The sequence below is a fragment of the Wolbachia endosymbiont of Armadillidium arcangelii genome (genome assembly GCF_040207875.1).
Lineage (GTDB): Bacteria > Pseudomonadota > Alphaproteobacteria > Rickettsiales > Anaplasmataceae > Wolbachia.
In genome coordinates this window covers 1-115,343 of the sequence record NZ_CP157942.1, presented here as the reverse complement: position 1 = coordinate 115,343, position 115,343 = coordinate 1, and the positions used below count along the sequence as shown (strand labels likewise).

The 115,343-nt window shown below is 34.5% G+C and carries 83 protein-coding genes, 2 tRNA genes and 28 pseudogenes (1 of these 113 running past the window's edge); 59 read left to right on the top strand and 54 right to left on the bottom strand.

Going from position 1 to position 115,343, the window contains the following annotated elements; translation table 11 throughout:
* The 4 genes in view from ABLO99_RS00585 to ABLO99_RS00570 are tightly spaced (at most 25 nt apart) and all read left to right on the top strand, a layout consistent with a single transcriptional unit that may run on beyond the window.
* Positions 1–449 carry the 3' portion of an ankyrin repeat domain-containing protein gene (locus ABLO99_RS00585; RefSeq protein WP_349966974.1) on the top strand. 247 nt of this gene lie to the left of the window's left edge, so 449 of the gene's 696 nt are visible here — the last part of the coding sequence; its start codon lies off the left edge, out of view; its stop codon occupies positions 447–449.
* A gap of 25 nt (positions 450–474) precedes the next feature.
* Positions 475–918 (top strand): ankyrin repeat domain-containing protein, encoded by a 444-nt coding sequence (locus ABLO99_RS00580; protein ID WP_349966972.1) that lies wholly within the window; start codon positions 475–477, stop codon positions 916–918.
* 4 nt (positions 919–922) lie between these two features.
* Positions 923–1,354: a DUF2924 domain-containing protein gene (locus ABLO99_RS00575; protein WP_349966970.1), complete on the top strand. Its 432-nt coding sequence runs from the start codon at positions 923–925 to the stop codon at positions 1,352–1,354.
* A gap of 10 nt (positions 1,355–1,364) precedes the next feature.
* Positions 1,365–2,849 (top strand): recombinase family protein, encoded by a 1,485-nt coding sequence (locus ABLO99_RS00570; RefSeq protein ID WP_349968540.1) that lies wholly within the window; start codon positions 1,365–1,367, stop codon positions 2,847–2,849.
* A 373-nt stretch (positions 2,850–3,222) separates the two neighbouring features.
* On the opposite strand, the gene ABLO99_RS00565 is transcribed toward ABLO99_RS00570, so the two are convergent.
* Both ABLO99_RS00565 and ABLO99_RS00560 read right to left on the bottom strand, forming a co-directional pair.
* On the bottom strand, positions 3,223–5,214 hold the full coding sequence (locus ABLO99_RS00565; protein ID WP_349967771.1) for an ankyrin repeat domain-containing protein: 1,992 nt from the start codon (positions 5,212–5,214) through the stop codon (positions 3,223–3,225).
* A 484-nt stretch (positions 5,215–5,698) separates the two neighbouring features.
* Positions 5,699–6,520 carry a hypothetical protein gene (locus ABLO99_RS00560; RefSeq protein WP_349967769.1) on the bottom strand — a complete coding sequence of 274 codons (822 nt, stop codon included), beginning with the start codon at positions 6,518–6,520 and terminating at the stop codon, positions 5,699–5,701.
* Between the two features lie 295 nt (positions 6,521–6,815).
* On the opposite strand from ABLO99_RS00560, the gene ABLO99_RS00555 reads away from it, so the two are divergent.
* The gene (locus ABLO99_RS00555; protein ID WP_349967768.1) at positions 6,816–7,019 is read left to right on the top strand and encodes a hypothetical protein; all 204 of its coding nucleotides are present in this window, start codon (positions 6,816–6,818) and stop codon (positions 7,017–7,019) included.
* Positions 7,020–7,134: 115 nt separating this feature from the next.
* Positions 7,135–7,722: a hypothetical protein gene (locus ABLO99_RS00550; RefSeq protein WP_349967767.1), complete on the top strand. Its 588-nt coding sequence runs from the start codon at positions 7,135–7,137 to the stop codon at positions 7,720–7,722.
* Positions 7,723–7,906: 184 nt separating this feature from the next.
* Here the strand turns inward: ABLO99_RS00550 and ABLO99_RS00545 are convergent.
* A pseudogene (locus ABLO99_RS00545) lies at positions 7,907–8,731 on the bottom strand (IS4-like element ISWpi18 family transposase); the annotation flags it as partial.
* 51 nt (positions 8,732–8,782) lie between these two features.
* Here ABLO99_RS00545 and ABLO99_RS00540 point away from each other — a divergent pair.
* The 12 genes and pseudogenes from ABLO99_RS00540 (at position 8,783) to typA (ending at position 22,818) form a co-directional block, all read left to right on the top strand.
* Positions 8,783–9,888: pseudogene (locus ABLO99_RS00540) on the top strand (integrase core domain-containing protein).
* Between the two features lie 49 nt (positions 9,889–9,937).
* Positions 9,938–11,215, top strand: a pseudogene (locus tag ABLO99_RS00535) (IS4-like element ISWpi18 family transposase).
* Positions 11,216–11,499: 284 nt separating this feature from the next.
* Positions 11,500–12,216 (top strand): hypothetical protein, encoded by a 717-nt coding sequence (locus ABLO99_RS00530; RefSeq protein ID WP_349967765.1) that lies wholly within the window; start codon positions 11,500–11,502, stop codon positions 12,214–12,216.
* 112 nt (positions 12,217–12,328) lie between these two features.
* The gene (gene surE / locus ABLO99_RS00525) at positions 12,329–13,096 is read left to right on the top strand and encodes a 5'/3'-nucleotidase SurE (protein WP_349967763.1); all 768 of its coding nucleotides are present in this window, start codon (positions 12,329–12,331) and stop codon (positions 13,094–13,096) included.
* 43 nt (positions 13,097–13,139) lie between these two features.
* Positions 13,140–13,301: pseudogene (locus ABLO99_RS00520) on the top strand (transposase); the annotation flags it as partial.
* A gap of 130 nt (positions 13,302–13,431) precedes the next feature.
* Positions 13,432–14,041, top strand: a pseudogene (locus ABLO99_RS00515) (transposase).
* Between the two features lie 162 nt (positions 14,042–14,203).
* Entirely contained in the window at positions 14,204–14,815 is a 612-nt protein-coding gene (locus ABLO99_RS00510; RefSeq protein WP_349967762.1) for a hypothetical protein, read from the top strand.
* A 124-nt stretch (positions 14,816–14,939) separates the two neighbouring features.
* Positions 14,940–16,646 (top strand): arginine--tRNA ligase, encoded by a 1,707-nt coding sequence (argS, locus tag ABLO99_RS00505; RefSeq protein ID WP_349967760.1) that lies wholly within the window; start codon positions 14,940–14,942, stop codon positions 16,644–16,646.
* An 848-nt stretch (positions 16,647–17,494) separates the two neighbouring features.
* Positions 17,495–17,671: pseudogene (locus tag ABLO99_RS00500) on the top strand (IS110 family transposase); the annotation flags it as partial.
* Positions 17,672–17,752: 81 nt separating this feature from the next.
* Positions 17,753–18,821 (top strand): annotated as a pseudogene (locus ABLO99_RS08645) (IS4 family transposase); the annotation flags it as partial.
* A pseudogene (locus ABLO99_RS00475) lies at positions 18,815–19,913 on the top strand (IS110 family transposase); the annotation flags it as partial. The pseudogenes ABLO99_RS08645 and ABLO99_RS00475, both read left to right, overlap by 7 nt.
* 1,075 nt (positions 19,914–20,988) lie before the next feature.
* Positions 20,989–22,818, top strand: coding sequence for a translational GTPase TypA (gene typA, locus ABLO99_RS00470; protein WP_349967757.1), 1,830 nt, complete (start codon positions 20,989–20,991; stop codon positions 22,816–22,818).
* A gap of 297 nt (positions 22,819–23,115) precedes the next feature.
* On the opposite strand, the gene ABLO99_RS00465 is transcribed toward typA, so the two are convergent.
* The 3 genes from ABLO99_RS00465 to ABLO99_RS00455 are packed head-to-tail and all read right to left on the bottom strand — an operon-like array spanning position 23,116 to position 25,264.
* Complete coding sequence (locus ABLO99_RS00465; RefSeq protein ID WP_349967755.1) at positions 23,116–23,388, bottom strand: hypothetical protein; 273 nt, start codon at positions 23,386–23,388, stop codon at positions 23,116–23,118.
* A 33-nt stretch (positions 23,389–23,421) separates the two neighbouring features.
* The gene (locus ABLO99_RS00460; protein WP_349967754.1) at positions 23,422–24,255 is read right to left on the bottom strand and encodes a transposase family protein; all 834 of its coding nucleotides are present in this window, start codon (positions 24,253–24,255) and stop codon (positions 23,422–23,424) included.
* Positions 24,256–24,313: 58 nt separating this feature from the next.
* Positions 24,314–25,264 (bottom strand): hypothetical protein, encoded by a 951-nt coding sequence (locus ABLO99_RS00455; RefSeq protein ID WP_349967751.1) that lies wholly within the window; start codon positions 25,262–25,264, stop codon positions 24,314–24,316.
* A 91-nt stretch (positions 25,265–25,355) separates the two neighbouring features.
* Between ABLO99_RS00455 and ABLO99_RS00450 the strand changes: the two genes are divergently transcribed.
* Both ABLO99_RS00450 and ABLO99_RS00445 read left to right on the top strand, forming a co-directional pair.
* A complete protein-coding gene (locus ABLO99_RS00450) occupies positions 25,356–26,372 on the top strand; it encodes an Mrp/NBP35 family ATP-binding protein (protein WP_047759817.1) in 1,017 nt (338 codons plus the stop codon).
* A gap of 616 nt (positions 26,373–26,988) precedes the next feature.
* Positions 26,989–28,099 (top strand): annotated as a pseudogene (locus ABLO99_RS00445) (IS256 family transposase).
* A 364-nt stretch (positions 28,100–28,463) separates the two neighbouring features.
* On the opposite strand, the gene ABLO99_RS00440 reads toward ABLO99_RS00445, so the two are convergent.
* The 3 genes from ABLO99_RS00440 to ABLO99_RS00430 form a co-directional block, all read right to left on the bottom strand.
* The gene (locus ABLO99_RS00440; protein WP_349967749.1) at positions 28,464–29,402 is read right to left on the bottom strand and encodes a hypothetical protein; all 939 of its coding nucleotides are present in this window, start codon (positions 29,400–29,402) and stop codon (positions 28,464–28,466) included.
* Positions 29,403–29,531: 129 nt separating this feature from the next.
* The gene (locus tag ABLO99_RS00435) at positions 29,532–30,206 is read right to left on the bottom strand and encodes a RadC family protein (RefSeq protein WP_114517702.1); all 675 of its coding nucleotides are present in this window, start codon (positions 30,204–30,206) and stop codon (positions 29,532–29,534) included.
* Positions 30,207–30,422: 216 nt separating this feature from the next.
* Entirely contained in the window at positions 30,423–32,057 is a 1,635-nt protein-coding gene (locus ABLO99_RS00430; protein WP_047758964.1) for a 2,3-bisphosphoglycerate-independent phosphoglycerate mutase, read from the bottom strand.
* 196 nt (positions 32,058–32,253) lie between these two features.
* On the opposite strand from ABLO99_RS00430, the gene ABLO99_RS00425 reads away from it, so the two are divergent.
* Positions 32,254–32,994, top strand: coding sequence for a leucine rich repeat protein (locus ABLO99_RS00425; RefSeq protein ID WP_047758963.1), 741 nt, complete (start codon positions 32,254–32,256; stop codon positions 32,992–32,994).
* Between the two features lie 35 nt (positions 32,995–33,029).
* On the opposite strand, the gene ABLO99_RS00420 is transcribed toward ABLO99_RS00425, so the two are convergent.
* Positions 33,030–33,101: transfer RNA gene (locus ABLO99_RS00420), tRNA-Asn, on the bottom strand.
* A gap of 629 nt (positions 33,102–33,730) precedes the next feature.
* Positions 33,731–35,008, bottom strand: coding sequence for an IS4-like element ISWpi18 family transposase (locus ABLO99_RS00415; RefSeq protein ID WP_349966866.1), 1,278 nt, complete (start codon positions 35,006–35,008; stop codon positions 33,731–33,733).
* A 124-nt stretch (positions 35,009–35,132) separates the two neighbouring features.
* Here ABLO99_RS00415 and ABLO99_RS00410 point away from each other — a divergent pair, with 124 nt between their 5' ends.
* The gene (locus ABLO99_RS00410; protein ID WP_349967748.1) at positions 35,133–37,178 is read left to right on the top strand and encodes an ankyrin repeat domain-containing protein; all 2,046 of its coding nucleotides are present in this window, start codon (positions 35,133–35,135) and stop codon (positions 37,176–37,178) included.
* Here the strand turns inward: ABLO99_RS00410 and ABLO99_RS00405 are convergent.
* A complete protein-coding gene (locus tag ABLO99_RS00405) occupies positions 37,150–38,082 on the bottom strand; it encodes an Rpn family recombination-promoting nuclease/putative transposase (RefSeq protein WP_349967746.1) in 933 nt (310 codons plus the stop codon). The two genes, ABLO99_RS00410 and ABLO99_RS00405, sit on opposite strands and share 29 nt — an antisense overlap.
* Positions 38,083–38,437: 355 nt before the next feature.
* Between ABLO99_RS00405 and ABLO99_RS00400 the strand changes: the two are divergent.
* The 5 genes and pseudogenes from ABLO99_RS00400 (at position 38,438) to ABLO99_RS00380 (ending at position 43,339) form a co-directional block, all read left to right on the top strand.
* Positions 38,438–39,347, top strand: a pseudogene (locus tag ABLO99_RS00400) (helix-turn-helix domain-containing protein).
* A gap of 171 nt (positions 39,348–39,518) precedes the next feature.
* Positions 39,519–40,175: a RadC family protein gene (locus tag ABLO99_RS00395; protein WP_349966961.1), complete on the top strand. Its 657-nt coding sequence runs from the start codon at positions 39,519–39,521 to the stop codon at positions 40,173–40,175.
* A gap of 102 nt (positions 40,176–40,277) precedes the next feature.
* A pseudogene (locus ABLO99_RS00390) lies at positions 40,278–41,410 on the top strand (hypothetical protein).
* Positions 41,411–41,477: 67 nt separating this feature from the next.
* Positions 41,478–42,392: a helix-turn-helix transcriptional regulator gene (locus tag ABLO99_RS00385; RefSeq protein WP_349967744.1), complete on the top strand. Its 915-nt coding sequence runs from the start codon at positions 41,478–41,480 to the stop codon at positions 42,390–42,392.
* 32 nt (positions 42,393–42,424) lie between these two features.
* Positions 42,425–43,339, top strand: coding sequence for a helix-turn-helix domain-containing protein (locus ABLO99_RS00380; RefSeq protein ID WP_410543674.1), 915 nt, complete (start codon positions 42,425–42,427; stop codon positions 43,337–43,339).
* 124 nt (positions 43,340–43,463) lie between these two features.
* On the opposite strand, the gene ABLO99_RS00375 is transcribed toward ABLO99_RS00380, so the two are convergent.
* The 7 genes from ABLO99_RS00375 to ABLO99_RS00345 all read right to left on the bottom strand — a co-directional run bounded on the left by ABLO99_RS00375 (position 43,464) and on the right by ABLO99_RS00345 (position 47,720).
* A complete protein-coding gene (locus tag ABLO99_RS00375; RefSeq protein WP_349967742.1) occupies positions 43,464–44,393 on the bottom strand; it encodes a patatin-like phospholipase family protein in 930 nt (309 codons plus the stop codon).
* 20 nt (positions 44,394–44,413) lie between these two features.
* Positions 44,414–44,638, bottom strand: a complete 225-nt coding sequence (locus ABLO99_RS00370) for a hypothetical protein (RefSeq protein ID WP_349967740.1) — start codon at positions 44,636–44,638, stop codon at positions 44,414–44,416.
* A gap of 141 nt (positions 44,639–44,779) precedes the next feature.
* Entirely contained in the window at positions 44,780–45,262 is a 483-nt protein-coding gene (locus ABLO99_RS00365; protein WP_349966998.1) for an ankyrin repeat domain-containing protein, read from the bottom strand.
* Between the two features lie 97 nt (positions 45,263–45,359).
* Positions 45,360–46,325 carry a phage late control D family protein gene (locus ABLO99_RS00360; RefSeq protein WP_349966999.1) on the bottom strand — a complete coding sequence of 322 codons (966 nt, stop codon included), beginning with the start codon at positions 46,323–46,325 and terminating at the stop codon, positions 45,360–45,362.
* Positions 46,322–46,501: a tail protein X gene (locus ABLO99_RS00355; protein WP_349967001.1), complete on the bottom strand. Its 180-nt coding sequence runs from the start codon at positions 46,499–46,501 to the stop codon at positions 46,322–46,324. Before ABLO99_RS00355 ends, ABLO99_RS00360 begins: the two co-directional genes overlap by 4 nt.
* A gap of 26 nt (positions 46,502–46,527) precedes the next feature.
* Entirely contained in the window at positions 46,528–46,863 is a 336-nt protein-coding gene (locus ABLO99_RS00350) for a phage tail protein (RefSeq protein ID WP_349967003.1), read from the bottom strand.
* A complete protein-coding gene (locus ABLO99_RS00345) occupies positions 46,863–47,720 on the bottom strand; it encodes a hypothetical protein (protein WP_349967738.1) in 858 nt (285 codons plus the stop codon). Before ABLO99_RS00345 ends, ABLO99_RS00350 begins: the two co-directional genes overlap by 1 nt.
* 188 nt (positions 47,721–47,908) lie before the next feature.
* Between ABLO99_RS00345 and ABLO99_RS00340 the strand changes: the two genes are divergently transcribed.
* Positions 47,909–48,741, top strand: a protein-coding gene (locus ABLO99_RS00340) for an IS5 family transposase (RefSeq protein ID WP_349967383.1) whose coding sequence is annotated in 2 segments (ribosomal slippage) — positions 47,909–48,275 and positions 48,275–48,741 — 834 coding nt in all. Because the reading frame shifts where the segments join, the coding sequence is not laid out codon by codon here.
* 55 nt (positions 48,742–48,796) lie between these two features.
* On the opposite strand, the pseudogene ABLO99_RS00335 reads toward ABLO99_RS00340, so the two are convergent.
* Together ABLO99_RS00335 and ABLO99_RS00330 are read right to left on the bottom strand one after the other, a co-directional pair.
* Positions 48,797–49,634: pseudogene (locus ABLO99_RS00335) on the bottom strand (IS630 family transposase).
* Positions 49,635–49,772: 138 nt separating this feature from the next.
* Positions 49,773–50,597: pseudogene (locus ABLO99_RS00330) on the bottom strand (IS4-like element ISWpi18 family transposase); the annotation flags it as partial.
* Between the two features lie 51 nt (positions 50,598–50,648).
* Between ABLO99_RS00330 and ABLO99_RS00325 the strand changes: the two are divergent.
* The 6 genes and pseudogenes from ABLO99_RS00325 to ABLO99_RS00300 all read left to right on the top strand — a co-directional run bounded on the left by ABLO99_RS00325 (position 50,649) and on the right by ABLO99_RS00300 (position 55,060).
* A pseudogene (locus ABLO99_RS00325) lies at positions 50,649–51,754 on the top strand (integrase core domain-containing protein).
* Between the two features lie 49 nt (positions 51,755–51,803).
* Positions 51,804–53,081: pseudogene (locus ABLO99_RS00320) on the top strand (IS4-like element ISWpi18 family transposase).
* Positions 53,082–53,278: 197 nt separating this feature from the next.
* Positions 53,279–53,932 (top strand): annotated as a pseudogene (bioB, locus tag ABLO99_RS00315) (biotin synthase BioB); the annotation flags it as partial.
* Between the two features lie 197 nt (positions 53,933–54,129).
* On the top strand, positions 54,130–54,276 hold the full coding sequence (locus ABLO99_RS00310) for a hypothetical protein (RefSeq protein WP_349967735.1): 147 nt from the start codon (positions 54,130–54,132) through the stop codon (positions 54,274–54,276).
* A gap of 46 nt (positions 54,277–54,322) precedes the next feature.
* Positions 54,323–54,472, top strand: a complete 150-nt coding sequence (locus ABLO99_RS00305; protein ID WP_153295653.1) for a hypothetical protein — start codon at positions 54,323–54,325, stop codon at positions 54,470–54,472.
* A 9-nt stretch (positions 54,473–54,481) separates the two neighbouring features.
* Complete coding sequence (locus ABLO99_RS00300; protein ID WP_047759637.1) at positions 54,482–55,060, top strand: hypothetical protein; 579 nt, start codon at positions 54,482–54,484, stop codon at positions 55,058–55,060.
* A gap of 14 nt (positions 55,061–55,074) precedes the next feature.
* On the opposite strand, the pseudogene ABLO99_RS00295 reads toward ABLO99_RS00300, so the two are convergent.
* A pseudogene (locus ABLO99_RS00295) lies at positions 55,075–55,210 on the bottom strand (IS481 family transposase); the annotation flags it as partial.
* Positions 55,211–55,288: 78 nt separating this feature from the next.
* Here ABLO99_RS00295 and ABLO99_RS00290 point away from each other — a divergent pair.
* Positions 55,289–56,090, top strand: a pseudogene (locus ABLO99_RS00290) (transposase family protein).
* A gap of 214 nt (positions 56,091–56,304) precedes the next feature.
* Positions 56,305–56,442, top strand: coding sequence for a hypothetical protein (locus ABLO99_RS00285; protein ID WP_153295409.1), 138 nt, complete (start codon positions 56,305–56,307; stop codon positions 56,440–56,442).
* 44 nt (positions 56,443–56,486) lie between these two features.
* Here ABLO99_RS00285 and ABLO99_RS00280 read toward each other — a convergent pair.
* Together ABLO99_RS00280 and ABLO99_RS00275 are read right to left on the bottom strand one after the other, a co-directional pair.
* Positions 56,487–57,597 (bottom strand): annotated as a pseudogene (locus ABLO99_RS00280) (IS256 family transposase).
* Positions 57,598–57,712: 115 nt separating this feature from the next.
* Positions 57,713–58,103: pseudogene (locus ABLO99_RS00275) on the bottom strand (helix-turn-helix domain-containing protein); the annotation flags it as partial.
* A gap of 53 nt (positions 58,104–58,156) precedes the next feature.
* Here ABLO99_RS00275 and ABLO99_RS00270 point away from each other — a divergent pair.
* The gene (locus ABLO99_RS00270; protein WP_349967733.1) at positions 58,157–58,408 is read left to right on the top strand and encodes an IS3 family transposase; all 252 of its coding nucleotides are present in this window, start codon (positions 58,157–58,159) and stop codon (positions 58,406–58,408) included.
* A gap of 16 nt (positions 58,409–58,424) precedes the next feature.
* Here the strand turns inward: ABLO99_RS00270 and ABLO99_RS00265 are convergent.
* A pseudogene (locus tag ABLO99_RS00265) lies at positions 58,425–59,226 on the bottom strand (transposase family protein).
* 181 nt (positions 59,227–59,407) lie between these two features.
* Positions 59,408–59,587: a hypothetical protein gene (locus ABLO99_RS00260; protein WP_238580408.1), complete on the bottom strand. Its 180-nt coding sequence runs from the start codon at positions 59,585–59,587 to the stop codon at positions 59,408–59,410.
* 22 nt (positions 59,588–59,609) lie between these two features.
* On the opposite strand from ABLO99_RS00260, the gene ABLO99_RS00255 reads away from it, so the two are divergent.
* The 4 genes and pseudogenes from ABLO99_RS00255 to ABLO99_RS00235 all read left to right on the top strand — a co-directional run bounded on the left by ABLO99_RS00255 (position 59,610) and on the right by ABLO99_RS00235 (position 67,040).
* The gene (locus ABLO99_RS00255) at positions 59,610–61,454 is read left to right on the top strand and encodes a heme lyase CcmF/NrfE family subunit (RefSeq protein ID WP_349967731.1); all 1,845 of its coding nucleotides are present in this window, start codon (positions 59,610–59,612) and stop codon (positions 61,452–61,454) included.
* A gap of 132 nt (positions 61,455–61,586) precedes the next feature.
* A pseudogene (locus ABLO99_RS00250) lies at positions 61,587–61,860 on the top strand (IS4 family transposase); the annotation flags it as partial.
* A 1,498-nt stretch (positions 61,861–63,358) separates the two neighbouring features.
* Entirely contained in the window at positions 63,359–64,597 is a 1,239-nt protein-coding gene (locus ABLO99_RS00240; protein WP_047759398.1) for a hypothetical protein, read from the top strand.
* 641 nt (positions 64,598–65,238) lie between these two features.
* Positions 65,239–67,040, top strand: a pseudogene (locus tag ABLO99_RS00235) (reverse transcriptase domain-containing protein).
* A 132-nt stretch (positions 67,041–67,172) separates the two neighbouring features.
* On the opposite strand, the pseudogene ABLO99_RS00230 reads toward ABLO99_RS00235, so the two are convergent.
* The 4 genes and pseudogenes from ABLO99_RS00230 to ABLO99_RS00215 form a co-directional block, all read right to left on the bottom strand.
* Positions 67,173–67,565 (bottom strand): annotated as a pseudogene (locus ABLO99_RS00230) (IS4 family transposase); the annotation flags it as partial.
* Positions 67,566–67,724: 159 nt separating this feature from the next.
* On the bottom strand, positions 67,725–68,360 hold the full coding sequence (locus ABLO99_RS00225) for a DnaA ATPase domain-containing protein (RefSeq protein WP_349967729.1): 636 nt from the start codon (positions 68,358–68,360) through the stop codon (positions 67,725–67,727).
* 113 nt (positions 68,361–68,473) lie between these two features.
* On the bottom strand, positions 68,474–69,547 hold the full coding sequence (locus tag ABLO99_RS00220) for an AI-2E family transporter (protein ID WP_349967728.1): 1,074 nt from the start codon (positions 69,545–69,547) through the stop codon (positions 68,474–68,476).
* Between the two features lie 85 nt (positions 69,548–69,632).
* Positions 69,633–70,250, bottom strand: a pseudogene (locus ABLO99_RS00215) (helix-turn-helix domain-containing protein).
* A gap of 318 nt (positions 70,251–70,568) precedes the next feature.
* On the opposite strand from ABLO99_RS00215, the gene ABLO99_RS00210 reads away from it, so the two are divergent.
* The 4 genes from ABLO99_RS00210 to ABLO99_RS00195 all read left to right on the top strand — a co-directional run bounded on the left by ABLO99_RS00210 (position 70,569) and on the right by ABLO99_RS00195 (position 73,667).
* The gene (locus ABLO99_RS00210) at positions 70,569–70,820 is read left to right on the top strand and encodes a hypothetical protein (protein ID WP_047759815.1); all 252 of its coding nucleotides are present in this window, start codon (positions 70,569–70,571) and stop codon (positions 70,818–70,820) included.
* Complete coding sequence (locus ABLO99_RS00205; RefSeq protein WP_349968538.1) at positions 70,792–70,923, top strand: transposase; 132 nt, start codon at positions 70,792–70,794, stop codon at positions 70,921–70,923. The genes ABLO99_RS00210 and ABLO99_RS00205 overlap by 29 nt, the downstream gene beginning before the upstream one ends.
* An 877-nt stretch (positions 70,924–71,800) precedes the next feature.
* Positions 71,801–72,340: a reverse transcriptase domain-containing protein gene (locus tag ABLO99_RS00200; protein WP_349967726.1), complete on the top strand. Its 540-nt coding sequence runs from the start codon at positions 71,801–71,803 to the stop codon at positions 72,338–72,340.
* A gap of 49 nt (positions 72,341–72,389) precedes the next feature.
* Positions 72,390–73,667: an IS4-like element ISWpi18 family transposase gene (locus tag ABLO99_RS00195; RefSeq protein WP_349967391.1), complete on the top strand. Its 1,278-nt coding sequence runs from the start codon at positions 72,390–72,392 to the stop codon at positions 73,665–73,667.
* 184 nt (positions 73,668–73,851) lie between these two features.
* On the opposite strand, the gene ABLO99_RS00190 is transcribed toward ABLO99_RS00195, so the two are convergent.
* Entirely contained in the window at positions 73,852–74,352 is a 501-nt protein-coding gene (locus tag ABLO99_RS00190; protein ID WP_349967724.1) for a reverse transcriptase domain-containing protein, read from the bottom strand.
* Between the two features lie 830 nt (positions 74,353–75,182).
* Between ABLO99_RS00190 and ABLO99_RS00185 the strand changes: the two genes are divergently transcribed.
* Positions 75,183–75,542 (top strand): IS3 family transposase, encoded by a 360-nt coding sequence (locus tag ABLO99_RS00185; RefSeq protein WP_349967723.1) that lies wholly within the window; start codon positions 75,183–75,185, stop codon positions 75,540–75,542.
* Positions 75,543–75,890: 348 nt separating this feature from the next.
* Positions 75,891–76,067, top strand: a complete 177-nt coding sequence (locus tag ABLO99_RS00180; RefSeq protein WP_153295391.1) for a hypothetical protein — start codon at positions 75,891–75,893, stop codon at positions 76,065–76,067.
* A gap of 22 nt (positions 76,068–76,089) precedes the next feature.
* Here ABLO99_RS00180 and ABLO99_RS00175 read toward each other — a convergent pair whose 3' ends face one another.
* The 6 genes from ABLO99_RS00175 to ABLO99_RS00150 all read right to left on the bottom strand — a co-directional run bounded on the left by ABLO99_RS00175 (position 76,090) and on the right by ABLO99_RS00150 (position 83,779).
* The gene (locus ABLO99_RS00175; RefSeq protein WP_349968536.1) at positions 76,090–77,289 is read right to left on the bottom strand and encodes a phosphoglycerate kinase; all 1,200 of its coding nucleotides are present in this window, start codon (positions 77,287–77,289) and stop codon (positions 76,090–76,092) included.
* Positions 77,290–77,368: 79 nt separating this feature from the next.
* Positions 77,369–78,646, bottom strand: coding sequence for a serine hydroxymethyltransferase (gene glyA / locus ABLO99_RS00170; protein ID WP_349967721.1), 1,278 nt, complete (start codon positions 78,644–78,646; stop codon positions 77,369–77,371).
* Positions 78,618–79,856 (bottom strand): MFS transporter, encoded by a 1,239-nt coding sequence (locus ABLO99_RS00165; protein WP_349967720.1) that lies wholly within the window; start codon positions 79,854–79,856, stop codon positions 78,618–78,620. The genes glyA and ABLO99_RS00165 overlap by 29 nt, the downstream gene beginning before the upstream one ends.
* Before the next feature lie 75 nt (positions 79,857–79,931).
* Entirely contained in the window at positions 79,932–81,149 is a 1,218-nt protein-coding gene (locus ABLO99_RS00160) for an MFS transporter (RefSeq protein WP_349967719.1), read from the bottom strand.
* An 82-nt stretch (positions 81,150–81,231) separates the two neighbouring features.
* Complete coding sequence (locus tag ABLO99_RS00155; protein ID WP_349967717.1) at positions 81,232–82,467, bottom strand: MFS transporter; 1,236 nt, start codon at positions 82,465–82,467, stop codon at positions 81,232–81,234.
* An 82-nt stretch (positions 82,468–82,549) separates the two neighbouring features.
* Positions 82,550–83,779 carry an MFS transporter gene (locus ABLO99_RS00150; RefSeq protein WP_047759616.1) on the bottom strand — a complete coding sequence of 410 codons (1,230 nt, stop codon included), beginning with the start codon at positions 83,777–83,779 and terminating at the stop codon, positions 82,550–82,552.
* A 316-nt stretch (positions 83,780–84,095) separates the two neighbouring features.
* On the opposite strand from ABLO99_RS00150, the gene ABLO99_RS00145 reads away from it, so the two are divergent.
* The gene (locus ABLO99_RS00145; RefSeq protein ID WP_349967716.1) at positions 84,096–84,929 is read left to right on the top strand and encodes a transposase family protein; all 834 of its coding nucleotides are present in this window, start codon (positions 84,096–84,098) and stop codon (positions 84,927–84,929) included.
* A 221-nt stretch (positions 84,930–85,150) separates the two neighbouring features.
* Positions 85,151–85,663, top strand: coding sequence for a hypothetical protein (locus tag ABLO99_RS00140; protein ID WP_349967715.1), 513 nt, complete (start codon positions 85,151–85,153; stop codon positions 85,661–85,663).
* Between the two features lie 36 nt (positions 85,664–85,699).
* On the opposite strand, the gene ABLO99_RS00135 is transcribed toward ABLO99_RS00140, so the two are convergent.
* The 4 genes from ABLO99_RS00135 to ABLO99_RS00120 form a co-directional block, all read right to left on the bottom strand.
* On the bottom strand, positions 85,700–86,017 hold the full coding sequence (locus ABLO99_RS00135) for a multidrug efflux SMR transporter (protein WP_349967714.1): 318 nt from the start codon (positions 86,015–86,017) through the stop codon (positions 85,700–85,702).
* A 48-nt stretch (positions 86,018–86,065) separates the two neighbouring features.
* Entirely contained in the window at positions 86,066–87,259 is a 1,194-nt protein-coding gene (locus ABLO99_RS00130; RefSeq protein WP_349967713.1) for a pyridoxal phosphate-dependent aminotransferase, read from the bottom strand.
* A 430-nt stretch (positions 87,260–87,689) separates the two neighbouring features.
* Entirely contained in the window at positions 87,690–87,833 is a 144-nt protein-coding gene (locus ABLO99_RS00125) for a hypothetical protein (RefSeq protein WP_153295631.1), read from the bottom strand.
* Between the two features lie 137 nt (positions 87,834–87,970).
* On the bottom strand, positions 87,971–88,135 hold the full coding sequence (locus ABLO99_RS00120; RefSeq protein ID WP_153295628.1) for a hypothetical protein: 165 nt from the start codon (positions 88,133–88,135) through the stop codon (positions 87,971–87,973).
* A gap of 280 nt (positions 88,136–88,415) precedes the next feature.
* Between ABLO99_RS00120 and ABLO99_RS00115 the strand changes: the two genes are divergently transcribed.
* From ABLO99_RS00115 to ABLO99_RS00100, 4 genes and pseudogenes are all read left to right on the top strand, one after another.
* Positions 88,416–88,500: transfer RNA gene (locus ABLO99_RS00115), tRNA-Leu, on the top strand.
* A 57-nt stretch (positions 88,501–88,557) separates the two neighbouring features.
* Positions 88,558–89,061, top strand: coding sequence for a hypothetical protein (locus ABLO99_RS00110; RefSeq protein ID WP_047759619.1), 504 nt, complete (start codon positions 88,558–88,560; stop codon positions 89,059–89,061).
* Positions 89,062–89,149: 88 nt separating this feature from the next.
* Positions 89,150–89,629, top strand: a complete 480-nt coding sequence (locus ABLO99_RS00105) for a hypothetical protein (RefSeq protein WP_047759620.1) — start codon at positions 89,150–89,152, stop codon at positions 89,627–89,629.
* 102 nt (positions 89,630–89,731) lie between these two features.
* Positions 89,732–90,170 (top strand): annotated as a pseudogene (locus ABLO99_RS00100) (helix-turn-helix domain-containing protein); the annotation flags it as partial.
* A gap of 55 nt (positions 90,171–90,225) precedes the next feature.
* On the opposite strand, the pseudogene ABLO99_RS00095 reads toward ABLO99_RS00100, so the two are convergent.
* Positions 90,226–91,063, bottom strand: a pseudogene (locus ABLO99_RS00095) (IS630 family transposase).
* Between the two features lie 82 nt (positions 91,064–91,145).
* Between ABLO99_RS00095 and ABLO99_RS00090 the strand changes: the two are divergent.
* Positions 91,146–91,623, top strand: a pseudogene (locus tag ABLO99_RS00090) (transposase); the annotation flags it as partial.
* Positions 91,624–91,888: 265 nt separating this feature from the next.
* Here the strand turns inward: ABLO99_RS00090 and gltX are convergent.
* On the bottom strand, positions 91,889–93,343 hold the full coding sequence (gene gltX, locus ABLO99_RS00085) for a glutamate--tRNA ligase (RefSeq protein ID WP_349967711.1): 1,455 nt from the start codon (positions 93,341–93,343) through the stop codon (positions 91,889–91,891).
* Between the two features lie 151 nt (positions 93,344–93,494).
* Here gltX and ABLO99_RS00080 point away from each other — a divergent pair, with 151 nt between their 5' ends.
* Both ABLO99_RS00080 and ABLO99_RS00075 read left to right on the top strand, forming a co-directional pair.
* Positions 93,495–94,166, top strand: coding sequence for an ankyrin repeat domain-containing protein (locus ABLO99_RS00080; protein ID WP_349967710.1), 672 nt, complete (start codon positions 93,495–93,497; stop codon positions 94,164–94,166).
* Positions 94,167–94,227: 61 nt separating this feature from the next.
* Positions 94,228–96,207, top strand: a complete 1,980-nt coding sequence (locus tag ABLO99_RS00075) for an acetyl-CoA carboxylase biotin carboxylase subunit (RefSeq protein ID WP_349967709.1) — start codon at positions 94,228–94,230, stop codon at positions 96,205–96,207.
* On the opposite strand, the gene ABLO99_RS00070 is transcribed toward ABLO99_RS00075, so the two are convergent.
* The 6 genes from ABLO99_RS00070 to ABLO99_RS00045 are packed head-to-tail and all read right to left on the bottom strand — an operon-like array spanning position 96,190 to position 100,733.
* Positions 96,190–97,179 carry a COX15/CtaA family protein gene (locus ABLO99_RS00070; protein WP_349967707.1) on the bottom strand — a complete coding sequence of 330 codons (990 nt, stop codon included), beginning with the start codon at positions 97,177–97,179 and terminating at the stop codon, positions 96,190–96,192. The two genes, ABLO99_RS00075 and ABLO99_RS00070, sit on opposite strands and share 18 nt — an antisense overlap.
* The gene (locus ABLO99_RS00065; RefSeq protein ID WP_047759626.1) at positions 97,161–98,744 is read right to left on the bottom strand and encodes a glycosyltransferase family 2 protein; all 1,584 of its coding nucleotides are present in this window, start codon (positions 98,742–98,744) and stop codon (positions 97,161–97,163) included. Before ABLO99_RS00065 ends, ABLO99_RS00070 begins: the two co-directional genes overlap by 19 nt.
* A 5-nt stretch (positions 98,745–98,749) precedes the next feature.
* On the bottom strand, positions 98,750–99,226 hold the full coding sequence (locus tag ABLO99_RS00060) for a hypothetical protein (RefSeq protein ID WP_349967706.1): 477 nt from the start codon (positions 99,224–99,226) through the stop codon (positions 98,750–98,752).
* Between the two features lie 10 nt (positions 99,227–99,236).
* Positions 99,237–99,716 carry a hypothetical protein gene (locus ABLO99_RS00055; RefSeq protein ID WP_349967704.1) on the bottom strand — a complete coding sequence of 160 codons (480 nt, stop codon included), beginning with the start codon at positions 99,714–99,716 and terminating at the stop codon, positions 99,237–99,239.
* Positions 99,717–99,719: 3 nt separating this feature from the next.
* A complete protein-coding gene (locus ABLO99_RS00050; RefSeq protein WP_349967702.1) occupies positions 99,720–99,947 on the bottom strand; it encodes a F0F1 ATP synthase subunit C in 228 nt (75 codons plus the stop codon).
* Positions 99,948–100,007: 60 nt separating this feature from the next.
* The gene (locus ABLO99_RS00045) at positions 100,008–100,733 is read right to left on the bottom strand and encodes a F0F1 ATP synthase subunit A (protein ID WP_047759630.1); all 726 of its coding nucleotides are present in this window, start codon (positions 100,731–100,733) and stop codon (positions 100,008–100,010) included.
* 642 nt (positions 100,734–101,375) lie between these two features.
* On the opposite strand from ABLO99_RS00045, the gene pheT reads away from it, so the two are divergent.
* Positions 101,376–103,715: a phenylalanine--tRNA ligase subunit beta gene (pheT, locus tag ABLO99_RS00040; protein WP_349967700.1), complete on the top strand. Its 2,340-nt coding sequence runs from the start codon at positions 101,376–101,378 to the stop codon at positions 103,713–103,715.
* Here pheT and ABLO99_RS00035 read toward each other — a convergent pair.
* The 3 genes from ABLO99_RS00035 to ileS all read right to left on the bottom strand — a co-directional run bounded on the left by ABLO99_RS00035 (position 103,712) and on the right by ileS (position 111,208).
* Positions 103,712–104,956, bottom strand: coding sequence for a hypothetical protein (locus ABLO99_RS00035; protein ID WP_349967699.1), 1,245 nt, complete (start codon positions 104,954–104,956; stop codon positions 103,712–103,714). The two genes, pheT and ABLO99_RS00035, sit on opposite strands and share 4 nt — an antisense overlap.
* Positions 104,957–105,161: 205 nt before the next feature.
* Positions 105,162–107,903, bottom strand: a complete 2,742-nt coding sequence (locus ABLO99_RS00030) for a hypothetical protein (RefSeq protein WP_349967698.1) — start codon at positions 107,901–107,903, stop codon at positions 105,162–105,164.
* 41 nt (positions 107,904–107,944) lie between these two features.
* Entirely contained in the window at positions 107,945–111,208 is a 3,264-nt protein-coding gene (ileS, locus tag ABLO99_RS00025) for an isoleucine--tRNA ligase (RefSeq protein ID WP_349967696.1), read from the bottom strand.
* Positions 111,209–111,346: 138 nt separating this feature from the next.
* Between ileS and ABLO99_RS00020 the strand changes: the two genes are divergently transcribed.
* A complete protein-coding gene (locus ABLO99_RS00020; protein WP_349967695.1) occupies positions 111,347–111,580 on the top strand; it encodes a hypothetical protein in 234 nt (77 codons plus the stop codon).
* A gap of 66 nt (positions 111,581–111,646) precedes the next feature.
* On the opposite strand, the gene miaB is transcribed toward ABLO99_RS00020, so the two are convergent.
* Complete coding sequence (miaB, locus tag ABLO99_RS00015) at positions 111,647–112,963, bottom strand: tRNA (N6-isopentenyl adenosine(37)-C2)-methylthiotransferase MiaB (protein ID WP_349967693.1); 1,317 nt, start codon at positions 112,961–112,963, stop codon at positions 111,647–111,649.
* A 347-nt stretch (positions 112,964–113,310) separates the two neighbouring features.
* Between miaB and ABLO99_RS00010 the strand changes: the two genes are divergently transcribed.
* Positions 113,311–113,589 carry a hypothetical protein gene (locus tag ABLO99_RS00010; RefSeq protein ID WP_349967691.1) on the top strand — a complete coding sequence of 93 codons (279 nt, stop codon included), beginning with the start codon at positions 113,311–113,313 and terminating at the stop codon, positions 113,587–113,589.
* 737 nt (positions 113,590–114,326) lie between these two features.
* On the opposite strand, the gene hemE is transcribed toward ABLO99_RS00010, so the two are convergent.
* Entirely contained in the window at positions 114,327–115,283 is a 957-nt protein-coding gene (gene hemE / locus ABLO99_RS00005; protein ID WP_410543685.1) for a uroporphyrinogen decarboxylase, read from the bottom strand.
* Positions 115,284–115,343 lie beyond the last annotated feature (60 nt).

Here is a 115,343-nt window from a genome sequence, read left to right as displayed (position 1 = left end):
TAAACGCCACTCAATATGTCAGTGGATGTACGCCACTCCACTCTGCGTGCAAAATAGGAGGAGTTGAAATAATAAAAGAGCTAGTGAAGGCCGGAGCTGAAGTTAATCAACTGAATAAATATGGTGCAACACCAATGTATTACATCTGGGAAAGTGAAAAGTATCGTCTATGTGATAGCAAAGAAAGTGAAAAGGCAAGTAAATTTTTAAGAGAAAAAGGTGGAGTAACAAAAAGTAGAGAACTGACGTGCTATGGAATAGAGAGGCTAGTGGGAGAAATAGCAGACATGTTGAATGGGAGTTATTTACCAGAGTTAAAAATAATAGAGATAGAAGAAATAAGGAAGAGAGACAAATCGCTAATAAAGAAAGAATGTCAAAATTTAGCAAGCAAGATAATCAGCCAAGTGAATGAAATGATAGATGAGGTGGTGAGAAGGAAGGCTTAGGTTTAAAGAAAAGGTGAGGTAGATTATGAGTAAAAAAGAAAAAGAGGAGTCACTATTAGAGAACTCGTTTAAAAATATTTATGAAAGAGACAGAACAGCTCTGCATTATGCAGTAGACGCAAAAACAGTGAGGGTATTAGTTGAAAAAGGAGCGAATGTGAATGCAGCAGATGTAGAAGGACACACAGCACTGCACCTAGCGGTAACGGAGAAACGTCTAGAAATCGTGAGGGAATTGATAAAATCAGGAGGGAATGTAAATGCTGAGGAATATGGAAATAAATGCACACCGCTGCACCTTGCATGTATGGTAGGTGAAAAAGAAATAGTGGAGGAGCTAGTGAAAGCTGGAGGAGAAATAGAGCAAGCGGATAAATTTGGAATGACAGCGATGGATTATAGTAAAGAAGTAACCGAGGTATTAAAGAAAGAAACAGACAGAATTGAAAAGTTATTTATGAAGGGCTAAAAATATGGAGAAAGAAACAGAAAAGAAAGTAATGAATTTAGAGAGAAAACCTTTGGATGAACTGAGAAAAATATGGAAGAAGGTATTTGGGGAAGAAGCGCCTAGATACTCAAAGAAATATCTGATACCGAGATTAGCTTATAGAATGCAGGAAAAAGCGTATGGAGAAATGTCAAGAAAAGGAGCAAAAAGACTAGAGTATCTGGCAGATCGGCTAGAGAAGGGAAAAAGAATAAGTAGCGATAAATTACCAATAGAAGGGACAGAATTAATATTAGAGAGAGGTGAAGAGACGCATGCAGTAATGGTAACAGATAAGGGTTTAATCTATAAAGAAGAGTTTTATACGTCATTGTCAGCAGTAGCAGGGAGAATAATGGGAATGAGCTACAACGGACCTTTATTATTTGGGATGCGTGATAAAAGTGAAAATTGAAGAGAATAAAATGCTAAAAGAAGTAAGGTGTGCGATATATACGAGAAAATCAAATGAGGATGGGCTAGAACAAAAGTTTAACAGTCTTGATGCACAGCGAGTAGCATGTGAGAAATATATAAAGAGCAAAGAAGGCTGGGTGATATTGGCAAAAAGGCACGATGATGGAGGATATTCAGGAAAAAATTTAGAAAGACCAGCGATAAAGGAGTTGTTTGAAGATGTAAAAAAAGGAGAAGTAGATTGTGTAGTAGTATATACACTAGATAGGTTATCAAGAGAAACAAAAGACAGCATAGAAGTAACGTCATTTTTTAGAAGGCATAGAGTAAATTTTGTAGCAGTAACGCAGATATTTGACAATAATACGCCAATGGGAAAGTTCGTACAAACGGTATTATCAGGAGCAGCACAACTAGAAAGAGAGATGATAGTAGAGAGAGTAAAAAATAAAATAGCAACATCAAAAGAGCAAGGATTGTGGATGGGAGGAACTTTACCGCTGGGATATGATGTGAAAGATAAAGAGTTAATAATAAATGAAAAAGAAGCGAAAATAGTAGGGCACATATTTGAAAGATATGTGGAGCTAAAATCAATGGCAGAATTGGCAAGGGAGCTAAATAGTCAAGGTTACAGAACGAAAGCAGATATCTTTAAAAAAGCGACGGTGAGAAGAATAATAACAAATCCAATATATATGGGAAAAATCAGACATTATGAGAAGCAATATGAAGGGAAGCATGAGGCAATAATAGAACAAGAAAAATGGCAAAAAGCGCAAGAATTAATAAAGAATCAGCCATATAGAAAAGCAAAATATGAGGAAGCGCTACTAAAGGGGATAATAAAGTGCAAGAGCTGTGATGTAAATATGACGCTGACATACTCAAAAAAAGAGAATAAAAGGTACCGATATTATATATGTAATAACCATTTAAGAGGAAAAAATTGTGAATCAATAAATCGAACAATAGTAGCAGGAGAAGTAGAAAAAGAAGTAATGAAGAAAGCAGAGCAGCTATATGAAAAATGGGGAGAAAAAGCAGAAGAATGGAAAAATTTAAGTTTTGGAAAGCAAAAAGAAGTAGTGAAAAAGTTAATAAAGGGAGTAATGATAAGAGAAGATGGAATAGAAGTCAGTTCAGAGAATAAGGTGGAATTTATAGCAATAAAAAAGAAAGGAAACAAATGTGTAGTAATAGAACCAGAAGGCAAAACAAACAATGCGCTACTGAAAGCAGTGGTAAGAGCCCATCTGTGGAAACGGCAACTAGAAGAGGGAAAATATGGAAGTGTGAAGGAGCTGAGTGCCAAAATTAATATAGGTACAAGACGAATACAGCAAATTTTAAGGTTAAATTATTTAGCTCCGAAGATTAAAGAAGACATAGTGAGTGGAAAACAACCAAGAGGTTTGAAGTTAGTTGATTTGAGAGAAATACCGATGCTGTGGAGCGAGCAATTAGAGAAGTTTTACGGTTTTAATTTATAAAAGCAATAGGAGATCAAAAGAGTATGTGCCAGAAGGAGATGCTACAAAGGGCCATGCCAAAAGATGTTGAGATTGATGTAGAAGAGCAAATAAATGTTACAAAATCAATTATGCGAAAATATTAATATAAATAATTAAGATTTTAGTAGATTAGATTCAACAATGGTAGAAAATGATCCAATTTTAGCTGCATATTTTAATAGTAGACCTGGAGTGTAAAAGGCAGCTCAGCCAATTGTATGTTCCATATCTTCATTTTGTAGCCAGCTTAAAAACAATATAAAAGAGTGTTCTTAAAAGACATTGGTACGAACTTCTTAATCTATAAACTATAGCAGTTTATATTTAAATAATAATCTTTAACTTTTTTAATCTATCTAGAAACTTCTCTCCTAGGATCAGAAGTCCTTCTTAACTCTTCACGTTCTGTCCATTTGTTGTTAGACTCGCTTATGACTTCAGGATGCATTAATCCACCGGATCTAGCAAAAACACCTCGGTCTATAGCTTCAATAACCGATAAACCTCCCAATAAGCAATTTTGTCCTATCTTTTCATAATTTTCTATTCCTTCATTGCAATCTTCTATTGCTTCATTATAACTGTCTATTTTATCGAGTAGAAGTAGGCCTTCTTCACTCACCTCTACTTTTATCCAATTTTTATTTTCTTCATGAGGGCATAATCTAACTTCTAATTCTCCCAAACTAGTATAGAAAGTTAATACTATACTGCTGCCTTCTGTAAGATCTGTATAATTCCTTATGCCATTTTCAGTTTTAATTTCTACTTCACTTCTACCGATCTTTACTATATTTCTTCCACACTTTATCTCTCCATCGGTTAGACCTAAACCCCTTACCCCATCTGTTATCTTTATAATGTCTATTTTACTATCTTTAGAATATTCTAAGTAAAAAACGGAGTTGTCCACTCTTGCATCTTTTAGCTCGCTATTGGTTGCACTTTTTGCGATTTCAATAAACTTATGAGAATTGCTAACATAATCTCTATAAGCTTTTTTTAGGTTAGTTTTATGCTCTTTAAATTCTGATGTCAGTGTGTTAGCATCAACTGTATTACCAAACACTGCCCCTTTTGATACTAATTGACATATTATACTACTAGAAACTTTAGGATTTTTTTCCAACTCATCACTGATTTTTTTCATCACATAATCGGTAAAAGTGTACTCATTGCCTGAAAAGAAATCTTGTGAAAGAGAATAGTTTAATCGTACGCCAGACTTTATAGCATCATTTACAATCTCTTCAAGTTCAGCCATATTTTGAGCTCGCAATACCTTATCAGAAAACTTATTTAATTTCTCCTTTTGATTTGAAGTTAAATTAACGAGTAATTTACTGGCCTGTCCTTCCTTTTGCTGACGATAAATATTTATACCATAATCTAATGCTCCTGCTTCTAAAAATATCTTTCTTAACTCTTGAATAAGACCTTCATTGTCCCAAGAAAAACGATCAACATACGAAAACACTTTTGATTCACCCATTCCTTGCCGAATATTTAGCACCACTTTTAGGTCTGAATCTCTTTTATGCTTACTTAAAAACTCCTTTAAATTTTTAGTGCAGTCTGAATCGAGTACAAGTAAGTCATACAACTCCTTATTCATCTTTTTCTGTTTATCAGTTAAAAATAATTCTTCAATATCATAGCAGAGGTTATTAGTTGCTATTTGTTGTGGAGTTCTTCCCTTTCTACTTGTTATATTAGGGTTAGCTCCTTTCAAGAGAAGAGAGTTTGCATTATCGTGGTGACCTTTGGCAGCAGCAAGGTATAATGGTGTTTTTCCTTTATTATCTTGTATGTTAGGATCTGCGCCCGCTTCTAAGAGTAAATCTATAGCCTGATTTCCTGTGCGACGAAATCCACCAATATTTGCTCCTGCAATCGCATGCAATACTGTTGATTGAGATTCTCCTCTTTTGATGTTAAGAACTACTTTTAAATCTTTATTGTTTTTATTATCATATAAAAATTCTTCAAGGGGCTCAGTATTATCAAATGAACCACAGTTAGAAGCTAAACATTTTAGAGCACTAAGTAACTTTTTGTTTAAATTTTTTTGACTTGGCGTAAGATCGTGATCTAGAGCAAACCAAACACAAATCTGTTCACTTAATCCAAGTTTGCTATCTATCAAAGATGATGGTTCATTATGATTTCTAACTGATGGTAAATCTCCTGAGTACCACATATCATTCATCAGCTCATTTAATAAATGCTCTTTAGATGATAGATGTTCTATAATTGATTCATATTCAAAATCAGATGGTTCTGGTTTGGATTTTGGTTTTAGTAGATTGATGATAGATTTTACTATCCCAGTAGACTCACCCATACTTACCTCTCTAATGCTAAGATACATAATACATTATATGCAATATGTAACATTAAATCAATAACCATAATCTTTTTACTACTTATGTAGTTAAGCTTTTGTTAAGTTTTTATGGTGAGTAACAATGGAGTATATAGAGAGGTTAAAAGTTGCTTATGACTCCAAATTTGAGCTAATTTTACTATAAATCAACATGGTTAAGACCTATACTTGATATCACTACTATAAGAGCATGATGCTTTAAAGGAGTACGGAAACTGCTGAAGTTTTTACAGCAAACCTGCATGGAGCAACTTCAGCAGAATAAACAAACACATGCCAGTATTAGTAGAGAATTATTTACAAGTCAACTAACTTTTTCAAAAAATATTTTAGTGCAGATGCCATGCTAGCTAAAGTTCATATAGATAACATGATAGCATAACACATACTATTAATTCCATTACACTTCTAATAAATAACTACGCAACAAGGCTACCTTGAATTAAGCCCCCAATTGTGACTTAGTAAATACACTACATAGTACATTTTTAACAGCAGTCAACGTACTCGTATCAAGATCTTTTTGCTTCTCTTCACTAACCTTTTTATAAAACTTACCAATACTGTAACCTACTAATGTGCCAACTACTGCAGCTGCAAGAAACACTGAAATGGCAGTAGCAACAGGGGTTAAAGCAGCAGCTCCTGCAAAGTACGATATGCTTAAACTTAACAATAAGCCAGCAGAAGCGATTACAAAGGGTAACTTATTTCCCATCTGCACGGTTCCTTTTTGAGGTCTGTTTTTTATCACACAATCTAATCTTTCAATAAGTTCACAAGAGATGTGGTTACCGTTTATGTTACACTCCTTAAGCTTTGGAAATATACCACTATCTAATGCTTTAACTAAATCTTCTGCATCTTTATTGTCAATATTGTTATTATGCAAATCAAGATTAGTAAGCTTTGGAAATACTTTACTTGATGCCGTAATTAATGCCTGTACGCCTGTAGCGTCAATATTGTTATCATGCAAATTAAGATTAGTAAGCTTTGGAAAATTACCATTAATTAAAGCTTTCAGACCTTCAGAAGTAATATTGTTACCTTCCAAATGAAGTTCGGTCAAGTTTGGAAAATTACCCTTAGCTAAAGCTTCTGCACCTTTATCACCAATTTCGCAAGCTAGTATACTAAGTTTTGTAATGTGTGTGTGATCTCGTAAAAAGCGCACTAGTTCCTGTACATTTACTGAAGGATCTCGAATAATTAGAGAATGACCGTCAACATGTTTACTAAAATCCATTTTACTAAAATCCATTTTATTTCACCATATTAATTATATCAATATTATAGTATTGGATATTTTCAGCAACTTTCAAGTATATTAATAAGTTATTTAAAACTTGTGGAGAATGCTGGACTCTTCAGCGCAACAAAAAATCAAATTATTTACTTTTTCAAAACCACAAAAAAGTACCTACCTTTGTGAGAACAATTTAAACAAAAGCGGCGTTGTGTAAATAAGAATGTGAAATTGTTGTAACAAAGTTATACAAAACAGTTCGTATGTAAACATGGCTAAAGTAGGCTAATATAGTTGGTTTTAGCGTACAATGAAATTACCATATAAAAAAGTTCGCACGGATCTAGCGGTAGGCCAACCCATTCCAAAGAAAAATGTTCTCACGCTTCTGGTTTTTGTTGCTGAAAGTGGATGTGTTATTAAGTTTTTAGTGATATGTGAAGTTGAATTAGTATTTAGAAATAGAAAGGAGCAGTTAGTACATTGCAGTAAAAAAACAGAAGTGTATTTGTGAGCACTGGCTATAGTTTTAAAAACATAAACTATGTATCTCAAATAAAATATTAAAAAGTTCTTCTTGTGTTATTTTTTTTATCCATAATGTAGTGACAATTAATGCTGGAGGTATTATGTTAGATGCATCATGCTCTGTAAATCATGCAGAGAAAAGCCTAGGGCTTTTTAAGCAAACACCTGATCAATCTAGTTTGATAAGTAGTGGCTTACAGCTGCCAGAAGGTTTTACAATAGGGAAAGCAATTGGAAGGGGGGATTGTTTCTTTGATGCAGTTGCACAAGGACTTAAGCAATTAAAGCCTGGAACAAACTTTACTGCGAAATCTTTGAGAGAAGTGTGTAGGAAGCAAGCTTTAAGTAATCAAGAAGTGAAAGAAAAGGTTATAGCAGATGCTAGAAACCATGAAGATTCTACAGTAGTACTTCCAGAGCCTGGTATTGATGATGATGAATTATGGAATAGTTACTTGATTGGTATAGAACACAGTATTGAAGATATAGAAAAAATGCAGAAAGACAATAAAGACGTATTTTCATCGTTAACTGATTTAAAGTATGGAAATACGTTGCAGATTCCTATATGTGGCAGGCCTGAAATTGAGGGAAGTATGATTTGTAATGAATATAATGTTAAGCTGCATGTTATTGAAAATCTTCCCATGTGTGGATGGTCAGGCTATCTTATTGATCACTGCCATTAAGTTAAGGGAAAGAGAAGTTAAGATTGGACAAAAAATTTGAAGTGATTGATAATTATGGTAAATACTAGGGTGAATTTTTAAGAAAAGAGAGTCTGAAAAGTGCAAGTTATTTAAAAAAGTAATAATTGCAGGTTATTTTGCAAAGAATGTACTAATGCAATGATACTGAAAAGATATCTTGAATTTAAAACACATGTTTTCTAGCTCTTTTCTGGTAGTTGAGTGAACGAATATCAGATATCTTATGACGATCAACTCTTCTCCCTTTTCTTACCACTAAAGTGTTCATCAAAAATAACTGTGATAGTCGATCCATAATGCAGTCTATGTCTGACTCTGTAGAAAAAATATCAAAGGCTAAGTTTTTAATCGCATTAAATGAGACAGATTTATTGATGCTTTTTTTTAGTTTACTATTCTGTGCGCTCAACGTCTCTTCATCATCTTCTATCATGATACTTTCTAGATTACTGATGAAGATAGTTGACCAAAAATCCTGCTTGATAGTTTCAATACTTTTTCCTGTGAAATTCTCTAAATTTAATCTTCCCTTCAGCCTAGAAAAAAATGTTTCTACTCCCCAGCGCAAGTAATATAATCTCTCAAACTCTTCGACTGTAAAACTTTGCTCATCTAACAGAGATGTTACTAACACTTCAACTTCTCCAGAAGAAAGTATTATTTTGACTAACCTGAATTTCATCTCATCAGGTAATCCTAGCTTTCGTAGCTGTCTTGCTACTTTAATAGGTGCGGTAGACACTACCACCATACTAGATGGGCTTTCCGGCTTAAACATAGCGTTTATTTCATTGAAAGACGAACTTGGACAGCGAATTATATAATTGATTTTCCTTCCTGTAAGCTCAGCAAGAAATCGATAAGATACGTATCCTCTATCACAGATTAACAAATCGTCTGATTTTATGGATTCAAGCATACCGATCGCTAAATCAACCTCATAGCTGTCACCTCTACTTAGCTGTAATAGTTTAGATTTGATCTGACAGGTTAATAAAGTAAGATAAAAATACAAACAAATTTTAAAGGAGTGTCAGATATGAGTACAACACAAGAAAAAATACTAAAACCAAAGTTAGGATTGCTAGAACTTGCAAAGCAATTAGGAAATGTATCACAGGCGTATGGGATATTCAAGGGATACATTTTACCGCTTCAAAGAACTGTATGAAACAGGAGGAGAAGAGGCTTTACACGAGATAAGCAAAAGCAAGCCATTGTATGCAAATAGAGTGTCGGAGGATATAGAAAAAGCAGTAGTTGAAATAGCAATAGAGTTTCCAGTATACGGACAAGAAAGAGCAGCAAACGAACTGAAAAAGAGAGATCTCTGCAAGTGGAATAAGATCAGTGTGGCAAAGAAACGATCTTGAAAACTTTAAAAAGAGGTTAAAGGCATTAGAAGCAAAAGTAGCTCAGGATGGTATCATTTTAACAGAAGAACAGATAACAGCTCTAGAAAAGGCTAAGGAAGAAAAAGAGGCCCATGGAGAAATTGAAACAGAGCATCCAGGATACTTAGGTAGCCAAGACAGTTATTATGTTGGTAATATCAAAGGTATTGGACGAATTTACCAGCAAACCTTTGTTGATACCTATTCCAGAGTTGCTTTTGCTAAGCTTTACACAGAAAGGACTGCTATCACAGCTGCAGATCTTCTTAATGATAGGGTAGTACCGTTCTTTGATGAACAGATTGCTACGTGTTTTGACGGATCGTGGTACAGAGTATTGTGGCAAACCTGAAAATCACAGCTATATTTAGGGGTAGAAAATATTGATCATTCTCGAACCAACTCCACAGACTAATGGCATATGTGAAAGGTTCCACAGAAGATGAATGTTACAATATTATCTTTAGAAAGAAAATTTACACCTCTTTGGCAGAACTTCAGTTAGACGTAGACCATTGGGTGCATTCTTACAATAGATCTAGACCACATTCAGGTAAATATTGCTATGGCTATGCAAACCTTTTTTGATAGTATGCATATTGCTTATCAGAAAAATATTGATAGCATTAAACAGGATGCTGATATCGGTTTTCAATTCTTCTGTCAGATAATTCATGCCTGTCAGATCAAGTCTAAACTATTACACATTAAGTTAAGGGAAAGTGATGGACTGTATTGTAAAATCAGGTAAGATCCACAAATTAAAAGAAGTAATGACATGAGTAAAAAAAAGAATAATCATGTTTATAAAAAATAAATTGATGAGTTTAAACTTTATAAACGCACACAGAGCATCCTCAAAAGACTTCTCACGAAAAAGAAAGCTGCCCTTCATTAATGTATTTCTCCTGATTTTTAGAAAGAGTGTAAAGTCATTACAAGTAATGCTTAATGAGTTTGTTCTGCATACAAGAAAAGATTACACAATTACGGCAAGTGCATTTACTCAAGCAAGAAAGAAGCTAAAGCATACTGCGTTTTCAGAGTTAAATGATGATATAGTTTCCCTATACTACCAAGATCAGGAATTTAAAACCCACCATGGCTTCAGAGTACTTGCATTTGATGCTTCAATACTGATTCTGCCAAAGAGCGACAAAATAATAGGCGAGTTTGGCTCAAGAGCAGTATGGAATGGAATCCAGAGATTTGAAGACTATACAAGTGCAACCTTTGAAGTTTGCTACGATGTGCTAAATAATATTGCAATAAAATCTGTGCTAAGTAGAGGTGACAGCTATGAGGTTGATTTAGCGATCGGTATGCTTGAATCCATAAAATCAGACGATTTGTTAATCTGTGATAGAGGATACGTATCTTATCGATTTCTTGCTGAGCTTACAGGAAGGAAAATCAATTATATAATTCGCTGTCCAAGTTCGTCTTTCAATGAAATAAACGCTATGTTTAAGCCGGAAAGCCCATCTAGTATGGTGGTAGTGTCTACCGCACCTATTAAAGTAGCAAGACAGCTACGAAAGCTAGGATTACCTGATGAGATGAAATTCAGGTTAGTCAAAATAATACTTTCTTCTGGAGAAGTTGAAGTGTTAGTAACATCTCTGTTAGATGAGCAAAGTTTTACAGTCGAAGAGTTTGAGAGATTATATTACTTGCGCTGGGGAGTAGAAACATTTTTTTCTAGGCTGAAGGGAAGATTAAATTTAGAGAATTTCACAGGAAAAAGTATTGAAACTATCAAGTAGGATTTTTGGTCAACTATCTTCATCAGTAATCTAGAAAGTATCATGATAGAAGATGATGAAGAGACATTGAGCGCACAGAATAGTAAACTAAAAAAAAGCATCAATAAATCTGTCTCATTTAATGCGATTAAAAACTTAGCCTTTGATATTTTTTCTACAGAGTCAGACATAGACTGCATTATGGATCGACTATCACAGTTATTTTTGATGAACACTTTAGTGGTAAGAAAAGGGAGAAGAGTTGATCGTCATAAGATATCTGATATTCGTTCACTCAACTACCAGAAAAGAGCTAGAAAACATGTGTTTTAAATTCAAGATATCTTTTCAGTATCATTGCATTAGTACATTCTTTGCAAAATAACCTGCAATTATTACTTTTTTAAATAACTTGCACTTTTCAGACTCTCTTTTCTTAAAAATTCACCCTAGTATTTACCATAATTATCAATCACTTCAAATTTTTTGTCCAATCTTAACTTCTCTTTCCCTTAACTTAATGGCAGTGCAGCCAGAGTGTCCATACGAGTAGTTTTGAGTATAGCATTCTCCGATGCGCTCAAGACTTAAAGCAGAAATTCGGGAATCAACCAAATGTGCTCAACAAAGAATTTGAAGACTACATAAATAATTCAGATGAGCTGACAACTGAGCAAAAAGAGCAATTAAAACTTTATCTTAATTTTAATGATTCCAATAGAGCAACTTATAGAGAATCAAGAACTGGATTAACACTAACACAAGCTGCAAACTTAGTTTTAGCTGCAGCGAAAAATCAAAAATTAGATGTAGATTTACTAAAGTGTATGTTACTAATGCGCTTACAAGAAGGAAACGGTGCATGTCATCTTGGAATGTTTAATCGTATTATTTATTCACTTAGTTGTCTTGAAGCAAAAAATAACTTTACAGTTGAGATAAATGCTCAAGTATACGAAAGAATGCCGAGCATTACGGAAGAGTTTCTCAACCGTTGTGAAAGTAAAAAGATGAAGATTTTAAAGGATAATTTTGACAATTTCTACTCTGAGAATGATATGGATCTTGAAGTAAAAGATAGTATGGGTAAGTTAATGGAAGAGGCAAAGCAATTTGTCTTTAATAAATTGTATATTGATTACTATAATAGATATGGTCAAGAAGTTGGAAGGGGCCCTATAAAGCAGAAATTGAAAGAATTAATTACAGACGAGGATATCAAGGAATCGGTAAATGCTGTAATAGATAATATAGAAATCCCTGCAGAACCATCTACTTATCTTGAAAAAGTGAAAGCATTTTTGGGAAACGTGGCAAGATTTTCTGCTGCTTAGTAGCTCTTAATTTTTCCTTATTGATTTGTCGCAGGTTATTTTGTTATAGTTGTGCAAAGAAATTTAAAGTCTCATCAATGATCAGGTGTATTTTGATAGCTAAGTATTGCATATGATAATATTGATAACAAACGATGATGGTTTTGAAAGTGAGGGAATAAAATTACTCAAAGAGATTGCGCAAAATTTTGCATCAGAAATATGGATAGTGGCACCAGATGCTGATAGGAGTGGAGCTGCAAGATCTCTTGATTATCCAGTCAAACAATCTATTAAAATAAACCAACATAGCGAAAGGGAGTTTAGTGTATCTAGTACCCCTGCAGACTGTGTCATCATTGCACTAAATAAGATTATGAATAAAAAACCAGACCTAATATTGTCTGGAATAAATATTGGATCAAATGTCGGAGATGATATTTGTTATTCAGGAACAGTTGGTGCTGCAATGGAAGGTGCTGCAAGGTTTATACCTTCTATCGCGCTAAGCCAAGCTTATTGTAATGAAATAAACTGGCACAATACAAAGATTTTTGCACCAAAGACTATCAGCAAGCTAGTTAAAGTTAATTGGCCTAAAAATACAGTGATGAGTGTAAATTTTCCTGCTACAGAAAAAGTGAAAGGAGTAGAATTTGCTGAACAAGGTGAATATAACATTGATGGAGATCTCACTTTTACTGAAAATTTAAATGGCTCTTTTAGCTTAAATTGGTCTCGAGAACACTCAGGCAGCGGTAGTGTAGATAAAATAAAAGAAGGATTTATTACTATTACACCGGTAAAATTAGATTTTACAGATTATGATACATTGAATGCTATGAAAAATTCTTACGCAGACGAATTTTCTTCTATAGCTAACACTTATATTGCTCCTTAGAACCTGTTAAGAATCTCTAGATGATGAGGTAAAATAGGCATAGATTAAGAATGAGGTATATCTATGCAAAACAAGTGATATAAATCGAGAGCAATTTGAAAAAATCAGGCCAATACTGGAGAGCAGCAGGAAGAAAATAAGACCAAGAAAAGTTGATTTGTATGGCATATTTTGCGGAGTGCTATACATTCTAAAAAGTGGTTGTTAGTGGACCAAAAGATGGGTTATTTTTTGCTTGGTTGGAAAATGTAGAAGACTGTGGCGAGCGGAAACTTAGAGATTATCTTGAAAGTAGGATAAGGTATAGTATAAGAAATGTAAAAGTGAGGTAAGAAATGAGAAAAAAGTATCCAACAGATCTAAGTGAAAGGCCGAATAGAAAAATATTTCAGAGTATGATACAAGAAAGGAGGAAGACCGCCAAAGTATAGTAAAAGAGAAATATTAGAGGCAATTTTCTATGTATTGCGTACAGGATGCCAATGGCGGGAATGCTATGGAAGACTGTGTATGAGCAGTTTAGGCAATGGAAAAAGCAGGAAATTTTTGAGAAAATGAATTGCCAAATATAGCAGGAGAAAAATAGGAAGAAATGAGAAGCCAAGCGCTTGACAGTCAATCTGTGAAAACTACAGAAAAAGGGGGGTCAAAGGTTATGATGGAAATAAAAAAGTAAAAGGTAGAAAAAGGCATATAAAGAAAGAATATGACATAGATATTAAAATTGTTAAAAGACCTCCATGTAGATTTTGGGTACATAACGCTTGAGCTGCTGCCAGCGAGAGAACAGGGATTTTAAGTACAGCCAAGAAGGTGGGTTGTAGAAAGGACTTTTGCTTGAGGAATAGAAGGCTATCAAAGGAATATGATTTGCTTACAACATCTACTGAAAATTTCATATGCCTTGCTATGAATAGGGTTATGTTAACGAGGAAATATGCCTAAGTTTTCTAGTTTCAGGACAACCTCTATGTGGTGTGATAAAGGCGGTAGCAGCATAACCAGAGATGCAAGATTCATATTCCCTTCACAAACTTAGTTCACTTCAATAAAGATCACATAAAAGACTTGGATGACCTTTCAAAAAAAGTAGGTTCAGTATATTTAATGGCAAGACCAAAACTATACAAATATTTTAATGGCGCGGAAGACAATTTATTGACTAATGCAGTTGAAATACGTAAGTATAGCTTAAAAAATAATATTGCAGTTCCTGGAAAGTTAATAGGAACTATAAATCACGAATACGGAATATTTCGCAATTCTGCCGATGGTGAAAAGGGGGAATTTATATTTAGTGATTGCACAACTAAAGGCAAAGATGTAATAGTAACAGATAAAGATTATGTTACTTACTCTAGAGATGAAGGTAAGAGTCAAAACCCGCAGAGAGTCTTTCTGTTTTTAGCGAAATATAAAGATGATGGGCCTTGTCAAAATCACTGCTATAGTAATAACATCGAGTTAAAGATAAAAGATTATGTACTTGATTTTGTTAAGATTATTTCAAATATTTATCTTTATGAAGGTATTAACTTAGAAAAACTGTTCACTGATAATAAAGATCTAGTAATTGAGGTCCCTTCTCGTGAACCTGACATGTACGATCTTTTGGAAAGTATGCAATGTGTAGCTAACCCAATATATGCTGATTCGGTATTCTTAATTATAAGTTCTGCTCTACTAACCTCTATAGGAGTTGGTAGAGCTTATATTTAGAGATGGTATGCAATTAATTTCTGGTCCAGAAATTACAAAAATTGCAACGTAAATCAGGTAAGATAACCCTTCACCTTTCCCCATTTATCCACTATACTGCTATAGATTTTTAGCTTTTTAGTTAATGAGCATTTTCAAGTGGATTTTTTCTCTAATTTCCAGCAAATTAAATGAATTAAAACAAAGGGGTGTTATAAGCACAAGTGTAACAAATTTTGTCGTAGAACCTCCAAGCAATAGAGCGCATGGAGATATTTACACAAACGTTGCTATGGTGCTTTCAAAGCATAAAAAAAAGAATCCTGTTGAGATTGCAGAGGTTTTAGCTAAAGAATTTGAACTTTTTGATGAAATTGCAAGAGTGGAAATAGCGGGCCCTGGTTTCATCAACATGCACTTAAAAATAGAAGTGTGGCATGGAATTTTGAAACAAATAAATGAGCTAAAAACAGAATTTGGTACCCTAGATATAGGAGGCAATCAAGCCATCAATGTTGAATTTGTATCTGCAAATCCAACTGGTCCACTGCATATTGGTCATGCAAGGGGAGCAGTGTTTTGTGATGTTTTAGCAAATTTACTAAAGAAAGTTGGTTATAAAGTTACTAGAGAATACTACATTAATGATGCTGGAGCGCAGATAGATACGCTAATTCGGTCAGTATATCTTCGATATAAAGAAGCTCTGGGAAAAAAAATTAGCATCGAAAAAGGTTTATACCCAGGTGAATATTTAAAATCAATAGGAGGGGGGCTGGCTAAAAAATATGGTAAGGAGCTTAGAGAAGAGGAAGATAATCAGATAATTAGAGAATATACTTTAAGCTCTATCTTAGAACTCATAAAGGAAGACATGAACTTGCTTGGAGTAAATCATGATGTCTTTACTTCAGAGTATGAGCTGCAAAAAAGTGGCAAAATCGAAGAGAGTATAAAGATATTATCCGACAAGGGCTTAGTGTATGAAGGGTACCTGGAGAAACCAAAAGGCAAAGAAAGTGAAAATTGGACTTCCAGAAAAGAAATGTTATTTCGCTCTACAAAATTTGGTGATGACGTTGACCGAGCATTGAAAAAAGAGGACAGCAGCTGGACTTATTTTGCCTCGGATATCGCTTACCATTTCGATAAGATATCACGTGGTTTTAACAATATGATCGTAGAGCTTGGTAGTGACCATGGCGGTTATGTCAAAAGGCTCAAAGCAGTTGTCTCTGCGCTCAGTGATGATCAAGCAAAAATAGAGGTAAAACTGCATAATATTGTGAATTTTTTTGAGAACGGCAAACCTGTTAAGATGTCCAAAAGATCAGGAAACTTCCTCACAGCAAGAGATGTAGTGGAAGAGGTTGGCAGGGATATCACTCGTTTTATAATGTTAACACGCAAGAATGATATGGTTCTTGACTTTGATTTTACTAAAGTTAAAGAGCAATCAAAAGATAATCCTATTTTTTACGTGCAATATGCGCATGCTCGTGCTCATTCACTGATGCGCAATGCTCCAAAAGAATTGCCAAAAGCAAATCCTTTACTTTTAAAGACAGATGGAGAGATATTTCTCATAAAAACCTTAGCAAAATGGCCAGATGTGGTAGAAATTGCAGCAAGGCTTTGTGAGCCACACAGAATTACTTTCTATTTACTTGAAGTTGCAGAAGCATTTCACGTTTTATGGGGGTATGGCAAAAGCGATTTAAACATGCGGTTCATATTGGAAAACAACTTAAACCTTACTGCCGCAAGAATGTTTCTTGTACAAGCTTTAGCGCATGTCATTGCTTCTGGACTTTCTATTTTTAATATAGAGCCTTTGGAAGAAATGAGTTAATTTACTTTAAATAATGCGTAATATTAAGTGTGATAATAAATTATTTATGTAAGTAGAGGTAAGTACAATAATAAAAGTAATAGATGTCATTGTGAGATATGAAAAGAGGAGAGAGTGGAATGCTACAACACTTAAATGAAGATGCTGTTGTAGTAGAGCATGTCTTAGTAGAACAAGAATTATTATTTCTTGCTTCCTAATCCGTAAGGCCAAAAATTATACAAGAAGTCTATTGAGTGCGCCAAGAAAAGCGTTTAGAATACAGTTGGTCAACCTAGGCAAAGTCTAGCCAACAGCCTAGAATAGATCATTATGGTGCGTAAGGTAACGAGCGTAGTAAAGCTAATGGAATGGACAACACAGGGTACAACGCAAGTGAAGGTATTGAGTCCCGAAATTTCTGGCATCATAGAGGTCGACATTTTTCATAGGATGGAAGACAGCATGGAGGATAACGATAAGGCAAGTTATCATTCACTTTATCGGGATGGCTTTGTTGCATAGCTAGTGTTATATTGTAAGGAGAAAAGCTTTTCAATATATGGTTAGTAACGCATTTTGTTGTAAAATAAGCATTTTTCAAACAAGTATAACTTATGCCACAAAAAATGAGAGTAAGTAACCAAAGAGAATATTGTAAGTTAAAAATATGTTATAAAACGAACAAGAGGGAAAGATAGCTCTATTCACTATAGGAATAGAGCTATCACGGGCATGTGCGACCGAGGGAAAATTGGTATTACAACCGTCGTTATCAAGGTACACTAGCCCATCTCTCGATACGTTTGAATAGTTGTGTGGGACATACCCGTTTACAATCTTAAATTAATAAAACTATCGAGGTTATCATGATTGCATCTTATCAAAATTTTATTGGCATTGACATCGGAAAATTCAAAAATGTTGTTGCAGTTCACAAGCAGAAGAATGCTGTCGAATTTGACAATAATACTTCTGGTTGGCAACAATTGTGTCAAAAGTTCTCAGATATCTTACCTAATTCTTTAGTGACTTTAGAACTTACTATTACCCACAAATATAAATGGACTTATAAATAAAGTATTAGAATATTAAAGTTTGCAAATATTGAGGGTATAAAAATGGCAAGTGGGTTGGGAATTATCTCAAGAAAACGTAGTAAAGGTGTTATGCTGCATACAGCTTTTGCTGTTAGTACAGAAGGCTTGGCATTAGGAATAAAAAATTTACTCGAGACCACCTGTTTCTGAAGAAGCCAAAGAGCTAAAAGAGAGGAATCGTAAAAGAGCACATATTGAAGATAAAGAAAGTATAAAGTGGCTAGAAAGCCTAAGGAAAACAGATAGCATATATAGACTCAACTAAAACTGAAGCTATAACTGTATGTGATAGAGAGGCAGATATTTATGAATTTTTTGAACTTGCACGTAATCTTAACTCAGCAGTTTTAGTAAGAGCTTCCAAAGATCGAGATATAAATAGAAAATCCAGATTTTCCAACGATAAACAAAAATTATGGAATTTTTTGAAGACTTCTCTAGCATTGGTACAATAGAAATTGAAATCCCTGCTAGAGATAATAAGCCAAAAAGAACAGCATGTTTAGAGGTTAAGTTTGGGAAGTTTATGATGGATCCGCCTAAAAGGCACATAAGGTATAAAGAGTTATATAACCTACCACTTTATGCAGTTTATGGTGTTCTGTCCTCCTGAAGCAAGTCCGCTAGAGTGGATGCTTTTAACGAATCTTCCTGTTAATACTTTTGATGAGGCAGTTGAAAAGGTTAGTTGGTATTGTCTTAGATGGAAGATAGAGATACTTCATAAAATTTTAAAATCTGGCCTTAAAGTTGAAGAATGTAGACTTGAAACAGCAGAAAGATTAATGAGGTATTTAACGGTTATGAGTGTTATTGCTTGGAGAATTTTTTTTATTACAACAATTGCAAGAACCAATCCAACACTACTTTATTAGCTGAAGAAGAGTGGAAAGTTTTATACGCGAAAATACACAAATGCCCAAATGTAACTCCTACTATAAAAGAGGTTGTTTCATGGATTGCTCAGCTTGGAGGCCACTTAGCCAGAAAAAATGACCCAGAACCTGGACCTATTACCCTTTGGAAAGGATGGAGACGTCTCTTTGATTTATCAGAAGGATGGAGGCTTGCTACTGAACTTTATACTTATGGGTAATAGTAAGATTTCAAATACTTGAGTCATACAAATTCGAGGTAAGATTGGTAAATGCACGGCATGTAAACTGGTAGGAAGTCTGACGTTCAAGATTGCCAATGGCTCCAACAACTGCATAGCTAAGGACTGCTTCATGGATCATTTAGGCCAGATGTGTGTATTGCGCAGTTACGTGCGGCAGCGCAGAAATCTCACTGAAAGTGCATCTACACATATTCTACGTATGCAGAAGGCATTAATTCAAATGAATATACAATTACACAAGGTTATTAGTCATATTACTGGGATAACTGGTATGAAAATCATTGAAGCTATAATTGAAGGCGAAAGAGATTCTGAAAAATCAGCAGAATTCAGGGACGTGCGAATGAAAAATGATCAGTCTACTATTGCAAAAGCGTTAGCTGGTGACTATAGAGAAGAACACTTATTCACGCTAAAGCAAGAATTTGAACTATATAATATTTATCAAGAAAAAATAGCAGAATGTGATAGAAATATTGAAGCCTATTATAAAACGTTTGAAACAAAGTCTTGTGAAAGCAAACAGCTAAGTAAGCAAAAGAATAAAAATAGCAAAAGTAAGCCAAGCTTTGCTTTGTATGAGGAACTGCAACGAATCACTGGTATGGATTTCACTAAAATTCCTGGATTTGATGTATTAAGTATACAAACCATAATTTCAGAAGTTGGTATAAACCACAGTAAATGGCCAACAGAAAAGCACTTTTCGTCGTGGTTGGGACTCAGTCCTGCTAATAAAAAGTGTTTAATACAAGAACACGTAAAGTCATTAACCGTGCTGCAAATGCTTTGCGAATAGCTGCTCATTCTGTAGGAAATAGTAAAAGTACGTTGGGTGCATACTACAGAAGATTGAAAAAACGACTAGGAGCACCAAAAGCAATAACAGCTACTGCAAGAAAAATGGCATGCATATTTTATAGTATGCTCAAATACGGACAGGAATATGTAGAAAAAGGAATGGAATACTATGAAACACGCTATAAAGATAGAACTGTAAAAAATTTGATCAAAAAAGCGAGCGAATTTGGCTACATATTAGTTCAACAAGAAGAGTTAGTTGAGTGAGTTTCTTAGGAGGAAGATGTCATGCCAGTGACCAGACACTGGAATGAAACCAAAGAGGCTAATTATATTTCTTGCATAACTGAAATTCAAAGGAAAATCAGTTAATGTCATTCCAGTACTGGAATCTAGCTTTTTCGTAATCATTGGAAACGCTGTATTCTAACATAAAGCAGCTACTTTTGTGCTTACCAACGTAATAAAATTCCTGGATGCCAGTGTCTGGGCACTGGCATCCTGCAGATAATGTTCGTGCAGCTGTGCCTCATGCGCTGGCTCTCTTAAATTACTCTAACTATAAATATTAATAAATTTACTAATTGCAAAAAAGGCAAAAGAACCCCCACGTAGTGAGTTTGACCCTATAATAATTTAAACTGGCGCTGTAATAATGTGCTAACGCTTAAAATAAGCGCGTTTTGGCTGAATGTAGAAAAAATAAAAAAGACATGCAGCCGCTATAATTTTATGTAATCCGCCAATAAGTACCCTAAGTTTTTTACTGAATTTTTGTCATTGAGCCTGCAGGTCAAAAACAAGTTTTGAGTCATAAATACCCTTATTGTCATGATAAGTGAACTAACGAAATTTGTAAAGGAGTTTTTGTTCCTACGGATTAGAAAGTTAGCATTCTGCTAGTCATATTCTTTACCTTGCTTTACAACAATGCAATTCCAGTGTCACGCACTGGAATGACAAGAAAGGGAGCACAGGTTTCAATATTTGCACATTAGCCATTCCCCTGAACAGATACCGTGTAATTTCTGCTAAACATGAAACTCCTATTTAGGAGACTTCTTAAAGTCTTTTCCTGCATAATACTGCAGCTCCCATTACTTTTCTGTACTAAATAACTGCAAAAAAGCGTTCGCTTGTTCAGGAGAATAGTCAAGGAGATCATGTATTAATTCAGTGATCATATTTTAGCCACACTCTATAGTGATATTTCTATATTAGAAACCTTAATCATATAAATTAATTATTTACTATATATTACCTGACGCTTAACTAATCAGTTATTTACTCTAAATATATTGTATGTATACTTGTTACTAAATTAATTTTAAAATAATAGAAAATGAATGAATTTAAATCTATACGTAATATTGCAATAATTGCACACGTTGACCACGGTAAAACTACTTTACTTGATAACATGTTAAAACAAAGTGGTACGTTTCGTGAGAATCAAGAAGTTCAAGAACGAGTGATGGATAGTGGCGATCAAGAGCGTGAACGTGGGATTACAATACTTGCAAAATGCACATCAATAATGTGGGGTGATGAAAAAATAAATATTATTGATACACCAGGACATGCGGACTTCGGTGGAGAAGTGGAAAGGGTGCTCTGCATGGCAGATGGCGTGTTACTACTGGTTGATGCTGCAGAAGGTCCAATGCCACAGACTAAGTTTGTGTTGTCAAAAGCACTAAAAGCAAATTTAAAACCGATTGTAATAATCAATAAGGTTGATCGACCAGACAGCAGAATTGATGAAGTACTAAATGAAATATATGAGTTATTTTTTAACCTTGATGCAACCAACGAGCAGCTTGATTTTCCAGTATTGTATGCTTCAGGTAGAAATGGTTGGTGTGCTAAGGAGCTATCTGATGAGAGAAAAGATTTAAGCCCATTATTTTCAACGGTGATAGATTACATAAAACCTTCCGTTTACGACCAAAATGCACCTTTTGCTATGCTAGTTACTTTACTTGAGTCCGATAAGTTTCTTGGCAGAATATTAACAGGAAAAGTTTATCAAGGAATTGCGCAAGTTAACTCAGATCTTAAGGTACTTGATCTGGATGGTAAAGTAATTGAGCGTGGAAGATTAACTAAGTTACTCTCATTTTCTGGCTTAAAACGCATTCCGGTAGAGCGGGCTGTAGCAGGTGACATAATTGCCATTGCAGGACTTGAGAAAGCTTCGGTTTCAGACACTATAGCAGCACCAGAAGTTATAACTGCAGTCAGCTCAACTCCAGTTGATCCGCCAACGATGGCGATTACTATAAGCGTTAATGACTCACCTTTTGCTGGGCAAGAGGGAACAAAACTTACCTCAACTGTTATAAAGGATCGTTTATATGCAGAAGCAGAAACAAATGTTGCAATTACTGTAACTTTGGCGCCAAGTGGCGAGGCATTTGAAGTAGGTGGACGCGGTGAATTGCAGCTTGGAGTGCTGATTGAAAATATGAGAAGAGAAGGTTTTGAGCTTTCTGTTTCACGCCCTCGAGTGCTATTCAAAGAGGAGGATGGCAAAAAACTTGAGCCTATAGAGGAAGTAGTAATTGACGTAGATGATGAGTACAGTGGAATCATCATGGAAAAACTCAGCTTTCGAAAAGGTGAAGTAACTGACATGAGACCTTCTGGCAACGGTAGAACGAGGTTAACGTTTTTAGTACCATCAAGGGGACTGATTGGTTATCAAGGAGAATTTTTAACTGATTCTCGCGGCACTGGTATAATCAACCGTTTATTTCACAGTTATGCTCCACATAAAGGTTCTGTCTCTGGAAGGCGCAATGGGGTTTTAATTTCAACGGATAAAGGGGAAGCAGTAGCATATGCAATTTTCAATCTGCAAGATAGGGGAATTATGTTTATTAAGCCACAGGATAAGGTATATTGTGGCATGATTGTCGGTCAGCATAGCCGTGACAATGATTTAGAGATAAACGTGCTAAAAGGTAAACAATTAACCAACGTGAGAGCTTCAGGTAGTGATGAAGCTATAAAACTCACTCCGCCAAAGATAATGACACTGGAGGATATGATAGCGTATATAGACGATGATGAGTTGGTGGAAGTGACTCCAAAATCTATACGTCTGCGCAAGAAGTTCCTCGACCCTAATGAACGTAAGCGTGCAGGAAGGGCGAAGAATAAAGAGTAATCAACGTTTCTGATAAAAAGCTGGATGCCAGTGTCTGGGCACTGGCATGACGTTATGGACACTGTTCTTTTTTGCCATCCTGATAAACGGATACTAATTAAGTTCTGATATTTTCTTGCAGTCTGACACGTTTGGGGAAAATAGATACATCATCTAATGCACTCCTAACATTTCTTTTATTAATCGCTGCAGTTGGTTGAAAAGTAGCATAGATGTATTGCGGTATGTCATTAATTCGTACTAGAATAGAATTAATACATTTAATATTACCTTTACATATAGCAAGGCCAAGTGGTGTTAAGCTGTACCTCTGACCAGTTGGAGATATTGCAGCATTGTGATTATCAAGAACATCACATCTTGCAATAAACCACTATTTTGAGCCTGAATTAAAATCGAATTAATATGTGCATGATTACCTTCATGTATAGCAAAGCCAAGTGATGTTAAGCTATACGTCCAACCATCTGGAGAATGTACAGTATTTTTAGCAGCAAGAACATTTTGCAATATACCACTATTTTGAGCTTGTATTAAAATAAGACCCCCTGCGAAACGGGTAAGTAACAAAATAGGGTAAGAAAGTGTAGGAACAGAAACTAATTAAAAAGCATGCTTTAGATTAATAATAGCAGAGATAATATTAAATCTCATATTAAGTTTCTTCTGAAAATTGCGGTAAACGTGCGACATAATCTTGAAAATCTTGATCTCCCGTATCTTATTTTCTACTCTCATCCTAAACGATGCAAGCTTCTGATTATGCTCCTTTTGCTCTGCTGTTAGTAGCTTTTTGCGATATTTTTTATACGGTATCAAAACGTTACTCTGCAACTTTTGCCAACCTTGATAACCAGAATCAGCATATTTTATGCTATTAGTTGAAAGAAACTTTTCCTGTTTTCTTATGAGAAAATCGTGCACTCTACCTCTATGTGATTTTGACACAGACAAAATTTTCCCAGTTTCTTCTATAATAATTTCAGTCTTTATTGTGTTAGACCTTTTCTTCCCTGAATAGGATTTCTTTCGTTTCTTAACATCTTTAGGTCTTTGTATCGACTGCTCTGTAACATCTGCTAAAACCTTTAGTATCTTCTCTGGTGTCATTGCTCTATCCTTCTTGATCGTAATTTTTCTAGCTAGTAACGGTTCCATTCTTTTCAATAGCCGGCAAATATTGGAGTTGTGCAAATTAAACAAATAACCTAAAAATGGATGAGTTATATAAGTTCTATAATAAATCAATACACATAAAATTTTATCTTCTAATGTTCCAATGCGTGATTTCCTTCCATGGCATTTCTTCTCTTTTTCTATCCTTTCCCACTCTTGCCTAACTTTTTTCACTATTTTTTGAAATTCTTCTACTTTTAACCCTGTTAGTTGGTAAAAGATATAAGGTGTTTTTGCTATTTTTTCGTAACTTATTGTCATTTTACCTCTGCTAAATTTATTATTTTACATCCTTTTTTATCTCTCTCTTCCTTTTTCTCTACTTTCGCAGGGGGTCTATAGAATTAACATGTTCATGATTACCTTCATGTATAGCAAATCCAAGTGATGTTAAGTTGTACATCCAACCACTTGGAGAATGTACAATATTTTTAGCAACCAGAATTTCTTGCAGTGTACCATTATTTTGAGCTTGCATTAAAATAGAATTAACATGTTCATTTTCATTGATGTTTCTATATATAGCAAGACCAAGCAATGTTAAAATGTACGTCCGATTGTTAAGAATATCTTGCGATATACCATTATTCTTGGCGATTGTTAAAATTGCATTAAAACATTCTTTATTACTTTCATATATAGCAAAGCTAAGCGGTGTAAAAATGTATGTAAGACGATCTAAAAACCGTGTTACAATATTTTCAGTAGCAAAAACGCCTTGCAGCATACCATTATTTTGAGCTTGTTCTAAAATAGAATTGATACATTCGTTATTACCTTGATAAATAGCAAAACTAAGTGGTGCTAAAGCATATGCTATAATATTTAGCTTTATAATATTTCTAGCAGCAAGAATGTCTTGTAGTATACCACTTTCCTGAGCTTTTATTAAAATAGTATTAATATATCTTTCCTTGTTTTGATGTATAGCAAAGCCAAGCGATGTTAGGGTATAAATCAGACTACCTTGATATTCTATCATATTTTCAATATTAATAATCTCTTGCAGTATACTGTTATTTTGAGAATATGTTAAAATAGAATTAATACATTCATCATTACATTTGAATATGGCTAAGCTAAGTAGTGTTAAAGTGCGTCCACCACCTCTTGGAAATCGTGTGATGTATCCGATTGTAAGAACTTTTAGTAAATCATTCTTTGAAGCTGATTCCAGGATATTACTGATGCTCCTTTTATTCCGTATGGCCTTTCTTAATTGAAAATACAAAATTCGTTGTTTTTGTGTTAAGTTTTTGTGATTCAACATATTTCTTATAGCCCCATTTTAAAGTAAGTGCAGTTTATGTTAGTATACACTGATAGAAGAAATTCTATCATATGTTATGGAAAAATCTACAATGATTAATGAGAAGATCGTAAGAGAGAGCTTAAAAAAAGTCATAGAGCAAAAAAGTGGTAAAAATGTAATCGCTCTTGGTATAATACCCTCAATCATCATAAAAGGTAGAGATGTTGGTTTTGCGCTTGAGATTTCTGGTAACACACAGGCAAATGAAGAATTAAGAAGAAATTGTGAGAAAGCTGTTAAAGCTATACCAGGAGTAGGGAAAGTAACCGTGGTTGCTGCTGGTCAAAAGCAAGCTGGGCAGCAAAAAGCTAAACTTCATATTGAAGGAGTGGAAAATATAATTGTTGTTGCCTCTGGTAAAGGAGGTGTGGGTAAATCTACGGTTGCACTAAACCTGGCTCTCTCGTTGGCAGAATTAAAACATAAAGTTGCACTGGTTGATGCAGATATATATGGTCCTTCGATTCCTAAAATGCTGGACACTGAAAAATTAAAACCAGAAATACAGAGTGGCAAAGCAATGCCTATAGAGAAGTATGGACTCTATACTATTTCAATTGGCTATTTTATCGATAAAGACTGCGCAGCAATATGGCGTGGACCTATGATCACAAAAGCACTTTACAACTTGCTAATGGGAACAAAGTGGTCTGATACAGAATATTTAATCATTGATACACCACCTGGAACCGGCGATGTGCATTTAAGTCTGATGGAGAATTTTAGTTTAACTGGGGCAATAATAGTTTCAACTCCACAGGAGCTTGCTTTAGTTGATGCACGAAAAATTTATGATATGTTCACAAAGCTCAGCGTGCCAATTATTGGCATTGTGGAAAATATGAGCTATTTTGTTCAAGACAATTCAAAAATACACATATTTGGAAAAGACGGTGCAAAAAAAATGTCTGAAGAGCTAAGAATAAAACTCTTGGGCAGAATTCCTCTAGATCCACAAATATGTAGTGCTTCTGATTGTGGAGATCCTTCAATGCTAAGTGAGGATTTAGTAGCGATTTATGAAGGCATTGCTAAAGATGTTAGGTCTTTTGTATGCAGTCTATAAAGTTCGTTTAAACTATTTTCAAAATGGGAATGTTTAAAAAAGCATAGGAGTCAAATTAAGGAAAAAGATATGAGGAGATAGAATAACAAGTTCTCACAGATATGTTTTTAGTGAGAGAAGTAACGATGAATAAAATAACTTGCCTATCAAAAGACCTCAACAAATTTTTCAATGAAATGGCAAAAGAGGTATCAATAAAAACAGAAAAGGAAGAGGCGGTTCATCATTCATAAATTTTGGGCAATTGAAAACTGCAGCAAAAGACCTGCTGCAAAAGAGGAGAAATGGTTATATAAAGAGCAAGAAAAAGTGAGGTAAAATGAGCTTAATAATCTAAAAGAACATCCGAGGAATTTTCGAGATCTAACAGGTCTGACAATAGAAGAATTCCAAAAGGTTGTCGAAACCAGAGTGGGAAAGTAACCGTTCACGGATTGTGAGAATGAATAAAGAACTAAGCAGTGACAGCTACTAGATTCTGTAGCTTTTGAAAGGGGTTCTGGCCATTTAGACGTGATGTCAAAAATATCGACAACATTCTTTCCGGGAGTGTTAAATAAACTGTGTCAAACCAAGAAATAAAAATATAATTGATATAAAAAAACGGAGGTTTGACATGAGTCAAGTAAATAAAACTACCGGTTTGGTAGATTATAAAGAATTAGAAACCTGTCGTCTATACGAGAAGGAAGACCGTTGACAGGAAAGGAGGGAGCATTAACACCATTTATAAAAAAGCTGCTGGAGGCGAGTCTAGAAGGTGAAATAGAACACCACTTGTCTGGTGAAAGCGAAGAAAATAATCGAAGAAATGGGAAAAACTTTACGTACAACTCATTTGAGTTGTTAACACCTAGAGACAGGGAAGGAAGCTTTGAACCCCAAATAGTTAGAAAAAGACAAACAACAGAACTTGAAGCAAAGGTCTTAAGCACATTTGCCAGTGGCATGGAGATATAGCGTCACATATTGAGGAAATTTACGATCACAAAATATCGGCGGCAGAGATATCAAGTATTACTGACAAACAGTAATCAACGAATGGCGTAGTCGTCCGCTGCAGTCTGTATATCCGATAGTTTTCATGGTTTTTTAAGGAGTTGTGTAAGTAAATGTATGTATAATATATTAGCAAAATGGCAGAAAAGAAGTTTTATTTAGCTGAAAGTGAAGTTCTGGTTGGGAGTACTAAATGATCTCAAAGAGAGAGGAGTGGAAGATATTCTAATTGCATGTGTAGATGGGCTAAAAAGCTTTCCTGCAGCAATAAACGGTGTGTTCCCTAATGCAGAATGTGTATAGTGCATCAGATACGTAACTCACTGAAGTATGTAGCTAGTAAAGAGTTTTTTGAGTGATTTAAAGAAAAGCTTCAAGTAAGGAAATTGCCGAGAATTATCTGTTGGAATTAGATGAAAAATGGGGCACAAAGTACCCTATAATCTTGGCAGAATAATTGGGAAAACCTATCTGGTTATTTTAAGTATTCCGACCCAGTTAGGAGGATAATCTATACTACTAATCCCATAGAGGGGCTACATAGGCAAATTAGGAAATTCACCAAAACCAAGGGCTCATTTACTAGCATAAATGCCTTGTATAAACAGGTATATTGTGCTATAAAGAAAGTGGAGGAGAAATGGACTATGCCTGTACATGATTGGGCATTGACTATATCTCAGCTCGATATTTTCTTTCCCAACAGATTGAAAATTGAGTTGAATTAAAAATGCAGTTTGACACAGTTTATTTAACACTCCCTATTATTGACTTTCATGCAATTAGAGAACCTACCTCTACTTGATAGAATACGAATTTCTAATTTTTTTCTTCTCTTATCCTCACTATTATTCATAAAACCTGCTACGCCAAGCCTGGCTATATAATAGTCATGTGGACAAGTGGTGCAAGATATATTTATACATGCTTTGGCAATTGTTTGATCTACATTTGGTCCAAGGCCCTTTTTCAGTATTTTGGTAGGCTTTCATATCGCACTTGTTGTGCTAGCATACGCGACTATTCTAGCCTTTCCTTTGCCTCAAGGTGAGATAACCTTCGGTAGGGAAAACAATAAGATAAAACTTAAAGTTAATGTATGTACCTTTTAAAAGCTAATGTCTGCTTTAATAAATCATTCCTTTCATTTATTAAATTACGCGGCCGTATATATTTTTCCTCAATTTCCCTCATCTCCCTTTCTCGTTCTTTGATGCTTGCTCCCATAATTTCTGCTAAGTACTTACTTTTTCCTCCCTCAAGCTCTGATTTTAGTCTCCTCACTTTGTATTCTAATTCATCAAATCTTTCATGCTTTTCTAAAAGTTCCATCATTTCGTTTATTTTACTTAATAGCTCTTTCTCTTTGGTATTTTCCGCAATCAAAGAAAGTAAAAATTTATCTATTTGATAATCAACATCTGCTTGGGATGCAAATGACTCTATTGGATTTTCTTGATATTTAAAATCGCATAAAAAGCTGACAAACCTTATCTTCTTCTCAAGGTAATTTTTCATATCTTTTGAAAGATTTTTTTCCAGTTCTTTGTAGCCTTTTGATAGAAATGTTTCTAGCTCTTTTAAGTAATTTGAGTTTAGCTTGCGTACCTTTTTAGCGTTATCAGGTAACACAATTATTAGCAAATGCTTTATTATCTCAATATCACTTGATTTTATTGCCTGGTACAACGCTTTTTCTCTATCTTCCTTCACATCATACAATTCTGATGAATCGCTCAAGCTGAATAAGTAATTTACTTCACTATCATCTTTTTTAGGATAGACTATAACATTCACTTCTCGCAGTGGATGGTCATCATTAAATTCCTTCAGTAATTCTTGCTCAGTAGTTTCTTCTATAGCAACGGCTGCATTACTTAGCTTTTTAAGCTGATTTATATCACTACTTTCTTTTTCAAGTAAAATTTTTGCTTCTTTCAGCAACCTTCTATAGTTAGTAATTTTTTCTTCATTGCTTAGTGCTAAAAAATATTGCTTGAGCTGCTCAGAACTATATGATAAAAACTCCATTGCTTTACCTTAACTTTACCGTTACAGTAACCCATTCTCATGAAAACTGAAACAATTTTCTTTTCCACAGAGAGTTAAACAAAGGTTTGAAAAAGGGTGAAGTGAAACCACCCCATTTCAATTCTAGTATCACATTAAGCCATTATCATAAAAACTAAAGTGACTTTTTTCTGTTATTATTACATGATCCATTAATTTGATTCCTACATTATCACATGCCAACTCTAATTTCCGTGTATTCTTTTCATCTTCCTCAGATGGTTCTTGGTCTCCGCTCGGATGATTATGTGCTACTATAGCAGACATTGCTTCGACCAATAATCCCCTTTTGACTATTTCTCTTATGTAAAAAGGTGTTTTGTTTACAGTTCCGGTGTCTTGAACATACTCGTGCACCAAACGGTTACCTGGATCCAAGTATATCACTCGTAAGCCTTCTTTTCTGAACTGCCCTATTGTTGCCTTCAAGTACTCTATTAGCTTTTCTCTATTATCCATAATTGATAACTCTTCTAATTTGCCTTTCAGTATCCTTTTTATAATTTCTCTCACACATTGAATACTTGCTACAGATGCATCATTCATTCCTACAACGCTTTTTAGCTCATAAAGATCAGCACTAATTACTTTTCCCACACTATTGAACAGCGCTATTAGTTTCTCTGCAACATTTCTGCTTTCTCCTTTTTCGCATACAGAATACAGTATAAGTTCCAATAGCTCATGATCAAGCAGAGACCTGTCTTTGCTTGATAAAATTCTAGTTTCTAATTTTTCTTTTCTTTTATTCTCACTATTATTCATAAAAACCTCCAAGATCAACATTATATACAAATTCAGCGCCAGCTTTCTGACTCAATAGTTCTCGAGGAATAACTCTTTTGAACTCTAAATTTGCAATGTTGTCCTTGTTGCTTGGGCACTGGGATGACAACACATAAGAAGCTACTTGAATGACACCCTTACGATATTTCAAATTACAACAGCTGTGCAGATCCAGTTAGAGAATAATGCGAAAAATTATACAATCAACGAACTACCCGCCATTTCATTTGGCTTTTTGAGTCCAAGTAGCTGTAAAATAGTAGGGGCAATATCAGATAGTCTTCCATCTCTTAATTTTAGATTTTCGCAAGATACAACGAATGGAACTTTATTTAGAGTGTGTGCTGTATGAAGTGTGTTGTTTTCTTCATCGAACATACATTCTACATTACCATGGTCTGCCGTAATAATGAGTGCGGTGTTACCAACTTCTTCAGCAGCACTCAGCACTCTTGCAAGGCAATCGTCTACAGCTAGCACAGCTTGCTCGGCTGCTTTTATGTTACCTGTGTGTCCCACCATATCAGGATTAGCGTAGTTTACAACTATCAGTGAAAATTCTTGAGAATGAATTTTTTTCACAAGCTCTTCTGTGAGCTCGAAGGCTGACATTTTAGGCTGCAGATCATAAGTTTTAACTTTTGGTGAAGGAATTAGTATTCTTTCTTCACCGGAAAAAGGTTCTTCTCTTCCGCAATTGAAAAAGAAAGTCACATGAGCATATTTCTCAGTTTCAGCAATGCGCAGTTGCCATAATTTATTGTCTGCTATTACCTGCCCCAAAGTGTTAGCGAAAGATTCAGGAGGAAAAAGATAAGGAATTTTTAAGTCTGCTTTGTATTGCATCATGCTTAAAATTGATGAGAATTTTGCAACTTCAGTGAATTTCTCGCATGACCATTGTTTTAATGAAAGATTAGCAGCGCTGGTTGGTGTCATTCCAGCGCGTGACGCTGGAATCCATATATTTTCTTCTTTCTGGATCCCAGTGTCAAGCACTGGGATGACAGAGGATTTTATATAGTCTGTTTTGTTAAGCAAAATACTTGCCAATTGTATCATTCGATCAGCACGAAAGTTAGCCAATAGCAATCCATCTTCTGGTTGTATACCTTGATAATCACCTATTACTGCAGGCCTGATAAACTCATCAGTTATATTATTTTGATAATTTTCATCAATAAGCAATACTACATCATCGTGGCGAGGTGCCTTTGCAAATGTGATAGCCTCATAAGCCTCAATTGTTCTTTCCCACCTATTATCACGGTCCATAGCATAATAACGCCCAGAGACAGTGGCAATTCTTATGTCATTGTCCTTTATACTCTCTGCAAATTCTTGAATGCATTTTTTTCCTGAATTTGGTAATGTGTCTCTGCCATCTAAAAATGCATGTATTACTACTTTAATTCCGCGCTGTGATATTTTATTTGCTAAAGCTGAAATGTGCTTTTGATGCGAATGGACACCGCCATCTGAAACTAATCCCATTATATGGCATATACCGTTCTTACTTTTTAGATCATCAATAAAATTCTTTAGATTTACATTATTTTCTATCGTTTCGATTTCTTGATTAATGCGTTGCAGACTTTGCATTACCACTCTACCACTGCCAATATTCATATGGCCAACTTCTGAATTGCCTATTTGGCCTTCTGGTAATCCAACATCAGTTCCACAAGTGGATAGACTGCATTTTGGGTAATTAGAGCTAATATATTGCCAACAGGGTGGATTTGCATTGCTGATAGCGTTGTATTTACTGCTTTCTATTCCATTCCCCCAGCCATCTAGTATGCATAAAACAACCGATTTAAAGTTCATATAATACTAGAATTTTATAGATTTAATATGATACCAAAAACAAACTCTCCTCACAACTTTTGCGTTAAAGTAGGAGATAGAAAAAGCTGCTTATAGGCAATGGTATATGAGGTTTTTCATAAAATATTTCATTAAAGTGATTGACAGTTGCTGAAGTTTTTACTAAAACACTTCCTACTTTTAATAAGAAAGTCAAATGAGTTTTACCCAATATGTAAAAGCTAATATTTTAGCAACATCAAGCACTATAATTAATATAAACAAATTCGTAAACTTTTTAAAACACAATACACACATTACAAAGCTTATTTTACGATGTTCAAGCATTAATTATGAAGTTATAAAAGAACTAGCTAAGCTTTCACATCTTACTTCACTTGATCTGAGTTGCTGTTGTATTGATACAGAAGGTGCAAAGGTTTTAGCAAGCGGAAATCTTACAAATCTTACTTCACTTGATTTAGGAGGAAACGAAATCGATGATGAGGGTGTAGAGGCTTTAGCAAGTGGAAATCTTACAAGCCTTACTGAGCTTAAATTATATGATAATAAAATTGGCGATAGAGGTGCAAAAGCTTTAGCAAGTGGAAATCTTAAAAAACTTACTTTACTGAGTTTAGGATGGAATGAAATTAGTGACAAAGGTGCAAAGGCTTTAGCGAGTGGAAATCTTACAAACCTTATTACACTTAAAGTATATGATAACAGCATTAATTACAGAGGTGCAAAAACTCTAGCTAATGGAAATTTGGTACGTCTTACTTCACTTATTTTCAATTATTGCAGTATTGATAGCACGTTGCCTAAAAATATTCTACCTGAATTAAAAAGGAAGTGTAATAAAAGAAAAATAGGAGGGGAGCCAGAGAGTAGGCTAAGCGATACACAGACATCTTTGCATTTTAATAGTAAGAAAACAAGTGACAGAAGAGAATAGTGGGCTGTAAATATATATTACAACAGAAATCAACGCTCCCCGGGCCGGATTCGAACCAGCGACCAATTGGTTAACAGCCAACTGCTCTACCACTGAGCTACCGAGGAATAAACCTTTTTCAACTTATCATATTGAACGTCGATTGTAAACGATTTTTATGTAGACTTTAAACCCATAAAACTCCTTTACAAACTCCGCCAATTCCCTTATCATACCAATAAGAGTATTCATCCTTGTTTTTGGGCTCAACGACAAAATTCAGTAAAAAACTCAGATATTTATTGGCAAATTACAAAAAATTATAGCGGCTGCATGTCTTTTTATTTTTTCTACATTCAGCCAAAACGCGCTTAAAATAAGCGTTAGCACATTATTACAACGCCAATTTAAATTATTATAGGGTCAAAACTCGCTATACGGGGATTCTTTTGCCTTTTTTCTATTTAGTGAATTTCTTAATACTTGTGACTCAAAGAGCAGCGTGTAATGCACGGCTGTACGAGCATTATCTGTAGGATGCCAGTGCCCAGACACTGGCATCACTGCCATTAAGTTAAGGGAAAGAGAAGTTAAGATTGGACAAAAAATTTGAAGCGATTGATAATTATGGTAAATACTAGGGTGAATTTTTAAGAAAAGGGAGTCTGAAAAGTGCAAGTTATTTAAAAAAGTAATAATTGCAGGTTATTTTGCAAAGAATGTACTAATGCAATGATACTGAAAAGATATCTTGAATTTAAAACACATGTTTTCTAGCTCTTTTCTGGTAGTTGAGTGAACGAATATCAGATATCTTATGACGATCAACTCTTCTCCCTTTTCTTACCACTAAAGTGTTCATCAAAAATAACTGTGATAGTCGATCCATAATGCAGTCTATGTCTGACTCTGTAGAAAAAATATCAAAGGCTAAGTTTTTAATCGCATTAAATGAGACAGATTTATTGATGCTTTTTTTTAGTTTACTATTCTGTGCGCTCAACGTCTCTTCATCATCTTCTATCATGATACTTTCTAGATTACTGATGAAGATAGTTGACCAAAAATCCTGCTTGATAGTTTCAATACTTTTTCCTGTGAAATTCTCTAAATTTAATCTTCCCTTCAGCCTAGAAAAAAATGTTTCTACTCCCCAGCGCAAGTAATATAATCTCTCAAACTCTTCGACTGTAAAACTTTGCTCATCTAACAGAGATGTTACTAACACTTCAACTTCTCCAGAAGAAAGTATTATTTTGACTAACCTGAATTTCATCTCATCAGGTAATCCTAGCTTTCGTAGCTGTCTTGCTACTTTAATAGGTGCGGTAGACACTACCACCATACTAGATGGGCTTTCCGGCTTAAACATAGCGTTTATTTCATTGAAAGACGAACTTGGACAGCGAATTATATAATTGATTTTCCTTCCTGTAAGCTCAGCAAGAAATCGATAAGATACGTATCCTCTATCACAGATTAACAAATCGTCTGATTTTATGGATTCAAGCATACCGATCGCTAAATCAACCTCATAGCTGTCACCTCTACTTAGCACAGATTTTATTGCAATATTATTTAGCACATCGTAGCAAACTTCAAAGGTTGCACTTGTATAGTCTTCAAATCTCTGGATTCCATTCCATACTGCTCTTGAGCCAAACTCGCCTATTATTTTGTCGCTCTTTGGCAGAATCAGTATTGAAGCATCAAATGCAAGTACTCTGAAGCCATGGTGGGTTTTAAATTCCTGATCTTGGTAGTATAGGGAAACTATATCATCATTTAACTCTGAAAACGCAGTATGCTTTAGCTTCTTTCTTGCTTGAGTAAATGCACTTGCCGTAATTGTGTAATCTTTTCTTGTATGCAGAACAAACTCATTAAGCATTACTTGTAATGACTTTACACTCTTTCTAAAAATCAGGAGAAATACATTAATGAAGGGCAGCTTTCTTTTTCGTGAGAAGTCTTTTGAGGATGCTCTGTGTGCGTTTATAAAGTTTAAACTCATCAATTTATTTTTTATAAACATGATTATTCTTTTTTTTACTCATGTCATTACTTCTTTTAATTTGTGGATCTTACCTGATTTTACAATACAGTCCATCACTTTCCCTTAACTTAATGGCAGTGATACTCCCCTGCATGTTGCTGTAATGACTAGTAATTTGTTTACTGATGAAATGTCTGATTTTTTGGATATGGTAAGAAAGCTTTTAGATAAAGGGGCTAAGATTTATACTAGAAATAAAGGTGGTTTCACACCTTTAGGATTAGTAAAAAGAGGAAGTGACTTGGAGATGTTTTTTTTTAATTACCAAGACAATTCTGGTAGTACGTTACTGCATCATGCTGCTTTTGGTAATGACCCAAAATTGATAAAATTTTTATTAAATGAATTAAAGTTTAATATTAATATTATAAACGAAGAAGGCAATACTCCTCTGCATGTTGCTGCGAGGTATGGTCGGTTAGATGCAGTAAAAGGGCTTTTAAGCAGAAGGGCTAATATTGATGCTAGAAACAATGTAAACAATACTCCTCTGCATATTGCTGCAAGGTATGGTCAGTTAGATGTAGTAAGAGAGCTTTTAGACAAAAAGGCTAAGATTTATACTGGAAACAAAGCAGGCAATGCTCCTCTGCATGTTGCTGCAAGGTATGGTCAGTTAGATGTAGTAAAAGAGCTTTTAGACAAAAAGGCTAAGATTTATACTGGAAACAAAGCAGGCAATGCTCCTCTGCATGTTGCTGCAAGGTATGGTCAGTTAGATGTAGTAAAAGAGCTTTTAGACAAAAAGGTTAAGATCAATACTGAAAACGGTATAGGCAGTACTCCTCTGCATGTTGCTGCAAGGTATGGTCAGTTAGATGTAGTAAAAGAGCTTTTAACCAGAAGGGCTAATATTGATGATGAAAACAAAAAAGGCAATACTCCTCTGTATGTAGCTGATATTAATGCTAAGAATAATAATAATTCTACTGCTCTGCATGTTGCTGCAAGATATGGTCATTTAAATATAGTAAGAGAGCTTCTAGACAAAAAGGCTAAGATTTATGCTAAAAACACTGTAGGCAATACTCCTCTGCATGTTGCTGCAAGATATGGTCATTTGAATATAGTAAGAGAGTTTTTAAAAAGAGGGGCTAAGACTAATGCTGAAAACAAAAAAAGCGATACTCCTCTGCATGTCGCTGCAAGGCATGATTATTTAGATGTAATAAAAGAGCTTTTAAACAAATGGGCTAAGATCAATGCGAAAAACAGTATAGGCGATACTCCTCTGCATGTTGCTGCAAGACATGGTCATTTAAATATAGTAAGAGAGCTTTTAAAAAGAGGGGCTAATATGTATGCTGAAAACAATGATGATCTCATACCTTTTGAATTAGTAAACAACGAAAGTAAGTTGGAGGTAGTAAATTTTCTTTTAGATCTCAAAAGCGATCATGGCTATACGTTAATGCATTATGCTGTTGAGAATAACAAAACAAATTTGATAGGCTCTTTATCACGATTATGGAGAGAGGATGAGATTAATACTTATTATGATGACATACCTTTAGAATTAACAAGTGGAGCAAAAAATACATTTTCTCTAATAAATAATTTGTTAAATTGGATAAAAAGCTCTATAGGTAGGTTATTAGGTTCTAGTTCTGCTCTGCCTGAAACTTCAACAAATTATTCTAATACAGCTGGTACTAGCCAATTTAGTCGTGAAGTTTGTGTGAGTAACAATGTTGGCTTGGCATTTTTCTTGTTGCAAAGTTTCCTAGATAAAAAATATCCTCTTCCTAAGTTTTGTTCCATTACTCCTGAAAAAGCTCTAGCTAACACACTGAATATCGTAGAAGAATTTGAAAAAGCACTTGAAAAAACGGCTAGACAATCTGGTGTATTGGTAAAAGCTTTTGACTTTTTTAAAGTATATTCAGATATAGCAGGCCAGGTGAGAAACGAGAGGTACTCTCAAATACCAAATATTTTATATTTAGCTGCAAAAGAAGTTTGTCCAAAAAATGAGAAGTTTCTGAGTATTTTAAAAGGCAATATTGAAAAGATGTTTGATGAGCAGCAGGTAGTTGATAGTGGATATCAATCTAACGACATTGCTGATAATAAACCTAGAAGCTATTTAAATAATATAACAGTGGAAAAACAGCTACAAATCATGCTATTTCTTCCTGAAGTTGTTTAATTTCATCTACCGAAAGGCCAGTGATTTCAGCGATAACATCAATAGAGACACCGGCCTTGAGTGAGTTTTTTGCAACTTCAATTTTACCTTCAATTTTACCTTCAATTTTACCTTTTTCATGCCCGATTTGGATGCCTTCTTGTCTACCTTCTTGTCTACCTTCATGTTTAGCATCATCGAGTTTTTGAGCAAGGACAGCCTGTTCATCACGAATACGCTTTATCTCTTGTTCATAGGCAATAAATTCTTTTTCTGACCAATTGAACCTATTTAGTTCTTCATATGCTCTTTTAATTATTAGATCACTTCCTATTATTCTCTCTAGCTCTTCTTCACTAGTTTCGTCTGCATATCTAAAGAAGTAGACCCATTTTTCAACTATACTTGAAAGCTGATCTTCTTTGGTTTTTGGAAATTTAGGCAACTCAATAAATATAAAGTAAAAATCTTTTAGATCATGTTCATTAGTATCTTCATCGCGAATAGTGTGCTTTGATTTGTACTCATACTTATCAGGAAATAAAATACAATCTGCTATAGCAATAAAGATAATTTCCTTAAGGTCATGATATTGATCACCTTTATCAGCTTGTCTTGAGTAAGCTTTAGCAGCATAGTATTGTGCACGTTTTTCAAAGCCTTTAGTTTTAGCAACCTGCATTTCGACTATCACTTGCAGCCCATTTTCATCTCTACAAAGAACATCAACAATGCTTTGTTTTTTAGAAGCAATATCAGGGTCTTGAATAGTACTTAAGAACTCTATATCCTTTATTGTACTTTTGCCAGTGAAGCCAAGGATATCATTAAGGAAGTGAATAAGAATGTCCTTATTTTTTTCAGTGCCAAAGATGCGCTTGAACGATATATCATTTTTTGGATCGAGAAACTTCGAAAGAGCCATAGGAAATCCACTTAAAAAGCATTAATAATTATACACAATTGTGAAGAAATATTCAACGTTTTTATGCTAAAGTCTATTAAAGTTAGCAAAATTTCAAGAGTTGGGAAAAATTACCTTCATAGATAACCCTAGTATGCACCTTAGACGCCCTTTTGTAGATCTTTTTATCAACTCTTCTATAAGGTAATATTAAAATGCCAACAACATGATTTAGCAGCCTCAAAGATACCTATTTAAAGTGTGAACTTCTTCGCTTGTCATAGCATAGGCATTTAATATACTAGTTCTCAACAAAGGTAACATATGCTAGAAAATTTCTATCTAAAACTTTTAAAATTGCAGGTTATGAAAAAGAATGACCGTTAGCTATACTAATTCTTTAGATCACGAAGTGGGAGAGAAAGTAAGAAGTTGGAGGTTAAAGCGAGGTTATACTCAAAAGGATTTAGCGGAAAAAATCGGCGTAACGTATCAAATAGTACTACAATATGAAAAAGGAACACGAAAAATTTCGATTAAAAAGTTGTGCGCTATAGCAAAGGTGTTATCAATTAATATTACGGATCTTATTCCTGTATCAAATGAAAAAATCTGTTTTGAAGATAAGGGAGAGGAGATATTAAATCTAGTAAGAGAATATAAAAAGATTAATGATCAGGAGTTACGTAGAATGTTTTGTTTGCTAACCAAATTTGTCCAAGTCAGTGAAAAAAGTAGTAGGAAAGCAGAGAAAGTAAAAATTGCAAAGGGTTTGGTTAAAGAAGGAATTTCTGTTGATGTCGTTGCAAAAACAATAGGTCTCTCTGCTGATGAATGTGTTGAAGAAAAAGTTGGTTCTATATACTACCAAATAGGGAAAAAGATAAAAGAATGGAGGCTAGTGAGAGAGTATACTCAAAAAGATTTAGGAGAGAAAATGGCTACAACACGTGACGAAATAAGCAATTATGAGCAAGGAAGGACTGCTATTCCACTGGAAAAATTATATGAGATAGCAGAAACATTATCAATTAGTATTACAAATCTACTAATAGAGGAAGATGAAGGTAGTAAAGTAGTACCTAATTTGATAAAAGAATACAAAAAAATTGAGAGTCAAGAATTACGCTATGCGCTAATAAAATCTCTGCTTGAAGAGATACGGATTTGCGAAGAAAAAGTGAAAAGAGCAGAAAATTGCAAAAGACTTAGTAAAAGAAGGAATTTCTATCGATATTGTGTTACGAACAGTAGTCATCTCTCTAAGCGAAATTCAACAAGTTTAAAATAAAAAAATCAGTATATATTAATATCTTCACCTATTCATGAAAAAATAAGTAAAAAAGATTGAGAAATTGATTTGACTTCACTCGCAAGCTATGGCTTTATGCCAATGCTGATAAAAAAAACAGCAGTAAATATTTAAAAAAGTTTGTTGTTAGTGAAGGGTAAATTATATGAATAAAAGTAAAGAAGAAATCGAATTCAGAATATTAGAAAGCAAAGGAAAAGCACTACTTGATCGTGAAATAATGGAAACGTTTCTAAGTGCAGTACATGAAAGGCCACAAGCTCAAGAAATTGCTAAAAATCTGGTGAATACCTATACAGGAGTAGGAAGGATTTTAGGTCGAGAAATGGATGACCTGAAAGTCATAGAAGGAGTAACTGATTCTGCAGTGGCAATGATTATGTGTGTTAAGGAAACACTAGAAAGGGTACTGAGAGAAAAGCTCAAAAGTGAGCCAATAATGGACTTACAAGGGCTAGTAGAGTACTTAAACGTAAGTATAGGTCACGCAGAGAGGGAATGTGTAAAAATATTGTATTTGAATAAAAGGCGCCAATTAATCGGAGAAGAATCCTATATTGGTGAAATGGAAAAAGCACCGGTGTACATAAAGGAGATTACAAGAAAGGCATTAATAAAAAATACAACATCAATAATAATGTCACATAACCATCCTGGAGGAAGTTTAGAACCGTCAGAAGAAGATCAAGAAGTAACAAAGAGCTTAGCAGCAGCATGTAGTACTGTAAGCGTTAGATTATTTGATCATATTATCATTACAAGTGCGGGCTATTTTAGCTTTAGAGAAAACGGATTGTTATAGCAGAAAGTATTTGCAAGTTTACTCACTACAATTTATGCTGAGTAATAGAGTGTATAAATTAAGGTTTGTATACTTAAAAAGTATTTTTAATATGAGGTTTATATGACTAGTAAAGATCAGAATAAAAAGACTAATGTTAATCACAAGAAAATATTTGGTGCTCTTGAAAGCGTTGATATAGAGCAGTCTAAATTTGTGAGTAAAATTAATAACCAGAAGGAGATAAACCGGGAGACTTCCCCTAGCAGAAACATTCGCGAAAACAAAATCAACTACGGGAAAGGATTTGACTACATATATGGCACAAAACCTGTAAGCGATCAAGCAGAAGATTTAAATCCGTTTACTTCAGCTTTAAAAAAATAAAGCCAAATACAGAAAAGTTGAGCTGGTTTAAGAGTGCTGTGGTAAGAGCAAAAAGTTCAAATGAACTGCACAAGGCTGTAGACGAAGCACTAGCTGCTGGAGCAAGGCTAAATGCATGTAATGAGGGAGAATGGAGTATTGCAGAGTATGTAGTATTGGGTACACATTTTCACAGATTAGAAAAAGGTGATCGAAAAAAGCTAATACGTAAATTAATGCTAAGTGGTGCAGAGTTTCATGATACGCTACTGCAGAATAAACTGATAGATGAAATCTACAAGGAATTGCAATCAGAGGTACAACCACAAATAGACAAGAAACTTGGAGAACTGAGAAAAGCTGGCGAAAGTGCTGTTCAGAAAGGAACTTTAATAGATGTGGAAATAGATAATACAACATCGTATATGGAATTTTCTAAGGATAGCAAGGTAGAAGCTTCCAAAGTATTAGAAGGTACAGGTCTAAACAGAGGTTTAATTTTAAGAATGGGTAATAATGCAGTAGAGGTTAAAAGCGAGAAAGGAGATATAAGAAACTATACCGATATGTCAGATGGCAGCTCTGTCATGTTAGAATTTCCTACAAGCCTTGGTAAGCTAAATATTATATTGTACCAAGATGTAAAAAAATATGATCAAGTACAAGTGAGAGTAGAAAACAAGGAAATGTGGGCTGAATTACAACAAAGAGGAGAAGAAATAGGAAAAAACTGCCTTTTTGGGGGAGTGAAACTTAAAGAAGCGGTAGAAAGAGGTAGTTTCACTAGATGTGGCATATGGAGTGAAAAGCAGAAGGAAGTAAGTGAAAAATTGTTTTCATGGGCAGACAAAGTACGTGAAAATAGTAAAGAAACTTGTAGGGCACTTTAATTTAAAGGTTCCAGAGTCTGGCTATTATATCTGGAGCCTTTGAGCTATAGTAGAAAATATTATATGTATGGTTCTTTTCGTGGAAAGAAGTCTAGACTATGAAGTAGGGCAAAAAGTGAAAAGTTGGAGGTTAGAGAGGGGGTATACTCAGAAAGATTTAGCTGAGAAAATTGGTGTAAAGTATTGGGTGATACTGCAATATGAGAAAGGAAACCGTAGAATTTCAATTGAAAGGTTATATGCTATAGCTGAGGCACTATCAATCAGTATTACGGATCTCATTCCTGTATCAAAAATCTGTTTTGAAGATGACGGAGAGGAAATATTAAATCTAGTAAGAGAATATAAAAAGATTAACGATCATGAGTTACGTAGAATGTTTTGTTTGCTAACCAAATTTGTCCAAGTCAGTGAAAAAAGTAGTAGAAAATCGGAAAAAATAAAAATTGCAAAGGGTCTGGTTAAAGCAGGAATTTCTGTTGATATTGTTTCACAAGCAATTGGCCTCTCTGCTGATGAATGTATTGAAGAAAAAGTTGGTTCTATACACTGCCAAATAGGAAAGAAGATAAAAGAATGGAGGATAGTGAGAGAGTATGCTCAAAAAGATTTAGCAGAGAAAATGAATACAACACGTCACGAAATAAGCAACTATGAACAAGGAAGGACTTCTGTTCCACTTGATAAATTATATGGAATAGCAAAGGTGTTATCAATTAATATCATGGACCTACTTGAACTAACAGGAGATGAGATAGAAAATGAGCTACCTGATTTGATTAAAGAATACAAAGAAATTGAGAGCCAAGAACTACGTAATGCATTAATAAAATCTTTGTTTGAAGGGATACGGATTTGTGAGGAGAAAGTGAGAGAGATAGAAAGGATTAAAGTTGCAAAGGATCTAGTAAAAGGTGGAATTTCTATTGATATTATTTTACAAGCGGTAGGTTTACCTGTTGATGTAGTTCTAGATGGGTAGCTCATGAAAAAATTATAGCAATAAAGTTTTAAATGGAGGTATATGTGTTTGTTTCTGCAAGCAATGTTAGCTATAGAATAGGGCAAAGAATAGAAAATTGTAGGTTAATGCGAGGGCATACTCAAATAGGATTAGCAAGTAAAATAGGTTTAACATACCAAGAAGTAAACAGCTATGAAAGTGGCTATAGCGCTATTCCAATTGAAGTACTATATGTAATAGCAAGAGTGTTGTCAGTTAATGTTGTAGATCTATTACCCAAACCAATAACAGTAAGAGAGTATGAAGATGAAGACGAGGAAATACTCTATCTAACAAAAATATACGAGAATCAAAAGTTAGGCAAAATAGTACCTTCATTAGTCAGGTTTGTTCATATTAGTGAAAAAATTAATCAAGAAGAGGCAAGATTAGAGGTAGCAAAAAATCTAGTTAAAGAAGGAGTGTCAATTGACATAATTTCCCAAGCAACCGGCTTATCTATTCACGAGTATGATAATACAGAGAGAGAAATCTGCACTGATTCTATATATTACAGAGTAGGGCAAAGAATAAGAGAATGGAGGTTGATAAGAAGGTATACTCAGGAAGATTTAGCAAACAAAGTTGGTGTAACACTCAAGGAAATACACGAGTATGAAAAAGGATATACTGCCATATCATTTGACAAATTATATCAAATAGCAGAACAATTATCAGTGAATATTAAAGTTCTGCTACCTAAAACAAGAGAAAGCAAAAAGCTATTGAGTTTAATAAATGAGTACAGAGAACAAGAATCATTAGATGCATTAGTCAAATTTTTATCTGAAGATATGAAAAATGGCAAGGAAAAAGTTAAAAAAACAGAAAAAATCAAGGTTGCAAAAAATCTAGTGAAGGCGGGTGTTTCTACTGATGTTATTTTGCGAGCAAGTGGCCTAACTGCTGATGAGTGTGAAAATTGAATTGTGTTAAAGATAGTTGGGTACTGAGAAATATTATATTAAGATGTAAGTGAAAATAATTATATATTTAATATGTCTATTCTAAAAACTTGTTTAGCTCTGCAGAATTTGGCATCTCTACTTATCAAGATATAACATCACAAAATTTCTCTATCACTTTCTGATTGTCCTCTATCATTGCCTTTGCCTCTTGCTGAAGAGATTTGATATTTTTTGATGTAATATTATCCATGTCAGGTGATGCTATTTTCAATTGTGATTGTATACGTATATATTTATCAGCTATAACTTGATTGAGTTGGTAGTTTACTGCATCTAAACTGGAAGCAAACATCACATGTAGTAGTGGTTTTATCCAACCTATCTTTCCAAATCTCTTTGAATTGGCATACTCTATGCTTCTATCTGTTCTACCAGTACCTAGTGATAACAGTATAATCTCATCATTTGGAAACAATTTCTTACCACTTGCATATGCACAAGCAGCTGGATTATTGGCAAATACCCCGCCATCCACTAATACCATTTCCTTGTGGTTAATTTTAAGATATTTAGGTGCAAAGTAAGTAGGTGCTGCAGTTGCTGCTCTTAATACATCCCTTAATTTAATAAAATTTCTATCCTCTTTCCAGCTTTTGAAGAAAAATGGGCAGTTATTGTGAATATCGTAACTCGTAATCAACACATTACTTAAAGTGTTTTTAAGGATATCATCGCCAAAATATTTATCCAGTACAAATTCAATATTTTTATGTGGGTATTGTGCGCAATTAAGCCAAGAAAATATTGATCTTCTCAAAAATGAAGATTTAAAAATATATGACCCGTATTTTTGGTAAAGCTCGACTAAATCATTGGCTGAATATTGAGGGTTTCCTTGTTTATCTTTTTTACATAATCCTGCTATAACAATTCCACCGGTTGAGGTCCCTGCCATAAGATCAAAGATTTCAGCTATCGGTTTCCTTGTCCTTTGCTCTATTTCTGCTAGAATAATGGCTGGTATGATGCCTCTAATACCACCTCCATCAACGGATAAAATGTATTTAATCATTGTAAGTTTAGGTAAAGGTATTAAGATTTAATTTTTCCGCTTAAAACCTGCAATTTAAACTCATCTAATTCTTCAGAAAGATTTTTTACCCTTTCCTCAAGTACTAATACTTTTTCCATTAAACCATATTCAATAAGTTTATCGTGAAATTGTACCCTTGAGTCTAGCTTGGATAACCACCATATCAATGCTACGGTTTGGATTAATATGGTAATAATTACTGTAATTGGGATTTTTTTTAGCATATTTTTTACTGATTATAAAGTAATTGCAAATTACTGATAAAAGAAGAAATATGTTCAGTTTCTATATTTTGCTGTGGTAGTCACTATTTGAATTCGTATTGCTCTTCTGCAGATCCTTATGACTCCAATATATCTTTGATTTTATTTGCTATTTTTGAGCGAGCCTTCTGCATTGGAAAGTAGTTTTATTACTTCTCTGTATTGCTTGTTTTTATCTTTATTACGTTCTTCTGATATTACAGCCATGCTTCTAGGTGTTCTTCCATCTTTAGCTACAGCACTAGGATCTGCTCCTTTGTCTAATAAAAATTTAACAATTTCCAAACGTCCTTGATCTGCAGCATAATGCAGCGGTGTCCATCCCTCACACCCCCCAGAAGCGCCTATATCAGCTCCTTTTTGTACTAGAAAATCCACAACTTCTAAACAACCTGCCTCTGAAGCATAATGTAATGCTGTTAATTTAGGAACCTGCACATTAACATCTAATAGATTTTCTACCAAAAGTTTTACAACCTCTAAGTTACAATTTTCAGAAGCAATTTGTAGTACTGTTTTATAATTACTCACAGCTTTACTCTTTGTATAGCAACATGTAACAACAACACATATAATTGTTATCATAAGCCATAGAAAATTTATCTTATTCTTTATGTTCTTACTTATTTTGTTCATGTCTAACATTTTTTTAGAATTAAATAATCATTTGCTTAAGTTTCATTTAAATAGCTTTGCTCACTTTTGCCTCTACTATAGTTTGATATCCTCTATTATTCAGAATATGTTCTGCCCTGCTGATTACCCATTCGCCTTCAATTTCCTGACAAAATCCTGAAAGACTGATCTTAGCTTCTGCAAATAATTCTGGATTACCAGGAACAGTTACATTTAAATTTGATGTACTACGTTTTAGTTGTTTTAACTTAGCTGCTGCTGCACTAATTGCTGATTCTGCGGTAGAGTAAAGCGTTTGCAGGGTATAACTTGGACTCTCATTTCCCACTTTCTCTTCTATAGTTTCTCCCTTCTCATAACTGTGCCATTTTGCAATAACAGATCCATATTTGTTACGCACATTAAAATTTACCTCCCAATTTATAATATCTTTAGGTGTCAATACTGTTGTACCTAACATCTTTCCAGTCGCTGATCTTGCTTCTCCCTTCGGAATAAAAATTATATATCCTCCTGCTGGTTTTACTAGTGCATCATATTTTTTGCCTAATCCTTCCAAAAAACTCATGTCGCTTTCATCTGCTTGAATGGTATGTGGTATAAATATATTTTCAAATCTTTCAGCGACTTTACCTTCATACCCATGTTCTTGTGCTATTTCTTTAATCAAATCTCCCAAGGTAATGTCTTTCCATTCCTTTGATTTTCTTTCCTTTAATGATCCTCTTAAACTTGCAGCGTCACATTTTATTCTTAAAGTTTGTGGTGGACTTTGTATTGTAATTTGATTTGCCTTATATACCCCCATAGGTAATAAACCTGTTTCTTTATATCCTAGAAAAACCTGTAAATTGCCCTTAAGTTCTAAAGCGCTAGAGCTATAATTAATACATATCTCAGCTTCGTCACTTGTAGTACCTGATCCATCAGTGACACGTAGTAATATTAAACTCTTTTTTAAAACCTCTGTTACTGGGTTATTTTTTGCTACTATATCAAAATCTGGTGTCATTCATCTAAAATATTTATAACAGATTCTTTCAATATTCTCTGAATTTTAGGAAGCTTAATTTTTAATCCAGCGGGCAAAAAGCTTCCGTATTTTGCAAGGCCTGGATTTTCAAGCAATACTTCCTCCACTGCTCCACTACTGTATCCATAATGTTTCCAGCAAATCAGATCTAACATTTCGTTTTTTTTGGTGTAATAATAAATCATTTATTGTAACTTTTTAACTTCAAAATAAACTCAATTTTTCTTGGTTTTCCATCAGGAAAAAATAATATCTGTTTTTCTTCTACATTAGTAATGACAAAATCTCCAAGCACATTTCCTGAATTATCAACTAGAACTTGAGTATCACGTATATTTTTTAGCTGTTCTAAGCCATTACTCTGATAACGTGGATAAATCACTCCTGTCAGATCAATACATTCAATTCCTGAGCCAATGTTTTGTAGCAACGTTTTTTCAATACATTCAATTGTATACCACCTTTTTTCTTTACTGTATCTTAGGCTTATTGGTTGCTTACATTTTCCAAGCAACATCAATGTAACTCTTCAACTATATCAAAAAGTGCCCCACGTGCTTGTTCTCTAAATCGTTCTATTACTGCATCAGCAACACTGCGCACATCTTCAGATTTAATGTTGATATTAAACGTTTGATAGAATGCTTGGTTATATACTTTCGATTCGCTATTTTCACATCTACTTTTCTTGAATGCTTTCTCAACTTCTTCTTGTTCTATAGCTCTTTTTTCTTCTATAACACCTTTAACTTTAAAACTCTCAAAATTGCCTTTACTATTTTCTGAAAATTGTTTAATAGCACTATTACTTGTCAATGGGTTTCCGTTACTGAAAATGCTATTTTTAGAAAGCTCATTAACAACATTTCCATTGCTTTCAAATTTTCTAATCGGGCTATTCTCAGCAAATATGCTACTAACTGTATTTCCCATCCATGAAAAAGCTTTTCCTATAGGTTCAATGAGTGATTTCCAAAAGCTAGAGAAAAAGTCTTTCACTTTTTGCCAGTTAGTTAGAACATAAGCTGCACCAGCAACAAGACTCGCTATTAAAAGTCCAATTGGGTTAGTCATTACAGCGAGTGTTATTGCTCTTAGCCCTGTTATTACTGCAGGAAAAACTATACTTGATAAAGATGAAAATGTTGTCAGTATTGTTGCTTTAAGACCAAAAATTGTACTTCCTAATAAAGTAATTCCATAGCCTAATCCCACTACTAAGACTTTCAAACTTATCAAAGCTGCTAAAGTACTCATGATTGCCGTAGTTAAAGTTGGATATTTTTCTGCAAACTCTGCTATATATCTAGTTTTTTCTTGTAAAAATTCAGCTATAGATTTTAAAGTAGGCAGCATCACTGAGCCCAGGTTCATACCAACTTCACTGCCATTAAGTTAAGGGAAAGAGAAGTTAAGATTGGACAAAAAATTTGAAGCGATTGATAATTATGGTAAATACTAGGGTGAATTTTTAAGAAAAGGGAGTCTGAAAAGTGCAAGTTAGAGGTTGTCCACAAATCAAGAAATAAGTAGTATATAAAGGCAGAATATTGAGGTAAGAGATGAGGAAAAAATATCCAACAGATTTAAGTAAAAGGGAATGGTCCCGAATAGAAAAACACTTCAGGGTATCGTATAAGAAAGGAGGAAGGCCGCCAAAATACAGTAAGTGTGAGATACTGAATGCAATTCTTTATGTACTGCGCACAGGATGTCAATGGCGCAATTTACCACACGATTTTCCGTTGTGGAAGGCTGTGCATGAACAGTTTAGAAGATGGAAAAAGCAGAGGATTTTTGAGAAAGTGAACTATGATATCACTAAATATAGTAGGTCAAAAATGGGAAGAAGTGAGGAGCCAAGCGCATGCATAGTGGATAGTCAATCGGTAAAAATCACGGAAAAAGGGGGGTCAAAGGTTATGATGGTGCAAAAAAAGTAAATGGGAGAAAAAGACATATAATCACAGATACTCAAGGATTTGTGCTTGGTTGCTATGTAGGAGCTGCAAGCGAAAATGACAGAGATGGGGTGAAGATGGTATTGGACAATATGAAAGAAAAATACAGCAATATTAAGAAAATGTGGGCTGATATGGGGTACCAAGGAAAAGATTTAAAAACCCATATAGAGGAAGAACATGGGATAGATATTGAAATTGTGAAAAGACCTCCATGTAGGTTTTGGGTGCATAAAGATACACCACCAGAACTATTGCCACAACGGGATCCTGGATTTGCAGTACAACCGAGAAGGTGGGTGGTAGAGAGGACTTTTGCTTGGATCAATAGAAATAGAAGGCTATCAAAGGAGTACGATTTACTTACAACATCTACTGAAAGTTTCATATATCTGGCTATGAGTAAAGTTATGTTAAGTAGGGAATATGCTTGAATTTAATGGTTTGTGGACAACCTCTTATAGCTCTTTTCATAATAGTCCGAAAAGCTTATAGAAAAGCGGAATCAACAGCATGACGAAAAGATGTGAATAGAGGGATGTTTTTCCTAGCTCTGTTTTTTATAGCAAACCAATGATGCTCAATTTTGTTAAAATCGGGAGAATAAGGCGGTAGATATAAAATTTCTGCGCCAACTCCTTTAGCAAATTCAGTAATCTTATTAGACTTATGAAAAGTAGCATTATCAAAGTTTGTCCAGATCGGTGTCAAAAACTGCTCAAACCATTTATTAACATATTACAGTGGCCTTCAAATGTTAACGGAACAACTATTTTTCTGCCGTTTAAGGCTGCAATCATACTGATTCGTTGAATTTTTTTACCAGATTTTAGAGCATAAAACCTCTGTCCCTTCTGGCAATATCCATAAGGGTAGTCCTCGGTGTTATCAATGCCAGACTCATCTATATAAACTAAGTTTTGAGGTTCTTTTGTTGCTATAATTTTCAAAAATTCAGCGCGTTTTTCTTCGTCCCTTTCTTTGTATCCATATGTCTTTTTTTGCGTGTGAGTCCAATTTTTTTAAGAGCTCGATGAATCGTTGGGATACTAACATTGCTCCAAAGCTTAGCCATTTCCGATAGAGTTTTTCCACCATATTTTTTAGCAAATTCAGTAAATTTATTCCAGTCAGTAATTTTGTGATTATAACCTCCATTTCCAAGTTTTTTTGACTGAAAATCTCCTGTTTCTTTTTTTCTTTGCTGCCACTCCCATAACGTAGTTCTTCCAATTTTAAATCTTGCTGCCACTGCTTCTCTGCTTTATCCTTCTTCTAGTGATTCCATTGCTTTTTTTCTTAAATCATAACTATATGCTGCTGGCATACTTACCTTCACTACTATAAAATCTTATTTTACCTCGTTTGTACTATTATGAAAAGAGCTATATTTAAAAAAGTAATAATTGCAGGTTATTTTGCAAAGAATGTACTAATGCAATGATACTGAAAAGATATCTTGAATTTAAAACACATGTTTTCTAGCTCTTTTCTGGTAGTTGAGTGAACGAATATCAGATATCTTATGACGATCAACTCTTCTCCCTTTTCTTACCACTAAAGTGTTCATCAAAAATAACTGTGATAGTCGATCCATAATGCAGTCTATGTCTGACTCTGTAGAAAAAATATCAAAGGCTAAGTTTTTAATCGCATTAAATGAGACAGATTTATTGATGCTTTTTTTTAGTTTACTATTCTGTGCGCTCAATGTCTCTTCATCATCTTCTATCATGATACTTTCTAGATTACTGATGAAGATAGTTGACCAAAAATCCTGCTTGATAGTTTCAATACTTTTTCCTGTGAAATTCTCTAAATTTAATCTTCCCTTCAGCCTAGAAAAAAATGTTTCTACTCCCCAGCGCAAGTAATATAATCTCTCAAACTCTTCGACTGTAAAACTTTGCTCATCTAACAGAGATGTTACTAACACTTCAACTTCTCCAGAAGAAAGTATTATTTTGACTAACCTGAATTTCATCTCATCAGGTAATCCTAGCTTTCGTAGCTGTCTTGCTACTTTAATAGGTGCGGTAGACACTACCACCATACTAGATGGGCTTTCCGGCTTAAACATAGCGTTTATTTCATTGAAAGACGAACTTGGACAGCGAATTATATAATTGATTTTCCTTCCTGTAAGCTCAGCAAGAAATCGATAAGATACGTATCCTCTATCACAGATTAACAAATCGTCTGATTTTATGGATTCAAGCATACCGATCGCTAAATCAACCTCATAGCTGTCACCTCTACTTAGCTGTAATAGTTTAGATTTGATCTGACAGGTTAATAAAGTAAGATAAAAATACAAACAAATTTTAAAGGAGTGTCAGATATGAGTACAACACAAGAAAAAATACTAAAACCAAAGTTAGGATTGCTAGAACTTGCAAAGCAATTAGGAAATGTATCACAGGCGTATGGGATATTCAAGGGATACATTTTACCGCTTCAAAGAACTGTATGAAACAGGAGGAGAAGAGGCTTTACACGAGATAAGCAAAAGCAAGCCATTGTATGCAAATAGAGTGTCGGAGGATATAGAAAAAGCAGTAGTTGAAATAGCAATAGAGTTTCCAGTATACGGACAAGAAAGAGCAGCAAACGAACTGAAAAAGAGAGATCTCTGCAAGTGGAATAAGATCAGTGTGGCAAAGAAACGATCTTGAAAACTTTAAAAAGAGGTTAAAGGCATTAGAAGCAAAAGTAGCTCAGGATGGTATCATTTTAACAGAAGAACAGATAACAGCTCTAGAAAAGGCTAAGGAAGAAAAAGAGGCCCATGGAGAAATTGAAACAGAGCATCCAGGATACTTAGGTAGCCAAGACAGTTATTATGTTGGTAATATCAAAGGTATTGGACGAATTTACCAGCAAACCTTTGTTGATACCTATTCCAGAGTTGCTTTTGCTAAGCTTTACACAGAAAGGACTGCTATCACAGCTGCAGATCTTCTTAATGATAGGGTAGTACCGTTCTTTGATGAACAGATTGCTACGTGTTTTGACGGATCGTGGTACAGAGTATTGTGGCAAACCTGAAAATCACAGCTATATTTAGGGGTAGAAAATATTGATCATTCTCGAACCAACTCCACAGACTAATGGCATATGTGAAAGGTTCCACAGAAGATGAATGTTACAATATTATCTTTAGAAAGAAAATTTACACCTCTTTGGCAGAACTTCAGTTAGACGTAGACCATTGGGTGCATTCTTACAATAGATCTAGACCACATTCAGGTAAATATTGCTATGGCTATGCAAACCTTTTTTGATAGTATGCATATTGCTTATCAGAAAAATATTGATAGCATTAAACAGGATGCTGATATCGGTTTTCAATTCTTCTGTCAGATAATTCATGCCTGTCAGATCAAGTCTAAACTATTACACATTAAGTTAAGGGAAAGTGATGGACTGTATTGTAAAATCAGGTAAGATCCACAAATTAAAAGAAGTAATGACATGAGTAAAAAAAAGAATAATCATGTTTATAAAAAATAAATTGATGAGTTTAAACTTTATAAACGCACACAGAGCATCCTCAAAAGACTTCTCACGAAAAAGAAAGCTGCCCTTCATTAATGTATTTCTCCTGATTTTTAGAAAGAGTGTAAAGTCATTACAAGTAATGCTTAATGAGTTTGTTCTGCATACAAGAAAAGATTACACAATTACGGCAAGTGCATTTACTCAAGCAAGAAAGAAGCTAAAGCATACTGCGTTTTCAGAGTTAAATGATGATATAGTTTCCCTATACTACCAAGATCAGGAATTTAAAACCCACCATGGCTTCAGAGTACTTGCATTTGATGCTTCAATACTGATTCTGCCAAAGAGCGACAAAATAATAGGCGAGTTTGGCTCAAGAGCAGTATGGAATGGAATCCAGAGATTTGAAGACTATACAAGTGCAACCTTTGAAGTTTGCTACGATGTGCTAAATAATATTGCAATAAAATCTGTGCTAAGTAGAGGTGACAGCTATGAGGTTGATTTAGCGATCGGTATGCTTGAATCCATAAAATCAGACGATTTGTTAATCTGTGATAGAGGATACGTATCTTATCGATTTCTTGCTGAGCTTACAGGAAGGAAAATCAATTATATAATTCGCTGTCCAAGTTCGTCTTTCAATGAAATAAACGCTATGTTTAAGCCGGAAAGCCCATCTAGTATGGTGGTAGTGTCTACCGCACCTATTAAAGTAGCAAGACAGCTACGAAAGCTAGGATTACCTGATGAGATGAAATTCAGGTTAGTCAAAATAATACTTTCTTCTGGAGAAGTTGAAGTGTTAGTAACATCTCTGTTAGATGAGCAAAGTTTTACAGTCGAAGAGTTTGAGAGATTATATTACTTGCGCTGGGGAGTAGAAACATTTTTTTCTAGGCTGAAGGGAAGATTAAATTTAGAGAATTTCACAGGAAAAAGTATTGAAACTATCAAGTAGGATTTTTGGTCAACTATCTTCATCAGTAATCTAGAAAGTATCATGATAGAAGATGATGAAGAGACGTTGAGCGCACAGAATAGTAAACTAAAAAAAAGCATCAATAAATCTGTCTCATTTAATGCGATTAAAAACTTAGCCTTTGATATTTTTTCTACAGAGTCAGACATAGACTGCATTATGGATCGACTATCACAGTTATTTTTGATGAACACTTTAGTGGTAAGAAAAGGGAGAAGAGTTGATCGTCATAAGATATCTGATATTCGTTCACTCAACTACCAGAAAAGAGCTAGAAAACATGTGTTTTAAATTCAAGATATCTTTTCAGTATCATTGCATTAGTACATTCTTTGCAAAATAACCTGCAATTATTACTTTTTTAAATAACTTGCACTTTTCAGACTCTCTTTTCTTAAAAATTCACCCTAGTATTTACCATAATTATCAATCACTTCAAATTTTTTGTCCAATCTTAACTTCTCTTTCCCTTAACTTAATGGCAGTGAGCTTGGCGTGGTCCACGTGATCATGATTTAAAAGTTGTTTGCGAAATGATTAGAGAAGTGAAAAAATTGGGTCTTGAAACGTGTGTGACTCTTGGGTTGTTAAAAGCTTATCAAGCTAATATGCTAAAGGGAGCTGGTTTAGACTTTTATAATCATAATATTGACACATCTGAAGAATATTATAATAAGGTCATAACTACACGTACTTTTCAAGATCGCTTGAAGACATTAGAGTACGTGCGCGCATCTGGAATTAAGTTCTGCTGTGGCGGCATTCTTGGCATGGGTGAAACTAATGAAGATCGAATAAAAATGTTAGTTCTTCTTGCTAACTTGGATGAGCCTCCAGAATCAGTACCAATTAATATGCTAATAAAAATTCCTGGAACTCCTCTTGAGAATGTGGCTGATGTTGATCCATTTGATTTTGTTCGTACTATTGCAATAGCCAGAATTATGATGCCAAAATCTTATGTACGTTTATCAGCTGGGCGAGAAAAAATGTCAGATGAATTGCAAGCACTGTGCTTCCTTGCTGGCGCTAATTCAATTTTTTACGGTGAAAAGCTACTTACAACTCAAAATCAAGTACCTGAACAAGACAATCGTCTATTTCAAAGATTGGGACTACAAAAATTACACATAGAACATTAAAGGAATTTCTGCATTGACAGAAAAAAAAGATCTATTTTTACTACAAATTTGCCTCAAATTTTCTTTCCATCCTCGGATGAATCGTTATTGACTTAACAACATGTATTATTAATAAATTAAATAACTCAACTATTTCCAGCGCTCAAAACCAAGGGCAGTGTTATCTAAGTGGAGAAAGTCACCTCTCCCCACCATAAGTGTTGAAAGTGGTACTGAAAGGATATAAAGAGCTATTATTACAAAAAAAAACGGAGGTAATAATAGATCAAATAGAAGTAATACTAAAATTAATAAAAGATGAGGACCTAGAAAGATTGGGAAAAATAAGTGAGGTAGATAACTAAACTATTGGGCAAAATTATATTTAAAGGTCTAATGAAGCTAATATTAATGGGGCAGAAAACAAGCCTAAGAGCGCTAGAAATGGTAATAAACAGATGTATAATAGATAAAAATGATGATGAAAGTACAGTAACATACAGTGGCTTATCGAAAAGGTTAAAAGTTCTGATTATTTTAAAGGGATATATATCGATTTAGTAAATAAAGTTGAAAAATTATTACCTAAAAAAACATCTAATAACTTACATAGATTTAATCATAAATTTATCAGGTTATCTTATAAAAGATGGGTTAAAAGTAGGTGATGACAGTCAAGTGAAAGTCAGTGTTGGATTAAAGGAGCAATTACCGACAAGCATAAGATTTTGTAAAGGGCAAGAAGAAGGTAGCGAAGATATAGCATTGGTAAGAGCAATTAATGAAGCTAAAGTTGAAAAAGAGGGTATTTTATTATTTGATAGGGGAATTGCAAAAACTGGAACTTTCGTTGAGTTTGATGAAAAGAAATATAAATTTATTACAAGAATTCACCTAAAAAGAAGGTATGACATTATACGAAAGAATGGAATTGCTCAAAAGCAACAACCAGATGGATCAGAAATTTTGGAAGATATAACAGTAAATCTCTATCAAGCAAAAAGTAAAGTAGCAGAAAAGCATGACCTACGTTTAATAAAAATGCGAAACAAGACAGGAAATGAAATATGGTTTTTGACCAACTTGTTTGAAATGCCAGCTTATGAAGTAACAGAACTATATAGGTGTACTAGACACAACTTAATCTGACAGGCATAAATTAACTAACAGAAGAATTGAAAACTAATATCAGTCTCTTGTTTAATGTTACTAATATTTTTCTGGAAAGCAATGTGTTTGCTATCAAGAAAAGTCTGCATAGCCATAGCAATATTTACCTGAGTGAGGTCCGCTCTCATTAGACCTACTGCAAAAGGTGATTGAAAAAATGATGGGAGAGAGGTAGAAGAAGAATCAGCAGATTGAGTAAGGTAAAAAATGAGCTTTAGTTACTATAATATGAGGAAACACCGAAGAAACTTTCGTAATATAACAGGTTTAACTATAGAGGAGTTCGAAAAAGTAGTGGAAAAAGTGAGGTCTGGATGGGAAAAGCTTGAAAAACAGAAAAAGTGCCATGGTAGAACTACCAACTCTGGAAATTTTGTGTAATTTTGTACTATCGCACTTACATAACACATAGATTTTTAGGATGCCTATTCAATGTGCACAACGCAAATGTATGTAGGTTACTTAAGAGAATAGAGCCATTACTCGCCAAAAAAGTGACTATAACAAAAGATAGAAGTATGACACCAGAAAAAATACTGAAAATTCTGGCTGATGTTACAGAACAGCAAATACAGAGGCCAGAAGATAGTAAAAAACGGATATTCAGGAAAAAAAAGAACCAACACTATGAAAACTGAGATTATTATCGAAGAAGGAGGAAGAATTTTATCAGTGTCAAAGTCATATCGTGAGCGATTTTCGCATAAGGAAACAAGAAAAATATCTACCACTCGATAGCATAAAATATGCCGATTCTGGATATCAAGGTTGGCAAAAATTGCAAAGCAATGTTATAATTCTATATAAAAAGTATCGTAAAAAGCCATTAACTCCAGAGCAGAAAGAGCATAATAGAAGATTAGCATCATTTAGAATGAGAGTAGAAAGTAAGATCCGAGAGATAAAGATATTTAAGATTATGTCGAATGTTTATCGCAATTTTCAGAAAAAATATAACCTGAGGTTCAATATTATTGCTGGTATTGTGAATCTTAAGCACTCCTTTTAGTTAACCTTGATTTTAGTCACCCTCCTTTCCTTTTTTTTATCGCTTGATTCGCAGCAGGTCTTAAGGTACGTTGGAACAAGTCAACAAAGGCGAGAATTAACGGAAGATACAAAGGAAGTCGGACTGATTGATAGTACTCAGAGTGTGGGAAACAAGGGGAAGCGATCAGCGGTATAGTTAGGGATTGTTACACCAACACAACAGAGGTTGGGATATGATGCAAGGAAAACTAAATCAGATAGCAGTAATAAAAGATGCTGTGAATGCTACACTGAAGAGCCGTATGCGGGAAATTCGCAAGTACGGTTCTGTTGGGGGGATCATAGCAACTAAACCTAATAGGAGGATTTAAAGTTATGATCGGGAGTGTTAAATAAACTGTGTCAAACCGAATTTTTAATTCAACTCAATTTTCAATCTGTTGGGAAAGAAAATATCGAGCTGAGATATAGTCAATGCCCAATCATGTACAGGCATAGTCCATTTCTCCTCCACTTTCTTTATAGCACAATATACCTGTTTATACAAGGCATTTATGCTAGTAAATGAGCCCTTGGTTTTGGTGAATTTCCTAATTTGCCTATGTAGCCCCTCTATGGGATTAGTAGTATAGATTATCCTCCTAACTGGGTCGGAATACTTAAAATAACCAGATAGGTTTTCCCAATTATTCTGCCAAGATTATAGGGTACTTTGTGCCCCATTTTTCATCTAATTCCAACAGATAATTCTCGGCAATTTCCTTACTTGAAGCTTTTCTTTAAATCACTCAAAAAACTCTTTACTAGCTACATACTTCAGTGAGTTACGTATCTGATGCACTATACACATTCTGCATTAGGGAACACACCGTTTATTGCTGCAGGAAAGCTTTTTAGCCCATCTACACATGCAATTAGAATATCTTCCACTCCTCTCTCTTTGAGATCATTTAGTACTCCCAACCAGAACTTCACTTTCAGCTAAATAAAACTTCTTTTCTGCCATTTTGCTAATATATTATACATACATTTACTTACACAACTCCTTAAAAAACCATGAAAACTATCGGATATACAGACTGCAGCGGACGACTACGCCATTCGTTGATTACTGTTTGTCAGTAATACTTGATATCTCTGCCGCCGATATTTTGTGATCGTAAATTTCCTCAATATGTGACGCTATATCTCCATGCCACTGGCAAATGTGCTTAAGACCTTTGCTTCAAGTTCTGTTGTTTGTCTTTTTCTAACTATTTGGGGTTCAAAGCTTCCTTCCCTGTCTCTAGGTGTTAACAACTCAAATGAGTTGTACGTAAAGTTTTTCCCATTTCTTCGATTATTTTCTTCGCTTTCACCAGACAAGTGGTGTTCTATTTCACCTTCTAGACTCGCCTCCAGCAGCTTTTTTATAAATGGTGTTAATGCTCCCTCCTTTCCTGTCAACGGTCTTCCTTCTCGTATAGACGACAGGTTTCTAATTCTTTATAATCTACCAAACCGGTAGTTTTATTTACTTGACTCATGTCAAACCTCCGTTTTTTTATATCAATTATATTTTTATTTCTTGGTTTGACACAGTTTATTTAACACTCCCCCGGAATTTACAATTTCGAGCTGGTGAAATGAGTTTCGAAAGAGGTCTAATGCTGCAAGTTGCTCTTCAGTTAAAATTATGCTGTCTTGTGCAACCTTTGCTTCAAGGGCTTTAAGTCTTTTTTTAAATGTTTCAATGTCGTTTCTTAGCCATATAGATCTTACGCCACCTTCGGAAATCCCTTTTTCTCAGCTTATTTGCAGCTCTTTGTTGTCCATATGCTGGAAATTCTGTAGCTATCTGCCCTTTCTATATCTTCGGAAACTCTGTTTGCTAATAGGGGTTTTTTCTTACTTATTTCATGTTTCTCCCCCATTTTCATATAACTCTTTAAATCGATAAAATGTATCACGCGAATACTTTACACGCTTGTGATACGTTACCTAATTGCTTTGCTAGTTCTCTAACTTTGGTTTTAGTATTTTTGTTTCTCATATCTAACACTCCTTTCTTTTATTATTTTATAACTTACTTTTTTAAAGTAAGTCTTGTTTAATACAGCTGAACACAAAAAACATCATTTCCAGCATACAGGCTGTTGTTATGACAACTCTGTTGTTGAAAAGCTCACTCAACGGGAGCTTCTTATTGATGATACTTCGCAACACTCTGCTCAGCAAACTAGAACTGCTATATTTGAGTACATAGAAATTTTTTATAACAAACAGCGTAGACATTCTACATTGCATTCCTTAAGACCTGCTGCGAATCAAGCGATAAAAAAAAGGAAAGGAGGGTGACTAAAATCAAGGTTAACTAAAAGGAGTGCTTAAGATTCACAATACCAGCAATAATATTGAACCTCAGGTTATATTTTTTCTGAAAATTGCGATAAACATTCGACATAATCTTAAATATCTTTATCTCTCGGATCTTACTTTCTACTCTCATTCTAAATGATGCTAATCTTCTATTATGCTCTTTCTGCTCTGGAGTTAATGGCTTTTTACGATACTTTTTATATAGAATTATAACATTGCTTTGCAATTTTTGCCAACCTTGATATCCAGAATCGGCATATTTTATGCTATCGAGTGGTAGATATTTTTCTTGTTTCCTTATGCGAAAATCGCTCACGATATGACTTTGACACTGATAAAATTCTTCCTCCTTCTTCGATAATAATCTCAGTTTTCATAGTGTTGGTTCTTTTTTTTCCTGAATATCCGTTTTTTACTATCTTCTGGCCTCTGTATTTGCTGTTCTGTAACATCAGCCAGAATTTTCAGTATTTTTTCTGGTGTCATACTTCTATCTTTTGTTATAGTCACTTTTTTGGCGAGTAATGGCTCTATTCTCTTAAGTAACCTACATACATTTGCGTTGTGCACATTGAATAGGCATCCTAAAAATCTATGTGTTATGTAAGTGCGATAGTACAAAATTACACAAAATTTCCAGAGTTGGTAGTTCTACCATGGCACTTTTTCTGTTTTTCAAGCTTTTCCCATCCAGACCTCACTTTTTCCACTACTTTTTCGAACTCCTCTATAGTTAAACCTGTTATATTACGAAAGTTTCTTCGGTGTTTCCTCATATTATAGTAACTAAAGCTCATTTTTTACCTTACTCAATCTGCTGATTCTTCTTCTACCTCTCTCCCATCATTTTTTCAATCACCTTTTGCAGCAGGTCTTGAGAAATTTGATTCATCATTTTCATAATAAAAATGCCTTTACTTCCTCTCTACTTTTTCTGGGTAAGGTCCAAAGGTCCGCCGGTCCACTCTCCCTATAGCATCAATAGCAAGCGTCAATTAACACTTTAACTTCTAACTTGTCATCAGTAATATTGTTTATATAAAAACTATAATTTTTTATGCCTGAATTTGGGAATATACTGCTATTGGTAGCCTGCTTATTGTCTTTGACATATTCGTTTTTACCGCTCAGTTCTTGTCGGTTTATTACCACTGCCATATTTTTTTGTGTATCAACATCAATGGCTATTTTGATCTACTGCCACATTACAAATGATTTCTCACTTGAAAACGTATATTACCATTCACACACAACAAAACCTTTGATCTACAAGATTTGTGGTGTTTGGGGAAATAAAGAAGGGTCTATGTTGCTTTGGACCTTAGTGCTCACCTTTTACCTATTTTTGATGGGTATTTTTACTGATAACGACAGTAAATTGAAGAAAGTATCCTTGATCACCCAAGGCTTGATTTGCTTTTGTTTTTTATTGTTCACTTTACTTGAATCCAGCCCCTTCACTAAAATGCCAGGCATTGAAACAGATGGACTGGGTTTTAATCCGATATTGCAAGATATAGGTCTTGCTATTCACCCACCGATATTATATTTGGGGTACCTTGGGTTTAGCGTTCCTTTTTCGCTCTCTATAGCTGGATTAATTGCAAAAGTTGAAGGAAATGTTTGGGCTAAAATTGTCAGGCCTTGGGTACTTATTTCTTGGTCGCTGCTCACTTTTGGCATCAGCTTAGGTAGCTGGTGGGCGTATCGCGAACTTGGGTGGGGTGGATTTTGGTTTTGGGATCCAGTAGAAAACGTTTCTTTGATGCCGTGGCTAATTGCAGTAGCGCTTACACATTTGTTGCTCGTGGTACGGAATTTCAATATTTTGAGGAACTTTGCTATTTTGCTTACGCTTACAACTTTTATCTTGAGTGTGACTGGAACATTTCTAGTTCGCTCAGGAATACTCACCTCAGTGCACACGTTTGCAGATGACCCAAGATATGGACTATATATATTAGCTCTACTTGGTATAATTACAGTCAGTAGCTTAGTAATATTCGTAGTATTTACGAGAAAAAATTGCACATCTTTTCAGTGCTCGACATTGGAATCTGAAAAGAAATCTGCTACTCAAGTGACAGAGGGTAGAAGATTCTTTTCACGCCTTACGATGATGCTGATGAACAATTTATTATTCATCACTGCCTTTTTCATTGTGTTCGTTGGCACCTTATACCCTACAGTGCTCGAATATTTAACCGGTGAATTAATTTCAGTTGGAGCACCATACTATAATTCCTTATTTAACCCTATTGCACTGGCTATTCTAGTGCTCACCATGATCGGGCAATACTGCTGTTGGCGGGGAAATAGTCTATTGCCAATATTCCGTGAATATAGATTTTCATTCTGTAGTGCTGCAGCTATTTTGCCGTTTATCTTTCACATGGAGCTAATAATTGTGCTATCAGTTGCTATCTCCATAGCATTATTAGTCTTTATTTTAGAAGCATATAGTAAAAGAATTCGTTTATTTAAGGTAGCACTTGGTGAATCAATTTTATTAGCAAGAAAAGTTTCTAAATCCTACTATGCAATGATGCTTGCTCATGCTGGAGTGGCAATTCTAGTGCTTGGTATAACATATTCGGTTGGCTGGCAGGAGAAAAAAGAAAATTACTTAAAAATAGGGGATAGCATAACAGTCAATAAATTTAAAGTTACTTTACGAAATATTGAATTGATAAAAAAGGAAAACTTCCATGCAGTGAGAGGAACAATGGATATCAGGAATTTGTTGAATAACAAGATATTAGGTGAGATAGCCCCTGAATATAGATTTTACCTTGTGGAAGGTCAGAAAAATGTTGAAAGCAATATCTACCACAATTTGCTTTCTGATATTTATGTCGTAATCGGTGAGATTGATAAGAGTAAGAGCAAAATCGCAGCTAAAGTGCACTATAAACCTGGAATGTCTGTAATATGGTTTGGATCCTTCCTCATCGCTTTTGGTTTGCTCCTTGCCGCCTTTTCTTCTGGCAAAAAAGTTAAGCCACCTGTTCGTTTAATATCATAAAATTGTATCCGTTCAGGCAATGGCGTCAACTTAAGGGGAGATATTAAGGAGTAAAATACTACAAGAGACAGGACTTTTGTTTCTATTTTATTTCAATAAAAAAGTTTAAAATGTGTCTTTTTTAGGTGAAACATGCAAAAAGGAAAAAATCTTATCTTACAAATAAAAAATGCAATATACTCGAAAACTTTTCAGAAAATCCATTATATTGGAAAAAACAGTTTCACACGAACAAGAAAACTTCCTTTTTCGACAGTATTTTCTATAGTTAGTTAAAAAAAGTTTGGGAATAGAATGTGAACTTATGGAGCCGTTGACATGTACCTTCAAAGCAAGCTTTCTCTAAAGCAAGATATATTTCAAGAATTTAAGCATCCGAACAGCCTATCAGGATGAACCTGAATATGTGTGCGCCAAGAGAAGCGCTTAGAGTACAGTTGGTCAACCTAGGCAAAGTCTAGCCAATAGCCTAGAACAGACCATTATGGTGCGTAAGGTAACGAGCGTATCAAAGCTAATGGAATGGACAATTGCAGGGTACAACGAAAGTGAAGGTGTTGAGTCCCGAAATTTGTTATGACATAGAGGTTGACATTTTCCATGAGATGGAAGACAGCATGAAGGGTAACAACAAGGCAAGTTATCACTCACTCTATCGGGATCTGAGGCCGTGTCATGTGTTGAAATGGATTCTAAGTGAACTTGGGAGATCCTTTGTATTCCTAAAAGGTGCTCTGGAACAAGTCAATAAAGGCAAGGACTGGAGGAAGTGACCTTACCCAGAAAAAGTAGAGAGGAAGTTAAGAAGTTTTTTCAAAGAGGTGTGATATGACAAAAAGAAGAGAACATACAGCAGAATGCAAAAATGAAGACTGGAAAAAGAAACAGGTCAATCATCAGCAAAAATAGGAAGAGATTTGGGTATTAGCGGCTAAGCAGGTGGGTAAAAACATACAATGTCTGGAACCCAGGAAAAGGAACTTGTGACAAAGAAAAGTTTGATTTAAAGAAAGAGCTGGCAACGAGAGAAAGAGACATTTTAAAAAAAGCCCTGGGATATTTTGCAAACCAAAAAGAGTTTTTATAAAAGAACATGAAAACTGCTATAAAACACGGGAATTATGAAGGTTTTTGAACGTATCTGCTTGTATAGATGGATTACTCAGAAAAAAACAATAAGAGAAGAGCTCATACAAAGAAAAGCATCACAATGCAGGTACGGAGCTCCTAAACTGAATTAAAGGCTTTAGGTAAAATCAAAACAATGTTATGCAGAAAAATGGCATTCAAGCTAAGCTTAGATGAAGGTTTAAAACTACAAATAACATATTGAATCAGAATTTCACCACTGATCAACTAAACAAGATATGGGTTTACGTACATAAAAACCAATCAAGGATGGTTGGCAATAATAGATTTAGTTGATAGGCATAGATATGGCTATTGCGCAAATCTGCTTATAGCGATCAAGGATCACAATACACCTCTAAAAATTATCAATTTTTACTGAGTACAAAAAGTATTATTTCTAGACAAAGGTTGTTGTTATGATAATGCTGTTTCAGAGAGCTTTTTTAGTTCACTCATACTCATTGATACTTCACAATACTCTGCACAACACCGCAATATTTGAATATATAGAAATTTTTTATAATAAACAGCGTAGACATTCTACATTGCATTCCTGAACTTTTTATTTTCATAGCAAAAACTTCTTTACTTCCTCTCTACTTTTTCTGGGTAAGGTCACCCGCTAACACGTAGCGGGATGACGGTTGTCGGTAAGCCTAAATTACTTTAGCTATATCTCTGCAGCTAACTGCGCTAATAATGCTGGCGTTAATTAAAAATTAAATATTAAATCTTTATACTTTTATAGATAGCGTTAACATTGAGGTAACATTGTGGGTACAACTAAGATTAGTAAATTTCCATATATAAAAGGTAAAGTGGCAAAACAACATGCCGAACCAATAGTTGAAAAAAATCTCTATACTATTTTAGGATTCAAAGATATAGAAGATTTTGAAAATAAGACAGGTAAGCTTGTTAATAAAAAAGTTTGGCAATCATTTGTTGACTGCTTTGCAAAAGAAATAGATTATGCAGCAACTGAAAAAGTTGTAAAAAACATCGTTTGTAACATTGCAAAGAGTGATCAAGGTAAAGCTTTTACCAAAATTGAACATCTGATATTAAATGAAAAACAAGGTGATAAAAAGAGAGAAAAAGCGATTAGAAAAACTGTTGGTATTTTGAGAAAAATCAATCCAGAAAAAGCCTTTAATGAACTTTCAGTAATAAAAAAACAAGCTGAAGATTTCTTACAAACCGATTTTTATAAAGCTCAGAGTAAACCACTTCAAGGATTTGCTCCATCTGGTGTACAGCTCTTTGCAGAAGTTCTAAAATATATAGAAACACTAGAAAAATTAGCTGAAGTTAAAAAGGAAGAGCTAGTTAAAGATTTCTTGTTAAATCATGTTAGTTCATTGAATAAAAAGTATCCTAAATCACAAGGCAAAAGGGAAGATGCTATAACAATACTATCAAGTGATGAGTTGAAGAATTTTTACAATAAAGGTGTAGAAGAAGGAATATTACAACCAATGGTATCTTACAAAGAATGCAGAAACCTGTATAACCAAATGAAAAATGAATCCAAAAGTATAATTAAAAGAGAAGAACGGGAAGAAAATTTGAAGAAAATAGATAAGTCGATAGTCAGCGCAATTAATGACATAAAAAAACATAGAGAAGCAATCCTTAACTGTAAAGACTTTCAAAGTTCTTACACAAAAGAGAAAAAAGAACATCCATTTAGAGGCAATGCATGTCAAAAAATGATTGATATATATCAAGGAAAAATTGCTGGATATCAGGAGAAAATTTGTCAAAACTTAAGCCAAATAAAAGCGATATTAAAAAGTGTGCCGCAAGAAATGGATGATGTGGAAGAATTAGAGGAAATAATCGATGGTATGCATGAAGCGAAGCAGTTTGATGAAAATTGTGACTCAGCTTTGATTTGCTTATCGAATATACAGAATAAGTTAGACGTTCAGCTGGAAAGCCCCCTAACAGAACTCAGAGCTTCACACATTAACGTTAAAATTGAGCCTCAAAAAAAGGTTTCTACTTAAGAGACTCAGGGGTCACAAAAGAATAGCAAGACAATTTCTAGCAAAAGTGAGAAAGAGGTCTCCAAATATTTTCTATCACTGGACACTAGGATTGAGATCAAAAGGCTGAATAACGGGAGCTGTATAAACCGAGAGTGTGCGCCGTGGTACGCATTAAGAAATACTTAGCGGAGCTAAGCGGGGTTCAGAATAAAGGGCCTCGAGGTGAACAACTAACTTTAACCCGAAAGGGAAGGAGGACAAGAGCATGTATGTAAAGCGAGAGTTATCTGAAGATGTGTAAGATAACGGCTTGCAACACCTGATCAATATGGTTAAAGCTAAACTGCTTGAATTCCAATCTTCAGGGGTGGAACTTCACATCCATGGGTATCACATTTAAAACCCCATGTCTACAGTAAGCAAAGATTAAACTTTCGTCTGTGTGACATTCTGGCTGTAGAACGATAAGTAGTGAACTTATTTAAGAGGATGAATAGAAAACCTAAGTTGATCTAGAACAGTTCTTAGTGACGGAACATGGGATGACCTAAGGAATGCGAGTTCTATGGTTACGGAGTCATCGTAGTAGTCGTGAAAGTAACGAATCACCGGGGAGTGTGGGAAAGCCACATACAGGGCAAAGGGTGACAGATAATCGAATGTTGAAATTGGGAGGTACGCAGGCTGAAACAATACTTAACATTATACGTGAACGTGGACAAAGAAATTTGCCGGTTAAAAACGTATATCGCCTACTTTATCAGCGTGATCTTTACCTTCGAGCGTATGGCAAACTTTGTTGTAATAAAGGTGCTATGACAGAAGGTGTGACAACTGAAACAGTTGATGGTATGTCTTTGGAGAAAATCGATAAAATCATAGAGGATCTACGCTATGAGCGATATCGGTGGACACCAGTAAAACGTATCTATATTTTAAAGAAGAGTGGTAAACGCAGGCCGTTAGGATTGCCAACATGGTCAAATAAGTTACTTCAAGAAGTAATCCGATTAATATTGGAAGCCTACTATGAGCCTAAATTTAGTGAATGTTCACATGGATTTCGACCAAAGCGTGGATGCCACACTGCATTAAGAGCAGTAATGCAAAAAGGCAGAGGTACAAAATGGTTTATAGAGGGAGATCTCAGTGCATGTTATGACTCAATTGATCATACTATGTTGTTGAAAATACTGAGTGAAAGCTTCCAAGATAACCGTTTTATTCAGCTAATCAATCGACTGTTAAAAGCAGGATATATGGAAAATTGGAAGTACAATAAGAGTCATAGTGGGGTACCACAAGGTTCTATTATTGGTCCAATTCTGAGTAACATATTACTCGATCGGTTAGATAAACATGTGGAGCATATACTAATACCAGCAAATAACCGAGGTAAGCGAAGAAGGACAAATCCAAAATATTTAAGGTTAACCATGCAAGTATCGATGATGAGAAAACAAGGGAACTGGGATCAAGCAAAACAACTGCGTCAATTAGTGCAGAGTATGCCATCTAAGGATTCTTGCGATCCAAATTATCGACGTCTTTGGTATGTTAGGTATGCTTTCTAGTAGGGTTTGCAGGACCAAAAAATGAAGCTGAACAAATTAAAAATGAGATTGCTAAATTCCTCAATGAGGAGCTCAAACTTATGCTTAATGAAGATAAAACGCTTATTACACACGCATGTGATAGCAAAGCCAATTTTTTGGGTTATGAAATACACGTCTTGCATGCAGATGATAAACATGATCATCGGACACAACGATGTATTAACGGTAGTATTGGGTTACGTGTACCACATCATATAAAGCAGAAAAAGTGTTCTGAATATATGCGTTGTGGAAAGCCTATACATTTACCTCAACGTACACTTGATACAGCTTACAGTATTGTTGCTCAGTATCAAACTGAATATCGAGGAATTGTACAATATTACAAAATGGCCTACAACCTTCACACACTAAGTTATTTGAAGTATGTGATGGAAGTATCATTAGTAAAGACTTTAGCATCTAAATACAAAACAACTTGCAGGAAAATTTATAGAAAATTTGGTGCGATGATTGAAAACGATGAAGGTGAAAAACGAAAAGTCATCCAAATCAGAGTAGATCGTTTATCATCAAAGATACCATTAATTACACACTTTGGTGCTGTACCACTAAAATGGAATAAATGGGTAAGCATAAGTGACAACCTTATACCAATATGGAATAAGCGTAGTGAAATAGAGCAAAGACTATTGGCACAAACTTGTGAATTATGTAAATCACAAGAGCAGATTGAAGTACATCACGTACGTAAACTTGCTGATTTGCTAGGTAAACGTAATACTGAGCTACCGAAATGGAAAAAGAGAATGATTGAACGACAGAGGAAGACTCTTGTTGTTTGTCATGAATGCCATAAGAAAATCCAATATGGAAAATATGATGGTGACTCCTTAAAACGTTAGATTATTGGAGAGCCACGTGATACGGATGCGTGATTCGGAGAGGGGTTGTTGGAAAAGTACTTAACAAGTAACTCGCTGGCTGCCCACTCTACTTCATCTGCGAGAGGCTAGCGGGGAAGTTCCGCCGGTCTACTCTCCTAAGTAATCAAAAACTAATTGCAACTTTATTCTAGACTTACTCTCATAACCTTTGTAACTACCCTTTATACAGATTTTTCATAGTATTAGGCAGAGCTACTATCCAATGCTTTTAAATTGCTGCAAGATTCTACAATCAATTTGCAGGGTATCTTTAAATAAAGCCATCTTTTCATAAATTCTACTGCTTCTTTAGTAAACCTAAACCCTGTTTCCACAAATTCTTCGTTTAATAATTGGCACATTGCATCTATACTGCAGTTTTCAATTGCCCAAAATTATAGCTTTTGTGAATGATGAACCGCCTCTTCCTTTTCTGTTTCAATTGATTGTCATTTCATTAAAAAATTTGTTGAGGTTATTTGATAGGCAAGTTATTTTATTCATCGTTACTTCTCTCACTAAAAACATATCTGTGAGAACTTATTATTCTATCTCCTCATATCTTTTTCCTTAACTTGACTCGCATGGTGGTTTCAACTGCGTTAATATATGGACATTAATAAATTTTTAATATACATAACAAATACCTCACAAAAAAAGGAATCACTTGGCACTTTTTTTTAATAAAGTGTTAATAAAAGGAATGGTTACATTTGATCTTATAGATTCATTATCTATTTTTTCTATAATTTTATTAATGCTGTGGAAAGAACGTTCTATTCTTGCTAGAATATAATTAATTACCTTTAGGTCAATTTTTAACTGTTTATCTGAAAATTGTTTTATTAGCATAATTCTTAATAATTCCTCGCTTGCAGGTAAAATTTTTACGCTGATAGTTGACAATATTCGAGAGTTTAAATCTTTTAGTTTGAAGTTAAGCTTTTTCGGCGCAATCGAAGAAGTGATTAGCAGTCTCTTGTCATTTTCTTTTATGTAATTGTAACAATGTAACAACATTGCCTCATCTTTAATGTTTTGTACATCTTCTAAAATAAACGCATCGCTATACCTAATCTCGCTTACAAAATTATTCACATCGATAAAAATTGCATCGTTTATTGATTGCCAAATATGAGCAAGGTGAGTTTTTCCAGAGCTTTTAGGTCCAAAAAGAATCAGGCATTTCCAAGATAAATCATTAACTATCGAGTTATGTACCTGCTTATTTTCGTCTAAGATGATATAATTTTGCCAACAATAATCAACTTGATTATTGTTAAATAAATTTAATTGCACGTAAAGCCTCTCGCATTGTTACTTTTTGATAATAATTTTTGCATAAAAATTCACTTACATTTCTCAAATGTATCAGAGGTCCTTGATTCATTTTTCTTTTTATCGCGAACTAATTAGCCATTTTTATAAAGCTCACTTTCAAAATATTTATTGACTGTATATTCTACTAATACACTGAACATTGCTATTATTGGAATAAAAAATAATATACCTATGAACCCAAAATATGAGGTACATATGACAACTCCAAAAATAATGATAGTTGGATGTATATGAACTTTTTTTCCTATTAATAAAGGAACTAATATGCTTGAGTCTATTAATTGTCCAACACTAAATAACAGCAAGACAGCAGCACTTTCAAACCACCCACTAAATTGAGTGATGGCACTCAGAAACCCAATAATAGTGTATAATAATGGCCCTATGTAGGGTATAAATGTTAATGTTCCTGATAAAATTCCAATAGCTACAGAATGCTTCAGCCCGATTATGCTAAGGCTCACGGAGTAAAAGATCATCATGACTATACATACGTTTAACTGTCCCTTTAGGTAATTAGATATAATGAAATCTACTTTGGAAAAATAATCTGCAGCTTTTTCTCTGTAAGAAATGGGAATTAGTTTCTTGGCTTTTTCTACAATTAAAGGCCAATCACGCAACATATAGAAGAACACCACAAGCGTAATAGCTATTAATGATGCCATGTAAATCAAGCTAAAGCTTGAACTTAACACTTGAATTATAAGATTGCTGCCCATGCTAAGAGCATTTATAAAATAAGATATATAATCACTGTAATTTTCTACTAGATTTTTAGACAAGTGATCAAATAAACTATCTTCAGTTTTTATATTAAGAAATTCTAATACAGAAGGAATCACTTTAAGCTTTAATGAAGGTACCTTATTCACTAAGAAATTTAATATTAAAGTAATTTGAACATATACAATAGGTAAAACAAATGTGATAGCTAATATAAAAGCTATCAATAAGGCAAGTATTATAAAAATTACGGAACATGAACGCGGTATTCTACATTTTTCAAACTTGGTTACTAACGGATTAAACAAATGTGCAACAAAAACAGATATGAGACACGGGACAACCATAGGACGTATCAAAAATAATGCTCCTATTATGAAAAGCAGTACACAACAAATAGTTATATGACGTTTTTGCATGTGTTTAGCATAGTCAATTTACCAAAAAATATACAATTTATTTTTCTAAGTTGTACTAGACACAACTTAATCTGACAGACAAGAATTAACTGACAGAAGAATTGAGGTAGTCAAAACTAATATCAGGCTTTTGTTTAATGTTACTAATATTTTTCTGAAAAGCAATGTGTTTGCTATCAAGAAAAGTCTGCATAGCCATAGCAGTATTTACCTGAGTGAGGTCTGCTCTCATTGTAAGAACGCAACCAATGATCGACATCAATCTGAAGATCTTCCCTTGAATAGGTATCAATGAAAGTTTGCTGGTCCCTATACCCTTCTACATAATAAGTGTCTTGAGAACCCAAGTAACCAGTGTTTCAATTTCACCATCTTTGTTCTTTCACTTTCTCTAAAGCTGCAAGTTGCTCTTCAGTTAAAATTATGCTATCTTGTGCAACCTTCGCTTCAAGGGCTTTAAGTCTTTTTTTGAACGTTTCAATGTCGTTTCTTAGCCATACCGCCATCTTCGGAAATCCCTTTTTCTCAGCTCATTTGCAGCTCTTTGTTTTCCATATGCTGGAAATTTTGTTGCGATCTGCTCTTTCTATGTCTTCGGAAATTCTGTTTGCCATAAGTGGTTTTTTCTTTCATGCAGCGCTTCTTCTCCTCCATTTTCATATAATTCCTTGAATCGATAAAACGTATCTCTTGAGTAGCCCATACGCTTGAGATACATTTCCTAATTGTTTTGCTAGCTCTCTAACTTTGGTTTTAGTATTTTTGTTTTTCATATCTAACACTCCTTTCTTTTATTATTTTATAACTTACTTTTTTAAAATATCAGATTAAGTCTAAACTATTACAAGTACTTCGAAACAAAACAGACGAGTCAGATGCTGCCAAGGTTGCCAGGTTTTGTATTGCCAATAAACCTAATCTTTGGTAAACCTACTCCTCCAAGTTAGGCGTTTAAGAGATCTCTATCGTTGTTTGCAAGCACTTAAAGACGACAAGTTACAACAGCTTGGAAAATAAAAATATGGATTCCCGTTGTAAGCAAGCTGTACTTAAGGTAATTGCTACAATAGAAACAGAAATTTCTGCTATAGAGGAAGAAATTAATGAGCATGTTAATAATTACTCACACCTAAAAAATATGGTAGAAAACATCAAGACCATAAAAGGTATAGGATATCTTACTGCTATTGCAGAAATGCCATCTGTTGATAATTTTGATAATGCTAGGCAATTTGCTGGTCTAAATCCTGAGCATAGGTTCATCCGTAAATAAAAAAAGTCGAATATGTAAAATAGGATCAGAGCGTATTCGTAAAGCTCTTTATATGCCAGCTATAGTTATAATTCTCACTTTCAAGAGTTTTGCCAACGTTTAGCAAGTAAAGGAAAATGTCCAATGGTAATAATTGTCGCATTAATGAGAAAATTAATGCATGTGGTTTTTGGTATTTTAAAAAATAATCAACCATTTAATGGTGATTTAGTGAAATAATCAGTTGACATGAGAGACAGTATCTTTTTGCTTTTTTCATGGTAACTCCTACATATAATTTGTAATAGGGAAACGCTTCAGCTTGGAACGGTTGATAGTACAACCTCCTAACCGAGGTAGTCTAAATGACTCCATCAATGATCGTGTGCTGCAGCAACAAGCAGAATAATGTTTGTGAGAAGCTTTATTGAAGATGAAGGAAGGTCCTTCGAAATCGGTTTTCAGGAGCAGGTTTCAAACCACCTTAAGTGGCTCTATTTAAGAGATAGGGTCATAAGCGTTAAGGAAAAATCAGCGTAAGAGCTGGAAGGTGAGGATCAGAAAGGCGAACGTAAGTGAACCACTGATGAACGTGTCGAAATGGGAAGTGAACATCGAAAGGGGGAGTGAGTCGTTCTCCTCTTAATGAGCTTACAAGAAACCTGATTACTGTGTAGGTGGTGTTCGGCATAAAGGTAGCGCGAGTCTGATCTGGGCTTTAATAAGGAACTGCAGGAACCAGTCGATTTGATGAAAAGCGAGATAAGCAAGAGGCTAATCCTCAAGCTTTAGAGTAGCGATGCAAATCACTGGGGCGCGTAGTAGTGAAGAAGTGGTTGTAATGACCATGGAGCAAAGGGGTTGAACTAGTCGACTTTAGTAAATCATTCAACTGTAAAGGAGGATGAAAATGATTGAACGAACAAAGCCTTTTGATATACCGAAATCTCTAGTGTTTATGGCTTATAAAAGAGTTAAAGAAAACAGAGGAGGAGCAGGTATTGATAATTGAAAAGTTTGATCAAGACTTAAGCAAGAACCTTTACAAGCTATGGAATAGGCTACCTTCTGGTAGTTATTTTCCACCTGCAGTGAAGGCTTGTGATATAACTAAGGCAGATGGAGGGACAAGGACACTTGGAATACCAACTGTCTCGGATCGTATAGCACAGGAAGTTGTAAGAAGTGTTTTAGAACCAGAATTTGAGAAGGCATTTGATGAAGATTCATATGGTTATAGGCCAAATAAATCAGCATTAGATGCCATAGGACAAACCAGGAAGCGATACCAAAATTGGTTAATAGAGTTTGACATCAAGGGAATGTTTGACAACATAGACCACAATCTACTGATGAAAGCAGTCAGAAGACACACTACAAACAAATGGGTTATCTTATACATACAAAGATGGCTAAGTGCAGATATGCAACTTGAAGATGGAACAAAGATAAAGCGTCTCGGCGGAGTGCCGCAGGGAGGTGTAATTACCACTGCCATTAAGTTAAGGGAAAGTGATGGACTGTATTGTAAAATCAGGTAAGATCCACAAATTAAAAGAAGTAATGACATGAGTAAAAAAAAGAATAATCATGTTTATAAAAAATAAATTGATGAGTTTAAACTTTATAAACGCACACAGAGCATCCTCAAAAGACTTCTCACGAAAAAGAAAGCTGCCCTTCATTAATGTATTTCTCCTGATTTTTAGAAAGAGTGTAAAGTCATTACAAGTAATGCTTAATGAGTTTGTTCTGCATACAAGAAAAGATTACACAATTACGGCAAGTGCATTTACTCAAGCAAGAAAGAAGCTAAAGCATACTGCGTTTTCAGAGTTAAATGATGATATAGTTTCCCTATACTACCAAGATCAGGAATTTAAAACCCACCATGGCTTCAGAGTACTTGCATTTGATGCTTCAATACTGATTCTGCCAAAGAGCGACAAAATAATAGGCGAGTTTGGCTCAAGAGCAGTATGGAATGGAATCCAGAGATTTGAAGACTATACAAGTGCAACCTTTGAAGTTTGCTACGATGTGCTAAATAATATTGCAATAAAATCTGCGCTAAGTAGAGGTGACAGCTATGAGGTTGATTTAGCGATCGGTATGCTTGAATCCATAAAATCAGACGATTTGTTAATCTGTGATAGAGGATACGTATCTTATCGATTTCTTGCTGAGCTTACAGGAAGGAAAATCAATTATATAATTCGCTGTCCAAGTTCGTCTTTCAATGAAATAAACGCTATGTTTAAGCCGGAAAGCCCATCTAGTATGGTGGTAGTGTCTACCGCACCTATTAAAGTAGCAAGACAGCTACGAAAGCTAGGATTACCTGATGAGATGAAATTCAGGTTAGTCAAAATAATACTTTCTTCTGGAGAAGTTGAAGTGTTAGTAACATCTCTGTTAGATGAGCAAAGTTTTACAGTCGAAGAGTTTGAGAGATTATATTACTTGCGCTGGGGAGTAGAAACATTTTTTTCTAGGCTGAAGGGAAGATTAAATTTAGAGAATTTCACAGGAAAAAGTATTGAAACTATCAAGCAGGATTTTTGGTCAACTATCTTCATCAGTAATCTAGAAAGTATCATGATAGAAGATGATGAAGAGACATTGAGCGCACAGAATAGTAAACTAAAAAAAAGCATCAATAAATCTGTCTCATTTAATGCGATTAAAAACTTAGCCTTTGATATTTTTTCTACAGAGTCAGACATAGACTGCATTATGGATCGACTATCACAGTTATTTTTGATGAACACTTTAGTGGTAAGAAAAGGGAGAAGAGTTGATCGTCATAAGATATCTGATATTCGTTCACTCAACTACCAGAAAAGAGCTAGAAAACATGTGTTTTAAATTCAAGATATCTTTTCAGTATCATTGCATTAGTACATTCTTTGCAAAATAACCTGCAATTATTACTTTTTTAAATAACTTGCACTTTTCAGACTCCCTTTTCTTAAAAATTCACCCTAGTATTTACCATAATTATCAATCACTTCAAATTTTTTGTCCAATCTTAACTTCTCTTTCCCTTAACTTAATGGCAGTGGGTAATTACACCTCCCTGCGGCACTCCGCCGAGACGCTTTATCTTTGTTCCATCTTCAAGTTGCATATCTGCACTTAGCCATCTTTGTATGTATAAGATAACCCATTTGTTTGTAGTGTGTCTTCTGACTGCTTTCATCAGTAGATTGTGGTCTATGTTGTCAAACATTCCCTTGATGTCAAACTCTATTAACCAATTTTGGTATCGCTTCCTGGTTTGTCCTATGGCATCTAATGCTGATTTATTTGGCCTATAACCATATGAATCTTCATCAAATGCCTTCTCAAATTCTGGTTCTAAAACACTTCTTACAACTTCCTGTGCTATACGATCCGAGACAGTTGGTATTCCAAGTGTCCTTGTCCCTCCATCTGCCTTAGTTATATCACAAGCCTTCACTGCAGGTGGAAAATAACTACCAGAAGGTAGCCTATTCCATAGCTTGTAAAGGTTCTTGCTTAAGTCTTGATCAAACTTTTCAATTATCAATACCTGCTCCTCCTCTGTTTTCTTTAACTCTTTTATAAGCCATAAACACTAGAGATTTCGGTATATCAAAAGGCTTTGTTCGTTCAATCATTTTCATCCTCCTTTACAGTTGAATGATTTACTAAAGTCGACTAGTTCAACCCCTTTGCTCCATGGTCATTACAACCACTTCTTCACTACTACGCGCCCCAGTGATTTGCATCGCTACTCTAAAGCTTGAGGATTAGCCTCTTGCTTATCTCGCTTTTCATCAAATCGACTGGTTCCTGCAGTTCCTTATTAAAGCCCAGATCAGACTCGCGCTACCTTTATGCCGAACACCACCTACACAGTAATCAGGTTTCTTGTAAGCTCATTAAGAGGAGAACGACTCACTCCCCCTTTCGATGTTCACTTCCCATTTCGACACGTTCATCAGTGGTTCACTTACGTTCGCCTTTCTGATCCTCACCTTCCAGCTCTTACGCTGATTTTTCCTTAACGCTTATGACCCTATCTCTTAAATAGAGCCACTTAAGGTGGTTTGAAACCTGCTCCTGAAAACCGATTTCGAAGGACCTTCCTTCATCTTCAATAAAGCTTCTCACAAACATTATTCTGCTTGTTGCTGCAGCACACAGCCATTTTTGAGGTAAAATAAAACATGATTATGAGGGCTTATTATACAGAAAAAAGTACACAGTGGAATTTAAATTAGAGGCAATAAAGTTGGTAAAGGAAACGGGGCAAGCAAAATAGCTAAAGATTTAGGAATAGATAACAGTACGCTAAGTGACTGAAAATATAACGAAAAAGGATCAATAGAAGAAGCATTTCCTGGTAAGGGAAAGTTGGCACCATGTGATAAAGAAAAGTTTGAATTAAAGAAAGAACTAACAAGAGTTACTAGAGAAAGAGACATTTCAAAAAAAGCCCTGGGATATTTTGCAAGTTACAAAGATTTATTTATCAAAAAGCATAGAAACTACTATAAAGTACAGGAGTTATGCAGGATTTTGAAAGTATCTGCTAGCGGCTACTATGGACTAGTAAGAAGAAAAGCAGCAACAAGGGAGCAGCTTCTAGCAGATATTCAAAAAATATACCAAGCATCTAATTGTAGATATGGGGCACCTAAACTAAAGGCTTTAGGTAAAAATTGCAACATCAAAACAGTGCAGGATATCATGCAAAAAAACAAGCTAGACTGAGGCGAAGATTCAAAAGCAAAAAACAGCAGACTGACAATAGGGTTATAGCTCCAAATATCCTGGATCAAAATTTTACTACGGACCAGCCCAATAAGGTATGGGTTTACTTGTATAAAAACCAAAGAAGGCTGGCTATATTGGGCAGCAATAATTGACTTATATTCACGTATGGTAGTTAATGAGTAGTTCAATGGATAAACAATTAATTATAGATGCTTTATTTATGGCTGTTAATAAACGCAAACCCGCCAAAGATCTACTGTTTCATAGTGATCAAGGTTTACCTCTAAAAATTATCAGTTTTTGCTGAACACAAAAAACATCATTTCCAGCATACAGGCTGTTGTTATGACAACTCTGTTATTGAAAAGCTCACTCAAACGGGAGCTTCTTATTGATGATACTTCGCAACACTCTGCTCAGCAAACTAGAACTGCTATATTTGAGTACATAGAAATTTTTATAACAAACAGCGTAGACATTCTACATTGCATTCCTGAGAAATTTGATTCATCATTTTCATAATAAAAATGCCTTAACTTCCTCTCTACTTTTTCTGGGTAAGGTCAGTCGATCGCAGTCCTGGCATCTTATCACCATTTAGCCAACTTAAAAATGCTCCTCCACCAGTTGAAATATACGTAAAATCTTTATCGGTAAGACCTGCAGCATTTACTGCAGATAGGCTATCTCCTCCTCCTATTATGCTGGTTAATTTTCCTTTGTGTGTCAAATTACTTACTACTCTCATCACCTCCACTGTACCATTTGCAAAAGCTGAATGTTCAAAAACACCAATAGGCCCATTCCATAGTAGAGTTTTACTGCTTGCTATTATACCGCTTATTGTGCTTAAAGTTTGAGGTCCGATATCTAAAATTATATCACCGTCCAAAACGGATTCGGTTTTTCTTAAAATGCTAGTGCTATAATCAGAGTTTACTGTAACTAGAACGTCCTCAGGCACAACTATTTTACAATTATTTTCACTTGCTGTTTCAACGATATCATGCAAAAGGTCATCAACGCCATTTTGAAAAAAAGATTTGCCTATATTCACTTTATTAAATAACAAAAAATTATTAGCAATTGCCCCCCCCAGAATAAGGTAATCAACCTTTTCTGCTAGCTTTATAAGCATTTTTATTTTAGTTGATATTTTAGCTCCACCGACTATCGCAGTAATAGGCTTAGCGTCAAATGATATGGCTTGCTCAAGATATTTTAGCTCATCTTGCAAGCAAAATCCTGTATAAGAAGGTAAAAATTCTGTAATGCGTGAAATAGAAGCGTGAGCTCTGTGAGAGCAAGAAAATGCATCATTTACATATATATCTGCTAGAGATGCTAATTGTTTAGCAAAATTTGAGTCATTCTGCTCTTCTTCTTTATAAAACCTCAGATTCTCTAGTAATATTATATCTCCTCTACCCATCGCATTTATTGCTCTTTGTACTCTCTCACCAATACAATCATCAACAAATTCCACTTCTTTGCTTAGCAGCTGCGATAAAGTTTCAACTACGTTTTTTAGCGATAAGTTACTGTCTTTGGCTTTTGGACGCCCAAAATGTGAGGTAATAATAACTTTTGCACCCGCATTTGCCAAATACTGAATGGTAGGTAGCGCTCTTAAAATACGAGTAGAATCACAAATTCTTTCATCTTTTATAGGAACATTGAAGTCAACCCTGAGCAGAACATTTTTATTGTGAAAATCACAACTCTCTATGCTAGGTACATTTATCATAAAATTAAGGAGCTATAAAATCACTATACAATAGTTTAATCCAAAGTAAAGGAAGGAAATTTGAATGCCAAATAAATTAATAAATAGGAAAATTACTACAAACCCTTTCAACTTTATTTTTTACTGCTCTTTCAATATCAGTGCTATTTCCATCAATTAATCCCTGAATTACTTCATTTATTAGATCAGCTATTTCTCTAAAATCTTCTGCCTCAAGTCCGCGCGTTGTCTCAGCAGCGGTACCAAAACGTAGCCCTGAAGTAATAGTTGGTTTCTCTGTGTCAAATGGTACGGAGTTTTTATTGCAGGTAATGCCAGCCCTTTCAAGGCTATCCACAACGTCTTTTCCGGTCAATTTTCGTGATCTTAAGTCAACTAGCACTATATGAGAGTCAGTGCCACCAGTTATAATGTCGAGACTATGCCCTTGCAGCGCTTGAGCTAGCACTTTTGCATTCTCCACAACTTTCTTACTATAAGTTTTAAACTCTGGCGCTAATGCTTCCTTAAACGCAACAGCTTTTGCAGCTATCACATGCATAAGTGGTCCACCTTGCAATCCTGGAAAAACTGCAGACCGAATTTTTTTATGTAATGCTTCATCATTTGTCATTACCACTCCGCCACGAGGACCTCGTAGAGTTTTATGAGTTGTAGAAGTCATAACATGCGCATGTTCAGCAGGAGACGGATATTCGTCAGCCGCAATAAGTCCCGCATAATGGGCAATATCTGCAAGCAAGTACGCACCAACTTTATTCGCAATTTCGCGAAAGCGCTCGAAATCTATCTTTCTTGGATAAGCAGAAGCACCAGCAATGATTAGCTTCGGTTTATGCTCCAGCGCTAGCTTTTCTACCTCGTCCATATCGAGTAGATAAGTATCTCTATTAACTGTATACTGAATCGACTTAAACCACTTACCAGAAAGGTTTGGTGCTGCACCGTGAGTTAAATGTCCACCACAGTTCAGTGACAATCCAAGTATTGTATCACCTGGAGCAAGCAGTGAAGCAAACACTGCTTGATTTGCCTGAGAACCAGAATGAGGTTGAACATTCGCAAATTTAACACCAAACAGCTTACAAAGCCTTTCTATAGCTAGACTTTCAATTTCATCCACATACTCACAACCACAATAATATCTCTTACCAGGGTAACCTTCTGCGTATTTATTAGTCAGAAAAGAACCTTGTGCTTCCATCACTGCTTTACTTGCAAAATTCTCCGATGCAATCAGTTGCAACTGCGATTTTTGGCGTTGCAGCTCTTTTTCTATAGATTGATAAATTTCATTATCAAAAGACTTTAGACTACTTTCAGAGTCATAAATCCTTTCTGAAACACTTGTCATAAGCCCTTTTCCTTAACCACATAAATCCAAAAACAGCCAAAAGCAGGCATACAGGAATAACTGATATTGCTTTGACTAGCAACTCAGTACCATACACAGGATTTCCTTGTATTACCATCCCATCCCAACACAAGTCTACTATCTTTGCAATTCCAGTATGAAAAAAATAGCCAAAAACCATAACTATCATATTTGATATAGCCGTAGCTAAGCCTACCAAGTTATTATTTACATAACTTATTGCCTTGTAAATAGTAATTACCTGATACCCAGATGCAAAGCCGATAACAAGAAGTGTAGGTAGTGCAATATATAAACCGCCAACTTGTGTAAAAAGCAAGAGGAAGCTAGCGATCATTGCAAAAGAACACGCAATAATCACCTCGTAATGTTTGTCTGGATACTTCTCCAGTAAATAAGCTAAAAAGAATGATCCCGCTCCCATTCCTATAAACATAAGAGAGGAAAGCGAAGATGCCAGATCTCCAGTCATTTGATATGCTTCACATAAGAACGCCTTTGCCCAACCATCAGCAAAACCTTCTAGTGGTCCAACCATTAAGCCACCAAAAAAGCTGATTAGAATGATATGTTTATTGAAAAGTACAGTTTTTAAATCTTGAAGTATGTTGTCATTTCTACTCTCCTCTATGTTACTATTTGGCGTTATTAAGAATAAAAGTAGGGCAAGCAAGCAACCAAACGCTGAGAAAGTGTATATAACATAGTTCCAACCAAATTTATTGAGCAAGAAATCTAGAGGTAATCCACCATAAATTGCTCCCAGTAACCCTATTATTATGGATAAGCTAGCCATCCTTGCTGATTTTTCTTGTGAAAAATACATGCTTGCAACTTTGAAGAGCCCAATTGCTGAAGCAGATGATCCAATTCCAACAATCATTCTACCAAGTATTGAGTAATACCACTGATCAAAGCATATCAGCGGCAACGTCCCAGCAAACGTTAAAACAATACATGCAGGCAAAACAAACTTTGGCCCAAATCTATCAAGCGCAAGACCAACAGGTATATGAGCAAGCGTATAGCCTATATAATACAGCCCACCAAATTGACCAACATCTGCAATACTTATGTTAAATTTTGTTATCAATCCAGGCGCAATTATGTTTGGAATTATGCGTAATATATATTGGTATGCATAAAATAGCGATGCTAATAACCAGATTAAAAAATTCCTCTGCAACATGAATCTCAGCTAAAATTTAGGATTATAGATACTTTAGTTATAAAAAGCAATACTATATTAATCATCTAAATCTGCCTAGCTCTTTTTACAGCTCATAACTTTAAGTAACCAAAAGCCTATCATTCCTATTAGTAGGCATATAGGTATTATTAACATAGATTTAACCATTACATCAGCTCCATAAAATGGCTTTCCATCGATAATTTCACCGTTCCAATAAAAATTCATTATATTTGCAATAATGACGTGAAAAAAATAACCAAAACTCATAACTATGGAATTAACTACAGACCCTGCACTTGCTACTGCATCGTTTTTTACACAACTTACAACTTTAGCAGTAAAAGCAATTTGGTATGCAGAAGCAAGGCCAATAATGAATAGTAACACACATGCCAAGAATTCACTAATATTGCATATAAAAAGTAATAAGAACACAATTATCATGGCCATAGCACAAGAAATTATTATTTCATAGTGCTTGGTTGGATTTTTTGCTAATATGTAAGGAAGTAATAAATGCCCAAAGCCAAAGCCTATTAGTATCCATTTTGAAATGCTATATGCAATGTGTCTATCTATAGCGTACATCTCATGCAAGAACGTTGCGGACCACGCATCTGCAAAGCCTTCTAATGGTCCAACCATAAAACCGCCAAACAAACTTATCAATAAAATATCTTTATTAAATATAACTTTGCTTAAATTTTTAATATTCAATTCTTCGTCTGAGGTACCAACCTTAGGTATAGATATAAAGGTAGTTAAAGCAAGCAATAATCCAAGCATTATACACATAGTAAATACATAATCCCACCCAAACTTATCAAGTAAGACATGTAATGGTTTGGTGGCAAATACACCACCTAAAATGCCAATAATAACCGATATGCTGAACATCATGGCGAATTTTTCTCTATGGTAATAGATTCTTATTATTTTAAAGAGTCCAAGTACTGAAGCAGAGGATCCAATACCAGTAATTATTCTCCCAATAATAAAATAACTCCAATCGTTAGAACTGACTAAAGGTAAAGCACCTAAAGATGTTAATGTAATACAAATCGGTATAACAACTTTAGAACCAAATCTATCTAAAAGAATACCTACAGGAATATGCGCTAACACATAACCTACATAATATAGTCCACAAAATTGTCCTATTTCTGTTATTCCTATATTAAACCTCACTACCAATTCAGGAACTACAACATTTGGAATTACACGCAATATGTATTGATATGCATAGAACAGCGATGCTAATAACCATATTAAAAAATTCCTCTGTAGCATCAATTTTACCTCAAGCTTCGGATTATAGGCACCTTAGTTATGAAAACCATCAAAAACCTACCCATGAAACAGATTTAGTACATCAATTTTTTAAATTTGGCAAGCTCTTCTTGCAGCTTATAATTTTAAGCGACAAGAAGCCTATCATCCCTATCAATAAGCATACAGGTATTATTAACATAGATTTAACCATTACATCAGCTCCATAAAATGGCTTTCCATCGATAATTTCACCGTTCCAATAAAAATTCATTATATTTGCAATAATGACGTGAAAAAAATAACCAAAACTCATAACTATGGAATTAACTACAGACCCTGCACTTGCTACTGCATCGTTTTTTACACAACTTACAACTTTAGCAGTAAAAGCAATTTGGTATGCAGAAGCAAGGCCAATAATGAATAGTAGCATACATGCCAAGAATTCACTAATATTGCATATAAAAAGTAATAAGAACACAATTATCATGGCCATAGCACAAGAAATTATTATTTCATAGTGCTTGGTTGGATTTTTTGCTAATATGTAAGGAAGTAATAAATGCCCAAAGCCAAAGCCTATTAGTATCCATTTTGAAATGCTATATGCAATGTGTCTATCTATAGCGTACATCTCATGCAAGAACGTTGCGGACCACGCATCTGCAAAGCCTTCTAATGGTCCAACCATAAAACCGCCAAACAAACTTATCAATAAAATATCTTTATTAAATATAACTTTGCTTAAATTTTTAATATTCAATTCTTCGTCTGAGGTACCAACCTTAGGTATAGATATAAAGGTAGTTAAAGCAAGCAATAATCCAAGCATTATACACATAGTAAATACATAATCCCACCCAAACTTATCAAGTAAGACATGTAATGGTTTGGTGGCAAATACACCACCTAAAATGCCAATAATAACCGATATGCTGAACATCATGGCGAATTTTTCTCTATGGTAATAGATTCTTATTATTTTAAAGAGTCCAAGTACTGAAGCAGAGGATCCAATACCAGTAATTATTCTCCCAATAATAAAATAACTCCAATCGTTAGAACTGACTAAAGGTAAAGCACCTAAAGATGTTAATGTAATACAAATCGGTATAACAACTTTAGAACCAAATCTATCTAAAAGAATACCTACAGGAATATGCGCTAACACATAACCTACATAATATAGTCCACAAAATTGTCCTATTTCTGTTATTCCTATATTAAACCTCACTACCAATTCAGGAACTACAACATTTGGAATTACACGCAATATGTATTGATATGCATAGAACAGCGATGCTAATAACCATATTAAAAAATTCCTCTGTAGCATCAATTTTACCTCAAGCTTCGGATTATAGGCACCTTAGTTATGAAAACCATCAAAAACCTACCCATGAAACAGATTTAGTACATCAATTTTTTAAATTTGGCAAGCTCTTCTTGCAGCTTATAATTTTAAGCGACAAGAAGCCTATCATCCCTATCAATAAGCATACAGGTATTATTGACATAGATTTAATCATTACATTAGCTCCATAAAATGGAATTTCATCAACCATTTTATCATCCCAATAAAAATTCATTATGCCTGCAATAACGGTATGAAAAAAATAACCAAAACTCATAACTATAGCATTACTTATGGACCCTGCGCTTGCTACTGAATCATTTTTTACACAAGACACAACTTTATCAGTCAAAGCAACTTGATACGCACAAGCAAAACCGATAATGAACAGCAATATACATGCTAACAGTGGATTAACATCGCACATAAAAAGCAATAAGAACATAATTATCATAGCCATGGCACAAAAAATTATTATTTCATAGTGCCTATCTGGATACCTTGCTAATACATGAGGAAGTAATAAAACTCCAAGACTAAAGCCTATTAGTATCCATTTTGAAATGCTATGTGCAACGTGTCTATCTATAGCATACATCTCATAGAAGAATGTTGTGGACCACGCATCTGCGAAGCCTTCTAATGGTCCAATCATAAAACCACCAAACAAACTTACCAATAAAACATTCTTATTGAATATAATCTTGCTTAAATTTTTAATATCTACTCTATCTGAAGTATCAGCTTTAGGTATAGATATAAAAGTAGTTAAAGCAAGCAATAGTCCAAGTGTTATAAATGCAATAAGCACATAATCCCATCCAAATTTATCAAATAAGATATGTAATGGTTTAGTGGCAAATATACCACCCGAAATGCCAATAATGGCTGATATACTAAACATTACGGCAAACTTTTCTCTGCAGTAATAGATACTTATCACTTTAAAAAGTCCAAGTACTGAAGCAGAGGATCCAATACCAGTAATTATTCTTCCAACAACAGAACAACTCCAATTGTCGGAAACAACCAAAGGCAAAGCACCTAAAGATGTTAATGCTATGCAAATTGGTACAACAACTTTAGAACCAAACCTATCCAACAAAATACCCACAGGAATATGTGCTAACACATAACCTATATAGTATAGTCCACAAAATTGTCCTATCTCTGTTGTTCCTATATTAAACCTTACCATCAACTCAGGAACTACAACATTTGGAATTACACGCAATATGTATTGGTATGTATAGAACAGCGATGCTAGCAACCATATGAAAAAATTTCTCTGCAATGCTAGTCTTACCTCAAAGCTGGAATTATAGGTATTTTATCAGCAAGAAGCAACTCTCTTTTAAATGTCTACTCTAATCTGAGGATATTTTTTAAAAGAGACCTTTTATTTTATTCATAATCTCTTTCAGCATATCTATAACTGGTTCATGAATAAGGTATATGAAAAAAATTACACCACAAATGATAAGGATGTTTATGATTTTACCTTTATTCATCTTTACCTTAAGTTTTATTTTTAGACCCCCCGCGAAAGTAGAGAAAAAGGAAGAGAGAGATAAAAAAGGATGTAAAATAATAAATTTAGCAGAGGTAAAATGACAATAAGTTACGAAAAAATAGCAAAAACACCTTATATCTTTTGCCAACTAACAGGGTTAAAAGTAGAAGAATTTCAAAAAATAGTGAAAAAAGTTAGGCAAGAGTGGGAAAGGATAGAAAAAGAGAAGAAATGCCATGGAAGGAAATCACGCATTGGAACATTAGAAGATAAAATTTTATGTGTATTGATTTATTATAGAACTTATATAACTCATCCATTTTTAGGTTATTTGTTTAATTTGCACAACTCCAATATTTGCCGGCTATTGAAAAGAATGGAACCGTTACTAGCTAGAAAAATTACGATCAAGAAGGATAGAGCAATGACACCAGAGAAGATACTAAAGGTTTTAGCAGATGTTACAGAGCAGTCGATACAAAGACCTAAAGATGTTAAGAAACGAAAGAAATCCTATTCAGGGAAGAAAAGGTCTAACACAATAAAGACTGAAATTATTATAGAAGAAACTGGGAAAATTTTGTCTGTGTCAAAATCACATAGAGGTAGAGTGCACGATTTTCTCATAAGAAAACAGGAAAAGTTTCTTTCAACTAATAGCATAAAATATGCTGATTCTGGTTATCAAGGTTGGCAAAAGTTGCAGAGTAACGTTTTGATACCGTATAAAAAATATCGCAAAAAGCTACTAACAGCAGAGCAAAAGGAGCATAATCAGAAGCTTGCATCGTTTAGGATGAGAGTAGAAAATAAGATACGGGAGATCAAGATTTTCAAGATTATGTCGCACGTTTACCGCAATTTTCAGAAGAAACTTAATATGAGATTTAATATTATCTCTGCTATTATTAATCTAAAGCATGCTTTTTAATTAGTTTCTGTTCCTACACTTTCTTACCCTATTTTGTTACTTACCCGTTTCGCAGGAGGTCTTTTGTTACAAAGTCCATTTTATTTACACTTTTATTCCCTCGTGACAGTGATTATATCTTGAATAATATAATTTTCAATGAAATTCAGTATCAGAAACGCTGCAGTTAACTAAATATTAACCTTCTCGTGTGTAAAATAATATAAAAGCAAGGTGAGTGAATGAACATAAACACAGCAGACAACACACTAGAAAACTACATAACAAAATACATTGAGCAAACATTTGCAGCACACACAGGCAATAGATACGACAAGCTGTACAGAGAACTTTTAAGCAGCGTAGAAGAAATAATAAAACTTACTGTAAACGAAGCAAAACAATATGATAAAAGCCTAGAAGAACTACATAACGATTCAAGATTTCACGATAAGAAATTTATTCAAGCTGTTGCTAAACACCAGGTGTTAGAATTTCTAAATATTCATCTAAAGAAGAAAGAGAGCGTTGCAGAATTTAACAATGAACATCACATCAACGAAAGCGATTTAAAAATTTTAAAGGAAGGAAAAGGTTTAGTGAATAAAATAAACGATATTAACTTAACTCAACAAAATGAGAAAAATGAAATATTGAACATTAGAAAGGTACTTGCCAAATCAATAGGAATGCCCTCTTCGAGAACCGAAAAATCCAAGGCAACTCTAGTAGAAAGTCCTGAGATGGTAAAATAGACAACTTTGTAGACAGCTTATTCATATACCTAACTTTTATTTAGTAAACACCTTCAAGCCCACAATACCCAGTATTACCAAAGTAAGAGAAAGCAAGCGTCCAAAACTTACTGGGTCATTAAAAAACATTATTCCTATTATTGCTGCACCTATAGAGCCTATACCAGTCCAAACTGCACAAGATGTACCAAGAGGAATAGACTTCATTGCTAATGACAGCCAGTAAAGACTCACAGAACCGCTAACTAAAATAATTACTACAGGTATAATACGAGTAAAGCCATTGCTATATTTTAGTGCTGTGGTCCATATTATCTCAACCAAACCAGCTAATAGTAAATACACCCACGCCATAAATTAACTCTATCTCACTGATATATTATACATAAGAATATTAAAAAGTTAACTTAGCATTTCACATGCTTTAGTAATGCTATTACATCCAATTTCTAATTGTTCCTGAGAGGTTGCATAAGAAATTCTGATAAAATTTTCTAGACCAAATGCAATTCCTGGAACAACAGCAACTAAATGGTCTTCCAACAAATATTCAGCAAAATCAAGATCATTACTTATTACTTTACCACTTTTTGTGCTCTTACCCAATAAACCTTCACATGAAACAAACAAATAGAATGCACCTTGTGGAATAGATGCTGACAATCCTGGAGCAGAATTTAGCTTTTTTACCACAAAATCTCTACGATCTTTAAAAATTTTTGTTCTTTCTTTCAAAAAACTATGATCACCGTTTAATGCTTCAACTGCTGCTGCTTGTGCTATCGAGTTTGGGTTAGAAGTGCTTTGAGACTGTAATGTAGAGATAGCATTTATCACATCACTCTTACCTGCAATATACCCTATTCTCCATCCTGTCATTGCATAGGCTTTTGATACTCCATTGACCACAAAAACTCTATCATAAAGCTCTGGTTCAACCCGAGCAATGGTAAAAAACTTTTCGTCGTATACTATGCGCTCATAAATATCATCTGTAACAACATTCACATGTGGATGTTTAAGCAATACTTGCGCTATGCTTTTCAATTCATCATATGCATAGACAATTCCTGCCGGATTATTTGGTGAGTTGAGAATTAACCATTTAGTTTTCTTAGTTATCTTGCTCTTCAGTAATTCTGGTGTCAGCTTAAAGTTTTGCTTGCACTCTACAATAATTGGCAGACCACCAAAAAGGCTTACCATATCAACATATGAAACCCAATAAGGAGCTGGAATTATAGCTTCATCACCAGAGTTAATTGTTGCCATAAATAAGTTGAATAGCACCTGCTTAGCGCCAGCGCCGACACAGATTTGGTTCAGTGTATATTCTAGATTGTTATCTCTTTTTAACTTATTGATTATTGCGTTTTTAAGCTCACGCGTTCCATCAACAGCAGTATATTTAGTTTTGCCTTCATTTATCGCTTGAATAGCTACCTTTTTTACATGGTCTGGAGTGTCAAAATCCGGCTCTCCTGCAGCTAAAACGCAAATTTTCTTTCCTTCGCTTTTTAATCTATTTGCCTTATCGGTCACAGCGATTGTAGGTGATGGTTTTATTAGAGACATCCTTCTTGCAAGGTCCGACATAATCTCACTAAAGTTAAATAAAAATGATAAACTCTACACAACAAAAAAGCTAGAAATTTTATTATTTTGTACAAGGTTTGACATTTTTTAAGTACTTTTAAATTGATTTAGTATAAGTATTAAGAAATTTACCAAGTAAAAAAAGGCAAAAGAAGCCCCAAAGTAGCTCACTCTTTATTTTAAAATTTGACGTTGGGTGATGTCTTAAACGCTTTATAAGCCCGTTAGGCTTTATTGCATATCTAGTGAAGTTTTTTCCTGAACAAATAATTTCATGTTACTATTTCGAACTCAGCCATACCAAAAATTTGTTCATTAAGTAGCATTTAATAAGTAGTTCCTTCTCCCTATTTATCTCAGATTTATTTTTTAAACTAAACCCAAATGTCTCTTTTAACCTATAAAAAAAGCATTCAGTATAGACCATATTTTACTTCCTCTTCCATCTTTCTTTACCTTTTTCATAGCTTTCACATGATTTTATTACACTAATGTTGCTATTTCTCTCTGATAGCTTTCTCATAGACTCTTGCGTGTTTTCTTGCAGCTTGCATTGTTTATATATACTTACCATATCATAAGCTGAAGAACAGGTAAAATATTTTGTTTATTGCCTATTTTATTCAACATTAGGCATGCCGGTAGCTGTACATGCATATCACTTTTTTACTGTTTATGTTTAAAATAACGTGTGACTTTCTATATATTTTCTTACATTCTCCTTATTATGGTTATAGCTATAATACTAATTCTAGTGCTATCTATTGCAATTTCAATATTATTTTTATCAACTCTGCAGTCATTGATTTTTATGTTAAGCTTTTTAAATCTTCTAGAAGCTTGTGTATAGCTGATGACCTTGAGATCTTTACCCATTTATAACCTTTTATAAAACCAACTGCTTGCAATTCTAAAAAGATATGTGTATCAAAACCACAACTTTATCACTATAGATGTACCTGCCACTTTTGGATTGTTCTCATACCAGTTTCCAATCGCTTCATTAATGAAACGAAAAATATTTCCCCTAGAAACTTGTTATATTCAATTCAGTTGCTGACTTTCATTCTTTGTGGTATAAGCTGTATTTATTTGATAGATATTTACTCTATAACAGAATCACTGCTGAATCTTTTTCTCCTATGCAACAAAGCCTGCCCGGGTGGCGGAATTGGTAGACGCGCTAGCTTCAGGTGCTAGTAACTTTTCAAGTTGTGGAAGTTCAAGTCTTCTCTCGGGCACTCTATACTGATTCTTGAGTTAATTAATGCTATAACATATTTACTACACTTAAGTTTATGAATTGTAAGGAAAAGAAGCTTGTTTACAGAAAGAAAATACGAACTCATTTAAAACGCTTAGTTACTGCACTATCTACTGCTTCTTTGATTGGGTACATAGCAGCATTAGCTTTGAACATTTCTGTCTTAAGTCTATATTTTAGTATTGCCAGCACCATACTAAGTGCACTTTCGCTTGCCTTAAATATATGGTCATTAACTGATCATTTTAGGCGGCACGATCTTAATAAGCAACCCGATACTCCTCGGCAAAAGAAATTAACGAAGATCTGTCTTGATATCGCACCTAGCATTTCATTTTTAATAGGAGGAATTACATTTATATTGCCTCTCGAATCTCCTATTATTCCTCTTATTTCTATTGCTTTTTTTATTCTAGGCTATATCTTTATGGCAACCAATCTTGTTCGAACTATGATTAATCAGCCGCAAATAGATGAAAATAATAATTTCAAAGCTAGCGATCATTCTAACGTTCAATCTGCAATAGTTGGAGCTTGATTATCATTATTAATAAATTAACTTACTTGATTTATATAACAATATTGGTTATTATATTAATAGATTATTAATATAATATGGTAGCATTATGATAGATTTTATAAACTTTTCCAACGACTATTCAGAGTTTTCTGAGGAAAATATTAGTTCAGCTGAGCTTAATTACGCAGATTATAGTACATACATAACTGAGCATAATGAACTGAGTTTTCCTGATGAATACTTAAGCTTTTTTGAGAAAGACGCAAGGTATATAGTGTCTATGCTTGATGAGAATGATCAAAAATCTACAGATGACTCGTATACAGTAGTTGAACACAATGAAAACAGTTTGGTATTGAAGAACACATTAGAAACAGAGTATGGAACTGTATACAGATACATAATGCTCAATCTGAAAATTTCAATAATGGAAGAGATGACGGAAGTGAGTAGCGAATGTGAATGTCTTATAAATGGCCTCTATGAAATGGATAAGATAATTTTGTCTTCAGACAAAAAAGAATTAACATTCATACTCAAAACTAGAAACAGTTTACAAAAAGTAATGAAAGTTAGAAAATTTTAAACTAATATGGGGTACTAATACCAATGCCCATTAAGGAGAGAGCGGATAGACAATAAAGAGAAAAAAAAGTCCATACTGAAACAAGTAAAATAGCGGGGTAAAATAGGATTAAGATCAAAACTATTAGATGAACAAGTGGTGGAATCGGCAAGAAAAATGCTGAAAAAAGTAAGAAACAATGCATAAAAAAACTAAATGCTGTAATTGCTAGCAAAAAAGCATAGCATAACGGCTGTAGCAAAGATATGCTGCATTTCAAGAAACGCAGTAACTTCATGACTTAAAATTTGGAAGAGAAGAAAAACTATTTGCTCCTGCTCAATGCTGTAAAAAAACTAGATTGAATCATAGCCAACTTGAGCAAGTTGAAGTATGGATAGAAGAAAATCCTAATATTACTATTAAAGAAATGAGAATAAAGATTCAGAAAAAATTTGGTCTGAATGTCAGTAAGTCTACAGTGCACCGTAATATATGAAATTTTCATATATTACACCAACACAATGTACAAGATAAAAGAAAACAAGAGGAATTCAAAAAAAAATCTCAATGAAGTTACTGGCAAGTATAGCTCTTTTCATAATAGTCCGAAAAGCTTATAGAAAAGCGGAATCAACAGCATGACGAAAAGATGTGAATAGAGGGATGTTTTTCCTAGCTCTGTTTTTTATAGCAAACCAATGATGCTCAATTTTGTTAAAATCGGGAGAATAAGGCGGTAGATATAAAATTTCTGCGCCAACTCCTTTAGCAAATTCAGTAATCTTATTAGACTTATGAAAAGTAGCATTATCAAAGTTTGTCCAGATCGGTGTCAAAAACTGCTCAAACCATTTATTAACATATTACAGTGGCCTTCAAATGTTAACGGAACAACTATTTTTCTGCCGTTTAAGGCTGCAATCATACTGATTCGTTGAATTTTTTTACCAGATTTTAGAGCATAAAACCTCTGTCCCTTCTGGCAATATCCATAAGGGTAGTCCTCGGTGTTATCAATGCCAGACTCATCTATATAAACTAAGTTTTGAGGTTCTTTTGTTGCTATAATTTTCAAAAATTCAGCGCGTTTTTCTTCGTCCCTTTCTTTGTATCCATATGTCTTTTTTTGCGTGTGAGTCCAATTTTTTTAAGAGCTCGATGAATCGTTGGGATACTAACATTGCTCCAAAGCTTAGCCATTTCCGATAGAGTTTTTCCACCATATTTTTTAGCAAATTCAGTAAATTTATTCCAGTCAGTAATTTTGTGATTATAACCTCCATTTCCAAGTTTTTTTGACTGAAAATCTCCTGTTTCTTTTTTTCTTTGCTGCCACTCCCATAACGTAGTTCTTCCAATTTTAAATCTTGCTGCCACTGCTTCTCTGCTTTATCCTTCTTCTAGTGATTCCATTGCTTTTTTTCTTAAATCATAACTATATGCTGCTGGCATACTTACCTTCACTACTATAAAATCTTATTTTACCTCGTTTGCACTATTATGAAAAGAGCTATATCTTAGAAAAGAGCTGTTTTTCTTTGATGAATCGCGGTTTGGCACACATTCGAAAGTCGGACGTGGTTGGTTTAAAAAGGGCATCAGGACAAAGGTTAAAATAAAATTAGGTAGACAAAATTTTTATCTCTACAGTGCAGTTAATCCTAAAAATGGAGAGAACTCTAGCTTATTTGCACCGAATGTCAACACTGAATGTATTTCTTAAGCAGATGTCCCAATATTTAGGAACAAGAGAGGCTTTTTTAGTTATGGATTGTGCTAGTTGGCATAAGTCAAAAAATTTAAAGGTGCCTAAAAATATTGAGATTATGTACCTATCACCATACTCGCCTGCAGTTGCAAGACTTTGGTTATATATAAAACAGAACATTTTGCGTAATAAAATATACGATACAATTACTCTCCTTGAGTTTACTTTGTGTAAATTTGTTGCTTCCCTTGCCCACTCTACAATTAAACAACTCTGCTATGTCTCCTATTTGTCCTCCTCATAATGAGAATTGGTATAAGTATTACATGTGTGTGCCAGAATAACAGAAGACTTGCTGTAAATCAAAAGATATAAGAAGAAGGTAAGGAGTAATGCAATGGCTTTACTGCATAGCTAGTTAGAGGGAGGATAAATGGAAGGAAAATCTTATAAAGCGAGTTCAAAAGTAGGCATAACGATGTCAGTGAATTAAATAACATTTAATGGGAAGTTCTTGCGCACAATTTATTTCAGCTAAAACTGAACCCAAATGTCTTTTTACTCTGACCCTACTGCAACCTTTTTATACATTCGTCTTTGCCGAGAATTATCATAATATCAATGATTCCAGGCGCATCCATTACCCCTGTTATAGGTGCACGTAATGAGTGGTATATATCGCTCATTTTCATATTATGTAATTTCGAAAATTCCTTGATCTGAGCAGATAAAAAATTCTTATTCCAATCTTCATCACCTATACTCGAAAGAAATGATGCAAGTAACTTAATTATATCTAGGTTAGATTTGACAATTTGCTGAGCTTCTTCACTCAAATCAACTTGAATATAAAACTTTGCTAAATCCAGCAGTTCGGTTAGATAGTTTGCTCTTTTCTTTAGCTCTGTTAGTCCCTGTAATAAATAATTCTTTTTCTTATCAGTCAAAAACACATTACCACCTGTCATCCAAGTAGCTGACACTGGTTTTGTCTTTCTGGTCACGTGCTGGAATGACATCAAGGACTGGGTTAAAGAAAGATCTTTTGCATTACTCTCGAACATTGGAACAATAATACTTAAAATATCTTCATTGCTCATATTGTTAATATAATGGTTATTCAAATGTTCCAGTTTTTTAAAATCAAGCCGTGCAGGTGAACGACCGATATTTTCCAAATTAAACCACTCTATTGCTTGATCATCGCTAATAATTTCATCATTACCATGACTCCAACCAAGTCTAAGCAGGTAGTTACGCATTGCTTCTGGCAATATTCCCATCTTTTCATAATCGCAAACACTTGTATCACCATGTCTTTTGGATAGCTTATTCCCGTCTTCTCCATGAATAAGCGGTACGTGTGCAAAGCGTGGAACATCAAAATCAAGAGCCTGGTATATTAGTAATTGTTTGAAGGTATTAGTGAGATGATCAGAGCCACGTATAATATCGGTTATTCCGGCATCATGGTCATCAACCACTACAGCAAAAATATATGTTGGAGTATTGTCAGAGCGCAAGATTACTATGTCATCAAGCTGGTCGCTACTTATTGTAACTTGGCCGTATATTTTATCGTCAACAACAATATCTTCTGAGTCTGGCACTTTGAAGCGAACAACAGGCTCTGCATTTGATGTCGAATGAGTACACTTATGCTTATATATTTTTCCTTCTTCCCTTGCTTTTGCCTTCTTTTCTGCAATTTCATCTTCAGGGCAGTAACAATGATACGCCCTACCCTTTTCAACTAAAAGATTTGCAACCTCAATGTGCTGCTCTATTTTTTTTGATTGATATATTATTTCCCCATCATAGTTTATTCCAAGCCATTTTAACCCATCTATTATTGCATCAATTGCTTCCTGTGTTGAACGTTTTCTGTCGGTATCCTCAATCCTTAGTAAAAACTGGCCACCATGACGCTGCGCATAGAGCCAATTAAATAAAGCTGTGCGAGCTCCTCCAATATGTAAAAATCCTGTTGGTGATGGAGCGAATCTAGTGACTATACCTGGCATATTTGTCTATTGTGATAACGTAACCGATGATAACTAAAATTTGCACTTGCAACAACGCGGAACTATAGTAAATTTAAAAGATCAATTTACATTTATTTTTAACAAACTACATTGTATAATTTAATATTAGTGAATGCAGTGAGGTGTATATATGGATAATTTATTTAAAATTGCAAGAGGAGTTGTAACAAAAGAGGGTGAAAATAAATTTATTGAAGCTTGCAAGAAAGGAGTTGCTTGTGTAGCTAAGCATAGAATTAATGAAAATGGAAACCCATTTCATATAGCAGCAAGTAAAGGAATTCTGTTACCTGCGTTAAAAGAGATTATAGAGTATTTAGAAGAAGATACTGAGAGCAGAGTCAAGAAAGCAAAAGAAGCTAAAGATCGGGAGAAAGTAAAAAGCTTAAAAAAGGAACTTGAGAACAATAAGAAATATATTAAGGAAGCACTCCTCGATAAAAGCTATATTAAGAATAATAAGGCAGTATCACCTCTTTACTTCTTGGATCCTGCAGAGCAGAAGGAAGTTAAGCAAATTGCAGATATAAAATGTGGCTTTATATGTAATAAGAAGTTTCATATATGCTTATATATAGTAGGAGCTATAGTGTGTGCTACCGCTATGTGTGTATCTTTGTATCTTCTATTTTCAGTTTCTCAGTCTCTTGCGTTGGCTTCAATAGCAACAATAGCTTCTGGAGGATCTTCATATCTGTTATTTAAGGCATGTAATGAAGTATATGGCCTCTATAACGAAAGTACTATAGTGACAGATCCTGATGTTATGCAACTTTTAGATAGTGGTTTAGCCCCAGTGTGAAGTATTTGCAGGTAGTAATATAGAAATTTACTTTCTTAACTTAAGAAAGTATACTGATAAGATGATAAGAAAGAAGTATAGTAAGATTTTAGTAGCGAACAGAGGGGAGATTACCTGCAGGATAATCAAAACTGCGCACAAGATGGGCATATCTTGTGTGTCTGTGTACTCAGATGCAGATGCAAATTCTGTGCATGTAAAGCAAGCAGATGAGTCAAGGCACATTGGCCCTTCGCCTGCTTATCTTAGTTACTTAAATATCGAAAAAATATGCGAAGTAGCAGTTGAAACAGGTGCCGAGGCGGTTCATCCTGGCTATGGGTTTTTAGCAGAAAATCCAGATTTTCCACGTGCTCTTCAAAAACATAATATAGACTTCATCGGTCCCAGTGCAGAAACAATAGAAGTTACAGCTAACAAAATAACAGCAAAAGAAGCGGCAAAAAAAGCTGGAGTGAATGTAGTGCCAGGATATATGGGTAAGATTAGCGACGCTGCCCACGCAGCTCAAGTTGCTGAAGAAATTGGCTTTCCGGTTATGCTTAAAGCTGCATCAGGTGGTGGTGGCAAAGGAATGCGAATTGTAAATTCCAAAAAAGAAATTGAACTAGCATTCACATCAGCAACAAATGAAGCAGAGAAAAGTTTTAAAGATGGCAGTATCTTTATAGAGAAATATATAGAGTTACCAAGACATATTGAAATACAAATCATAGCGGATAAATATGGCAATATAGTGTGTCTTGGAGAGAGAGAATGCTCGATACAAAGGAATAACCAGAAAATAATGGAAGAAACGCCAAGTCCATTCATTAGTGAAGAAGTAAGACAAAAAATGTATGCTCAATGTGTCTCCCTTGCAAAACAAGTTGGCTATTTTTCAGCAGGTACTGTTGAGTTTGTTGTTGATAAAGACCAAAACTTCTATTTTCTTGAGGTAAATACGAGATTACAAGTTGAGCATCCAGTAACAGAATTTATAACTGGAATAGACATAGTAGAAGAAATGATTAGAACTTCCTGTGGAAAAAAACTAAGGTTTGGTCAGAATGACATTAAACTTACTGGTTCTGCAATAGAAAGTAGAATTTGTGCTGAAGACCCATCAAAGAAATTTTTCCCTTCCAGCGGAAGAATAAAATATTACGATAAACCGGATGAAAATGATTATGTAAGAATAGATGATGGAGTTGCTGCAGGTTCAGAAATCAGCATGTTCTACGATTCGATGATTGCAAAAGTTATAACATATGGAAAAGATAGAATAGAAGCGATCAGTAGAATGCAAAAAGCATTGTCTGAATGCTATATAAAAGGAGTAACAAATAATATAGAATTTCTAGAATCCATCTTCCATCATCCAAACTTTATTGCAGCAAAACTCCACACAAGATTCATTCCAGACCATTATCCCAGTGGGTTTCAAGACGATTTTATTACAGAGGAATATATTAAAATATTTATTTTTGCTGCACTGTATGTTCATTTAGAAAATGAGGGAAAGTATTACAGTAAGTCAATAGATGAAGCATTCATAGTGAAAATAGACGATAATGAGTACTCCGTAAATGCAAAATATCAAGATAACACATTAACAACAGTATATAACCACAATAAATACTCCGTGTTGGGTAAGTGGAAACCAAGTTACAGATTACTATATATCACAATTAATGATGATACCAATATAGCACTTAAAATAGAAAGACAAGACAGCAAATATTTCATAAGGCATGCAGGTATGAAAGCTGAATGTTCTGTATTGAAACCTCATGTAGCTGAACTAAGCAAATTAATGCTAAACAACAAAACAGAAGGGATTTCAGTAGACGTTGTAAAATCTCCAATATCCGGTTTATTGGTTAAATTACACGTCAATGCTGGAGATCAGGTAGAGGTAGGACAACCTCTATTTGTTGTAGAGGCAATGAAAATGGAAAATATCATATGTGCTGAATCAGAAATGGTGATAAAAAATATCCCTGTTACAGAGGGAAAAAATGTATATGCTGGTGATTTGGTATTAGATCTGCTTTCTTAAATAACACAAGCAGTATAAACCTGATCCAAATAAGATAAACGAAAACATTTGATGGGCTATAGCAATTGATATTGGTATATGCAGCAACAAAGTGACTACTCCTAAAATTACCTGAATGATGACGGAGAGCAGCATAATATATGCTGGTTTTACATTGGCATTTTTTATTGTAAATACTACTGTCAGAACTAATATCAGCAATGCCAGTACTCTATGCACAAATTGCACCGTTGCTCTGTTTTCAAAAATATTTAGCCAAGCAGGCTGTAAGTAAAATAAATCTTCTGGAATAATTTGTCCATCCATTAGTGGAAAGGTATTGTAAATTAAACCAGCATTTAGCCCTGCAACAAATGCACCGAAGATTATTTGTACTGCAACTATGATCAAAATTATCCATATGTAACATGTATTAACCTTAAGTTTAGTTTGTCTTGGTTTGATTTGGTAATCAAAAAATTGATACGACAATAATGCAAAAATAACCAATGCAAGCAGCAAGTGAAGTGCAAGCTTATAGTGACTAACATGAGGTTTGGCTACCAAACCGCTTTTTACCATATACCAACCAGCAAAAGCTTGTAAAATTCCAAATAATAGTGCTATAGATAGCCTTATTACTATCTTTTTAGGTATTCTTTTTTTTAATGTAAAGTATATAAATGGTAAGATAAAAACTAAACCTGTCAGCCTTGCAATCAATCTATGTATATATTCTATTAAGTATATGGTGCGGAACTCTTCCATACTCATACCGTAGTTAAATGCTTTGTATTCAGGTGTAGCTTCATATTTTGATTTTTCTTTTAGCCAATCTTGTTCACTCAGTGGTGGTAATGTTCCGGTAATAGGTTTCCATTCCGTGATTGACAATCCTGCTTTTGAAAGTCTGGTAAATCCACCAATTCCCACCATGAGAATCACCATTACAGAGCAGAGAAAAAGCCAAATAGCTACAGGTTTTGCTTCCATAAGCCATGCTGAGTTTTGTTCCATTGCTGAGGGTGAATAACAAATTCCCACAAGGCAAAAAAAGCTGCAACGCTATGTAGCAGATTATAGACGGGAAAAAATATTGATACTATATAAAAATAAAAAGGCATTTTTTGCTGTTTTATAGCTACTATCAAAAAAATCAAGTTAATAACGTATACTACTATAAAATAATATAAAAATAATCCACTTAAAACTTGAGTTAGTATCAATGAAAGTAACAAAAAAGGAGTAGTGAAAAATATAAAGGCTGAGGAACCAACAAAAAGGTTTAATAGCAAAATTCCCTTGAGCCCAGTGTGCTTAAAAAGTAATTTTATATTTTTTAAATGAACAATGTAAGTTTGCATATAACCTTTGATCCAGCGTGCTCTTTGCTTGATCCAAGCAAACACAGTAGTTGGTGATTCTTCCAATGTTTCTGAATCAATAATCCTGGTTTTATATCCCATTTGTGCAAGTCTTAAACCGATGTCAGCATCTTCAGTTACATTGTAAGCATCCCAAAAAAGCACTTTCTTTAAAATTTCTATTGAAAAATGGTTGCTGCTGCCACCCAAAGGCATTGGCATGTTCATTTTTTGAAATCCAGGCAATAAATATTGAAACCAATTCATATATTCTAGAGAAAAGGATTTTGTGAGAAAATTACAATCATAATTATAGTAATTTAATTTCGCCTGTACACAGGCTAACTTTTCGTCACCCTTATTAAATTCAACTAGTGCTTTTTTTAACTGCAACGGATCTGGCCTATCATCTGCATCATATATTACTGCATACTTTCCTCTAGCAAAGCTCATAGCATAATTGCATGACTTAGCTTTTGTTCTAGGTAAAAAATGAGGCACTTTTATTACTTCAAAATACTGCGGTAAAGTGCATTTTTCTATCGCTTCCAACATTTCTTGGTCATCACTCTCTATCAGAAGCTTTACATCTAATTTTGATTTTGGATAATCCAAACTTTCAATGCTCTCAATCAATTGCTCTATAATCGCATTCTCTTTAAAAGCAGGCAATAAAATAGTATATACAGGTTCATTTAGCTTGCTATAATCCACTTTTTGGCTAGAAATTTTACGTAAGCCAAAAATTTTAGTTACGAATTTAAATAAAGAACTAGAACATCCAACTATGAATATCAGCATCAAAGCAAAATATGCATATTTCTCTTTCAGTGTTAAAGTCGAAATCATAACAAAGAAAGAGGAAAAAAATATTGAACTGAGCCTAATACTTTTAGCTGAAAAATTAGGGTTCTTATAATATAAGTAATTGCCTGCAAATTCTGAAATACCAAAGTGCGAGTTAAGAAGATTTAAAATCTGTTCACTGTTCGCTTTTATTAATACGTAGTCATCACCGTAGTGAGCCTTGATCCAATTATTGATATCTTGACTTGCATCCTCAACTATAAAAAAAGTAGTACTATTTAATTTTTGCCAAGGAATTATATTAAATTTATAATAAAAGAGTTTTTCTTGTTCTTTGCATAAACTAAAATCGAGCCTGATTTTTTCACTAATCTGAAGTATAGGCATTAAACTTAATGCAATTTTTTACTTAAGTCACGTGAAAACGAAGATATGACCTCACTACTACGCTTATCATCTTTACGTTCATGCATTATTTTCTTTACAGCATCAGCAGCTATACTTGCTGTGTTAGCTTGTAAATCTCCAAGAGCTTTTTCAACTTGGTCAGTGACTTTCTTCAAGTTAGAATGGGCATTGTCATCTAATGTCTGATCGAGCTGCTGTTTATTGTGCTTAATGATACTATTAGCCTTATCGAATGCTTCATTCATCATTTTGTTAACTTCTGCATCTAATTTTTTGTATTTTCTAGAAGATTTTTCGTAATACTCCAACATATCTTTTCTGAATTTTTCAGTTTCTTCACTTGAAAATTTGCTTTTATTACGCTTATTGTTAAGTGCATTTTTTATCACTTTCTTTAGCAATCTATATGCAAAGACAAGACCTGCCAAGAAGGCAAGACCGATAATCATTGATGTAGACATAAAAAAACTCCTAAAACTCTTCAGATACCAAGCTAGCAACAAACTCCTCTTCAACCTCAAAATCAGTTAACTTAGTATAGTAAATCAAAGCAATATTAGTAGCCATCTGTTTTAATTCATTAATGCATTCAGATTTAAATCTTTCTACTCTTTCTTCAACAAATTTGCTTACTTTTTTATCTTCCTCTTCTAATATATTCTTAACATTAGATCTCATTTCTTCTACCTGAGCAAGTGCATCATCTACGATTTTTTTTGCCTGTACTCTGGCTTGATTTAAAGCTGCATTATATTTTACAACTTGATTTTCTACAAGTTGCAAAAGGTGAACAGAATTACTAAAAGAATTCAATACTTCTTTACTTCTAGTGCTTATTACTTTTTCCAACTTTGGTAAAAATAAGTAATTCACTATGGAAAAAAGTGAAGAAAAAAAAATTAAAAACCAAAAAATTTGAGAAGAGAAAGTTGAAACATCAAGCTGTGGCATCTGTTAAGCAGCAAATATTAATAACATTGCAAGTACAAACGCAAGCAATCCCATGATTTCAACCATGGCAGCACCAATATAAACGTAACCTTTCATTTTACCTTCCGATTCAGGGTTTCTCGCAATCCCTTTTAACATAGCAGAGAAGATATTAGCTATACCTAAACCAGCACCAAGCATTCCAAATACAGATAAACCAATTGCTATAAATTTTAAAGCTACTAAATCCATATATTACCTTTAACTATTCCTTTACATTATTAATTATAAAATATCCTGCAGGTAAGTCAATTACTTTACTGCATCTGACAAATATACGCATATTAATATAGTAAATATATAAGCTTGTAAAACTGCAACGAATACTTCAAACCCTATTAGTGCAATTATAAACAAAAAAGGTGCAGGAGTGAAAAGTACGTTCATATTCACAATAAATCCCGCTATCACTTTGATGATCGTATGACCAGCAATCATATTTGCTGCAAGCCTTACTGATAGGCTAACCGGTCTTACTAAATAAGCAAATAACTTAATAATAATGATTATAGGTGCAAGCCACGCAGGAGTTCCTTTTGGTAGCAATATGCGTAAAAACTCTACTCCCCTTTCCTTAAATCCAATAATCGTTATATAAATAAAAACTACCATCGACAAAGCAAAAGTGACTATCACATGACTTGTAACCGTAAAGCTATAAGGAAGAATACCAACTAAATTACATGATAAAATGAAAATAAATACTGTAAATATCAAAGGAATGTGCTGCAAACCTTTGCTTCCAGTATTATTTTCTATTATTGAAACAACAAAATCATATACATATTCAACTGCAGCTTGTAAATATCCTGGTATTACTGCCCCTTTTCTTACTCCGAGAAGCAAAAAGAGCATTGTCAACATTACCGAAATCATCATAAAAAGAGATGAGTTAGTAAAGTTTATGTCATACCCAAATAGTTTTGGTAACTCTATTATTGTATATACTTTAAATTGTTCTAGCGGATTTAACGCCATTTTGATCTTATGTACTTAAACTGTAACAGTAAATAAAGTATAAATTTTATAGGATAAAGTCAAGAATTAAGATAGAAAGCTCTATGTCATTATAGCATTAGCATATTAACAAAATATGTAATTAGAGTGTTAATTACAATCAGCTCTGTGTTTTAAAATTTACCAACCTTATTAAATTGTTCAATATCTTGACTTAACATCTTATTTTAATTATAATTTAATTTTTAGTGAGGTATTATTATTAACGAAATAGATTTTATTAACACTAATCATCCTTTAAATTTAGAGCAGGAATTTGGTAGTGGATACATTAAACTAACAGATGGCTCCTTTAACGAATATACTGGCCATTATCAAATAGGAAGCTAAATACTAGATGAAAGCCATAATATGATAGGAAACTTAAAACTATTGATGGTTACATTTATGATGCCTATGCAGATAACCACAATATGAATCTTAAATTCTTTATGGAGATAGATTTAAAAGGTGATATAAAGAAGATCAATTCTCTTCAGAAGAAGATATAAAGTTACAAAAGCTTCTGCATCATTGTTTATGATGTAGAAGTATTCCACTACAACAAACTTTAAAATCATTATATTTTACATTACAATAACTTTTTTATTTCTTATTAAATAGATGAAGTTCACATTATCTTGGTTATTAGAGCACTTAGAAACCAATGCCAATTTAGAAGAAATCACTGATAAGTTAACCCATATAGGGCTGGAAGTAGAAAATGTGGTCGATAATTCCAAATTGGCCGGGTTTGTTGTTGCAGAAGTACTAGAAGTTGCACCTCACCAAAATGCTAATAAATTAAAACTATGTAAAGTAGACAATGGAAGTAAAATTCTGCAGATAGTCTGTGGAGCACAGAATGTTAGAGAAAATATGAAAACTGTACTTGCATCTCTTGGTAGCACATTACCAGAAAGCGATTTCACAATTAAGCCTGCAAAAATACGAGGAGTGCTAAGTGAAGGAATGCTCTGTTCTGCTTCTGAACTTGCTCTGACTCAAGAGGAAAGTGAAGGAATAATCGAGCTTTCTGATGATTATAAAACAGGAGATAAATTTTTCAATTGCGATCCTGTAATTGATATAAATGTTACTCCCAATCGTGGAGATTGCTTAGGAGTCTATGGAATAGCTCGAGATTTAGCAGCAACTGAAATTGGAACGTTAAAGGCTTTAAACGTTCCACAACTTGCCTGCTCTATGGATTCACCAATAAACGTCAAAGTCACCGACGCAGAGAGCTTTATTAGTGGAATATACATCGCCAATGTAAAAAATCAAGAAAGCCCAAAGTGGCTAAAAGATAAATTGGAATCGATAGGAATGCGCTCCATTTCTGCAATAGTTGATATTACTAATTACATTATGATATCTTTCGGGCGCCCAATGCACGCATATGATGCAAAAAAAATAGAAGGAGAGCTCGTAGTACGCAAAGCAACTAAGGGAGAAAAATTTGTTGGTTTAAATGATAAAGAGTGCTCATTAAATAAAGACATAAGTGTTATTTCTGATGATAAAAATGTTCATGGAATTGCTGGAATTATAGGTGGTAAGTACAGTGAATGCACTTTTGAAACTACTGATATCTTTTTAGAGTCTGCTTGGTTTGACCCCATCTCTATCACTAAATCTTCAAGGCAATTTGGCATTTCCACAGAAGCTAGTTACAGATTTGCACGTTCAGTTGATTATGGATTTACCCTTGAGGGACTTAATCTTGCAGCTAAAATGATCTTGGACTTATGTGGTGGAGAAACCTCAAGCGTAGTGTCTGCTGGCAGCTTAGATAGGGCTGACACCAAGGTGAGCTTTGATTATCAGAATGCAAACAAATTAGGAAGTGTGTCTGTATCGCCTGATAAAGTGTTCGATATCTTAACGAAACTAGGGTTTAGTATTGATAAAAAAACCGAAGGCAATTGGGATGTACAAGTGCCAAGCTGGAGACCGGACGTAACTATACCTGCTGACCTAATTGAAGAAGTAACAAGGATATACGGCTATGACAAAATAAAAGAAGAATCACTACCAAATAATGTTGAAGAAGTAGATAGTACATACGACAATTTGCGTATTTTGATGACAAACAGAGGGTTTCATGAAGTGCTAACCTGGTCGTTTATGAGTGAATCAACAGCTGAAAAATTTGGTTACTCGAATAAGTTATTTATCATCGATAATCCGTTTAACAATAACTTTAATATGATGAGACCAAGTATTATGCCAAATTTATTGCAAGTCACTGCTGATAATATTGCCCATGGAGTATCTGATCTTGCAATCTTCGAAATTGGGCCGATTTATGATGATGAAGCTCAGTCTAAACATGTCTTAAGTGGAATAAGAACAGGAAATAATTTACCGCGAAACCATTATAATACTGATAGGAAAGTAGATGTTTTTGACGCAAAGGCTGACCTCATAACGGCTTTGGAATTTCTTAACATCAATTGTGATAGCTTAACGATAGAGAGGGCAGAAAAAGAATATTACCACCCAGGAAAGTCAGGTACCTTTTCTTTCAAAAGTAAAATAGTTGGTTATTTTGGGGAACTTCATCCAAGTATACTAGATTTCTTTAACATCAAACAAAAAGTTGTAGGTTTTGAGGTAATACTAGAAAATATTGAAAATTTACCTGTAAGTAGAAAAAAATTTATCGATTATAAATATCAAAGTGTAAAGCGCGATTTTGCGTTTATTGTGAATAAAGACATAACAGCAGGTAGTATAGTCAATATGGTGAAAAAAAGCTCAGAGCTTATCACAGAAGTTTTGATATTCGACGTATACCACGGAAATACCATGGGAATGAACAAGATATCCATAGCATTGTCAGTTACTTTCTGCTCTCCAACTCACACTTTAACTGAAGAGGAAATCCAAAAAGAATCAAATATGATAGTCAATTTAGTGTGTGAAAATACCGAAGGAACTTTGAGAACTCATCATTAAGCCATAATCATAATTTCCGGTCGTTGCTGTGTCACACTTACTTCATCTAATTCACTTCTAACTAACGTCAATTCAATATTCTCAGAAAAGACTTCATATAAATTATCTCTTATATGAGGCCATATTAAATCTTTAAATATTTTTTCTCCATCAGGAAGTAGAATAGAGGATTTTATGGAAGCAGGTAATTTCTCTACTACGTCTATTATTTCCTTGAAAGGTTGAATAAACACTTCTCCTGGTATTAAGCAACTTATCAGTTTAGAATCGACACTATTTACCACTTTTAGTCTGAATCCGTTCAACAATTCCTTCAGCTTATTATACGTAATACCTGCTTTTTCTAGATTCATCAATTCTTCCATAATTTTTGTGAACCCTTGAACAGAAATTTTAAGCACATTTGTTATTTCACTACGCAAAGGTTTAAGAACACCTCCTAAATGAATTTTTACTGATGATTTCAATATGGTATTATGCTCTGGATCCTGTCCAACATTAATCCTACCACCATTTTTATATAAATCTTCACGTAATTGTGCAAACTGTGGCGGAAATTTAATTTCGACATCCAGCATAATGTCTGATTTATTAACCTCTGTTCCATGAAAAGATACTTCAATATTTGGATGTTGATTCTGATATGACTCACTGCCCTCTTTAAAAGCAGCAATTAAAGAATGAACTAGTCCTCTATTTAAAAGATAAAAAATAGCTAAAGCAATTGTTGCAGGAATAAGTAAGATTACAAATGTAGCAAAAATCACTACTGAAGCAAGAATACCATATGCCAATCTTTTTGCTGTTAATTTATTTTCTTTTTTTTTATTTTCCTCCACACTGATCTGCGTTTTATCATTTATTTTATATCTGCTATATAGGACTAACCCTAATGCAGTTAAAGCTACATAAGGAAGCATTAAAAATGCTAGAGCTACATTCAACACTCGTTTTTCTAGACTAGTTCGACTTATCTCCTTAAATATTTTACTTGATTTATTGTACCAAGAAGTAAAAAAATCAGAGTCATAATCCTTATAATGAAATATATTCAGCGGAATGTTAAAACCAGAAGAAAATTCTTCCCCTTTCTTTGAACTATAAGAAACAGCAGCACACTTTTCTTCACCTAAACCACTATTATTGCCATCTAAGTTAGTTTCAGAAGTTGTAACAGCAACACACTCTTCCCTACCTACACTACTACTATTAGTTTCAGAATTTATAGTAGCACTTATCATATTATACCTGATTTAAAATATGCTTTATATGCTATAAGTACTAATAATTTCTAAAGATAAGGAGAGAGTCTGCTCTTTTATGTATTCACTTCATCATTTTTTTATCCTTTGCTTTGATTATTACTCTTATTTTAAAGGTTTATTTACCAGCATAAATGCCTTAGCGCGATTAAAGAAGGTAGAGGTAAAGTGGGTAATCTTTATATCAAATTAGCTTAGCTTTCTTCTTAATTGGCTGTGTCACGTTTACTTCATCTAATCTATTTCCAATCTTAAATTCAATATCCTTAAAAAATCTATCCCACGTTCCACGCAAATGCTCTTCTACTTTAGGCCACATATCATTTTTAAATGTTTCTCCATCATCAGAAAATACATTACCTAAAAAAGCTCCGATTTCCTCATAATTTGATTCAAAATGTTGAAGAAACGTTTCTCCTTCCTTATAAGAGTTGTGTGCTACATCTAACGCTTTTCCTTCTATACTCTCATCCCCATATATTGCAACGATAAGGCCTGTTTTAATATATCCATAACCTGTCTGAACAGCTTTTATAGGTTGCAGCCATGAACTCTTATCGCTTTTTGGTACATTATTTACTATATTTTCCACCAACCTGTTTATCAAAGGAGACAATAAATCTTGACAAAAATGTTTGATATTATCTTTTGTTTTAATTACAGGATGTTTGATGCATCTTTCTGCCAAATAGTACTCAAGTTCCGCTTTCTCTAATAACTTTTTAACTGCTTCTTCACTAAAAGTCTCATGCTCGAATGCCTTTAGTAAATTATTCTCTATTGTTGCAAATTTTATTTTTTCACGAGATTCTAACTCTTCTCTATAATTATTTTTTGTTTCTTCATTTATCAATAATTCTTTTTTCTCTAATTCTAATTGTTCTAGTGCTTTTAGAATTTTTTGGTTATCTTTCAAGTGCTTCTCTATTAATTTTGTATTTGGATGCTTTTCTCCTCTTCTCTTTTGCTCATCTTCTAAGTACTTATTTAAATCCTCATTTCCTTCTATTATTTCTCTCAACAGTGCAGGTTGTTCCAAGCATTTTGCAATTTCTGCTCGATGCGCATTAATCCTTTTTACTAGATCTGGTGCCTCCCTTTTTAATAGCTTACACGAATTCTCTATACCCTTTGCTTGGCCTTTGAATAAATTTTGTATTTTACATTTCGTTATTTCTAAATATATCTTTGCTATAAAAGCATTTACTTTATCTGAAACTTCTTTTAAACCTTTCTCACTAAAAGGACCTTTTATCTCCTCTTCTAAATCTCGAAACTGGTCTATTAAGCTTAGCATGCCTAATAGGCCTAACTCACTTTTGGCTTTTTTCATTGCTGATTTTACTAGCCTTCGCTCAACTTCTTGATCATTATACTCGAACTTAAAAAGACTTTCTAATTTCCTTTTTAAATCATCGTTTGTTAAGTTATTTTTTCCTTCATCATATATTGCTTTCAATTTTTCATGTATTCTAGTATACTTTTCTTGTCCTTGTTTTTTTAAATCTTCAATTATTTTTTTAGCATCATTTAGAGCTTCCTCTGTTTTTCCAGGATCTATATCCTTATAAACATCAATGATTGTCTTCTTAGCTATTTTCGCTTCCTCTTTAAGTCGTTCCCATTCTGCTTTAAATACAGGAAGCTCACTATCATCTAAAACATCCGGTACTTTTGCTCCTGCTTTTTTCAGATCTCTTATTATCACTTCTTTCTCACCTGGTAATTCCTTACCTTGACTCTCTAATTCCTGTCTCACTAAAGAATTTTTTATCTCATCTTCCAGTGAAAAATCTTCTTTCCGTCTATCTCGCTGAAACTTAATTGCTTGTATAAAGGCAACTTGATAAGCACTTTGTATTAAGTGACTTGTCAAATTAGGACCTATACTATCTACCACTTTCGACTTGAATTCGTTCAATAATTCCTTCAATTTATCATATGTAATCTCTTTCTTTTCTAGCTTTATCAGTTCTTCCATAGTCTTCGCAAATTCTTGAATAGAAGTTGCAAGGACATCCTTGATTTCATTACGTAAGGGCTTAAGACCATTTTTTAAATCGATGTTAGTTGACAATTTCAGTACGATATTACGCTCTGCATCCTGTGTCACACTAAACCACTTATTATTTTCATCTTCACATAAATCTCTAAGTAATTGTTTAAATTGTGGTGGAAATTTTATTTCCATATCACATGCAATGCTTGTACTAGAAACTTCCTTTTCATGAAAAGATATCTCGATATTTTGGTGCTTATTAGAGTACAGCCCCATACTTATTTTAAGCACAGTAACTAAAGAATGAGATAGCTCTCTATTTAAAAGATAGAAAGTAGCCAAAGCAACTGTTACAGGAACAATTAAGGCTACAAGCACAGTTACATTAACAAAGATTGCTATTGCAGCAAGAGCGCCATATGCCAATCTTTTTGGCACGCCAGTTTCACTCTTTTTTGTCTTATCTTCCCCTACACTGTCTTGTGTCTTGCTGTTTGCTTGAAATCTACTGCATACGACTAATCCCAGTGCAGTAAAAGCAATATAAGGAAGCATTAAAACTGACAGAGCTAAATTTAATATTTTCTTTTCTGGACAAGTTATATTTATTTCCTTAAATATTTCGCTTGATATATTATACCAGGAAGTAAAAAAATCAGAGTTATAATCTTTATAATGAAATATACTGAGTGGAACGTTAAAATTAGCTAACGGCTCTTGTTCTTCCACAGCATCAAAAAATTCTTCCTCCTCTTCTGAAGCAACAAGGCCTAAATCACTCTCTTCTTCTACACTAGAAACAGCTTCCATAGCATCAAAAAACTCTTCTTCCTCTTCCATAGCAACATTGGAAATAGATTGTACTTTACCTAAACCATCACTATTGTTAACAACTTCTTCATAATTATCTGCAACAGCCTTATTCATATCATAATCTCACCTCAAGTAACCTAAGTATAGCATAAATATCAATAACTTTGCAACTTTATTAACTTAATACCAACTGTCAAATCTTGGTATCCTTTAGAATAGAAATCAGTTCCGATTTCTATATTAACCTCTAAAGATAAAGAAAGAGTCTGCTCTTTTATATACTCACCCCACCTATTTATTGCCTCTTTAACTTTCTCATCTTCTGCTTTGATTATTACTCTGATTCTATCTGATATGTGGAAATCAGCTTGTTTTCTAGTTTCTTGAATAAGCCTCACAATATTTCTCGCGAGCCCTTCTAGAATTAGTTCATCATTGAGCTCAGTGCTCAGAATAACAATTCCTTTATTGTTATCAAATACAGAAGAATATTCACTGTTTGCTTTTAACAATAGTTCATATTCACCTTTTTCTATAATATAGTTCTCTGTTTCATCTCCCAGAAATATCTGTTCGTTTTCAACTTGCTTCCACTTCCCTTCCTTAACGTATTGAACTAGTTTCTTGATTTTGTCTGGAATCTTCTTGCCAAGTAGTGGGAAATTTAGTTTTAGCTCTAATGATGCAATATCTTCAAGTCTGTTTACTAATTCTAATTTTTTTACATTTACCTCATCTCTTATCATCTCTTGATATTCATCTTTAAGAGAATCACAGGAAAACTGATGATAAATAATCATACTACCAAGTGGCTGTCTGATACGTATGTTAAACGTGTTTCTAATAGAGAGTGCAGCATTGCATATTTCTCTTACCAAATCCATCTTGGCAATGAGCTGACTATCAAACTTCTCTAATTGTGGAAAATCAGCTAAATGAACAGATGTTTCTTCATACTTAAGCCCTTGCCATATATTCTCTGTTATAAGTGGCAACAAAGGAGCTGCAGCTCTTAGTATGTAATAAAAAACCGTATATAGAACATTATAAGCATCAGTTTTATCCTGATCCAAATCACTTTTCCAAAAACGCTCGCGGCTGCGACGAATATACCAATTATTTAGCACTTCAAAAAAATCTATCAGAATTTTGCAAGCCTCTTGAGAGTTATAGTTATTCATAGAAGCTTGGATACTTGCTACAGCTTCAAAACATTTGAAAATCATGTAGCGATCAATAGTACTTTGATAATCCTTACAAACTTCAGCTTTAATTCCATCTGCATTTGCATACATAGTAAAAAAGTGATAACTGTTCCAAATAGGTTTTATTACGTTTTTCAGAACATCTCGTATTGAGTTTCCTTCTTTATCGAGTAGCAAATTACCACCACAAACAATAGATCCAGAAAGCATAAGAAAACGCAGTGCATCAGAACCGTATCTATCAAAAACCTCCATTGGATCTGCATAGTTATTCAAACGTTTGGACAATTTTTGCCCTTTTACATCCAAAACAACACCGTGGCATATGCAGTTCTTAAATGGTTCCCTATCAAACAAAGCAGTGGACAATACAAAGAGCGTATAAAACCACCCCCTGGTTTGCGCTATGTATTCAGTGATAAAATCCGCAGATTCAAACCACTCTTTATTTTCAAACGGATAGTGGATTTGCGCAAATGGCATCGAGCCAGATTCAAACCAGCAGTCAAACACGTCAGGTACACGGCGCATAACTGATTTTCCTATTGGGTCATCAGGATTTGGTCTTGTTAAAGTATCGATAAATGGTCTGTGCAAGTCGTCTATTTTAACATTAAAATCTCTCTCCAGTTCTTCTATTGAACCATATACATCTACTCTTGGATATCTCGCATCATCTGATTTCCATACAGGGATTGGCGTACCCCAGAATCGATTGCGTGAAATTGACCAGTCGTGTGCCCCTTCAAGCCATTTTCCAAATTGACCATCTCTAATGTGGTTTGGTATCCAATTAACTCTCTTATTTAGCTCTACCATTCTGCTTTTGAATTTTGTAACAGCAACATACCAAGAAGGCATAGTGCGATAGATCAAAGGAGTGTCAGTTCTCCAGCAGTGTGGATAATTGTGAATATATTGCTCAGTTTTAAACCAATTCCCTTGCTCTTTTAATTTTTTTATTACTGTATCATTGGTATCAAAAACATGAACCCCTGCCAAATCTGAAACTTCAGCAGTAAATTTTCCACTGTTATCAATTGGACAAATAACTGGAATATCATGGCTTTGACAAAGGTAAAAATCTTCCTCACCAAATCCAGGAGCAGTATGCACAATGCCGGTACCATCTTCTCCTGTAACGTAATCAGCGATGAAAACGCGGAACGCATTTTTTGTATCCTTAAAGTAATCAAACAGCGGTTTATAAGAAAGACCTGCAAGATCATTCGCTTGAAGTTTTATATTGCAGTTTTCATATGGAATATTGTTTTGTTCAGAGTGGCTGATAAATTTCTCTAAGTAGCTTTCAGCAAAAATGTATATTTCACCATTCATTGAACTTCCTTCACTACTTCCTGTCATCCCAGTGCCCAGACACTGGGATCCAGAAATAGATTCCAGCGTCACGCGCTGGACTGACACAAAAGAGTGGACTGACACTGCACAATACTTGATGTCCTTTCCTATCGCCAATGCCAGATTGCTAGGAAGAGTCCAAGGAGTTGTAGTCCAAGCAAGCAACTTACATTTTTGTTTAAATTGCTTTGGGTTTTCTAAAAGCTCAAATGCAACAGTTACAGCTTTGCTAGTTTTTTCTCTGTATGCATTATCAAGCCTTGTTTCAAAATTGGAGAGAGGGGTTTCACACGCCCAGCTATATGGAACAACACGTACTGATTCATATACCAAACCTTTATCGTAAAGCTGCTTAAACGCCCACATAACCGACTCCATAAATGATTTATCCATGGTCTTATAGTCGTTGTGAAAATCTACCCACCTTGCTTGCCTATTCACATACTTCTCCCATTCTAATGAAAATTTCATTACAGAAGTACGACAATGGTTATTGAATTTTTCAATGCCAAATTTCTCTATCTCAGTCCTGCCCGATATTCCAAGTTCTTTCTCTGCACCCATCTCAGCCGGTAATCCGTGACAATCCCAACCAAATCTACGTTCAACCCTTTTTTGAAGCATAGTTTGATATCTTGCAAATGCGTCTTTGATGAAACCAGTGAGTAAATGCCCATAATGCGGAAGTCCATTTGCAAATGGAGGGCCATCATAAAAGACAAAACAATTATCCTTAGAACGCTTCTCAACTGATTGTTCAAAAATTTTGCTTTCCTGCCAAAATTTTATGATTTCTTTTTCTAACGACGAAAAATCAGGACTACTTACTGTATCAGGATAATGCTTTATGTTCATTTTGACCGGATAAAGTCAAAGAATATAGGGCTTTCCAGAAAATTACAAATTCAAAAACTCTGTTTCTATAAATATCGGTAGGTATTGACATTATTATACAACATATTAATTCACTAGACTTATTTATTTAGGTTGAAGATGAATAAAGACAATAACAGTTGGCCTTACCAGAAATTTCATGATGCTAACAAAAGCAGTAGTAAAAGCAGCGTTATTTGGGAATCGCGTTTTTATGAATACAATAATTCTGGAGAGATTGAGAAAATACGCTATCAGTGGGAAAAGAAAAAAAATCCCGCAAGTCTATTATATCAAATCTCACATGATTGCGCAACACAGAGTTATAGTCCTTTAAGTATTAAATCTAGATAGCTTATAAATTTGAAAAAAACTACACAAAATGCTTCTGTACAAGAACGCAGGAGCACTTTTTTCTAATTAGGCAGCACATCCCAATAAACTATTCTGCCGAGCTTCCAATACCCTTACATTTATTATTTTATCTTTATATTTACCATCAGGATCATCAATGCACACTGATTGCATATATGGGCTTTTGCCAATAATTTGAGCTTGATGTTTGCCTTTTTTATCGCTGAATAGAACAGGAATAGTTTTTCCTACCATACTCTGATTAAACTCAAGTTGTTGTTCACTAATTAATTTCTGTAAACGAAGAAGACGCTCTGTTTTAACCTCTTCTGGTACTTGATCTTTTCTTTCCGCTCCCGGTGTTCCTGATCTTGGACTATATTTAAAACTATAAGCTTGAGCGTATTTTACTTTTTCCACTAATTTCATAGTTTCCTCAAAATCTTTTTCGGTTTCTCCAGGAAACCCAACAATAAAATCAGAAGAAAACTCGATTTCAGGTTTCAATCTGCGAAATCTGTCTATTATTTCCAAATACTCCTCTGCAGTGTGCTTTCTGTTCATTGCGTGCAATATTTTATTCGAACCTGACTGCACAGGCAGGTGAACAAACGGCATGAGTTTTGGCTCTTCCGCATGTGCCAAGTAGAGAGATTCGTGCATATCCCTTGGATGAGAAGTTGTATAACGAATCCTCTCTAGCTTTTCAATTTTAGCAATATGACTAACTAACTTGCCTAAATCCCATACTTCCCCTTCGCATTCTCCATGGTAAGCATTGACGTTCTGACCAAGCAAATTGATTTCTTTTGCTCCGTTTGCAACTAATTTTAATGCTTCACGAAATATTTCATTTATTGGTCGTGAATACTCAGCCCCGCGAGTATATGGTACCACACAAAACGTACAAAATTCATCACAACCTTCTTGTATGGCAAGAAACGCAGAAGACCCCTGGCTATTGCCATAGCACTCATCTGGCAATTTATCAAACTTTGCAACTTCAGGAAAATCAGTGTTTATTACATGACCTTTACTTCTACTTGCTTTTACTATCAACTCCGGTAAAGTAGCGATACTCTGCGGACCAACAACAATATCAACAAAGGGAGCCCTTCTAAACACTTCTTCTCCCTCTGCTTGCGCTACACACCCAGCCACCACTATAGTCACTTCTTTTCTTGATGAATGAATTCTTCCAAGCTCTGAGTAAAGCTTTTCTGCTGCCTTCTCTCTAATATGACAAGTATTCAATATCACCAAATCAGCTTGTTCTGCATCACTAACAACGTTGAACCCTAGAGGCTTAACTATATTCTCCATTAAAACGGAGTCATAAACGTTCATCTGACAGCCGTAAGTTTTAATATATAGGCCTTTCATATTTAAAATTCTTCATACAAATCCTAGCAAATTATACGAAAAACTGGATTCTAGTACAACAGCCAATAAAGATTGCTTGACAAACCTGCTCGCTTTCCTTACTATAGTAGTAGAGGTATTTTAAGAGCTCAAAAATCTATCTCCGTCTGCAGACTTTTCAGTCAATTTCTCAATAAAAATTCAGTGTATGTGAGTGGGTGCACACACACATACTTAATTTCTGTCGTATATGCGCTGCGTTTTTTTTATCTTTTTTATACAGGGGGATTTTATGTCCAGAATTCCAGATATTTGACCTTTATTCTTAGGCTAAAAACCAACTGGCGCCTATGGTTTTTATAAAGAAAATGTGGAAAACCACATATCAATCTTTACAGAGTGAAAATGAGGCATCAATACTACGTACACTGGAAGATTGCTATCAAGAATGTAGAAACAGACACTCTGATTCTATCAGACGGAATTTTTGCTATTTGGGATGTCAGGTGACTCATCCGCAGAATTGGCTTGATTCTTTCCCATCTCATTCACAAAAATCAACACTTAGTGAGAATTCAGAAGATTACACAAACCATGATAGCACAAATCCATTGCCCTTATATAGCAGCCAATTTTTCACAGCTTAAAAAATTTAACGATCAGAATTATAATTACAAACCAAAGTAAAAAGTAGACTTTTTCATTTCTACTTTTATACTCGTAAACTTAACTGGATGGCAGTGTCTAAGTACTGGCATGACATGATAGGATGTCACGCAAGTAGCACTCTTTGGTGTCATCCCAGCGCCCAGACACTGATTTACTTTATAATGATGTCATTCCAGTGCTTGACACTGGCATCCTACAGATAATGTTCGTACAGCTGTGCCTCACGCGCTGGCTCTCTTAAATTACTTTAACTATAAATATTAATAAATTTACTAATTGTAAAAAAGGCAAAAGAACCCCCGGTCATTGTTTAATTTTCAGTATCGGCGCTTTTTAGTCTTAAACACTGCAATTTAGCTGCTTTTAAACGCAATTAATCTAAGTTACAAATGTTTAAGAAATTTACCAATAGAAGAAAAAGACAAGGAACCCCCGCAGTAGCTAGTTATTCTACTCTTTATTTTAAAATTTGACGTTGGGTAATGTCTTAAACAGCCCATTTCAGCCTGTATAGGGAAAAATCCGGAAATTTTATAAAGACATAGCATGCACATAGTGCAAAAATAATACGCCAAATACAAGTCTTCTTGTCGTTTTAATCTGCACAGATTAGGAAGTTAAATAATATAGTTTCAATATTATGATAAGGGAATTGGCGAGATTTGTAAAGTAATTTTTTCGTTTCACCAAAATAAAGGCTTTTCATGTAGGGGTTTTAGTAGTTTCTTACCAGATCCACTAATGTAGCAATATTTTCAACTGGAGTATCAGGAAGTACTCCATGCCCAAGATTAAATATAAAAGGTAAATCTCTAAAACAATCCAGTATACGCTCTGCTTCCTTAATTGCTTCTGCTTTATCGTAGGCCAAAAGACTAGGATTAAGGTTTCCTTGCAGAGGAATTTTTAGATTTGCTTTCGCCCATTCTATTTGAACATTATAATCTATACTTACTGCAGATACACCTGTTTTCTCATAGTAATCCTTATAAAGATTTCCAGCAGAGCGTGGAAAACCTATTATAGGAAAATCAGGAAACTTATTCTTTATTGCCGAAACAATTTCCTTTGTTGGCTTGATGACATACCTTTCAAAAAGCTCCCACGGAAGTGCGCCAGCATTACTATCAAATAACTGAATAACATCTGCTCCAAACTCTATCTGTTTGATTAGATAAATAATTGTCGCTTCTGTTATTTGCTTAATTATTTCCTCTAAGTCCAAGGGACAGAAATTTAGCACCTTGGAAAAAGTTTTGCTACTACCACCCTCTATGATGTATGAAGCTACTGTCCACGGCCCACCAGCAAAGCCTATGAGGGACTTTTCTGCTGATAATTGGCTTCTTACTTTCCTTATGGCATTTAGAATTGGTAATATCTTAGCTTCAATTTCTTGCAGACTTTTTAACTCTTTAGCACTTTCTATAGGTTTTATTCTTGGGCCTACACCACGTATAAAACTTACATCACAACCCAAAACGTCAGCTATTATTAAAATGTCGGAAAAAATTATCGCTGCGTCCATGTCAAACCTTGTTATAGGTTGTAGTGTCAGCTCTACCACTAAATCTGTGCTATAGCATATCTCAATGAAATTATTCATGTTTTCTACTGCTTTGCGATACTCAGGAAGAGACCTACCAGCCTGGCGCATTAACCAGATAGGCATTCTCTCATTTGGCTTATTCTGCTCAATAATTCTTACTATTATTGGTTTGGTGCTTTCCAA

What these genes read in the sequence shown, in the direction of transcription:
- ABLO99_RS00580 (WP_349966972.1), top strand. Translation starts at nt 475, where the DNA reads ATGAGTAAAAAAGAAAAAGAGGAGTCACTATTAGAGAACTCGTTTAAA.
- ABLO99_RS00575 (WP_349966970.1), top strand. Translation starts at nt 923, where the DNA reads ATGGAGAAAGAAACAGAAAAGAAAGTAATGAATTTAGAGAGAAAACCT.
- ABLO99_RS00570 (WP_349968540.1), top strand. Translation starts at nt 1,365, where the DNA reads ATGCTAAAAGAAGTAAGGTGTGCGATATATACGAGAAAATCAAATGAG.
- ABLO99_RS00565 (WP_349967771.1), bottom strand. Translation starts at nt 5,214, where the DNA reads ATGGGTGAGTCTACTGGGATAGTAAAATCTATCATCAATCTACTAAAA.
- ABLO99_RS00560 (WP_349967769.1), bottom strand. Translation starts at nt 6,520, where the DNA reads ATGGATTTTAGTAAAATGGATTTTAGTAAACATGTTGACGGTCATTCT.
- ABLO99_RS00555 (WP_349967768.1), top strand. Translation starts at nt 6,816, where the DNA reads ATGAAATTACCATATAAAAAAGTTCGCACGGATCTAGCGGTAGGCCAA.
- ABLO99_RS00550 (WP_349967767.1), top strand. Translation starts at nt 7,135, where the DNA reads ATGTTAGATGCATCATGCTCTGTAAATCATGCAGAGAAAAGCCTAGGG.
- surE (WP_349967763.1), top strand. Translation starts at nt 12,329, where the DNA reads ATGATAATATTGATAACAAACGATGATGGTTTTGAAAGTGAGGGAATA.
- ABLO99_RS00510 (WP_349967762.1), top strand. Translation starts at nt 14,204, where the DNA reads ATGGCAAGACCAAAACTATACAAATATTTTAATGGCGCGGAAGACAAT.
- argS (WP_349967760.1), top strand. Translation starts at nt 14,940, where the DNA reads ATGAGCATTTTCAAGTGGATTTTTTCTCTAATTTCCAGCAAATTAAAT.
- typA (WP_349967757.1), top strand. Translation starts at nt 20,989, where the DNA reads ATGAATGAATTTAAATCTATACGTAATATTGCAATAATTGCACACGTT.
- ABLO99_RS00460 (WP_349967754.1), bottom strand. Translation starts at nt 24,255, where the DNA reads ATGACAATAAGTTACGAAAAAATAGCAAAAACACCTTATATCTTTTAC.
- ABLO99_RS00455 (WP_349967751.1), bottom strand. Translation starts at nt 25,264, where the DNA reads ATGTTGAATCACAAAAACTTAACACAAAAACAACGAATTTTGTATTTT.
- ABLO99_RS00450 (WP_047759817.1), top strand. Translation starts at nt 25,356, where the DNA reads ATGATTAATGAGAAGATCGTAAGAGAGAGCTTAAAAAAAGTCATAGAG.
- ABLO99_RS00440 (WP_349967749.1), bottom strand. Translation starts at nt 29,402, where the DNA reads ATGGAGTTTTTATCATATAGTTCTGAGCAGCTCAAGCAATATTTTTTA.
- ABLO99_RS00435 (WP_114517702.1), bottom strand. Translation starts at nt 30,206, where the DNA reads ATGAATAATAGTGAGAATAAAAGAAAAGAAAAATTAGAAACTAGAATT.
- ABLO99_RS00430 (WP_047758964.1), bottom strand. Translation starts at nt 32,057, where the DNA reads ATGAACTTTAAATCGGTTGTTTTATGCATACTAGATGGCTGGGGGAAT.
- ABLO99_RS00425 (WP_047758963.1), top strand. Translation starts at nt 32,254, where the DNA reads ATGAGTTTTACCCAATATGTAAAAGCTAATATTTTAGCAACATCAAGC.
- ABLO99_RS00415 (WP_349966866.1), bottom strand. Translation starts at nt 35,008, where the DNA reads ATGTTTATAAAAAATAAATTGATGAGTTTAAACTTTATAAACGCACAC.
- ABLO99_RS00410 (WP_349967748.1), top strand. Translation starts at nt 35,133, where the DNA reads ATGACTAGTAATTTGTTTACTGATGAAATGTCTGATTTTTTGGATATG.
- ABLO99_RS00405 (WP_349967746.1), bottom strand. Translation starts at nt 38,082, where the DNA reads ATGGCTCTTTCGAAGTTTCTCGATCCAAAAAATGATATATCGTTCAAG.
- ABLO99_RS00395 (WP_349966961.1), top strand. Translation starts at nt 39,519, where the DNA reads ATGAATAAAAGTAAAGAAGAAATCGAATTCAGAATATTAGAAAGCAAA.
- ABLO99_RS00385 (WP_349967744.1), top strand. Translation starts at nt 41,478, where the DNA reads ATGGTTCTTTTCGTGGAAAGAAGTCTAGACTATGAAGTAGGGCAAAAA.
- ABLO99_RS00380 (WP_410543674.1), top strand. Translation starts at nt 42,425, where the DNA reads ATGGAGGTATATGTGTTTGTTTCTGCAAGCAATGTTAGCTATAGAATA.
- ABLO99_RS00375 (WP_349967742.1), bottom strand. Translation starts at nt 44,393, where the DNA reads ATGATTAAATACATTTTATCCGTTGATGGAGGTGGTATTAGAGGCATC.
- ABLO99_RS00370 (WP_349967740.1), bottom strand. Translation starts at nt 44,638, where the DNA reads ATGCTAAAAAAAATCCCAATTACAGTAATTATTACCATATTAATCCAA.
- ABLO99_RS00365 (WP_349966998.1), bottom strand. Translation starts at nt 45,262, where the DNA reads ATGATAACAATTATATGTGTTGTTGTTACATGTTGCTATACAAAGAGT.
- ABLO99_RS00360 (WP_349966999.1), bottom strand. Translation starts at nt 46,325, where the DNA reads ATGACACCAGATTTTGATATAGTAGCAAAAAATAACCCAGTAACAGAG.
- ABLO99_RS00355 (WP_349967001.1), bottom strand. Translation starts at nt 46,501, where the DNA reads ATGTTAGATCTGATTTGCTGGAAACATTATGGATACAGTAGTGGAGCA.
- ABLO99_RS00350 (WP_349967003.1), bottom strand. Translation starts at nt 46,863, where the DNA reads ATGTTGCTTGGAAAATGTAAGCAACCAATAAGCCTAAGATACAGTAAA.
- ABLO99_RS00345 (WP_349967738.1), bottom strand. Translation starts at nt 47,720, where the DNA reads ATGAACCTGGGCTCAGTGATGCTGCCTACTTTAAAATCTATAGCTGAA.
- ABLO99_RS00305 (WP_153295653.1), top strand. Translation starts at nt 54,323, where the DNA reads ATGGGGCAGAAAACAAGCCTAAGAGCGCTAGAAATGGTAATAAACAGA.
- ABLO99_RS00285 (WP_153295409.1), top strand. Translation starts at nt 56,305, where the DNA reads ATGATGCAAGGAAAACTAAATCAGATAGCAGTAATAAAAGATGCTGTG.
- ABLO99_RS00260 (WP_238580408.1), bottom strand. Translation starts at nt 59,587, where the DNA reads ATGGCAGTGGTAATAAACCGACAAGAACTGAGCGGTAAAAACGAATAT.
- ABLO99_RS00255 (WP_349967731.1), top strand. Translation starts at nt 59,610, where the DNA reads ATGGCTATTTTGATCTACTGCCACATTACAAATGATTTCTCACTTGAA.
- ABLO99_RS00220 (WP_349967728.1), bottom strand. Translation starts at nt 69,547, where the DNA reads ATGCAAAAACGTCATATAACTATTTGTTGTGTACTGCTTTTCATAATA.
- ABLO99_RS00210 (WP_047759815.1), top strand. Translation starts at nt 70,569, where the DNA reads ATGGATTCCCGTTGTAAGCAAGCTGTACTTAAGGTAATTGCTACAATA.
- ABLO99_RS00195 (WP_349967391.1), top strand. Translation starts at nt 72,390, where the DNA reads ATGTTTATAAAAAATAAATTGATGAGTTTAAACTTTATAAACGCACAC.
- ABLO99_RS00180 (WP_153295391.1), top strand. Translation starts at nt 75,891, where the DNA reads ATGACAACTCTGTTATTGAAAAGCTCACTCAAACGGGAGCTTCTTATT.
- glyA (WP_349967721.1), bottom strand. Translation starts at nt 78,646, where the DNA reads ATGACAAGTGTTTCAGAAAGGATTTATGACTCTGAAAGTAGTCTAAAG.
- ABLO99_RS00165 (WP_349967720.1), bottom strand. Translation starts at nt 79,856, where the DNA reads ATGTTGCAGAGGAATTTTTTAATCTGGTTATTAGCATCGCTATTTTAT.
- ABLO99_RS00160 (WP_349967719.1), bottom strand. Translation starts at nt 81,149, where the DNA reads ATGCTACAGAGGAATTTTTTAATATGGTTATTAGCATCGCTGTTCTAT.
- ABLO99_RS00155 (WP_349967717.1), bottom strand. Translation starts at nt 82,467, where the DNA reads ATGCTACAGAGGAATTTTTTAATATGGTTATTAGCATCGCTGTTCTAT.
- ABLO99_RS00145 (WP_349967716.1), top strand. Translation starts at nt 84,096, where the DNA reads ATGACAATAAGTTACGAAAAAATAGCAAAAACACCTTATATCTTTTGC.
- ABLO99_RS00140 (WP_349967715.1), top strand. Translation starts at nt 85,151, where the DNA reads ATGAACATAAACACAGCAGACAACACACTAGAAAACTACATAACAAAA.
- ABLO99_RS00135 (WP_349967714.1), bottom strand. Translation starts at nt 86,017, where the DNA reads ATGGCGTGGGTGTATTTACTATTAGCTGGTTTGGTTGAGATAATATGG.
- ABLO99_RS00130 (WP_349967713.1), bottom strand. Translation starts at nt 87,259, where the DNA reads ATGTCGGACCTTGCAAGAAGGATGTCTCTAATAAAACCATCACCTACA.
- ABLO99_RS00125 (WP_153295631.1), bottom strand. Translation starts at nt 87,833, where the DNA reads ATGGTAAGTATATATAAACAATGCAAGCTGCAAGAAAACACGCAAGAG.
- ABLO99_RS00120 (WP_153295628.1), bottom strand. Translation starts at nt 88,135, where the DNA reads ATGGGTAAAGATCTCAAGGTCATCAGCTATACACAAGCTTCTAGAAGA.
- ABLO99_RS00110 (WP_047759619.1), top strand. Translation starts at nt 88,558, where the DNA reads ATGAATTGTAAGGAAAAGAAGCTTGTTTACAGAAAGAAAATACGAACT.
- ABLO99_RS00105 (WP_047759620.1), top strand. Translation starts at nt 89,150, where the DNA reads ATGATAGATTTTATAAACTTTTCCAACGACTATTCAGAGTTTTCTGAG.
- gltX (WP_349967711.1), bottom strand. Translation starts at nt 93,343, where the DNA reads ATGCCAGGTATAGTCACTAGATTCGCTCCATCACCAACAGGATTTTTA.
- ABLO99_RS00080 (WP_349967710.1), top strand. Translation starts at nt 93,495, where the DNA reads ATGGATAATTTATTTAAAATTGCAAGAGGAGTTGTAACAAAAGAGGGT.
- ABLO99_RS00075 (WP_349967709.1), top strand. Translation starts at nt 94,228, where the DNA reads ATGATAAGAAAGAAGTATAGTAAGATTTTAGTAGCGAACAGAGGGGAG.
- ABLO99_RS00070 (WP_349967707.1), bottom strand. Translation starts at nt 97,179, where the DNA reads ATGGAAGCAAAACCTGTAGCTATTTGGCTTTTTCTCTGCTCTGTAATG.
- ABLO99_RS00065 (WP_047759626.1), bottom strand. Translation starts at nt 98,744, where the DNA reads ATGCCTATACTTCAGATTAGTGAAAAAATCAGGCTCGATTTTAGTTTA.
- ABLO99_RS00060 (WP_349967706.1), bottom strand. Translation starts at nt 99,226, where the DNA reads ATGTCTACATCAATGATTATCGGTCTTGCCTTCTTGGCAGGTCTTGTC.
- ABLO99_RS00055 (WP_349967704.1), bottom strand. Translation starts at nt 99,716, where the DNA reads ATGCCACAGCTTGATGTTTCAACTTTCTCTTCTCAAATTTTTTGGTTT.
- ABLO99_RS00050 (WP_349967702.1), bottom strand. Translation starts at nt 99,947, where the DNA reads ATGGATTTAGTAGCTTTAAAATTTATAGCAATTGGTTTATCTGTATTT.
- ABLO99_RS00045 (WP_047759630.1), bottom strand. Translation starts at nt 100,733, where the DNA reads ATGGCGTTAAATCCGCTAGAACAATTTAAAGTATATACAATAATAGAG.
- pheT (WP_349967700.1), top strand. Translation starts at nt 101,376, where the DNA reads ATGAAGTTCACATTATCTTGGTTATTAGAGCACTTAGAAACCAATGCC.
- ABLO99_RS00035 (WP_349967699.1), bottom strand. Translation starts at nt 104,956, where the DNA reads ATGATAAGTGCTACTATAAATTCTGAAACTAATAGTAGTAGTGTAGGT.
- ABLO99_RS00030 (WP_349967698.1), bottom strand. Translation starts at nt 107,903, where the DNA reads ATGAATAAGGCTGTTGCAGATAATTATGAAGAAGTTGTTAACAATAGT.
- ileS (WP_349967696.1), bottom strand. Translation starts at nt 111,208, where the DNA reads ATGAACATAAAGCATTATCCTGATACAGTAAGTAGTCCTGATTTTTCG.
- ABLO99_RS00020 (WP_349967695.1), top strand. Translation starts at nt 111,347, where the DNA reads ATGAATAAAGACAATAACAGTTGGCCTTACCAGAAATTTCATGATGCT.
- miaB (WP_349967693.1), bottom strand. Translation starts at nt 112,963, where the DNA reads ATGAAAGGCCTATATATTAAAACTTACGGCTGTCAGATGAACGTTTAT.
- ABLO99_RS00010 (WP_349967691.1), top strand. Translation starts at nt 113,311, where the DNA reads ATGTGGAAAACCACATATCAATCTTTACAGAGTGAAAATGAGGCATCA.
- hemE (WP_410543685.1), bottom strand. Translation starts at nt 115,283, where the DNA reads ATGCCTATCTGGTTAATGCGCCAGGCTGGTAGGTCTCTTCCTGAGTAT.